The organism is Pseudomonas sp. NBRC 100443, from assembly GCF_030268185.1.
Classification (GTDB): Bacteria; Pseudomonadota; Gammaproteobacteria; order Pseudomonadales; family Pseudomonadaceae; genus Pseudomonas; species Pseudomonas citronellolis.
Genome location: NZ_BSQE01000002.1, coordinates 114,357 through 225,357, shown reverse-complemented (window position 1 = coordinate 225,357; position 111,001 = coordinate 114,357). Strand labels below are relative to the sequence as shown.

Annotated in this window: 103 protein-coding genes and 1 pseudogene (2 of these 104 only partly in view); 47 read left to right on the top strand and 57 right to left on the bottom strand. The window is 67.8% G+C overall.

Annotation, left to right across the window (positions count from 1 at the left end):
- The 4 genes from QSJ95_RS03250 to QSJ95_RS03235 all read right to left on the bottom strand — a co-directional run.
- Nucleotides 1–257 carry the 5' portion of a cytochrome P460 family protein gene (locus tag QSJ95_RS03250; protein WP_285640006.1) on the bottom strand. Its footprint begins 247 nt before the window's first position, so only the first 257 of its 504 coding nucleotides appear in the window; its start codon is at nt 255–257; its stop codon lies beyond the left edge, outside the window.
- 13 nt (nt 258–270) lie between these two features.
- Nucleotides 271–1,260 carry an alpha/beta fold hydrolase gene (locus QSJ95_RS03245; protein ID WP_285640004.1) on the bottom strand — a complete coding sequence of 330 codons (990 nt, stop codon included), beginning with the start codon at nt 1,258–1,260 and terminating at the stop codon, nt 271–273.
- A 46-nt stretch (nt 1,261–1,306) separates the two neighbouring features.
- Nucleotides 1,307–2,656 (bottom strand): epoxide hydrolase family protein, encoded by a 1,350-nt coding sequence (locus QSJ95_RS03240; RefSeq protein ID WP_285640002.1) that lies wholly within the window; start codon nt 2,654–2,656, stop codon nt 1,307–1,309.
- Between the two features lie 249 nt (nt 2,657–2,905).
- Nucleotides 2,906–3,322, bottom strand: coding sequence for an organic hydroperoxide resistance protein (locus tag QSJ95_RS03235; protein WP_043272815.1), 417 nt, complete (start codon nt 3,320–3,322; stop codon nt 2,906–2,908).
- 225 nt (nt 3,323–3,547) lie between these two features.
- Between QSJ95_RS03235 and QSJ95_RS03230 the strand changes: the two genes are divergently transcribed.
- The 3 genes from QSJ95_RS03230 to QSJ95_RS03220 are packed head-to-tail and all read left to right on the top strand — an operon-like array spanning nt 3,548 to nt 7,008.
- Nucleotides 3,548–5,941 (top strand): PAS domain-containing protein, encoded by a 2,394-nt coding sequence (locus tag QSJ95_RS03230; RefSeq protein WP_285639999.1) that lies wholly within the window; start codon nt 3,548–3,550, stop codon nt 5,939–5,941.
- Nucleotides 5,938–6,309: a response regulator gene (locus QSJ95_RS03225; protein WP_009621952.1), complete on the top strand. Its 372-nt coding sequence runs from the start codon at nt 5,938–5,940 to the stop codon at nt 6,307–6,309. Before QSJ95_RS03230 ends, QSJ95_RS03225 begins: the two co-directional genes overlap by 4 nt.
- 27 nt (nt 6,310–6,336) lie before the next feature.
- Entirely contained in the window at nt 6,337–7,008 is a 672-nt protein-coding gene (locus QSJ95_RS03220; protein WP_285639996.1) for a response regulator transcription factor, read from the top strand.
- A 20-nt stretch (nt 7,009–7,028) separates the two neighbouring features.
- Here the strand turns inward: QSJ95_RS03220 and QSJ95_RS03215 are convergent, their stop codons facing one another.
- A complete protein-coding gene (locus tag QSJ95_RS03215) occupies nt 7,029–8,234 on the bottom strand; it encodes an MFS transporter (RefSeq protein WP_285639994.1) in 1,206 nt (401 codons plus the stop codon).
- Between the two features lie 281 nt (nt 8,235–8,515).
- Here QSJ95_RS03215 and QSJ95_RS03210 point away from each other — a divergent pair, with 281 nt between their 5' ends.
- Entirely contained in the window at nt 8,516–9,265 is a 750-nt protein-coding gene (locus QSJ95_RS03210; protein WP_043272820.1) for a creatininase family protein, read from the top strand.
- 92 nt (nt 9,266–9,357) lie between these two features.
- On the opposite strand, the gene QSJ95_RS03205 is transcribed toward QSJ95_RS03210, so the two are convergent.
- The 9 genes from QSJ95_RS03205 to QSJ95_RS03165 form a co-directional block, all read right to left on the bottom strand.
- A complete protein-coding gene (locus tag QSJ95_RS03205; RefSeq protein ID WP_502945260.1) occupies nt 9,358–10,797 on the bottom strand; it encodes a catalase in 1,440 nt (479 codons plus the stop codon).
- 255 nt (nt 10,798–11,052) lie between these two features.
- Nucleotides 11,053–13,920 carry an ATP-binding protein gene (locus QSJ95_RS03200; RefSeq protein ID WP_285639991.1) on the bottom strand — a complete coding sequence of 956 codons (2,868 nt, stop codon included), beginning with the start codon at nt 13,918–13,920 and terminating at the stop codon, nt 11,053–11,055.
- 108 nt (nt 13,921–14,028) lie between these two features.
- Nucleotides 14,029–14,445: an organic hydroperoxide resistance protein gene (locus tag QSJ95_RS03195; RefSeq protein WP_058070377.1), complete on the bottom strand. Its 417-nt coding sequence runs from the start codon at nt 14,443–14,445 to the stop codon at nt 14,029–14,031.
- A gap of 40 nt (nt 14,446–14,485) precedes the next feature.
- On the bottom strand, nt 14,486–14,884 hold the full coding sequence (locus tag QSJ95_RS03190; protein WP_285639989.1) for a hypothetical protein: 399 nt from the start codon (nt 14,882–14,884) through the stop codon (nt 14,486–14,488).
- Between the two features lie 106 nt (nt 14,885–14,990).
- Entirely contained in the window at nt 14,991–16,259 is a 1,269-nt protein-coding gene (locus tag QSJ95_RS03185) for an MFS transporter (RefSeq protein WP_281686907.1), read from the bottom strand.
- Between the two features lie 225 nt (nt 16,260–16,484).
- On the bottom strand, nt 16,485–17,180 hold the full coding sequence (locus QSJ95_RS03180) for a ribonuclease activity regulator RraA (RefSeq protein ID WP_009621935.1): 696 nt from the start codon (nt 17,178–17,180) through the stop codon (nt 16,485–16,487).
- A 10-nt stretch (nt 17,181–17,190) separates the two neighbouring features.
- On the bottom strand, nt 17,191–17,976 hold the full coding sequence (locus tag QSJ95_RS03175) for an SDR family oxidoreductase (RefSeq protein ID WP_009621933.1): 786 nt from the start codon (nt 17,974–17,976) through the stop codon (nt 17,191–17,193).
- Between the two features lie 135 nt (nt 17,977–18,111).
- Nucleotides 18,112–19,458 (bottom strand): amidase family protein, encoded by a 1,347-nt coding sequence (locus QSJ95_RS03170; protein WP_285639984.1) that lies wholly within the window; start codon nt 19,456–19,458, stop codon nt 18,112–18,114.
- A 40-nt stretch (nt 19,459–19,498) separates the two neighbouring features.
- Nucleotides 19,499–19,966 carry a RidA family protein gene (locus QSJ95_RS03165; RefSeq protein ID WP_043272826.1) on the bottom strand — a complete coding sequence of 156 codons (468 nt, stop codon included), beginning with the start codon at nt 19,964–19,966 and terminating at the stop codon, nt 19,499–19,501.
- A 173-nt stretch (nt 19,967–20,139) separates the two neighbouring features.
- Between QSJ95_RS03165 and QSJ95_RS03160 the strand changes: the two genes are divergently transcribed.
- A complete protein-coding gene (locus QSJ95_RS03160) occupies nt 20,140–21,042 on the top strand; it encodes a LysR substrate-binding domain-containing protein (RefSeq protein ID WP_009621927.1) in 903 nt (300 codons plus the stop codon).
- Between the two features lie 23 nt (nt 21,043–21,065).
- Here the strand turns inward: QSJ95_RS03160 and QSJ95_RS03155 are convergent, their stop codons facing one another.
- From QSJ95_RS03155 to QSJ95_RS03120, 8 genes are all read right to left on the bottom strand, one after another.
- The gene (locus QSJ95_RS03155) at nt 21,066–21,827 is read right to left on the bottom strand and encodes a maleate cis-trans isomerase family protein (RefSeq protein ID WP_009621924.1); all 762 of its coding nucleotides are present in this window, start codon (nt 21,825–21,827) and stop codon (nt 21,066–21,068) included.
- A 12-nt stretch (nt 21,828–21,839) separates the two neighbouring features.
- The gene (locus QSJ95_RS03150; protein ID WP_285639983.1) at nt 21,840–23,174 is read right to left on the bottom strand and encodes a type III PLP-dependent enzyme domain-containing protein; all 1,335 of its coding nucleotides are present in this window, start codon (nt 23,172–23,174) and stop codon (nt 21,840–21,842) included.
- Nucleotides 23,175–23,185: 11 nt separating this feature from the next.
- Nucleotides 23,186–24,328 carry a M20 family metallopeptidase gene (locus tag QSJ95_RS03145; protein WP_009621920.1) on the bottom strand — a complete coding sequence of 381 codons (1,143 nt, stop codon included), beginning with the start codon at nt 24,326–24,328 and terminating at the stop codon, nt 23,186–23,188.
- Between the two features lie 289 nt (nt 24,329–24,617).
- Nucleotides 24,618–26,093 (bottom strand): aldehyde dehydrogenase family protein, encoded by a 1,476-nt coding sequence (locus QSJ95_RS03140; RefSeq protein WP_285639982.1) that lies wholly within the window; start codon nt 26,091–26,093, stop codon nt 24,618–24,620.
- Between the two features lie 44 nt (nt 26,094–26,137).
- On the bottom strand, nt 26,138–27,769 hold the full coding sequence (locus QSJ95_RS03135; RefSeq protein ID WP_285639981.1) for a GMC family oxidoreductase: 1,632 nt from the start codon (nt 27,767–27,769) through the stop codon (nt 26,138–26,140).
- On the bottom strand, nt 27,766–29,793 hold the full coding sequence (locus QSJ95_RS03130; RefSeq protein ID WP_051879238.1) for an ABC transporter permease: 2,028 nt from the start codon (nt 29,791–29,793) through the stop codon (nt 27,766–27,768). The genes QSJ95_RS03135 and QSJ95_RS03130 overlap by 4 nt, the downstream gene beginning before the upstream one ends.
- An 11-nt stretch (nt 29,794–29,804) precedes the next feature.
- A complete protein-coding gene (locus tag QSJ95_RS03125; protein ID WP_024128910.1) occupies nt 29,805–30,845 on the bottom strand; it encodes a quaternary amine ABC transporter ATP-binding protein in 1,041 nt (346 codons plus the stop codon).
- A 71-nt stretch (nt 30,846–30,916) separates the two neighbouring features.
- Complete coding sequence (locus tag QSJ95_RS03120; protein WP_285639978.1) at nt 30,917–31,816, bottom strand: glycine betaine ABC transporter substrate-binding protein; 900 nt, start codon at nt 31,814–31,816, stop codon at nt 30,917–30,919.
- A gap of 380 nt (nt 31,817–32,196) precedes the next feature.
- Between QSJ95_RS03120 and QSJ95_RS03115 the strand changes: the two genes are divergently transcribed.
- Nucleotides 32,197–33,135 (top strand): dihydrodipicolinate synthase family protein, encoded by a 939-nt coding sequence (locus QSJ95_RS03115; protein ID WP_285639976.1) that lies wholly within the window; start codon nt 32,197–32,199, stop codon nt 33,133–33,135.
- A 3-nt stretch (nt 33,136–33,138) separates the two neighbouring features.
- On the opposite strand, the gene QSJ95_RS03110 is transcribed toward QSJ95_RS03115, so the two are convergent.
- The gene (locus QSJ95_RS03110) at nt 33,139–34,023 is read right to left on the bottom strand and encodes a LysR substrate-binding domain-containing protein (RefSeq protein ID WP_502945259.1); all 885 of its coding nucleotides are present in this window, start codon (nt 34,021–34,023) and stop codon (nt 33,139–33,141) included.
- Nucleotides 34,024–34,303: 280 nt separating this feature from the next.
- On the opposite strand from QSJ95_RS03110, the gene QSJ95_RS03105 reads away from it, so the two are divergent.
- Both QSJ95_RS03105 and QSJ95_RS03100 read left to right on the top strand, forming a co-directional pair.
- On the top strand, nt 34,304–35,368 hold the full coding sequence (locus tag QSJ95_RS03105) for a Dyp-type peroxidase (RefSeq protein ID WP_285639974.1): 1,065 nt from the start codon (nt 34,304–34,306) through the stop codon (nt 35,366–35,368).
- Nucleotides 35,361–36,170: a family 1 encapsulin nanocompartment shell protein gene (locus QSJ95_RS03100; protein ID WP_285639972.1), complete on the top strand. Its 810-nt coding sequence runs from the start codon at nt 35,361–35,363 to the stop codon at nt 36,168–36,170. Before QSJ95_RS03105 ends, QSJ95_RS03100 begins: the two co-directional genes overlap by 8 nt.
- 217 nt (nt 36,171–36,387) lie before the next feature.
- On the opposite strand, the gene QSJ95_RS03095 is transcribed toward QSJ95_RS03100, so the two are convergent.
- The 4 genes from QSJ95_RS03095 to QSJ95_RS03080 all read right to left on the bottom strand — a co-directional run bounded on the left by QSJ95_RS03095 (nt 36,388) and on the right by QSJ95_RS03080 (nt 41,679).
- A complete protein-coding gene (locus QSJ95_RS03095) occupies nt 36,388–36,723 on the bottom strand; it encodes a histone-like nucleoid-structuring protein, MvaT/MvaU family (protein WP_074983873.1) in 336 nt (111 codons plus the stop codon).
- Between the two features lie 134 nt (nt 36,724–36,857).
- Nucleotides 36,858–37,874, bottom strand: a complete 1,017-nt coding sequence (gene cydB, locus QSJ95_RS03090) for a cytochrome d ubiquinol oxidase subunit II (protein WP_253411776.1) — start codon at nt 37,872–37,874, stop codon at nt 36,858–36,860.
- Nucleotides 37,875–37,886: 12 nt separating this feature from the next.
- On the bottom strand, nt 37,887–39,281 hold the full coding sequence (locus QSJ95_RS03085) for a cytochrome ubiquinol oxidase subunit I (RefSeq protein ID WP_061561784.1): 1,395 nt from the start codon (nt 39,279–39,281) through the stop codon (nt 37,887–37,889).
- 73 nt (nt 39,282–39,354) lie between these two features.
- A complete protein-coding gene (locus QSJ95_RS03080) occupies nt 39,355–41,679 on the bottom strand; it encodes an FdhF/YdeP family oxidoreductase (protein ID WP_043272835.1) in 2,325 nt (774 codons plus the stop codon).
- Nucleotides 41,680–42,169: 490 nt separating this feature from the next.
- On the opposite strand from QSJ95_RS03080, the gene moaA reads away from it, so the two are divergent.
- Both moaA and QSJ95_RS03070 read left to right on the top strand, forming a co-directional pair.
- Nucleotides 42,170–43,174 (top strand): GTP 3',8-cyclase MoaA, encoded by a 1,005-nt coding sequence (gene moaA, locus QSJ95_RS03075; protein WP_043272837.1) that lies wholly within the window; start codon nt 42,170–42,172, stop codon nt 43,172–43,174.
- A gap of 19 nt (nt 43,175–43,193) precedes the next feature.
- Complete coding sequence (locus tag QSJ95_RS03070; RefSeq protein WP_285639967.1) at nt 43,194–44,093, top strand: bestrophin family protein; 900 nt, start codon at nt 43,194–43,196, stop codon at nt 44,091–44,093.
- On the opposite strand, the gene QSJ95_RS32860 is transcribed toward QSJ95_RS03070, so the two are convergent.
- Complete coding sequence (locus QSJ95_RS32860; protein ID WP_052267791.1) at nt 44,078–44,257, bottom strand: helix-turn-helix domain-containing protein; 180 nt, start codon at nt 44,255–44,257, stop codon at nt 44,078–44,080. The genes QSJ95_RS03070 and QSJ95_RS32860 overlap by 16 nt on opposite strands.
- A 14-nt stretch (nt 44,258–44,271) precedes the next feature.
- Nucleotides 44,272–44,811, bottom strand: coding sequence for a molybdenum cofactor biosynthesis protein B (gene moaB / locus QSJ95_RS03060; protein ID WP_058070373.1), 540 nt, complete (start codon nt 44,809–44,811; stop codon nt 44,272–44,274).
- A 27-nt stretch (nt 44,812–44,838) separates the two neighbouring features.
- Between moaB and QSJ95_RS03055 the strand changes: the two genes are divergently transcribed.
- The gene (locus QSJ95_RS03055; protein ID WP_285639963.1) at nt 44,839–45,231 is read left to right on the top strand and encodes a hypothetical protein; all 393 of its coding nucleotides are present in this window, start codon (nt 44,839–44,841) and stop codon (nt 45,229–45,231) included.
- A gap of 92 nt (nt 45,232–45,323) precedes the next feature.
- The gene (gene fdhD, locus QSJ95_RS03050; protein ID WP_285639961.1) at nt 45,324–46,154 is read left to right on the top strand and encodes a formate dehydrogenase accessory sulfurtransferase FdhD; all 831 of its coding nucleotides are present in this window, start codon (nt 45,324–45,326) and stop codon (nt 46,152–46,154) included.
- A 167-nt stretch (nt 46,155–46,321) separates the two neighbouring features.
- Here fdhD and QSJ95_RS03045 read toward each other — a convergent pair whose 3' ends face one another.
- Both QSJ95_RS03045 and QSJ95_RS03040 read right to left on the bottom strand, forming a co-directional pair.
- Nucleotides 46,322–49,045, bottom strand: a complete 2,724-nt coding sequence (locus QSJ95_RS03045; protein WP_420920033.1) for an ATP-dependent Clp protease ATP-binding subunit — start codon at nt 49,043–49,045, stop codon at nt 46,322–46,324.
- Nucleotides 49,046–49,427: 382 nt separating this feature from the next.
- Nucleotides 49,428–50,366, bottom strand: a complete 939-nt coding sequence (locus QSJ95_RS03040) for a Dyp-type peroxidase (protein ID WP_043316765.1) — start codon at nt 50,364–50,366, stop codon at nt 49,428–49,430.
- A 1,025-nt stretch (nt 50,367–51,391) separates the two neighbouring features.
- Here QSJ95_RS03040 and QSJ95_RS03035 point away from each other — a divergent pair.
- The 4 genes from QSJ95_RS03035 (at nt 51,392) to QSJ95_RS03020 (ending at nt 53,276) form a co-directional block, all read left to right on the top strand.
- Nucleotides 51,392–51,664 carry a DUF1652 domain-containing protein gene (locus QSJ95_RS03035; RefSeq protein WP_009621889.1) on the top strand — a complete coding sequence of 91 codons (273 nt, stop codon included), beginning with the start codon at nt 51,392–51,394 and terminating at the stop codon, nt 51,662–51,664.
- 29 nt (nt 51,665–51,693) lie between these two features.
- Nucleotides 51,694–51,954 carry a hypothetical protein gene (locus QSJ95_RS03030; RefSeq protein ID WP_285639957.1) on the top strand — a complete coding sequence of 87 codons (261 nt, stop codon included), beginning with the start codon at nt 51,694–51,696 and terminating at the stop codon, nt 51,952–51,954.
- A 61-nt stretch (nt 51,955–52,015) separates the two neighbouring features.
- The gene (locus tag QSJ95_RS03025; protein ID WP_285639955.1) at nt 52,016–52,657 is read left to right on the top strand and encodes a hypothetical protein; all 642 of its coding nucleotides are present in this window, start codon (nt 52,016–52,018) and stop codon (nt 52,655–52,657) included.
- 4 nt (nt 52,658–52,661) lie between these two features.
- Nucleotides 52,662–53,276, top strand: coding sequence for a helix-turn-helix transcriptional regulator (locus tag QSJ95_RS03020; RefSeq protein ID WP_285639953.1), 615 nt, complete (start codon nt 52,662–52,664; stop codon nt 53,274–53,276).
- Here the strand turns inward: QSJ95_RS03020 and QSJ95_RS03015 are convergent.
- On the bottom strand, nt 53,273–54,352 hold the full coding sequence (locus QSJ95_RS03015; protein WP_074980840.1) for a sigma-54 interaction domain-containing protein: 1,080 nt from the start codon (nt 54,350–54,352) through the stop codon (nt 53,273–53,275). The genes QSJ95_RS03020 and QSJ95_RS03015 overlap by 4 nt on opposite strands.
- A 379-nt stretch (nt 54,353–54,731) precedes the next feature.
- On the opposite strand from QSJ95_RS03015, the gene QSJ95_RS03010 reads away from it, so the two are divergent.
- From QSJ95_RS03010 to QSJ95_RS02995, 4 genes are all read left to right on the top strand, one after another.
- Nucleotides 54,732–56,966: a TonB-dependent receptor gene (locus QSJ95_RS03010; protein ID WP_285639949.1), complete on the top strand. Its 2,235-nt coding sequence runs from the start codon at nt 54,732–54,734 to the stop codon at nt 56,964–56,966.
- 47 nt (nt 56,967–57,013) lie between these two features.
- Nucleotides 57,014–58,093, top strand: a complete 1,080-nt coding sequence (locus QSJ95_RS03005) for an ABC transporter substrate-binding protein (RefSeq protein WP_285639947.1) — start codon at nt 57,014–57,016, stop codon at nt 58,091–58,093.
- A 403-nt stretch (nt 58,094–58,496) separates the two neighbouring features.
- Entirely contained in the window at nt 58,497–58,751 is a 255-nt protein-coding gene (locus QSJ95_RS03000; protein ID WP_249920067.1) for a type II toxin-antitoxin system HicA family toxin, read from the top strand.
- Entirely contained in the window at nt 58,748–59,089 is a 342-nt protein-coding gene (locus QSJ95_RS02995; RefSeq protein WP_069864930.1) for a type II toxin-antitoxin system HicB family antitoxin, read from the top strand. The genes QSJ95_RS03000 and QSJ95_RS02995 overlap by 4 nt, the downstream gene beginning before the upstream one ends.
- 85 nt (nt 59,090–59,174) lie before the next feature.
- Here the strand turns inward: QSJ95_RS02995 and QSJ95_RS02990 are convergent, their stop codons facing one another.
- A complete protein-coding gene (locus QSJ95_RS02990) occupies nt 59,175–59,909 on the bottom strand; it encodes a class II aldolase/adducin family protein (RefSeq protein ID WP_285639942.1) in 735 nt (244 codons plus the stop codon).
- A 339-nt stretch (nt 59,910–60,248) separates the two neighbouring features.
- On the opposite strand from QSJ95_RS02990, the gene QSJ95_RS02985 reads away from it, so the two are divergent.
- The 11 genes from QSJ95_RS02985 (at nt 60,249) to QSJ95_RS02935 (ending at nt 70,520) form a co-directional block, all read left to right on the top strand.
- On the top strand, nt 60,249–61,415 hold the full coding sequence (locus QSJ95_RS02985; protein WP_285639939.1) for an LLM class flavin-dependent oxidoreductase: 1,167 nt from the start codon (nt 60,249–60,251) through the stop codon (nt 61,413–61,415).
- Between the two features lie 19 nt (nt 61,416–61,434).
- On the top strand, nt 61,435–62,490 hold the full coding sequence (locus QSJ95_RS02980) for an ABC transporter substrate-binding protein (protein ID WP_285639937.1): 1,056 nt from the start codon (nt 61,435–61,437) through the stop codon (nt 62,488–62,490).
- Between the two features lie 57 nt (nt 62,491–62,547).
- A complete protein-coding gene (locus QSJ95_RS02975) occupies nt 62,548–63,603 on the top strand; it encodes an ABC transporter substrate-binding protein (RefSeq protein ID WP_285639936.1) in 1,056 nt (351 codons plus the stop codon).
- Nucleotides 63,590–64,777: an MFS transporter gene (locus tag QSJ95_RS02970; protein WP_285639934.1), complete on the top strand. Its 1,188-nt coding sequence runs from the start codon at nt 63,590–63,592 to the stop codon at nt 64,775–64,777. Before QSJ95_RS02975 ends, QSJ95_RS02970 begins: the two co-directional genes overlap by 14 nt.
- Nucleotides 64,778–64,781: 4 nt before the next feature.
- The gene (locus tag QSJ95_RS02965; RefSeq protein ID WP_285639933.1) at nt 64,782–65,540 is read left to right on the top strand and encodes an ABC transporter permease; all 759 of its coding nucleotides are present in this window, start codon (nt 64,782–64,784) and stop codon (nt 65,538–65,540) included.
- On the top strand, nt 65,537–66,310 hold the full coding sequence (locus QSJ95_RS02960; RefSeq protein ID WP_285639931.1) for an ABC transporter permease: 774 nt from the start codon (nt 65,537–65,539) through the stop codon (nt 66,308–66,310). The genes QSJ95_RS02965 and QSJ95_RS02960 overlap by 4 nt, the downstream gene beginning before the upstream one ends.
- Nucleotides 66,311–66,318: 8 nt before the next feature.
- Nucleotides 66,319–67,110, top strand: a complete 792-nt coding sequence (locus QSJ95_RS02955) for an ABC transporter ATP-binding protein (protein WP_285639929.1) — start codon at nt 66,319–66,321, stop codon at nt 67,108–67,110.
- A gap of 147 nt (nt 67,111–67,257) precedes the next feature.
- On the top strand, nt 67,258–69,072 hold the full coding sequence (gene ftsH / locus QSJ95_RS02950) for an ATP-dependent zinc metalloprotease FtsH (RefSeq protein ID WP_285639927.1): 1,815 nt from the start codon (nt 67,258–67,260) through the stop codon (nt 69,070–69,072).
- Nucleotides 69,073–69,250: 178 nt separating this feature from the next.
- The gene (locus QSJ95_RS02945; protein ID WP_009621885.1) at nt 69,251–69,673 is read left to right on the top strand and encodes a hypothetical protein; all 423 of its coding nucleotides are present in this window, start codon (nt 69,251–69,253) and stop codon (nt 69,671–69,673) included.
- Between the two features lie 154 nt (nt 69,674–69,827).
- Complete coding sequence (locus QSJ95_RS02940) at nt 69,828–69,983, top strand: hypothetical protein (RefSeq protein ID WP_009621884.1); 156 nt, start codon at nt 69,828–69,830, stop codon at nt 69,981–69,983.
- Nucleotides 69,984–70,151: 168 nt separating this feature from the next.
- Nucleotides 70,152–70,520, top strand: a complete 369-nt coding sequence (locus QSJ95_RS02935) for a DUF3509 domain-containing protein (protein WP_285639921.1) — start codon at nt 70,152–70,154, stop codon at nt 70,518–70,520.
- A gap of 1 nt (nt 70,521) precedes the next feature.
- On the opposite strand, the gene QSJ95_RS02930 is transcribed toward QSJ95_RS02935, so the two are convergent.
- Complete coding sequence (locus QSJ95_RS02930) at nt 70,522–71,487, bottom strand: AraC family transcriptional regulator (RefSeq protein WP_285639919.1); 966 nt, start codon at nt 71,485–71,487, stop codon at nt 70,522–70,524.
- Nucleotides 71,488–71,631: 144 nt separating this feature from the next.
- On the opposite strand from QSJ95_RS02930, the gene QSJ95_RS02925 reads away from it, so the two are divergent.
- The 3 genes from QSJ95_RS02925 to QSJ95_RS02915 are packed head-to-tail and all read left to right on the top strand — an operon-like array spanning nt 71,632 to nt 75,043.
- Nucleotides 71,632–72,555: a bile acid:sodium symporter family protein gene (locus QSJ95_RS02925; protein ID WP_285639918.1), complete on the top strand. Its 924-nt coding sequence runs from the start codon at nt 71,632–71,634 to the stop codon at nt 72,553–72,555.
- Complete coding sequence (locus QSJ95_RS02920) at nt 72,552–73,292, top strand: sulfite exporter TauE/SafE family protein (protein ID WP_058489824.1); 741 nt, start codon at nt 72,552–72,554, stop codon at nt 73,290–73,292. Before QSJ95_RS02925 ends, QSJ95_RS02920 begins: the two co-directional genes overlap by 4 nt.
- Nucleotides 73,289–75,043 carry an N-acyl-D-amino-acid deacylase family protein gene (locus QSJ95_RS02915; RefSeq protein WP_285639917.1) on the top strand — a complete coding sequence of 585 codons (1,755 nt, stop codon included), beginning with the start codon at nt 73,289–73,291 and terminating at the stop codon, nt 75,041–75,043. The genes QSJ95_RS02920 and QSJ95_RS02915 overlap by 4 nt, the downstream gene beginning before the upstream one ends.
- Nucleotides 75,044–75,266: 223 nt before the next feature.
- Here QSJ95_RS02915 and QSJ95_RS02910 read toward each other — a convergent pair whose 3' ends face one another.
- Nucleotides 75,267–76,661 (bottom strand): spinster family MFS transporter, encoded by a 1,395-nt coding sequence (locus QSJ95_RS02910; protein WP_058070366.1) that lies wholly within the window; start codon nt 76,659–76,661, stop codon nt 75,267–75,269.
- A gap of 265 nt (nt 76,662–76,926) precedes the next feature.
- Between QSJ95_RS02910 and QSJ95_RS02905 the strand changes: the two genes are divergently transcribed.
- On the top strand, nt 76,927–77,310 hold the full coding sequence (locus QSJ95_RS02905; RefSeq protein WP_285639914.1) for a cupin domain-containing protein: 384 nt from the start codon (nt 76,927–76,929) through the stop codon (nt 77,308–77,310).
- Between the two features lie 7 nt (nt 77,311–77,317).
- Here QSJ95_RS02905 and QSJ95_RS02900 read toward each other — a convergent pair whose 3' ends face one another.
- Complete coding sequence (locus QSJ95_RS02900; RefSeq protein ID WP_285639912.1) at nt 77,318–78,364, bottom strand: MBL fold metallo-hydrolase; 1,047 nt, start codon at nt 78,362–78,364, stop codon at nt 77,318–77,320.
- Between the two features lie 496 nt (nt 78,365–78,860).
- On the opposite strand from QSJ95_RS02900, the gene QSJ95_RS02895 reads away from it, so the two are divergent.
- Nucleotides 78,861–79,730: a 3-hydroxybutyryl-CoA dehydrogenase gene (locus QSJ95_RS02895; protein ID WP_285639910.1), complete on the top strand. Its 870-nt coding sequence runs from the start codon at nt 78,861–78,863 to the stop codon at nt 79,728–79,730.
- 196 nt (nt 79,731–79,926) lie between these two features.
- The gene (locus QSJ95_RS02890; RefSeq protein ID WP_285639908.1) at nt 79,927–81,183 is read left to right on the top strand and encodes an OprD family porin; all 1,257 of its coding nucleotides are present in this window, start codon (nt 79,927–79,929) and stop codon (nt 81,181–81,183) included.
- Nucleotides 81,184–81,592: 409 nt separating this feature from the next.
- On the opposite strand, the gene QSJ95_RS02885 is transcribed toward QSJ95_RS02890, so the two are convergent.
- The 5 genes from QSJ95_RS02885 to yfiR all read right to left on the bottom strand — a co-directional run bounded on the left by QSJ95_RS02885 (nt 81,593) and on the right by yfiR (nt 85,672).
- Nucleotides 81,593–82,093 carry a VOC family protein gene (locus QSJ95_RS02885; protein ID WP_285639906.1) on the bottom strand — a complete coding sequence of 167 codons (501 nt, stop codon included), beginning with the start codon at nt 82,091–82,093 and terminating at the stop codon, nt 81,593–81,595.
- A 117-nt stretch (nt 82,094–82,210) separates the two neighbouring features.
- Nucleotides 82,211–83,317, bottom strand: coding sequence for a cell division protein ZapE (gene zapE / locus QSJ95_RS02880; protein WP_285639905.1), 1,107 nt, complete (start codon nt 83,315–83,317; stop codon nt 82,211–82,213).
- Between the two features lie 9 nt (nt 83,318–83,326).
- A complete protein-coding gene (yfiB, locus tag QSJ95_RS02875; protein WP_009621860.1) occupies nt 83,327–83,830 on the bottom strand; it encodes an outer membrane lipoprotein YfiB in 504 nt (167 codons plus the stop codon).
- Nucleotides 83,805–85,112: a diguanylate cyclase DgcN/YfiN gene (gene dgcN, locus QSJ95_RS02870; protein ID WP_285639902.1), complete on the bottom strand. Its 1,308-nt coding sequence runs from the start codon at nt 85,110–85,112 to the stop codon at nt 83,805–83,807. Before dgcN ends, yfiB begins: the two co-directional genes overlap by 26 nt.
- Complete coding sequence (gene yfiR / locus QSJ95_RS02865; RefSeq protein WP_285639900.1) at nt 85,109–85,672, bottom strand: regulatory sequestration protein YfiR; 564 nt, start codon at nt 85,670–85,672, stop codon at nt 85,109–85,111. Before yfiR ends, dgcN begins: the two co-directional genes overlap by 4 nt.
- Nucleotides 85,673–85,947: 275 nt before the next feature.
- Between yfiR and QSJ95_RS02860 the strand changes: the two genes are divergently transcribed.
- The gene (locus QSJ95_RS02860; protein ID WP_009621854.1) at nt 85,948–86,589 is read left to right on the top strand and encodes an HD domain-containing protein; all 642 of its coding nucleotides are present in this window, start codon (nt 85,948–85,950) and stop codon (nt 86,587–86,589) included.
- A gap of 17 nt (nt 86,590–86,606) precedes the next feature.
- Here the strand turns inward: QSJ95_RS02860 and QSJ95_RS02855 are convergent, their stop codons facing one another.
- Nucleotides 86,607–87,506, bottom strand: a complete 900-nt coding sequence (locus QSJ95_RS02855) for a LysR family transcriptional regulator (protein ID WP_009621852.1) — start codon at nt 87,504–87,506, stop codon at nt 86,607–86,609.
- A gap of 122 nt (nt 87,507–87,628) precedes the next feature.
- Between QSJ95_RS02855 and QSJ95_RS02850 the strand changes: the two genes are divergently transcribed.
- Nucleotides 87,629–88,387, top strand: a complete 759-nt coding sequence (locus QSJ95_RS02850; protein WP_285639897.1) for an SDR family NAD(P)-dependent oxidoreductase — start codon at nt 87,629–87,631, stop codon at nt 88,385–88,387.
- A 393-nt stretch (nt 88,388–88,780) separates the two neighbouring features.
- On the opposite strand, the gene QSJ95_RS02845 is transcribed toward QSJ95_RS02850, so the two are convergent.
- From QSJ95_RS02845 to QSJ95_RS02820, 6 genes are all read right to left on the bottom strand, one after another.
- A complete protein-coding gene (locus QSJ95_RS02845) occupies nt 88,781–89,101 on the bottom strand; it encodes a DUF2025 family protein (RefSeq protein WP_009621849.1) in 321 nt (106 codons plus the stop codon).
- Between the two features lie 63 nt (nt 89,102–89,164).
- Complete coding sequence (gene ubiM, locus QSJ95_RS02840; protein ID WP_285639892.1) at nt 89,165–90,337, bottom strand: 5-demethoxyubiquinol-8 5-hydroxylase UbiM; 1,173 nt, start codon at nt 90,335–90,337, stop codon at nt 89,165–89,167.
- Nucleotides 90,338–90,465: 128 nt separating this feature from the next.
- The gene (locus QSJ95_RS02835; protein WP_009621845.1) at nt 90,466–91,602 is read right to left on the bottom strand and encodes a saccharopine dehydrogenase family protein; all 1,137 of its coding nucleotides are present in this window, start codon (nt 91,600–91,602) and stop codon (nt 90,466–90,468) included.
- Between the two features lie 86 nt (nt 91,603–91,688).
- Complete coding sequence (locus QSJ95_RS02830) at nt 91,689–92,090, bottom strand: GFA family protein (protein WP_058489840.1); 402 nt, start codon at nt 92,088–92,090, stop codon at nt 91,689–91,691.
- Between the two features lie 81 nt (nt 92,091–92,171).
- The gene (locus QSJ95_RS02825; RefSeq protein WP_009621843.1) at nt 92,172–92,435 is read right to left on the bottom strand and encodes a DUF6021 family protein; all 264 of its coding nucleotides are present in this window, start codon (nt 92,433–92,435) and stop codon (nt 92,172–92,174) included.
- A gap of 79 nt (nt 92,436–92,514) precedes the next feature.
- On the bottom strand, nt 92,515–93,399 hold the full coding sequence (locus QSJ95_RS02820) for a LysR family transcriptional regulator (RefSeq protein ID WP_285639884.1): 885 nt from the start codon (nt 93,397–93,399) through the stop codon (nt 92,515–92,517).
- Between the two features lie 105 nt (nt 93,400–93,504).
- Between QSJ95_RS02820 and QSJ95_RS02815 the strand changes: the two genes are divergently transcribed.
- Both QSJ95_RS02815 and QSJ95_RS02810 read left to right on the top strand, forming a co-directional pair.
- Nucleotides 93,505–94,227 carry a CTP synthase C-terminal region-related (seleno)protein gene (locus QSJ95_RS02815; protein WP_285639883.1) on the top strand — a complete coding sequence of 241 codons (723 nt, stop codon included), beginning with the start codon at nt 93,505–93,507 and terminating at the stop codon, nt 94,225–94,227.
- Nucleotides 94,224–94,553: an antibiotic biosynthesis monooxygenase family protein gene (locus QSJ95_RS02810; protein WP_285639882.1), complete on the top strand. Its 330-nt coding sequence runs from the start codon at nt 94,224–94,226 to the stop codon at nt 94,551–94,553. Before QSJ95_RS02815 ends, QSJ95_RS02810 begins: the two co-directional genes overlap by 4 nt.
- 645 nt (nt 94,554–95,198) lie before the next feature.
- Here the strand turns inward: QSJ95_RS02810 and QSJ95_RS02805 are convergent.
- From QSJ95_RS02805 to QSJ95_RS02795, 3 genes are all read right to left on the bottom strand, one after another.
- Nucleotides 95,199–96,530, bottom strand: coding sequence for a lipase family protein (locus QSJ95_RS02805; RefSeq protein WP_285639881.1), 1,332 nt, complete (start codon nt 96,528–96,530; stop codon nt 95,199–95,201).
- Nucleotides 96,454–97,617, bottom strand: a complete 1,164-nt coding sequence (locus tag QSJ95_RS02800) for a hypothetical protein (RefSeq protein ID WP_285639880.1) — start codon at nt 97,615–97,617, stop codon at nt 96,454–96,456. The genes QSJ95_RS02805 and QSJ95_RS02800 overlap by 77 nt, the downstream gene beginning before the upstream one ends.
- 514 nt (nt 97,618–98,131) lie before the next feature.
- The gene (locus QSJ95_RS02795; RefSeq protein ID WP_285639879.1) at nt 98,132–99,004 is read right to left on the bottom strand and encodes a tetratricopeptide repeat protein; all 873 of its coding nucleotides are present in this window, start codon (nt 99,002–99,004) and stop codon (nt 98,132–98,134) included.
- Nucleotides 99,005–99,570: 566 nt separating this feature from the next.
- Between QSJ95_RS02795 and QSJ95_RS02790 the strand changes: the two are divergent.
- A pseudogene (locus QSJ95_RS02790) lies at nt 99,571–100,014 on the top strand (recombinase family protein).
- A gap of 110 nt (nt 100,015–100,124) precedes the next feature.
- Here the strand turns inward: QSJ95_RS02790 and QSJ95_RS02785 are convergent.
- Nucleotides 100,125–100,565 carry a carboxymuconolactone decarboxylase family protein gene (locus QSJ95_RS02785; RefSeq protein ID WP_009622167.1) on the bottom strand — a complete coding sequence of 147 codons (441 nt, stop codon included), beginning with the start codon at nt 100,563–100,565 and terminating at the stop codon, nt 100,125–100,127.
- A gap of 154 nt (nt 100,566–100,719) precedes the next feature.
- Between QSJ95_RS02785 and pdxR the strand changes: the two genes are divergently transcribed.
- Nucleotides 100,720–102,153, top strand: coding sequence for a MocR-like pyridoxine biosynthesis transcription factor PdxR (pdxR, locus tag QSJ95_RS02780; protein WP_285639878.1), 1,434 nt, complete (start codon nt 100,720–100,722; stop codon nt 102,151–102,153).
- A 19-nt stretch (nt 102,154–102,172) separates the two neighbouring features.
- On the opposite strand, the gene QSJ95_RS02775 is transcribed toward pdxR, so the two are convergent.
- Complete coding sequence (locus QSJ95_RS02775) at nt 102,173–102,961, bottom strand: SDR family NAD(P)-dependent oxidoreductase (protein WP_285639877.1); 789 nt, start codon at nt 102,959–102,961, stop codon at nt 102,173–102,175.
- Nucleotides 102,962–103,221: 260 nt separating this feature from the next.
- Between QSJ95_RS02775 and QSJ95_RS02770 the strand changes: the two genes are divergently transcribed.
- From QSJ95_RS02770 to QSJ95_RS02760, 3 genes are all read left to right on the top strand, one after another.
- Entirely contained in the window at nt 103,222–104,427 is a 1,206-nt protein-coding gene (locus QSJ95_RS02770; protein ID WP_285639876.1) for an NAD(P)/FAD-dependent oxidoreductase, read from the top strand.
- A 599-nt stretch (nt 104,428–105,026) separates the two neighbouring features.
- Nucleotides 105,027–105,527 carry a type VI secretion system amidase effector protein Tae4 gene (locus QSJ95_RS02765; RefSeq protein WP_285639875.1) on the top strand — a complete coding sequence of 167 codons (501 nt, stop codon included), beginning with the start codon at nt 105,027–105,029 and terminating at the stop codon, nt 105,525–105,527.
- Nucleotides 105,524–105,961 (top strand): type VI secretion system amidase immunity protein Tai4, encoded by a 438-nt coding sequence (locus tag QSJ95_RS02760; protein ID WP_285639874.1) that lies wholly within the window; start codon nt 105,524–105,526, stop codon nt 105,959–105,961. Before QSJ95_RS02765 ends, QSJ95_RS02760 begins: the two co-directional genes overlap by 4 nt.
- A 66-nt stretch (nt 105,962–106,027) precedes the next feature.
- Here the strand turns inward: QSJ95_RS02760 and QSJ95_RS02755 are convergent, their stop codons facing one another.
- The 4 genes from QSJ95_RS02755 to QSJ95_RS02740 form a co-directional block, all read right to left on the bottom strand.
- Nucleotides 106,028–107,452 carry a short-chain fatty acid transporter gene (locus QSJ95_RS02755; RefSeq protein ID WP_043314890.1) on the bottom strand — a complete coding sequence of 475 codons (1,425 nt, stop codon included), beginning with the start codon at nt 107,450–107,452 and terminating at the stop codon, nt 106,028–106,030.
- 98 nt (nt 107,453–107,550) lie between these two features.
- Entirely contained in the window at nt 107,551–108,732 is a 1,182-nt protein-coding gene (locus tag QSJ95_RS02750; RefSeq protein WP_285639873.1) for an acetyl-CoA C-acetyltransferase, read from the bottom strand.
- A gap of 264 nt (nt 108,733–108,996) precedes the next feature.
- Nucleotides 108,997–109,653, bottom strand: coding sequence for a CoA transferase subunit B (locus tag QSJ95_RS02745; RefSeq protein WP_285639872.1), 657 nt, complete (start codon nt 109,651–109,653; stop codon nt 108,997–108,999).
- Nucleotides 109,654–109,679: 26 nt separating this feature from the next.
- Nucleotides 109,680–110,378, bottom strand: coding sequence for a CoA transferase subunit A (locus tag QSJ95_RS02740; RefSeq protein ID WP_009622180.1), 699 nt, complete (start codon nt 110,376–110,378; stop codon nt 109,680–109,682).
- 124 nt (nt 110,379–110,502) lie between these two features.
- Here QSJ95_RS02740 and QSJ95_RS02735 point away from each other — a divergent pair, with 124 nt between their 5' ends.
- On the top strand, nt 110,503–111,001 hold the 5' portion of the coding sequence (locus QSJ95_RS02735) for a LysR family transcriptional regulator (RefSeq protein ID WP_253390296.1). It continues 428 nt past the right edge of the window; the window shows 499 of its 927 coding nt (coding positions 1–499); the start codon lies at nt 110,503–110,505; its stop codon lies beyond the right edge, outside the window.

Sequence of the window (111,001 nt, the reverse complement as noted above, 5' to 3'; positions counted from 1 at the left end):
ACGCTGCCGTCGGGGAACGGCAGCTTGCCCGCGCGGTAGGCCCGCATGGCGATGTCGTTGCCGAGTACGGCGCGCAACTCGTTCAGCGGCGCCGCTTCCTGCGCCGGGGCGACCAGCTGCCAGTTGCGGTAGCCCTCGGGCATGCGCACGCCGTAGATCGGCGAGGCTTCCGCGGCGGGCGCCGGGTCGGCGCTGGCGCCGCTGGCCAGGGCAAGCGCCAGGAGCGTCGCGGCGAGTGCGGTGAGTCTGGGTGTCATGGCTGCGCTCCGCTCACAGGTGGTCGGCGTCGACCACCGCCTGGACGAAGGCCTGCGGCGCCTCCTGCGGCAGGTTGTGGCCGATGCCGCCCTTGATCAGGCGGTACTCGTATTTGCCGCTGAAGCGCTTGGCGTAGGCCTCGGCCGGCGGGTGCGGCGCGCCGTTGGCGTCGCCTTCGAGGGTGATGGTCGGCACGCCGATCGTGGGGAAGGCCGCCAGGCGCTTCTCCAGTTCCGCGTAGCGCGCCTCGCCCTCGGCCAGGCCCAGGCGCCAGCGGTAGTTGTGGATGGCGATGGGGCCCTGGTCGGGGTTGTCCAGCGCCGCCGCGCTGCGCGCGAAGGTGGCGTCGTCGAAGTTCCACTTGGGCGAGGCCAACTGCCAGATCAGCCTGGCGAACTCGTGGCGGTACTTGTCGTAGCCTTCGCGGCCGCGCTCGGTGGCGAAGTAGAACTGGTACCACCACTGCAGTTCGGCGCTGGGCGGCAGCGGCGCCTTGCCCGCCGCCTGACTGCCGATCAGGTAGCCGCTGACCGAGACCAGGGCCTTCACCCGCTCCGGCCACAGCGCCGCGACTATGTCGGCCGAGCGCGCGCCCCAGTCGTAGCCGGCGAGCACCGCGCGCTTGATCTTCAGCGCGTCCATGAAGTCGACGACGTCCACCGCCAGGGCCGCCGGCTCGCCGTTGCGCAGCGTCTTGGCGGAAAGGAAGCGGGTGTCGCCATAGCCGCGGGCATAGGGGATGAGCACGTGGTAGCCCTTGGCCGCCAGCTGCGGCGCCACTTCGCTGTAGCTGTGGATGTCGTAGGGCCAGCCGTGCAGCAGGATGACCGCCGGGCCGTCGGCGGGGCCGGCTTCGGCGTAGGCAACCTTCAGCAGCCCGGCGTCCACGTGGCGCAGCGCGCCGAAGGCGTCGTCCGCGGCCTGCACCAGCGGGGCGGCGAGGTTCGCCAGGGCGAATGCGAGCACCGGGGCGCCCAGGGCTTTGTACTTGAACGGGTTCATCAGGGGTTCTCCCTTGCTGTGTGCCGGGAATCGGCGGGACTTCGGTCTAGCGCTCGGCCAGCGAGGCGCGCTGCGGGCGGAAGGCCTCGCGCAGCTCCTCGCTGAACAGCTGCGGTTGCTCCCAGGCGGCGAAGTGGCCGCCCTTGCCCACCGCGTGGAAGTAGTCCAGCGAGGGATAGGCGCGCTGCGCCCAGCTCTTCGGCGCGCGGTAGATTTCGCCGGGGAACACGCTGATGGCTACCGGCACCTTGATCTGCGCGGTCTTCTGCGCGGCGGCGCTGAAATTGTTGTTGTTGTTTTCCCAGTAGAAGCGCGAGGACGAGGCGCCGGTGTTGGTCAGCCAGTAGAGGGAGATGTCGTCGAGCATCTCGTCGCGGCTGAGCACGCGCTCCGGCTCGCCGCCGCTGTCGGTCCAGGCGGCGAACTTCTCGTACATCCAGGCGGCCATGCCGGCCGGCGAGTCGGCCAGGGAATAGCCGATGGTCTGCGGCCGCGTCACCATCATCGCGCCGTAGGCGGCGTTACGGCCGAAGAAGGTGCTCAGCGCCTGGTAGGCGGCGCGCTCGTCGGCGGACAGGCCGCTGGGCGCCGGGTCGCCGCTGTTGATCGGCTTGACCAGCTCCGCCGGGATGGTCGCCGGCATGTTCAGGTGGATGGCCAGCAACCCGGGCGGCGCCAGGCGGCCCAGGGCGTCGGAGATCACCGAGCCATGGTCGCCGCCCTGGGATACGTACTGCCGGTAGCCCAGGCGCTTCATCAGCACGTCCCAGGCCCGGGCCACCCGGTCGGGGTTCCAGCCCAGCTCGGTCGGCTTGCCGGAGAAGCCGTGCCCGGGGATCGCCGGGATCACCACGTCGAAGGCGTCCTCGGCCTTGCCGCCGTAGGCGGTGGGGTCGGTCAGCGGGCCGATGGTCTTGAGGAACTCCAGCGGCGAGCCGGGCCAGCCGTGGGTGAGGATCAGCGGCATGGCGTGGGGCTGGCGGGAGCGCACGTGGATGAACTGGATGTCCACGCCGTCGATGCGGGTGACGAACTGCGGCAGGGCGTTGAGCTTCGCCTCGGCCTTGCGCCAGTCGTAGCCGTTGCCCCAGTAGTCGACCAGCGCCTTCAGCCTGGCCAGTTGCACGCCCTGGGAGGCATCGGCGACGGTTTCCTTGTCCGGCCAGCGGGTGGCGGCGATGCGTCGGCGCAGGTCGTCCAGTTGCGCCTGGGGCACCTCGATGCGGTACGGCCGCACGCTGTCGTCCTCGCTCGCCGTGGCGTTGGCGGACGCGACCAGGGCCAGCGGCGCCAGGTGCGCGTGGCTGCCGCCGAGCAGGAACAGGCCGACGGCGCCGGCCAGGAGCGAACGGGTGAACAGGTGCTGAGTCTTCCGTGGGTGCGATGCTGCGAGCATGGTCGATCTCCTTGAGTGGGGGCCGGGGCGTGGACGCAATCGTTCGCCCTCGGCGAAGCGCGAACCTGGCCACTGTCGGTCGCGCCCGCCCCGCTTCGGAGGCGCTGCGCAACCTGTGGCATCGATCAGAACAAAGGACGCCGGGCCTGGGGATTGCACGAAGGTGTCGGTCGATACCTTCGTATCGTTGGCCCGCCGGCGCCGGGGCGCTGCGGCCACGCCGGCCTGGCGTGGCCGCAGCGGGCTCGCTCAGGCGAGCGAGAGCGCGACGTCGATGTTGCCGCGAGTGGCTTTCGAATAGGGGCAGGTCTGGTGGGCTGTCTCGATCAGGTCCAGGGCCGCATCCCGCTCCAGCCCCGGCAGGCTGACCTGCAGGCGCGCCCGCAGGAAGTAGCCTTCGCCGCCCTGGCACAGCTCCACCTCGGCGTCGATGGCCAGGTTCGCCGGCAGGGCGATCTTCTTCCGCCGCGCGGCGAGGCCCAGCGCGCCTTCGAAGCAGGCCGACCAGCCGGCGGCGAACAACTGCTCCGGATTGGTGCCGGTGCCCGGCGTGCCGGGCAGCGAATGGCGGATGTCCAGGCGCCCGTCGTCGCTGCGCGAGGTGCCGCCGTCGCGGGCCCCGGTGGTGTGGACCCTGGCGGTGTAGAGAACGGTTTCGGTGGTCATGGCTGCCTCCTGGCATGTGCTCGTGCATACCGGGTTCGGTATGTGCCGCCGATCAGAGCAGAGGCTGGCCGCCGGGGACGATTGCACGAAGGTATCGAGCGCCCCCGCGCAGCCCCCTGCCCCGTCAACGGCGGCGCTTTCGCCCAGCCGACACCAAGGTATGATGGGCAGCTCCGCCAAGGTGGCGCATGCTCGCGAAACGGCTACCGCCGAGAGAGGATCGGTATGCACAACGAACCCGGCCCTGTCGTCGACAGGCTGCCCGGCCTGGCCTGGACCGCCGCTGCCGACGGCCGGGTCGACTCCGTCAACCGCCCCTGGTGCGCGTACACCGGCCACTGCGCCGACGCGGCGCTGGGCGATGGCTGGCAGTCGGTGGTGCACCCCGACGACCTGCCGGCGCTGATCCAACGCTGGACCGCCATCCTTCACACAGGCCAGGCGCAGGACATGCAGGCGCGCCTGCGGCGTTTCGACGGCGCCTACCGGCGCTTCCTGCTGCGCGTCGAGCGCCTCGACGCCGCCGCCGGCACCTGGTGCGGCCTGGCCATCGACATCGAGGACCTCGGCCCGGGCCCGGCGACCACCAGCACCCCGGCCCTGGACGCGCTCATCGACAGCATCCCCGGCTTCGTCTGGCGCACCGCGCCCGACGGCAGCGTCGAATTCCTCAACCAGCGCTGGTTCGACTACACCGGCATGACCCCCGACGAGGCTCGCGGCGTCGGCTGGATGAACGCCGTGCACCCGAGCGACGCGCCGGCGCTGGGCGCCTACTGGCAGGGCCTGCTGGCTGCGGGGCTTGCGGGCGAGTTCGAGGCCCGCCTGCGGCGCTTCGACGGCAGCTACCGCTGGTTCCTGATCCACGCCGTGCCGCAGCGCGACGAAGCCGGCCGCGTGCTCAAGTGGTACGGCGGCAACACCGACATCGACGCACGCAAGCGCGCCGAGCTGCTGCTGGCCGGCGAGAAACGCCTGCACAGCCTGATGGCCGGCGCCGCCGCCCTGCCCCTGGTGCTCGAAGCGCTGTGCCAACTGGTAGAAGCCAGCCTCGACGACTGCCTGTGCGGCATTACCCTGGTCGCGCCCCGCCGCAGCCGCCGCGCCGTGCAGGCACCGGGCGAACTGCGCCTGCAACCCGGCGCCGGCCCCGGGCTGCCGCCGGACCTCATGGCCAGCGACGGCCAGGCGGTGGACGCCGGCAGCAGCCCTGAATCCCTGGTCGTGCTCGGCGGCGAAACCCTGGTGGTGGCCGACCTCTCCGCCGAAACGCGCTGGCCCGCCTGGTGCGCCGCCGCCCTGGCCCACGGCCTGCGGGCGAGCTGGGCGACGCCGGTGATCGCCACCGGCGGCGAAGTGAGCGGCGTCCTCTCGCTGTTCTTCCGCCACGCCTGGCAGCCCGACGAGGCGCAGCGCAACCGCATCGCGCAGTTCAGCCAACTGGCCAGCATCGCCATCGAGCGTGCCCGCGGCGAGGCCGCGCTCAAGCAGAGCGAGGCCTTCCTCGCCAAGGCCCAGCGCATCAGCCTGACCGGCACCTTCTCCTGGCACGTGGACAACGACGAGATCGCCTGGTCCGACGAGATCTACCGCCTGCTCGACCTGGACCCGGGCCTGACGCCGAGCTTCGAGCTGGTCTATTCGCGGGTCCACCCCGACGACCTCTCCCGCCTCGACGAGGTGTTCCAGCGCCAGCGCCACGCCGCCCGCGACTTCGAACACGAGCACCGGCTGCTGCTGCCCGGCGGCGTGGTCCGCCACGTGCACATCGTGGCCCAGGCGATGCGCGACGCCGACGGCGCCCTGGAATACATCGCCGCCGTGCAGGACGTCACCCAGCGCCGCCTTGCCGACGAAGCCCTGGGCCGGGTCCGCGCCGAGCTGGCGCACGTGGCCCGGGTCGCCAGCCTGGGGGCGCTCACCGCGTCCATCGCCCATGAAGTCAACCAGCCGCTGGCCGGCATCATCACCAACGCCAACACCTGCCTGCGCATGCTCGGCGCCACCCCGCCCAACGTCGATGGCGCCCGCGAGACTGCGCGGCGCACCATCCGCGACGGCAACCGCGCGGCCGACGTGATCAAGCGCCTGCGCGCGCTGTTCGCCAAGGACGGGGTGGCCAGCGAGCCGGTAGACCTCAACGCGGCGGCCCGGGAAGTGCTCGCCATGCTGCAGAACGAACTGCAGCGCAACGGCGTGGCCGTGCTGCCGCAGTTCAACGAGCAGCTGCCGCCCGTGCCCGGCGACCGCGTGCAGCTGCAGCAGGTGATCCTCAACCTGATCATCAACGCCATGGACGCCCTGGCCGAGGTGCACGGCCGCCCGCGGCAGTTGCGCATCAGCAGCGGCTACGACCTGGACTCCAGCGTGTTCCTGGCGGTGCGCGACAACGGCAACGGCTTCCCCCCGCAGGACGCCCACCGGCTGTTCGACGCCTTCTACACCACCAAGCGCGCCGGCATGGGCATCGGCCTGCTGGTCAGCCGCTCCATCATCGAACACCATGCCGGGCGGATCTGGGCCACGGCCCACGACGGCCCCGGCGCGACCTTCATCTTTTCCATCCCGCTGCCGGCCGCCGACGCCGACGACGACCACGCCAGGGGGAACGCCCGATGACCACGCCTTTGCTCGTGTCGCTGGTGGATGACGACGAGTCCGTGCGCGAATCGCTGCCGGACCTGCTGCGCGAGTTCGGCTTCGCCGTGCAGGCCTTCGCCTCGGCGCCGGCCTTCCTCGACTCGGACTGCCTCGCGCAGACGCGCTGCCTGATCCTCGACGTGGCCATGCCGGAAATGTCCGGGCCGGAGCTGCAGAAGGAACTGGCCCGGCGCGGCTGGCGCATCCCCATCATCTTCATCACCGCCCATGGCGACGCGGCCACCCGTCCGCGCCTGATCGCCCAGGGCGCCGTGGATTGCCTGCTGAAGCCCTTCAGCGAGGCGGAACTGCTCAAGGCGCTCAGCGCCGCGCTACCGGTCGGCTGACGCCGCAGGCCACCAGGAGAACCAGGCATGTTGAACGCTGTCCCTGCCCCCCAGGGGGGAACCCGGCCACAGGCCGACGCCACGCCGCTGGTCTACGTGGTCGACGACGACGTCTCGGTGCGCGAGTCGCTGGAACTGCTGATCCGCTTCGCCGGCTGGCAACCGGTGTTGTTCGATTCCGCCCGGGCCTTCCTCGACCAGCCCGCGGCCCTGGTGCCCAGTTGCCTGGTCCTGGACGTCAACCTGCCCGACCTCAATGGGCTGGACCTGCAGCGCAGCGTGGCCGGCGAGCGCCCGGCCATGCCGATCATCTTCATCACCGGCTACGGCGACGTGCCGCTCACGGTGCGCGCGATGAAGGCCGGCGCGGTGGAATTCCTCACCAAGCCCTTCGACGACGACACCCTGCTGCGCGCCATCGCCGAGGCCCTGGCGCACAGCCGCGTGGCCCTGCAGCAGCAGGAAAGGCTGCGCACCCTGCGCGCCGCCTACGCCAGCCTCACGCCGCGCGAACGGGACGTGCTGCGCATGGTGGTCGCCGGGCGCCTGAACAAGCAGGTGGCCGCCGACCTGGGCATCAGCGAGATCACCGTGAAGGCCCACCGCGGCCGGGCCATGCGCAAGATGAAGGCGCGCTCGCTGCCGGACCTGGTGAAGATGGCGGCGCTGCTGGAGATCGCCTCCGACGGCGAGCGCTGAGGCGCCCTCGCCGCCCGGGCTCAGGCCGGGACCGACAGCGGCCGCCGGCAGCCCAGCCAGACGAGCACGGCCGCCAGCAACTGGCTGCCGGCGAAGAAGCCGAACAGTTCCTGCGTGCTCCAACTGGCATCGAGCAGCACCCCCGCGATGGCCGGTGACAGGATCGCCCCCAGGCGCCCGGTCGCCAGCACCAGGCCCACGCCGCTGGTGCGAGCCGCGGTGAGGAAGGCCTGGGGCGCGAGGATGAAGAGCGCCGCGATGGCGCCATTGAGCGACAGCCCCGCGCCGAAGCCCACGGCGATGGCCAGCGACGAGACGCGGCTGGCCGGCACCAGCAGCGTCATCAGCACGGCATTGAGCAGCAGCAGGCCCAGCAACAGCTGGCGGCCCCCTGCGCGATTCGCCGCCAGGCCCACCAGCAAGGCGCCGAGCATGCCGCCGAGGCCCAGCAACAGCCCGCCGGTGGAGCCCTGCTTTTCGGAAAAGCCGTTGTGCAGCATCAGCGTCGGCGTCCAGCTCATCACGAAGTAATAGCCGAACATGAGCAGCAACAGCCCCAGGGCCAGCGAAAGGGTCAGCTGCCACTGGCCGGGGGCGAACAGCTGCCGGTATTCCGCGCCTCGCGATGGCCGTGCCCCTTCATTCGGTTGCCGGTCGAGGGCCAGGAATTCCGGCGACTCGCGCAGCCAGAGCGCACCCGCCGCCACGGCCGCGAGCGTGACCACGCCGCCGGCTAGAAACACGTAGCGCCAGCCGAGCCACTCGTTGAACAGGTGGGCCAGCAGGCCGCCCAGGCTCACGCCCAGCGCGAAGGCGAGGGATTGCAGGGCGATGGCCAGGCTACGCCGATGCGCCCCGGTGTACTCATGGGCCAGCACATTGGCGCCCACCAGCACCGCGCCGGTGCCGACGCCGGTCAGCATGCGCAGAAGCATCAGCACCTGGTGGTTCGGGCTGCAGAACGACAGCAGCATGCTGACGCCGCTGAGGGAAAGGCCCGCCAGCAGCAAGGGCCGGCGCCCGTAGCGGTCCGCCCGGGGGCTGATGAACGAGCCGCAGGCCATGCCCACCAGGCTGGCGCTGAGCAGCGCGCCGAGCTGGGTCGCACTCAGCCCCCACTCCGTCGACACGCTGCCGCCGGTGAAGGCCATGGCCATTGCATCCAGGCCGTCGATCACGTTGAAGAGCATGCACAGGCCGACGACGCCCCACGGGGGCGGGGCCATTGCAGCATTGTTGTTCATAGCCTTGGGCACGCAGCCTGTTTCCTTTTTGACGCGCGGTTCGAAGCGCTGCTCGGCCATACCCTTGCGTGCATACCTAAGTATCGACCGACACCATCGTGCAATCGCCGAAGCGACACCCGGGTGCTTTGATCGATCTGCGCAAGCGGCGCCGAATGCAGGGCCGGAAGCATATTACGTCCCGGCCGCTACAGACAGGGCCCCGCGCCTCGAACCCCACCCCACCGGGTTCCGCCAGGAACCTTTCCAAGGAGAGCCCCCAGATGTTCCTGCATCTATCGACCTGGGCCGAGATCGGCCAGTTTCTCGAACGCAGCCGCACCATCGTCATCCCCATCGGCTCCAACGAACAGCACGGCCCCACCGGCCTGCTGGGCACCGACTGGATGTGCCCGGAGATCATCGCCGGCGAAGCGCAGAAGCTGGCGGACATCCTCATCGCCCCGACCTTCAACATCGGCATGGCCCAGCACCACCTGGGCTTCCCCGGCACCATCTCGCTGCGGCCCTCGACCTTCATGGCCGCCATTGGCGACTGGGTGCGCTCGCTGGCCGGCCACGGCTTCGAGAAAATCTTCTTTCTCAATGGCCACGGCGGCAACATCGCCTCGATCGAAGCGGCCTTCTCGGAACTCTATGCCGAAGCGAGTTTCGCCCGGCGCCGCGCCGGCTTCGCCCTGAAGCTGTGCAACTGGTGGGACCTGGAAGGCGTCGATGCCCTGGCGCGGGAGCAGTTCCCCACGGGCCACGGCATCCATGCCACGCCCACCGAGGTCGCCGTGACCCAGTGGGCCTATCCGGACTTCATCAAGTCCGCCGAGTATTCGCCACGGATCGCCAACTGGGGCCCCATCCGCGAAGCGCTCGACTTCCGCGCGCGCCACCCGGACGGCCGCATGGGCTCGGACCCGGCGCAAGCCTCCATCGAAAAGGGCCGGCAACTGGTGGCCCTGGCCGCCCAGGGCCTGGTGCAAGAGGTCCAGGCCTTCGGCGACGAGTCGATACCGGGCTAGATCCGCTGCGAACCGGCCGCGCGCCCATGGATGGGCGCGCGGCTTTTTTCTATAGGCTGCAGAAGCGGCAACGGCCGCTTCTGCCCCGGGCGCTAGCCCTGGCCCAGCCGTTCGATGGCGCTTGCCACGCCCGCGCCGTACGCCGGGTCCGCCTTGCTGCAGTTATCGATATGCCGCTGCTTGGTCTGCGCCGAGGCGCCCTGGATCGAACGCGCGGTATTGTCGAACAGTGCCTGTTGCTGCTCGAAGGTCATCAGGCGGAACAGCGCGCCGGGCTGGGAGAAATAGTCCTGGTCCTCGCGATGGTCCCAGTGGCCCGCGCTGCCTTGCAGCGCCAGCGGTGGTTCGCTGAAGTCCGGCTGCTCCTGCCATTGCCCGTAGCTGTTGGGCTCGTAGCCCAGGGTGCTGCCGGCGTTGCCGTCGGTGCGCATCTGCCCATCCCGGTGATAACTGTGGAACGGGCATTTCGGCGCGTTCACCGGAATCTGGTGATGGTTGACGCCCAGGCGGTAGCGCTGCGCATCGCCATAGGAGAACAGCCGCGCCTGCAGCATCTTGTCCGGCGAGAAGCCGATGCCGGGTACCACGTTGGCCGGGCTGAAGGCCGCCTGCTCCACCTCGGCGAAGTAGTTCGCGGGATTGCGGTTGAGTTCGAGAACGCCGACTTCGATCAGCGGGTAATCGCCGTGCGGCCAGACCTTGGTCAGGTCGAAGGGGTTGATCGGGCAGGTCGCCGCGCCTGCCTCCGGCATGATCTGCACATACAGCGTCCAGCGCGGGAAGCGGCCTTCCTCGATGCTGCCATACAGGTCGCGCTGGGCGCTTTCGCGGTCCCGGCCGACCAGGGCTTCGGCCTGCTGGTCGGTGAGGTTCTCGATGCCCTGCTGGGTCTTCCAGGTGAACTTCACCCAGGAGCGCTCGTTCTGCGGGCTTATGAAGCTGAAGGTGTGGCTGCCGAAGCCGTGCATGTGCCGGTACGAGCGGGGCAGCCCGCGGTCGCTCATGACGATGGTGACCTGGTGCAGGGCTTCGGGCAGCAGGGTCCAGAAGTCCCAGTTGTTTTCGGCGCTGCGCAGATGGGTGCGCGGGTCGCGCTTGACCGCATGATTGAGGTCGGGGAACTTCAACGGATCGCGCAGGAAGAATACCGGCGTGTTATTGCCCACCAGGTCCCAGTTGCCCTGTTCGGTATAGAACTTTATGGCGAACCCGCGAATGTCACGCTCGGCATCGGCGGCGCCGCGTTCCCCGGCCACGGTGGAAAAGCGCACGAAAACTTCGGTGCTCTTGCCGATCTCGGAAAACAGCCGGGCCTTGGTATAACGGCTTATATCGTGGGTGACGGTGAAGGTTCCATAGGCGCCCGAGCCCTTGGCGTGCATGCGCCGCTCGGGAATCACCTCGCGGTCGAAGTGCGCGAGCTTTTCCAGCAGCCAGACGTCCTGCAGCAGCACCGGGCCCCTGGGGCCGGCGGTCTGCGAATTGTTGTTGTCGACCACCGGCGCACCAGCGGCTGTCGTGAGCTTTTTCATGGTTTTGTCCTGGATGATTGGCGCAATGAACAAACAAGGGGAAACGCCAACCCATCAAACCAAGTTATGCAACCGCCAACCATGATACGAAGGTGTCGCCCGGTAATAGGAAAGTTGTTCGAAGCCTTCCGGTGCCGGATAAAAAAGAATAAACAGGCGGGATATGAATACAGTGGCCAGTTAAGGTAAACAGTTCTGTTTCGTTATATAGGGCGCACTCTTCTGCAATGTGCAGAAGCGTGCGCCCTACCCGCCTCAGCCCAGCCGCTGGCGCAACTGCGCCAATTGGCGCATGTCCAGGCTGTCGAAGCCTTCGCTGAGCGCGCAGGCATCGAGCAACTGCGCCGCTTCCGCGTTGCGCCCCTGCTCCAGGTGCAGCTTCGCGCGATCCATGCCCGCGCGCAGCTCCCAGGCCCGCGCGCCCTGCTGGCGAGCGAGGGCCAGCGACTCGTCGAGCACGGCATCGACCGCCGCGGCGCCCTCGCCCAGCGCCTTGAGCACCTGGGCCTGCAAGCGCAGCAGTTCCGGCAGGGCGAAGGCGTCGCCGCTGCGCCGGCAGTGCTGGACGCTGCGCTGGATCACCGCCAGGGCCCGCGCGTATTGCCCATCGAGGATCAGGCCTTCGGCCAGGGAAATCTCGAACGAGGTGGTCAGCAGCTCGTAGCGCATGCCCTGCAGCCGCGACAGGCTCTCCTCCAGCAGCGGCACCGCGTCGCCGGGCTGCTCGCGGCGGATGGCGATGGCCCCGCGCAGGCCCAGCGAGGCCGCCACGTACGGGGCGAAGGCATTGGCGTGGGCGATCTGGCTGAAGGCCTGCAGGCTCGCCTCGGCCTGCGCCAGGTCGCCGTTCCAGATGTGGATGCACAGCGTCCACACCAGGGCGATGCAGTAGGTGGCCGGGTGCTTCAGCTCCGCGGCCTCCGCCTCCACTTGCGTGGCGAGGCGCCGCGCCTGGTCCGGGAAGCCCAGCAGCCACAGCGTGCGCGCCAGCGCCAGGCCGGTGCGGTTGTGGTGGTCGAAGCCGTAGTGCAGGGTCCGGCTGCGCTCGGAGGGCAGGCTGTTGCGCAGCGAGCGCTCCAGTTCCTGGCGCGCCAGGCGCTGGTCGCCCAGCAGGTGGTGGGAAATCCCCGCCAGCGAGGCGGCGACGGCGATGGCCTCCGGCTCGCCCAGGCTGTCGCCGATCGCCAGCGCGCGCTCGGCCCAGGCCAGCGACGAGGCGAAGTCGCCGATGCGCTCGTAGAAGATCTGCAGGCGGCCCAGCAGGCGCAGCTGCGCCCAGCGGTCGTCCAGCGCCACGGCGATGTCCAGGGCCCGCAGCAAGGCGGTTTCCGCCGCGCCGCTGTTGCCGCGGGTGAACATCAGCACCAGGCCCAGCGCGGCCTGCAGCTCCATCTCCGTGGGCGTGCCGTGGTAGCCCAGCTCCAGCAGTTCGGTGGCGCGCGCGCACCAGGTGCGGCATTCCACCTGCAGCGAGAAGTGCAGGAACAGCGGCGCGCTGGCCGCCGCCAGGGGCAGCGCCAGGCCGGGATCGCCCTGGGGGCCGAAGCTCCATTCCAGGGCGCTGCGAATGTTGCCGAGCTGGCTGGCCAGGCGCGCGCAACCGTCGAAGATGTCTTCCGGCGAGCTGCCCAGGCCCTCCAGCAGCTTCAGGTAGAAAAGCGCATGGCGGAAGCCGAGGCTGTGCATCTCGGCCGCGCCGTGGGCCGGCAGCTTGTCGCGCACGTAGGCGCGGGTCATCTCCAGCAGGCGGTAGGTGACCGTCGTTTCGCTGCGGTCGACCGTCACCAGCCCCTTGGCGGCGAGTTCGTCCAGGGTGGCGGCGGCTTCCAGCTCGTCGATCCGGGCATCGGCGACGATCTGCGAGGCCGCCTGCAGCGAGAACGGCCCGACGAACACCGCCAGGCGGTCGAACACCAGGCGCTGCGGGGCGCTGAGCAGGTCGTAGCTCCAGTCGAGCATCGCCCGCAGCGTCTGGTGGCGCGGCTGCGCGGTGCGCCAGCCGGCCCAGCCGAGCGAGAAACGTTCGCCCAGCAGGGCGTGGGTGGCCTTGACGCCGTGGCTGGCAGCGCGCATCGCCGCCAGCTCGATCGGCAGCGCCATGCCGTCCAGGCGCCGGCACATGTCGGCGACCAGCTGGGCGTCGCCCTCCTCCAGCGCCAGCGAGGCGTTGCCGGCCTTCGCCCGTTCGACGAACAGCCGCAGCGCCGGGAATGCCAGCAGTTGCTCCAGGCTCAATCCCTCACTGTCGGCTGGAAAGCCCAGCGGCCCCAGCCAGTGCACCTGCTCGCCGCGCACCCGCAGCGGCTCGCGGCTGGTGGCCAGCAGCGCGACGCCGGGCGCGGCCTCGCCGATGCGCTCGGCAACGGCGGACACCGCGTCCACCAAGTGCTCGCAGTTGTCGATGATCAGCAGCAGCCGCTGCCCGCGCAGGTGGGCGAGCAGCACGAACAGCGGGTCCTCGACCTGCACGGGAATGCCCAGCGAGGCGGCCAGGGCGGAAGGCACCAGCGCCGCGTCCTCGACCTGCGCCAGGTCGACGAAGCGCACCGGCTCCAGGCGCTCGCCGGCGGCGCGGTGGCCCACCTCGACGGCCAGGCTGGTCTTGCCGACGCCGCCGGTGCCGACGATGGTGAACAGCCGCGGCTGCGCCAGACGCTCCAGCACCAGGGCGACGTCCGCTTCGCGGCCGAACAGCCTGGCCCGCGGCGGCAGGCCGCCCACGCTTTCGCCGAGCGGCGCCACGGGGGCGGCCGAAGGCGCTGCGTCCAGGGCCGGGCGCCGGCTAACCGGGGCGACGAAGGCGTAGCCGACGCCGACCTGGGTGGCGATGTAGCGCGCCCCCTGCTCGCCGTCGCCGAGGGCGCGGCGCAGGCTGTTCATGTGAAAGCGCAGGCTGCCCTCTTCCACCACTACATCGGGCCAGACGCGCTTGATCAGCTCACGCTTGGACAGCACCTGGCCCGGCTTCTCCAGCAGGGCGATAAGCAGGTCGAGGGCGCGGCCGCCGATCTCCACCGGCTCGCCGTCACGGGCGAGCAGGCGCTTGCCCGGCATGACGCGGAAGGGACCGAACTCGAGGGACGGGTCAAAGGAATCGTGCAATGCGTCCGTTACGGACTCCACGGGAAATTCTCTCGGGCTCGGAAATCCTACGAGGATAGGCGTTTTGCTCGGGCAATCAAGCACATCCTGTAGCGGCCATGTGGACGCCGCCACAGGATGCGCACCTGTCTACTGCAGGCTCAGCAGCAGCGGAATGTTGCCGCGGGTGGCCTTGGTGAACGGGCAGCTCTGCCGGGCGGCGTCCAGCAGGCAGCGGGCCAGCTCCGCCTCGACGCCGGGCAGCGAGATGGCCAGGTGCGCGCGCAGGAAGAAGCCGTGCTCGCCGTGCACCAGTTCCACGTCCGCCTCCACCGTGGCATCGGGGGGAAACGGGACTTTCCGGGCGTTGGCGGCATGCCGCAGCGCACCGATGAAACTGGCCGACCAGCCGACGGCCAGGAGCTGCTCCGGGTTGGTGCCCTGCCCCGGCGCGCCCGGCGGCGAAAAGCGCAGGTCCAGGCGGCCATCGTCGCTGCGCGCGATGCCGTCGCGGCCGCCGAGGGTGCGGGTGTGCGCGGTGTAGAGAACCTTCTCGATCGACTGCATCGGTACTTCCTGACGAACGATGACCGGCGGGCCCGGCAATTCAGAACACCCGCGCGCACTTGCGGCTGGTGCGGGACAGGCGCTGCCTGGCGTCGGCCTGCGGCAACACCACCTGCGCCGCCGCGCGCCGCTGGTATTCGCCCAGCTCCTGCCGGGCGATATCCAGCAGCCAGGCACGGAAAGGGCCCGCGGGATCATAGCTGGCACGCTGTGAATCCACGGCCTTCAACGTAGCCCGCAGGACCTCGCCGAGGTCTTCCCCGCGCATCCGCCCGGCCTGTACCTGCCCTTCGAAGAACGCCACGAGCAGCGGAACCAACGCCTTGAGCAGGCGCGGCGACGCCTCGCCACCGCCCTGTTGCGCCTGGACCAGCAATGCACCGAATTCCGCATTGCTGCAGCGCCCTGCCAGGCTCATGCAGCCGATACCTTCAGTCATCCGCCCAACCTCCCTTTCCCAAGCAGCCCTGCATTGACTGTCCTGCGCCTTGGCGCGAGGACAGGGACTGCTCATGAGAATGGGGCAGGAGTGCCAAAGTCGCCCGTTATATGCTGTTAGCGCCTGTTAGGCGGGTGCGGCCCCGGGGCACCGGCTCCGCTGCCGGGGGCGTGCGGCTCCCGACCAGTCTGGGGCCGACGAGCGTCATCAGCAGCATGAGCGCCATGGGGAAGAACAGCAGCACGTCCAGGCCATAGTGATCGACCGCCAGCGAGATGCCGGCCGGCCCGACCAGCATGCCGGAGAAGCCCACGCAGTTGACGATGCCGATATTCCGGCCGGCGTTCCGCGGGTCCTTGCGGCCGGCGCTGGACAGCAACAGAGGGGCCAGGCAGGACATGCCCAGCCCGAACAGCGCGAACCCTATCAGGGCGAGCCGGGCGTCGCCGAGTTGCGCGAGAACCAGGCCGGCCAGCGACACCGCGCCGCTGGCCATGACCACCCGTGCGGCGCCGAAACGCTGGGTGAGGCGGTCGCCGATCAGCCGCCCGATGAATTCGGCGCCGGTGAAGCAACTGATGGCCAGTCCGGCGAAGGCCGTGGTCGCACCCAGTTCGCGGTGGATGAACTCCTGGCCCCAGTCGCCCACCGCGCCCTCTCCCACCATGACCGCAAGCAGCAGCAGGCCGAAGCCGAGCATCAGCAGGAACGGGCGCCCTTCGCCAGGCTCGGCGGGCAGCGCTGTAGCGTGCCCGCTTTGGGTTTGCGCCAGCACCTCGTCCTTCTCCAGCATGAAACCGCTGAACGCGAGGCTGAGCAGCAACAGCAGCGTCCCCGTGATCGCGAACGGGTACAGGGCGCTCTGTGGCTGCAGGCCAGCGAAATAGCTGCCCAGCATGCCGAACAGGAAGCCTCCGAGGGAGAAACAGGCGTGGAAGTTGGACATGATGGGCCGGCCGTAGAAGCGCTCGACCTGCACGCCATGGGCGTTCAGCGCCGTCTCGGTGGCACCGCGGAATACGCCTAGCAGCACGCCGACGGACAGTGCGAAGCAGAATTCGCTGGCGAAGCCCAGGGGAATGATCGAAAGCGGATAGAGGATCACCGCGACGCGCACGACCTTGCGCGCGCCGAAGCGGTCCAGCAGGCGGCCGGTGAACAGCGCGCCCGCCGCCGCCCCGGCCCCGATGCCGAAGGCAATCATGCCGTAGCCCAGGTCGCCGGCGCTGCCCGCGAGGCCGAGCTGGTGGCGCAAGGCGCTGACGCCTGTGGACCAGATGTACATCATGCCGCCGATCATCATGAAGCCCAGGATGGTGGCCAGGCGCGCATGGCGGATCCTGCGCGCGATTCCGGTGTCGTTGCGTATTGTCATTGTTCTGAGCAACCCGTTGGAAAGGAGGTTCGAAGCGGAAAAGGGGCCGCGATGACGGCCCCCTGGATCACCGGGAGGAATCTACCCTGCCCGGCGGGCCGGACGCCAAGCCGGCGGATAGCCGGGCAGCGAATGGCCGCGGATGGGATGAAGGCAAACGCCGGGCCGCCTTGTGGGCGCCCCGGGTGGAACCCCGCCGGGCGAGCCGGCGAGACAGGCGGCGGATTATCTCTCGGCTTCGTAGCGCGCGCGGTTTTCCGCGTTCGGTGGGTACAGGCCCGGCAGCGAGGCGCCGGCATCCACCTGTTGCATGATCCAGCCCTCCAGGCGCTCCTGTTCGGCGGCGATTTCCACCACCTCTTCCAGCAGCCCCTTGGGAATGAGCACCGCGCCGTCGTCGTCGACGACTATCACGTCGTCCGGGAACACCGCGACACCACCGCAGGCGATCGCCTCCTGCCAGTTGACGAAGGTCAGCCCGGCCACCGACGGCGGCGCCGCCACGCCCTGGCACCAGACCGGCAGGCCGGTGCCGAGCACGCCGGCGACGTCGCGCACCACGCCATCGGTGATCAAGGCGGCCACACCGCGCTTGTGCATGCGCGCGCAGAGGATGTCGCCGAAGATGCCGGCATCGGTGACGCCCATGGCGTCGACCACGGCGATGCAGCCCTCCGGCATGGCTTCGATCGCCGCGCGGGTGGAGATCGGCGAGGACCAGGATTCGGGCGTCGCCAGGTCTTCGCGGGCCGGCACGAAGCGCAGGGTGAAGGCCCGCCCGACCAGGCGCGGCTGGCCCGGGCGGATTGGCCGGGTGCCGCGCAGCCAGACGTTACGCAGCCCCTTCTTCAGCAGTACGGTGGTCAGCGTCGCGGTGGAGATGCCGCTGAGAATCTCGCGGATGGAAGGATCGAGTGTCATCGCCATGTCCTCAGATGCTGGAGATCAGCCCGCCATCCACACGGATGACGGAACCGGTGATGTAGGAAGCGCGAGCGCTGGCGAGGAAGGCCACCGTGTCGGCGTATTCCTGGGGTTCGCCGTAGCGGCCCACGGGGATGGAGTCGGTGCTCTCGCGGGATACTTCTTCCACGCTGCGCCCTTCCCGCTCGGCCTTCTTCTGGTCGAGGAAGCGGATGCGGTCGGTGGCGATCCGTCCCGGCAGGATGATGTTGCTGGTGATGCCGTCGCGGGCGACTTCCCGGGCGAGGGTCTTCGACCAGCCCAGCAGCGATAGGCGCAGGGCATTGGAAATGCCCAGGTTGGGAATCGGCGACACCACGCCCGACGAGGCGCTGGTGATGATCCGCCCCCACTGGCGCTCGCGCATGCCCGGCAGCAGCCGGTCGGTGATGGCGATCACCGACAGCACCATGGCCTGGAACTGCTTCTGCCACAGCACCGGATCCTGGCCGGCGACCGGCGTCGGCGGCGGGCCGCCGGTGTTATTGACAAGGATGTCGACACCACCGAAGCGCGCCTCGATCGCTGCGGCATGGCCTTCCACCTGGGCGAGGTCGCCGAGGTCCCAGGTGAGCGCCATGCCCTGGGCGCCAGCGGACAGCAGCGCATCCAGGGTGGCCCGGGCCGCCTGCGGGTCGATGTCGGCGACCACCAGGTTCGCCCCTTCCGCAGCCAGGGTGCGTGCGATGGCGCCGCCCAGCCCTCCTCCGGCGCCCAGTACCAACGCGGTCCTGCCTTTCAATTGAAGATCCATGCCTTGCCCTCTTTCTGGTTCGCGCGCCCTGCGGGCGCCTTGGGTAATGGGTGGACGCCGGCCGCCCCGAACCGCGGGCAGCCGCACGCCTGCGCCAGGGCCGCAGGCCCGGGCGTGAATCGGAAAAACCGTGTTTCAGCGGTGCTCGGCGAAGGCCGCTTCCACCGCCAGGCCCAGGGCCAGAACCTCGTCGTCGCGGCCCTGGACCGCGGAGATCAGCGCCGAGGTCGGCAGCCCCTGGGGATCGACGCCGGAGGGGATGGCCACGCCCGGCATGTTCAGGAAGCTGCCGATCATGGTCAGGGACAGCGTGGCCACGTTCGTCGTGGCGAACAGCGCGTCGTCCCGTTCCAGCGGTGCCAGTGGCGGCGCGACGTGCCTGACCGTCGGCATCGCCAGGAAGGCGCCGTCCAGCTCGGCGGCGATGGCTTGCAGCAGGCGCTGGCGGGCCGCGCGGATCGCCGCCACCCGCTGCGCGGGAATGTCCGCCGCGCTGCGCAGGCGGCTGCTGACCCGCGGGTCGATGGCGCTGCCCTGCGGGCCGTTGACCAGGTCCTTGAGGAAATCCCAGCCCTCGATGGCGCCCAGCCAGCCATCGCGTGGAATCAGCTGGCGCACCTGCGCCACCGCCGCGAGCCGGCGCCATTCAAGCCTGGCGCCCTGCGCCTGCAGGTGCCGCATCAGCGCCAGGAAGTTGCTGCGCACCGCCGGGGCGATGCCGCCGTCGTCGAGAATGCCCGCCTCGATGACCAGCCGGCTGCCCGCGAGGGGCGCCGCTTCGATCACCGGCGCACGCAGCCCGCGCATGGCGGCGTCGAGCAGTACGCAATCGCCCACTGTGCGCGCGATGGGGCCTAGGCTGTCGAGGCTGCGGGCCAGCGGATGCACGCCCGCCATGGGGTAACGCTCCGCTGAGCTCTTGAACCCCGCCAGCCCGTTGAAGGCCGCGGGCACCCGTATCGAGCCGCCGGTGTCGCTGCCCAGCGCGGCGCTGACGATGCCGCGCTGCACCGCCACCGCCGAGCCCGCCGACGAACCGCCGGGCGCCCTGGGCTCGACGCCCGGGAAGTCCGGGGTGGGCGTGCCGAAGTGCGGGTTGAGGCCCAGCCCGGAGAACGCCAGCTCGCTCAGGTTTGTCTTGCCCAGGGCAATCATGCCGTTGGCCCTGAGGGCCGCCACCACCGCGGCGTCGGCCTGCGCCGGCGGCACCTCGCGGCGGGTCAGGGAACCGGCGAGCGTCCGGCTGCCGCGCACGTCGAAGATGTCCTTGATCGCCAGCGGTATGCCGTCCAGCGCGCTCAGCGCCTGGCCCCGGGCGCGCCGGGCATCGGCGGCGCTGGCCTGCGCCAGGGCCTCCGCGGCGAAGAGCTCGGTGAACACGTGAGCGCTGCTGCGGGCCCTTTCCAGCGCCGCAGTCACCAGCGCCAGCGCCGTCGTTTCGCCCCGTTCGAGGGCGCGGGATGTTTCTGCCAACGTAGCCATGGGTTCCTCGACTTCCTTCAGACCGGGTACCGGAATGCGCCTAGCGCAGTTCTGCGACCAACTCCACCTCGACGCAGGCGCCGCTGGGGATCTGCGCCACGCCGAAGGCGCTGCGGGCATGCTTGCCCGGCGCGCCGAGGATGTGTTCGAGGGTTTCCGAGAAGCCGTTGGCGACGATGTGGTGTTCCCGATACTGCGAACCGCTATTGACCAGGCAGAGTACCTTGACGATGCGCGCGATGCGGTTGAGGTCCCCGGTCGCCGCCTGCAGGGTGCCCAGCACGTCGATGGCGATGTTACGCGCCGCGCGGATGCCGGTTTCGGTGTCCATGTCCGTGCCCAACTGGCCCACCCAGGGCTGGCCCTTCTGCTTGGCGATATGCCCGGACAGGAACAGCAACTTTCCCGATTCCACGAAAGGCACATAAGCGGCCACCGGAATACCCGGCGGGCTCAATACGATACCGGCTTCTTCGATGCGTCCGTAAATGGAATTCGAATCACTCATTTCGACTCTCTCGGAATATTATAAGCAGCAATAAAACTCAAACTTTAGAGCGACACTAACAGCTGAACTTTCGACGCTAGATTCTTTCAATCCGAGGCTTGATACAAGTTACTCTTTTCATCTAACCTGTAAATCAAACTAACATCTCAGCCTCGTGCAAGAGGGACTCCGAAATGCCCAGCATTCCTCCGCTCGCCAGCCTCCGCGCCTTCGAGGCCGCGGCGCGCCTGCGCAGCGTCACCAAGGCCGCGGCCGAGCTGAACGTCACGCATCCGGCCATCAGCCACCAGATCAAGCAGCTCGAGGACCACTTCGGCGTGCAGATGGTGCAGCGCGTCGGACGCGGGATAGTGCCCACGCCGATTGGCGAACAACTCTCAAATCTACTAACGGATTCATTCCAGCAGATCGAGAACTTCTGCGATGAAATAATCCGCTCCAAGAAAGGCAAGACACTGTCCGTCGCCTCGGTTGCCTCATTCGCTTCACGCTGGCTCATTCCGCGACTGCCGAAGTTCATGGCGGCCCATCCGGATATCGATATCCGGGTCATTTACGCGCCCCATGAAATATTCGAGATGCGCAGTGACTGCGATGTCGTGATCCGTTACCAGGCACACCCCGTCGCGGCCAATGAAGTGGGCGTCGAACTCTTTTCCGGTGAATCCCGCCCCCTGTGCAGCCCCGCCTTCGTGGCCCGCTACGGCGACCTCTCGACGCCGGAGAAGATCGCCCGCGTACCGCTGCTGCACGACAACGACCGCGAGGTCTGGGCCTCCTGGTTCAAGTCCGCCGGCGTCGAGCTCAACGCCCCGCTGGCCGGCATCGTCTACGAAGATTTCAACCTGATGAGCACCGCCGCCATCGCCGGCCACGGCGTGGCCCTGTGCCCGGTGGAGCTGGTGCGCGAAGACATCGCCCAGAACAACCTGGTGGTGCTGTCCGACATCGGCGTCAAATGCGATGGCAACTACCTGCTGTTGCACCGCAAGGTACCGAGCAACACCGTGCTGACCTTCCGCGACTGGATGCTCAAGGAAGTGAAGCGCGACGCAGGCAAGCCGGCTCGCGACTGACTTGCGCCGCCCAGGGCTCCGGCTCAGTGCTCGAACAGCCGGCCGAAGCCCTTCACCGGCGCAGCAGCCTTGCCCAGGCGCAGGGCATGCCAGAAGGTGGCCTGGTTGCTTGAGATGACGAACTTGCCGGTTTCCCGTTCGAGCCTTTCGATCACGTTCAACGAACGGATGGCGGTGCACGACAGGAAGATCGCGTCCGCGCTTTGCCAATCCAGCGCAAGCGCCTGTTGCAGCAACAGCTCCTCGCTGATTCGCGCATGGTTGTCGTCCAGGTCGACGCCCAGGCACGCCACGCTGCTTAGCTCCAAGCCATTGGATTCGAAGAACGCCACGGCCGCCTCGGTCACCGACAGCGTATAGGGCGTCAGCATGGCCACGCGCTTCGCACCGACCGCGCGCAGGGCCTCCACTACCGCGATCGCCGGATTGGTCACCGCGATGCCCTCGCGGCCAAGCTGCACGGCGGCCTCCACTTCCGGCGTGCCGATCAGCATCGAGGCGGCGGTGCAACCGAACACCGCCACGTCCAGCCGTGAACGCGGCAGGATGAGCTGCGCGATGTTGGGCAGCTCGCGCTCCAGTTCGCGGAAGGTCTCCTCGGTGTTCGGCTCGCGAAGCCGTATCCGGGTGGTGAACACGGCCACCTCGTCGGTATTCGCCATGCGGTGGAAGTCACGCTCGATGGCGACATCGGCGGACAACGCGATCAGGCCGACGCGCAGCTGTTCGCCATAGGCGGGGCCGGCGGGGGTGGGAATGCGGATTTCGTTGATTTCAGCGCTCATCGTTGCTCCAGCTCAGAAGAAGGTACGTATGGCCGAGCGGACGTCGTAGACGTCGTCCACCACGGGGATCAGTTGCCACTTGTCGAAGGTGGTGCAGGGATGGGAAATGCCGAAGCCGATCAGGTCGCCGACCTGCACGTCGGCCTGCGCGTCGCACTGCACGAATGCGTGCTGGTCGTTGAGGCGGGTCACCCGGTACTGCGCATCCAGCGCCCTGGGCCGGGCGCCGAAGGCCGGCCGGTAATGCAGGCGCGCCACCGGCATCTCGAAGTCGAAGCTGATGTCGCGCTTGCCCACGGTGACGATGAAAGTCCCCGGCTCCGGGCGGGACTGGACGATGCCCCACACCTCCAGCGCCCCCGCCAGGTGCGGGGCGATGCCATCCAGTTCCGGCTGGCGCGCGAGCAGGCGGTCGAAGGCCCGCGCATAGGCCAGGTGGTCGTGGGCGAGGTAGCAGCCGCTGCGGATCACCACCACCTGCCCTTGCGGCGCGCGCCACTCGCTCAGCCGCTTCACGACGATGTCGAAGTATTCCGACCCGCCGCTGGACAACACGATCTCCCCTGCCGCGAACCACCCCGCCGCCAGGCAGTCGCTGGCGAGCCCGAGCATGGCCTGGAGCATGCGCTCGATGCGCGGCAGCTTGTCTTCCTCCGGCAGCCCGGGGAACACGCTTTCGTAGGACTCCAGGCCACGCAGCTCGACGATATCGCTACCAGCTATGCGCTGCGCCAATGCGCACGCTTCGGCTGCATCGCGCAGGCCCGTGCGGCCACCCGGCGCGCCGACTTCCAGCAGCACGCCGAGGCGGCGTTTCAGCGCCCTGCCCCGCCCGCCTTCGAGCAGCGCCTCCAGGGACGACGCGGAGTCGACTATCACCAGCAGCTCGGCACCCTCCTCGCGCGCCAGCTCATCGAACAGCAGGGCGACGTTCTGCCGGCCGAGCACCTGATTGGCGATGAGGATGCGCGGCACACCGAAGCGGCGCAGGACCGCCACCTGGTTCGCGGTGGCAGCCGTCAGCGCCCAGGCGCCGTCTTCCAGCTGGGCCTGGAACAGCTGCGGCGACATGCTGGTCTTGACGTGGGGCGCGATCCGCGCGCCGGTATGGCGCAGGAACGCTTTCATCCATTCGCGGTTGTTCTGCACGGCGCTGCGCTTGAGCACCGCGACGGGGAACGCCAGATCCTGGTTCAGCAGGTTCCAGCCCTGCTGGCCGATCTCGCGGAACGCGATGGGCGCCAGTGTCGGCGGCAGGCCCTTGCAGGTGCCGTCGACCGGCTGCGCATCCAGTGCCTGCATGGCCCGCTCGAAGGCGGCGGGCAGTTTCGGCTCGATGTCGTTCATCGCGCGGCCCGTCATGCCAGGTAGCGCAGGGCGATGTCGGCGAAGATGCGCGCGGAGGCTTCGAGCTTGTCGAGCTCGACGTACTCGTCCACCGAGCCGCTTTTGCCCACTTCGCCGGGACCGATGATGACCATGGGGACGTTGAGCGCGGGCGCTATCACCGCGGCGTCGGAGTAGTAGGAAACCCCGGTCACCACCGGCTCGGCGCCGCGCTCGGCGGTCACCGAGGAAACGCACAGCGAGACGAAGGGGTGCTCCAGCGGGGTGTCGATCGGCGGCTTCTCGTCGACGACTTCCAGGCTGACGTGGGGGCCGGCGATGGCCTGGAACTGCTGGACCACGTCGTCCGCGGTTAGGCCCGGCACGGTGCGGATGTCGATGCAGGCGTGGCACTCGGGGGCGATCAGCGGCCAGGAAATGCCGCCCTCGATCATGCCGACATTGACGGTCGGCGAGCCTAGCATCGGATGCACCGGGGCCTGCAGCTTCAGGTCGCGCACCCGGCAGAGGAACTCGGCCATGCGCAGGATCGCGCTGCCGCGATCGCCAGTGCGGTCCGCGGAGAAGGCGTTGTGGCCGTACTCGCCCTTGGCGGTGGCGCGAATCCACAGGGCGCCCTTCTCGGCGGTGAAGACGTCGAGGGAAGTCGGCTCGCTCACCAGCAGCGCACCGGCGCCGGCCAGCGCGCCACTCTCCACCAGGTGCTTGGCGCCCAGGCAGCTGGAGTTCTCCGCCGCGCTGAAGGCGAGGATCAGGTCGCCCTGGAGTTCGTCCTTGCGCTGCTGCATGGCGATGCCGGCCACCACCATGGCGGCCAGCGCGGCCTTCATGTCGGTGGCGCCGCGGCCGTAGAGGCGGCCATCCTTCACCAGCGCGCCGAACGGCGGCACGCTCCACTCGGCCTCGTTGACACTGATGGTGTCCAGGTGGGCGGAGAAGATCAGTGCCGGGCGCTGGCCCTTGCCCTTGATCCGGGCGACCACGTTGGCGCGGTTCTCGCCGATGGATTGCAGTTCGCTTTCGATGCCGAAGTCGGCGAGTACCGAGGCGACCAACTGGGCGGCCGGCAGCTCGTTGCCCGGCGGATCGAAGGTGACCAGTTGGATCAGCCGGCGGGACAGATCGAGAAGCAGGGTGTTGTCGATGTCGCTCATGAAACCTTCTCCAGGGCAGTGAGTGTCGCTCCCGCGTCGGCGCGGGCGGCGAGCATGATCGGTACGGCGGGAGCATCCACGGGGGCTCGTCCCGGCCGCTGGAGCCAGTTAACGGTCTCCCGCACGGGGGCTCAATTGATTAAATTTGCGTACCTGTAAGCTGGGCTTACACGAGCCCGGGCCCAGCAAGGACGCGCCTCGCCGGCCGGCGGTCGGGCATAAAAAAACTGCCGCCACACCGGGTGGGCGCGGCGGCAGAAAGCGTGGCAAGCGGGTGTTTCGAGGCGCCTCAGCGGGCGTTGAAGTGGCCCCAGGCATCCGCGCTGGTGTAGGTGGTGACCTGCTTGAGTTCGAGGAACTCGTGCATGCCCCACTCGCCCAGCCCGCGGCGGAACCCGCTCTGTTTCACCCCGCCCCAGGGCGCCTGGATGAAAGCCGGCCCCGAGCAGTTGGCCCAGACGATGCCGGCGACCAGTTGCGCGGCGACCCGCTCGCGGCGTTCGCCGTCGTCGGAGAGCACCGCCGCCGCCAGGCCGTAGCGGCTGTCGTTGGCCAGTTCGATGGCCTGCGCCTCGTTGCCGAAGCGGGCGACGCAGAGCACCGGGCCGAAGACTTCCTCGCGCCACAGCACGTTGTCGCGGGAGACATCCAGCGCCACCGTCGGCAGGTAGAAATAGCCCTTGTCCAGTTGCCCGGGAGCCTCGCCGCCGCATAGCAGCCGGGCGCCCTGCTCCACGCCCTGGCGGACCAGGGCGGCGACGCGCTCGCGCTGGGCCGCGCTGATCAGCGGGCCGACCTGGGTCGAGTCGTCCAGCCCCGCTCCGACGCGCAGGCCCTGCACCGCGTGCCGCAGCTTCTCCAGCAGCGCGTCGAAGATCGAGTCCTGCACCAGCACGCGGCTGGTGGCGGCGCAGACCTGCCCCTGGTTGTACATCGAGCCCATCAGAATCCACTCGACCGCATGGTCCAGGTCGACGTCGTCGAAGACAATCATCGCCGACTTGCCGCCCAGCTCCAGCGCCAGGTCGCCGATGAGGTTGGCGCGCGCCTGCATGACCTTGCGGCCCGACTCCGTGCCGCCGGTGAAGGACACCTTGGCGATGCCCGGGTGCGCGGCCACGGCGGCACCGCATTCGCTGCCCAGCCCGCACACCACGTTCAGCACGCCGGCCGGCAGCCCCGCTTCTTCGGCGATGCGCGCCAGGCGCAGGGTGGTCAGGGAGGCTAGCTCGGAGGGCTTGAGCACCACCGTACAGCCCGCTGCCAGAGCCGGCGCCACCTTCCAGGCGGCGTTCACCAGGGGGAAGTTCCACGGCACGATCAGCCCGACGACGCCCGCCGGCTCATGGCGCAGCTTCACTTCGAAACGCGGGTCGGACACTTCTACCGGCGTGCCCTGCTGGCCGTCCAGCGCTTCGGCAAGCCCCGCGTAGTATTCGAAGCAGGCCACGGCGTCGCTCATGTCGTAGCGCGCCTCGGTGATGGGCTTGCCGCAGTCGCGCACTTCCAGCTCGGCCAGGGCGCCGGCCTGTTGCTGGATGCCGGCGGCGATCGCCCGCAGCAGACGGGCCCGCTGCGCGCCGGTGGTGCGGCGCCAGCCGGCGGCCAGGGCGGCTTCGGCGGCCTGCACCGCGGCGTCGACCTCCGCCGCGCCGCTGCGCGGGATTTCCGCGTAGTTTTCTTCGCTGGCCGGGTCGGTCACCGGCAGCGTTTCGCCGGACAGGCTCTGGCACCAGCGCCCATTGATAAAGTTGAGATTCTGCATCGTTGCCTTCTTCGGTGTTGTTGCTGGACAGCTGTCGTCGAGCCTCAGGCCGGGATCTTCAGGCCGTTGCGACGCTCTTCGACGATGAGTTCCGCGGCGCGCTCGCCGATCATGATCGAGGGCGCGTTGGTATTGCCGCCGACGATGGTCGGCATGATCGACGCATCCACCACCCGTAGCCCGCGGATGCCATGGACGCGCAACCGGGCATCGACCACGGCCATATCGTCGCTACCCATCTTGCAGGTCCCCACCGGGTGGTAATGGCTGCCGGAGAGGTAGCTCATGTACTGGTCGATCTGGGCGTCGGTGGTGCAGTTCCGGCTTTGCGCGAACTCTTCGCCCACCAGGGCCCGCAGCGGCTCCTGGCGGAACAGTTCGCGAGCCAGGCGGAACGCGCGGCGGTTGGTGGCCTTGTCGGCCTCGTCGCTGAGGAAGCGGTGGATGATCCGCGGCGGGTCCAGCGGATCGGCGGAATTGAGCGTGACCTCGCCGCGGCTCCGGGGGCGGCAGACCGCCCACTGGATCGCCAGGGCATGGCGGCGCGGCCAGGGGTCGTTGGCGCTGTTGGGGTTGACCGCGCTGGGGAACATCAGGAACTGCACGTCGGGCCGGGCAAGCTCCGGCAGCGTCTTGACGAAGGCCAGGGCGTTCATCGGGAATACCGAGAACGGCCCCTCGCGGCGCACCACGTACTGCAGCAGCGCGGACACGGCGTTCACCGGGTTCATCAGGCGGTAGTAGGTGTCCGAGGTGCGGCTTTCGTACTGGATGGTGGAACCGAAGTGGTCCTGCAGGTTCCGCCCCACGCCGGGCAGCACGTGGCGGGTGGCGATGCCGTGCTCGGCGAGCAGCTCGGGATCGCCGACGCCGGAAAGCATCAGCAGTTGCGGGGACTGGTAGGCGCCGGCGGACAGCACCGTGTCCATTCGCGCGCGGAAGGTCGCCTCCCTGCCCTTGTGGCGCACCACCACGCCCTCGCAGACGTCGCCGTCGAGCAGCAGGCGACAGGCGACGGCGCCGGTCAGGATCGTGAGGTTGCCGCGGTCCTTCGCCGGCCGCAGGTAGGCGCGCGCCGACGAGCAGCGGGCCACCGATTCATGGGTGTGTGTGTACTGCGACCAGGCGAAGCCTTCCTGGCTGGGGCCGTTGTAGTCCGGGTTGGCGGCGAAGCCCATGCGCGTGCCGGCATCGATGAAGGCCTGGTAGACGCTGTGCTGGTAATGCCCGAACGAGGTTTCCAGCGGCCCGCTGTCGCCGCGCAGCGGGCTCGGCCCCGCCTCCCAGCGCTCGGAGCGCATGAAGCACGGCAGGACCGAGTCGAAGCCCCAGCCCGGGTTGCCCAGCGCTTCCCACTCGTCGTAGTCCAGGGCGTTGCCGCGCACGTAGAGCTTGCCGTTGATCGACGAACTGCCGCCCAGCACCCGCCCGCGCGGCAGGTCGAAGCGCTGGCCCTGCAGCTCGGGCTCCGGCTCGGACTTGAACGACCAGTCGTAGCGGGTGCCCACGGTGACGGCCTCCCCCAGGGGGAAGGAGAAGCGTGGGTCCCAGTCCTTCGGCCCGGCCTCCAGCAGCAGCACCGAGACCGCCGGGTCCTCCGAAAGTCGGCCCGCCAGGGCGCAGCCCGCCGATCCGGCGCCGACGATGATGTAGTCGTATTGCTTGGAGCCACTCATGCTTTCTTCCCCGAAACCCGCTTCTCGCCGGGTGTTAGCTTGTTGACGGCCGCCCGCACGATGCGGTCGACCGAGATTGCCAGCGCCGCGATGCCCAGGCCCGCGATCAGGCCCTGGCCCGGCTGTACGCGGCCGATGGCCGAGAGTGTTTCCGCCTCCAGCCCCTGCGCGCCCACCAGGGCGACCACGATCAGCATGCCGAAGGACAGCATGATGGTCTGGTTGACCCCCAGCAGCATCTGCGGGAACGCCAGCGGCAGTTGCACGTGGAAGAACTCCTGCAGCGGCGTGCAGCCGTTCATGCGGGCGACTTCCTTGTACTCGCCGCCCACCTGCTGGAGGCTCGCGGCGACGTAGCGGCTTACCGGCGCGAGGCCGAACAGGACGATGGCGACGAAGGCGGCGAAGTCGCCCACCTCGAAGAGCACCACCACCGGAATCAGGTAGACGAAGGCCGGCAAGGTCTGCAGGGTGTCGGCGAATACCTCCAGCACCGCGTAGGCCCGGCGGTTGAGGCCGGCCAGGATGCCCAGCGGCAGGCCCAGGGCGATGGCGGTGAGGGTCGAGACCATCACCAGGTACAGCGACAGCATCGCCTTGGGCCACAGGCCGAACAGCGCCACGGCGCCGAGCAGCAGCACCACCATCGCCGCCAGCCTGCGCCCGCCGACCGCCAGCGCCAGGGCGCCCATGCCCAGCAGGGTGGTGAGCCAGCCGAAGGCGCCGAACAGCTCGCGGGCCGGGCGCAGCAGCCAGGAAATCATGCCGTCACGCAAGGCCGACAGCTCGGCCTGGTAGGCGAGGTTGAACACCCGCAACTGCTGGTTGAGGAACTTGCCCGGCTGGAACTCCAGCGCGCTGGGGAAGTGCGCGGCCGCCGGGAAGAACCACACGGCAACCACGCCCAGCAGCACGATGGCCAGGCACAGCGGCAGCAGCGGCAGCCTGCTGCGCGCCTGACCCTGCTCGGGGCGTCGCATGACCCAGGTACGGCAGGCGCGATCGAGCATGATGGCCATCAGGGTGATCGCCACGCCAGCCACCAGGGCCCCACCCAGGCGCATGGACTTCAGGCCCTTGAGTACCTCGGCGCCCAGGCCTTCGCCGCCGATGATCGCGCAGATGATTACGGTGGAGAACGTCAGCATGATGACCTGGTTCAGGCCCGTGAGCAGCGTCGCCCTGGCCGCCGGGACCTGCACGCTCCAGCAGCGCTGGCGCGGGGTGCAGCCGGTGATCTCGGCCAACTCGATGATCGAGCGCGGGGTGCGACGCAGGGCGAAGGTGGTGATGCGCGCCATCGGCGGCATCGCGTACACCACCAGCGCCACCAGGCCGGCGACCGGACCGAAGCCGAAGAACACCACGATCAGCACCAGGTAGGAGAAGATCGGCAGCGTCTGCATGGTGTCGTAGAACGGCTCCAGGATCGCCTCGGCCAGCGGGTGCCGGTACGCCAGGATGCCCAGCAGCAGCCCCAGCCCGCAGCCGATGGGAATGGCGACCATCACCGTCACCAGTGTCTGCAGCGCGGAGTCCCACAGGCCGGTGAACAGGAAGTACGCCAGGCACGCGCCCACCAGCAGGGCCAGGCGCTTGCCACCGAAACGCAGGCTGGTCAGCAGGCACACCAGGGCCACGGAGAACCACGGGATGGCGGGAATCCACAGCGGGCCGCCGCCGAACAGGCTGAACCTGAAGCCTTGGGTCAGCACGCCGGTGAGTAGGCGCTCCGGCCACGATAGCAGCGACGCTATTGCCCGGGTGAGATCGACGAGGGTCCAGGGCCCGACGCTGAGCGCGGTGACCGCGCCGAGAAAGCGGGTGACGTAGCTGCCGGCATCGACCGCCCAGGCCTGCGGGAAAGTGCGCGCCCACTCCAGTTGGTTGAGCAAGGCCAGCAGGCCGAGGGCAAGCGCCGTCAGGGCGACACTCAGCAGCGGGCGCAGGGCCTTGCCCGTGCGCGGCTTGCCGGCGGAAGCGTTGTTGTCCGGGGTGGCCGGCTCTGCGAGCAGGTTCGTCATGGCAGGACTCGTCATTTCTTCAACCACTTCGAGTAGGAGGCCCGGGAAACCTGGCCGACGACGGCGCCGTCGGCGTCCACCACGGCGATAGGGCGGTCCGCTTCGATCAGGCGCTGGGCCGCCTGGCCGACCTTCATCTCCAGGCTGAACGGCGCTTCGCCGTCCATGTCGGCGCTGGCGGGTTCCAGCAGCGCCCGCAGCGAAACCACCTTCTCCCGCGGGATGTCCTGCACGAACGCCTTCACGTAGTCGTTGGCCGGCCGCAGCACCAGGTCCTCCGCGGTGCCGATCTGGAGGATCTCGCCGTGCTGCATGATCGCGATCCGGTCGCCCAGGCGCACGGCCTCGTCGAAGTCGTGGGTGACGAAGACGATGGTCTTGCGCAGGCTCGACTGCAGGCGGATGAACTCGTTCTGCATCTCCTTGCGGATCAGCGGGTCGAGCGCGGAGAACGGTTCGTCGAGGAACCAGATCGCCGGGTCGGTGACCAGGCTCCGGGCGATGCCCACGCGCTGCTGCTGGCCGCCGGACAGCTCGTGAGGGTAGAAGGATTCGCGGCCGGCCAGGCCGACGAGCTCGAGAACCCGCCGGGCCTCCTGCAGGCGCTGTTCGCGCGGCATTCCGTTCATGCGCAGCGGGAAGGCGATGTTCTCCAGCACCGTGAGGTGCGGCAGCAGGCCGAAGTTCTGGAAGACCATGCTGATCTTGCGCCGGCGGATGTCCCTGAGCTGCTGGCTGGTGGCGCTGGCCAGCGACTGGTTGGCGATCATCACCTCGCCACAGCTGAGCGGGTAGAGCCCGGTCAGGCAGCGCAGCAGCGTGGACTTGCCCGAGCCGGAGAGCCCCATGAGGATGAAGATCTCACCCTCGCGCACTTCGAAGCTGGCTTCGCGCACGCCGGTGATGTAGCCGAGCCTGCCGAGTGTTTGCGCGTCGCGCGGCTGGCTTGCATTGCTGAGATAGCGCTCGCAGTCGGTCCCGAATACCTTCCAGACGTCGACGGCCTTGAGGGCAAGAGACTCGTTGTTCTGTACAGAGGTCGACACAATCATTACTCCCACGAAACCCGATGTTCGGCTGTTCGGCGTTTGCCCCAGGGCAACGCCCGTTGAACGGCCGATCGCTATTTCGCCCAGCCTTGCACCCGGTCCGCGTGCGCGGATATCCAGGTGTCGGCCTCCTCCTCGGGGGAACTTCCTTCGTTGTCGATCTGGTCCATCGCCTTGGCGACGGCGCCCTTGTCCAGGGTGAACTTCTGCAGGATCTTCTCCGCCACCGGTATCCGCGCGAACGCGGCCTTGTTGCCCAGCTTCAGGACGTCCACCTCCGGGCGCGAGTCGGGGAATTGCACGAAGGCGCCGGGGTTCTTCTCGGTGAACCAGTTGGGCGTGTACATCCAGCCCAGGATGGGTTGCTTGCGGTCGATCGCGCCCTGGAAGGTCGCCAGCAGCGCGGCCGGGGAACCCGAGTTCACCAGGGCGAAGGGCAGTTCGAAGTGGCTGATGCGCTCATCCGAGCGCGAGCCCCAGTCCGCCGGCGCATCGACGAAGCGCCCCTTGGGCGCGGTGCCGGCGGTGGCGAGGGCCGCCGCGCACTTCGGCTGCTTGAGCGCCTCCCACGAGGGCAGGCCCGGGCAGACCTCCACCAGGTACTGCGGATACCACCAGCCCTCGGTGACCTTCACGCCGGTGGGCCCGTAGTTGGTGACCTTGCCGGAAGCCAGGGCGGCCTTGGTCATCTCGACGCCGGTGGTCTGCCAGGCGCCCAGCGTCACGTCGATATCGCCCGTCTGCACCGCGGTGTACTGCGCGGCGGAATCCACGGTGACGTACTTGACCTCGTAGCCCGCCTGCTTGAGCGCCTGGCCGTACACGGCGGCGATGAAGTCCGAATCCGATGAGTTGATGAAGGAGATCTTCACCGGCTCGGCCACCTCGGGAACGGCCGCCTGCACCGTGGCGACGGAGGCTCCCAGCAACGCCAGCATGCTGATGATCAACTGGCCTGACTTACGATTCTTCATACTCGAACGCCCTCGATGAATTGTTCTTGGAGGTTTGGGCAGCGGTCATGGGTACGGCAGGAATGCGTTCTTGTTCTTCACCTCGTTCGGCGATGGCCCGTCCGGTAAAAGCGAATGACAGGAAACGGCCGCCGTGGAGCCACAATGCCCCCGTGGACGGGGCCCAACAAGTCACTTTTTTTGGCCACCTGTAAACGCCATGAACGCTTCCGGCAGAGCCTGCGCGGGCCCATGGCCGCGCGGCTTCCAGCGCGCCCCGAAGGAGCCGCCCGTGCCTTCGCCAAACGCATGGGACCCATGAGTTTTGCCCGTTTTGGAAACGCCCCGGGCACGGCCTAGTCTGGGTTCGCCCTGCAACCCGAGCCTCCCAGGAGAAGCCCATGCGACTGACCGCCCATGCCCAAGGCGTCTACCCCATAGCCCCGACGCCGTTTCTCGACGACGGCCGTGTCGACTTCGCCGCCATCGACCGGCTGATCGACTTCTACCTGTGCTCCGGCGCCAGCGGCATCACCGTGCTCGGGCAACTGGGGGAAGCGGCGAAGCTGGAACACGGCGAATCACTGGAAGTGGCCACGCGGATGATCCGCCGCGCCGGCGACCTGCCGGTGGTGGTGGGCGTGACGGCGCCGGGCTTCGCGGCGATGCGCGCGCTCACCCGCGAGGTCATGGAGCGCGGCGCCGCCGGGGTGATGATCGCCCCGCCCCATACCCTGCGGAGCGACGAGCAGATCGTCGGCTACTACCAGCAGGCCGTGGAGGCCATCGGCAGCGACGTACCGTTCGTGTTGCAGGACTACCCGCTGACCTTCTCGGTGCAGATGTCGCCGGACGTCATCCGGCGCATTGTCAACCAGCTCGACAGTTGCGTGATGCTCAAGCACGAGGACTGGCCGGGCCTGGAGAAGATCAGCGCGCTGCGCCGCTTCGAAGCCGAAGGCAGCATGCGGCGCATCTCCATCCTCTGCGGCAACAATGCCCTGTTCCTGGACCAGGAGCTTCGACGCGGGGCGGACGGGGCCAACACCGGCTACTGCTTCCCGGACATGCTCTGCGAGATGCTCGCCGCGGTCCGCGCCGGCAACATCGAGCAGGCCCTGGACCTCTTCGATGCGCACCTGCCGCTGCTGCGCTACGAACAGCAGCCCGGCGTGGGGCTCGCCGTGCGCAAGTACGTGCTGATGCGCCGTGGCCTGTTGCGCAGCGATCGCCAGCGGCGCCCATTCACGCCACTGTCGGAGCAGGCGACAGGGGAAGTCGAGACGCTGCTCGCCCGGCTGGCCCGGCGCGACCCACGCGCCGCCCTGGAGCCGCGCTGAGGGCTACAGCTCGCCGAGCAGCCAGTCCCTGAAGGCCAGGAAAGCCTCGTCGTGGACCCTGTGGCCGGGTGCGACGAGGTAATAGCCGGTGCCGCGCAGCCGCGCCGAGTCGAGCGGAATCCTCAGCGCTCCGCTGGCCAGTTCGTCCTCCACCAGGAAGCGCGGCACCAGCCCGGCGCCGAGGCCGGCGCAGACCGCCTGGAGCAGGTGGGCGGTGAGTTCGAACTGCGGCCCGAGCCTCAGCGCTTCCGCACCGATGCCCTGCGCCCGGAACCAGTCGCGCCACAGGTCGGGCCTGGCCACCACCCGCAGCAGCGGCAGCGCGGCGAGGTCGGCGGGCTGGCGCAGGGCTTCCGGCAGGCGGGCCCGTGCGCTGACCACCGGCACCAGTTCCTCCTCGAACAGCGGGTAGGCGGCGACACCCTGCCAGCGCCCCTCGCCCACCACTATCGCCGCATCCAGCTCGCCGTCGAACTCGACGGGGCCGACCCGCGAATGGATGTGCACCTGGATGCCGGGATTGGCCGAATAAAAGCGCGGCAGCCGCGGCAGCAGCCACTTGGAGCCGAACGCCGGCAGCACCGCCAGGTTCAGCGCCGCCGCGTTGCGCCCCAGGCGGACCACCCGCTCCGTCGCCTGGCGTATGGCCGTCAGCGCGGCGGCGACCTCCTCGGCATAGCGCTTGCCGGCCTCGGTCAGCAGGAGTTGCCTCCCCGTCCGCTCGAACAGCGTCACCCCGAGCGACTCTTCCAGCACCTGTATCTGCCGGCTCACCGCGCTTTGGCTCAGGCACAACTCTTTTGCAGAACGCGTGAAACTGCGGTTCCTGGCGGAAGCCTCGAACGCCAGCAGCGACGACATGGACGGACAGAGCACACGAGGGTTCATCGGGTTGGCTCCCCTGGGAAACGGGTCGACAGGTTGAGGGGCTTCCGGGAAGGGAACAAGTGAGCTTTATGGACGTTTCGTCAGGCTGATTTACAACTGGCGAACGGCCGAGGCTGGCCAATGTGCTCGGAGTCTGCCGGAGATGCTGCATTGGCCTGCAAAAGCAACATGAACTTTACTGAAGCATCTTCCTCGGTGTCGCAAGCCGATAGTCATCGACCGGCTTCACGCCCGGCGAGCAGGTGGGCGGCGTTTCCGGCGTCCGGTCCTACCCGTTGAAATGAGCCTGCAAGAGGAGCAACGCGTGTCCACAGCCGTTCCCCAGTCGGTCACCGCCCCGCTGAGCCGGGCCGCCATCTTCCTGGTGCTGACGATCAACCCCGGCCAGGCCGGCGAAACCGCCGTGCGCGCGTTGTGCGCCGACCTGCCCGGCCTGTTGCGGGCCATCGGGTTCCGCGCCCCGCAGGGGCTGCTGTCCTGCGTCATGGGCTTCAGCTCGGCGGCCTGGGACCGCCTCTTCGGCCAGCCCAGGCCGCGGGAGCTGCACCCCTTCCGCGAAATCCAGGGCGCGCACCACGCCGTGTCCACCCCGGGCGACCTGCTGTTCCACATCCGCGCCGAGCGCATGGACCTGTGTTTCGAGCTGGAAACGCAGATCATGGCCCGCCTCGGCGACGCCGTGGCCACCGCCGACGAGGTGCAGGGCTTCAGCTACTTCGATGCCCGCGACCTGCTGGGCTTCGTCGACGGCACGGAGAACCCGGCGGGCCAGGCCGCGCTGGACGCCACCCTGATCGCCGGCGAGGACGAGAACTTCGTCGCCGGCAGCTACGTCGTCGTGCAGAAGTACCTGCACGACCTGGCCCGGTGGAACGCGCTGCCGGTGGCCGAGCAGGAACGGATCATCGGCCGGCACAAGCTCTCCGACATAGAGCTGGACGACGCCGTCAAGCCGAGCAACGCGCACAACGCCCTGACCACGATCGTCGAAGACGGCGAACAACTGGAGATCCTGCGCGACAACATGCCCTTCGGCGATATCGCCAAGGGCGAGTTCGGCACCTATTTCATCGGCTACGCCCGTTCGCCGCGGCGCATCGAACGGATGCTCGAGAACATGTTCATCGGCCTGCCCCCAGGCAACTACGACCGCCTGCTGGACTTCAGCCGCGCGGTGACCGGCAGCCTGTTCTTCGTGCCTTCGGCCAGTTTTCTCGAACAGGTAACCCCGGACGCCAGCGTAGCTGCCGCCCCTGCCCTCCCCGCGCAGGACGGCTTGCCTCCGCTGGCGCCCCGCGACGGCTCCCTCGGCATTGGCTCACTAAAGGAATCAGGCAATGAATAACCTGCACCGTGAACTCGCCCCCATCTCCGACAAGGCCTGGGCCCAGATCGACGAAGAGGCCACGCGCACCCTCAAGCGCCACCTCGCGGCCCGCCGCGTGGTCGACGTGCCGCCGCCGGGCGGCCTCGGCCTGTCCGCGGTGGGCACCGGCCACCTGCATGCGCTGCCGGCCCCGGCGGAGGGCATCCAGGCCGCCCAGCGCGATGCCCGGGCGATCGTCGAGCTGCGCGTGCCCTTCGAGCTGAGCCGCCAGGCGATCGACGACGTGGAGCGCGGTTCGGACGATTCGGACTGGGACCCGCTGAAGGACGCCGCCCGCAAGCTGGCCTTCGCCGAGGACCGCGCGGTGTTCGACGGCTACGCCGCGGCCGGCATCCAGGGCATCCGCCAGGCCAGCAGCAATGCCGGCGTGGTGCTGCCGGCCAACGTGCGCGGCTACTCCGGCGCCGTGGCGCAGGCGCTGAGCCAGCTGCGCCTGGCCGGCGTCAACGGCCCCTATGCCCTGGTGTTGGGGGCGGACGCCTACACCGCGGCCAGCGGCGGCAGCGACGAGGGCTACCCGGTCTTCCACCACATGGAGCAGCAGGTGGACGGCGGCATCATCTGGGCCCCCGCCCTGGAAGGCGGCTTCGTGCTCAGCACGCGCGGCGGTGATTTCGAGCTGGACATCGGCCAGGACATTTCCATCGGCTATGCCAGCCACAGCGCGACGAGCGTGGAGCTGTACTTCCTGGAGACCTTCACCTTCCGGGTGCTCACCAGCGAGGCCAGCGTGGTGTTGACGCCGGGGAAAAAAGGATAATCGCCCACGCCGGACACCTCGGTGGCACGGACGGCGGCGCATAACCGCGAACGGTTATGCGCCCTACACATGTTCCCACCGAACCCACCTGTAGGAGCGGGCCCTGCCCGCGATTTCGCGCGCAGGGCGCGCTCCTGCATGGAGTAGCGTAGGTATGGGGCTGCGTGGCCCGCTCTTCGTAGGATGGGTTGAGCGAAGCGATACCCATCAATGCGAGCTAGCTGAGAATCCAGGACTCCACGACCTCCTCGCCATAGACGTCCTTCCAGCCCAGCAGCGTCTTGTGGTCGCGGTTGTTGGTCCGCACCGTCTCGCCGGTGTGCGGGTTGCGGTAGACCTTGCGGGCGCGGATCTTCTGGTATTTCGCGCCCTTGGCCTGGTCGCCGTTGGCGATCCAGTCGGCATCGGTCTCGAGGATTTCGATGACGTCCTCCAGGGTCTTGTCGTACTCGCCCATCAGCTCGCGGAGCGATTCCACGAATGCCTGGTTGTCGAGTTCGGCGTCGTTTTCCTGGGCGGCGTCGTCACGGACTGAATCTTTATCGTCTTTCATCGCAAGGCTCCGTTATCGGTATCTGTACGGGCCGGCACGGGCGGCCCGCTGGAATTCGGAAAAAAGCGTCCCCGCGCCGGGGGCGGCCGCGCTCGGGCGCGGCCACCGCCAGCTGTCGTGTGGCTCGTGGGGAGTTAGTGGTAGGCGTCTGCGGCGGTGACCTTGCCGCGGAACACGTGGTAGCTCCAGAAGGTGTACATGAGGATGATCGGGATGATGAACAGCGCGCCGATCAGGGCGAACAGCTGGCTGGACGGCGGCGAGGCGGCCTGCCAGAGGTCGATGGCCGGCGGGATGATCTTCGGCCAGATGCTCACCGCCAGGGCGAGGTAGCCGAGGAACATCAGGGCCAGCACGCTGATGAACGGCAGGTGCGAATGGCGCTTGCGCAGGTTCGACTGGACCAGGCACATCGACGCCACCGCCAGCGCGGCGATCACCGCGAAGAGCACCCAGTGGCGCCCGGAGAACCACAGCTGGGCGATGTTCGGGTGCAGCCAGGCGGTCCAGGCGCAGATCACCACGATCACCGCCGCCAGCAGGTAGGTCAGCGGCCGGCTGTAGTGGCGCATGCGCGACTCCAGCATGCCCTCGGTCTTCACCAGCAGCCAGGTGCTGCCCAGCAGCGCGTAGGCCACCACCAGGCCCAGGCCGCAGAACAGCGGGAACGGCGACAGCCAGTCCAGCGGGCCGCCGGCGAACTGCCGGTCCACCACCGGGATGCCGTTGATGTAGGTGCCGATGGCCACGCCCTGGAAGAAGGTCGCCAGGAAGGAGCCGGCGATGAACGCCTTGTCCCAGATGTGGCGCTTCTGCGGCTTGGCCTTGAAGCGGAACTCGAAGGCCACGCCACGGAAGATCAGCCCGGCCAGCACCAGCACCAGCGGCAGGTACAGCGCCTCCAGGATCACCGAATAGGCCAGCGGGAAGGCGCCGTAGAGCGCGGCGGCGCCCAGCACGGCCCAGGTTTCGTTGCCGTCCCACACCGGGGCGACGGTGTTCATCATCACGTCGCGTTCACTGGAGTCGGACACCAGCGGGAAGAGAATCCCCAGCCCCAGGTCGAAGCCGTCCATGATCACGTACATCATCAGCCCGAAGGCAATGATCACGCCCCAGATGACCGACAGGTCGATACCTTGAATACCCATGTTGCAACCTCCTCAGCCGGCAACCGACATAGGTCTGCGGATGCTGGAAGGCCCGGCGGGCTCGCTGTCCAGCGGATCGATCAGGTGCTGCTGGCCAGGCCCCTTGCGCACCAGGCGCATCATGTAGCCCAGGCCGACGGTGAACACCGAGAAGTAGATGACCACGAACAGCGCCAGGGTCAGGCTCATCTGCGCGACGTTGTGGTTGGAGACCGCCTGGCTGGTGCGTAGCATGCCGTAGACCACCCAGGGCTGGCGGCCCATCTCGGTGGTGAACCAGCCGGCCAGCAGCGCGATCAGCCCGGAGGGCCCCATCGCCAGCACCAGGCCCAGGAAGGCGCGGTTGCGGTACAGCGCGCCACCGCGGCGCAGCACCAGGGCGGCCAGGGCGCAGAGGATCATCAGCATCCCCAGCCCGGCCATCAGGCGGAAGCTCCAGAACACCACGGTGGAGTTGGGCCGGTCCTGCGGGGCGAAGCTCTTCAGCGCCGGGATCTGCTTGTCCAGGCTGTGGGTCAGGATCAGGCTGCCCAGGTACGGCACTTCCAGGCTGTAGCGGGTCCGCTCGGCCTGCATGTCCGGGATTCCGAAGAGGATCAGCGGCGTCGGCTCGCCCGGCACGTTCTCCCAGTGCCCCTCGATGGCGGCGATCTTCGCCGGCTGGTGCTCCAGGGTGTTCAGGCCATGGGCGTCGCCCACCAGCACCTGCAGCGGCGCCACGCCCAGGACCATCCACATGGCCATCGACAGCATGGTCCGCGTGGCCGGGTTGTCGCGCCCGCGCAGCAGGTGCCAGGCGGCCGAGGCGCCGACGAAGAAGGCGGTGGACAGGTAGGCGGCCAGCGCCATGTGCACCAGGCGGTAGGGGAAGGACGGGTTGAACACGATCTTCAGCCAGTCCAGCGGCACCACGCGCCCATCGACGATGTCGATGCCCTGGGGCGTCTGCATCCAGCTGTTGGACGAGAGGATCCAGAACATCGAGATCATGGTGCCGATGGCCACCATCACCGTGGCGAAGAAGTGCAGGCGGCGCCCCACCCGGTCCCAGCCGAAGAGCATCACGCCGAGGAAGCCGGCCTCCAGGAAGAACGCCGTCAGCACCTCGTAGGTCAGCAGCGGCCCGGTGATGCTGCCGGCGTAGTCGGAGAAGCGCGCCCAGTTGGTGCCGAACTCGTAGGCCATGACCAGGCCGGAGACCACGCCCATGCCGAAGTTCACCGCGAATATCTTCGACCAGAACTTGTAGAGGTCCTTGTAGACCGCGTTGCCGGACTTCAGCCAGAGCCCTTCGAGCACGGCCAGGAAGCTGGCCAGGCCGATGGTGATGGCCGGGAAGATGATGTGGAAGGAGACCGTGAACGCGAATTGAATCCGCGCCAGGTCCAACGCCTGTAGGTTCAACATGGCGAAACCCTTATTGATCGCTCATTCATGAAATGCCGGCAGCCGTCCTCCGGCTGCCGCACGGGAGTCCGCCTCAGGCGACAGTCGAATGGATCCGATTGTCTTCCCGGGCCTTCTCCAGCCTGATCGCGATGAACTTGGAAGTTGGCGTGAAGGTGCGCTCGCCATAGCTTTCCAGCGGCACCAGCGGGTTGGTCTCCGGGTAGTAGGCCGCGGCCTGCCCGGCCGGCAGGTCGTAGGCCACCAGCTGGAAGCCGTGGACGCGGCGCTCGATGCCGTCTTCCCAGAGCGACACCAGGTCGACCTTCTCGCCCGGCTCGAAGCCCAGGCGGCGGATGTCCCGCTCGTTGGCGAAGACCACCTCGCGCAGGCCGAACACCCCGCGGTAGCGGTCGTCCAGGCCGTACAGGGTGGTGTTGTACTGGTCGTGGGAACGCAGCGTCTGGAGGATCAGGTCGGGCCGCTCGCCGCGGGCCAGCACCGCCTGGTTGACCAGTTCCAGCGGCAGTTCGCTGGGGGTGAAGCCGGCCTTGCCGCTGGCGGTCTTCCAGACCCGCTCGGCCGCGTCGTTGCCCAGGTGGAAGCCGCCGGGGTGCTGCAGCCGCGCGTTGAAGTCGGCGAAGCCGGGGATGACGTCGGCGATCAGGTCGCGGATGTGCCCGTAGTCGGCGATGGCCCAGTCCCAGTCGATCGGGCGGTTGCCCAGGGTGGCCTTGGCGATGCCGGCGATGATCGCCGGTTCCGAGCGCAGGTGCGGCGAGCGCGGCTTCAGCTGGCCGTGGGAGATGTGCACCATGCTGAAGGTGTCTTCCACGGTGACGCCCTGGGGCCCTTCGGCCTGCATGTCGACCTCGGTGCGGCCCAGGCACGGCAGGATCAGCGCGTCGCGGCCGGTGACCAGGTGCGAGCGGTTGAGCTTGGTGGCGATGTGCACGGTCAGCTCGCAGTTGCGCAGCGCGGCGTGGGTGCGCGGGGTGTCCGGGGTGGCCTGGGCGAAGTTGCCGCCCAGGGCCAGGAACACCTTGGCGCGCCTGGCTTCCATGGCCTGGATGGCCAGCACGGCGTTGTCGCCGTGGCCACGCGGCGCCTGGAACCTGAAGCGTTTCTCCAGGGCGTCCAGCAGCCAGGTCGGCGGCTTCTCGTCGATGCCCATGGTGCGGTCGCCCTGCACGTTGCTGTGGCCGCGCACCGGCGACAGGCCGGCGCCGGGCTTGCCGACGTTGCCGCGCAGCAGTTGCAGGTTGACCACCTCCTGGATGGTCGGCACCGAGTGGCGGTGCTGCGTCAGGCCCATGGCCCAGCACATGATCACGCGCTCGGCGCGGCGGTACATGCGCGCCGCCAGCTCGATCTCGGCCAGGCTCAGGCCGGACTGGCCGACGATGTGCGCCCAGCTGGTGGCGTCCACCGCCGCCAGGTAGTCGTCCAGGCCGCTGGTGTGCTCGCGGATGAAGGCGTGGTCGAACACCGGCGGCTCGCCGTTGGCCTGGGCCTCGCGCTCCCACTGCAGGAGGAACTTGGCCATGCCGCGGAACATCGCCATATCGCCGCCCAGGGCCGGGCGGAAGTAGGCGGTGTTGGTCGGCTCCGAGCCGTTGCTGAGCATCTCGAAGGGGTGCTGCGGGTGCTGGAAACGCTCCAGGCCACGTTCCTTCAGCGGGTTGATGCAGATCACCTGGGCGCCGCGGTGCACGGCCTCGCGCAGCGGTTCGAGCATGCGCGGGTGGTTGGTGCCGGGGTTCTGGCCGATGACGAAGATGGCGTCGGCCTTCTCCAGGTCGTCGAAGACCACGGTGCCCTTGCCCACCCCGAGGGTTTCCGCCATGCCCAGGCCGCTGGCCTCGTGGCACATGTTCGAGCAGTCGGGGAAGTTGTTGGTGCCGAAGGCGCGGACGAACAGCTGGTAGAGGAAGGCCGCCTCGTTGCTGGCCCGGCCGGAGGTGTAGAACTCCGCCTCGTCCGGCGACTTCAGCGCCTTCAGGTGCCGGGCGATCAGGGCGAAGGCCTCGTCCCAGGTGGTTTCCACGTAGTGGTCGGTCGCCGCGTCATAGCGCATGGGATGGGTCAGGCGGCCCTGGTATTCGAGCCAGTAGTCGCTCTGCCCGGCCAGCGCGCTGACGCTGTACTTGGCGAAGAAGTCGGGGTCGACGGAGCGCCCGGTGGATTCCCAGTTGACCGCCTTGGCGCCGTTCTCGCAGAACTTCACCAGGCCGTTCTCGGGCGACTCGCCCCAGGCGCAGCCGGGGCAGTCGAAGCCGCTGTTCTGGTTGGTCTTGAGCATCGCCCGCAGGTTCTTGACCGCGTTCTCGCTGCCCAGCCAGCTCTTGGTCACGCTCTTGAGCGCGCCCCAGCCGGCGGCCGGTCCGGTGTAGCGCCTTATATGTTCGTCTTGGCTCATTCAGGCATTCCTCGATTACACGCAGAGAATGAAAGTTCTCAGGCAGAAAAAGGCGACGCTAAGAGCACGCCAATATCGGAACGCTGAGCGAGCAACTTCCTTGCGCGAAACTTGCTGTTCGCAACACCGGGTGAGTTGTGCTCAGGTCCAAGTTCCAGGGCCTTTTTTCGAACAATCGGCCTGAAAGCTGGAAAGACATTGGTTCGCCTTGTGACATCAGGCTATTGAGAAGCGGAGATTGCGTCCAATCGAAATAAATTAAACCCTGATCAGAACCGTCTATCAGGCCTGGAATGCCCGCAGTAGAAGGGTGGAATGGACAATTAAGGCGCTTGATAGACCACTCTTATCAACCGGTAATCAAAAGCAATTTGACGCCCCTGGGCGAACTGACTAGCCTCACCTCGAAGATCGCCAGAGCATTAATAAAAAGATGCCAACGCCTGCGTGCAAAGAGCAATGAACGATCACTTCGAGAGGCAACTCGGAATTGAATGACAATACTGGCGAACTCATCGACGGTTTCAATCGGAAGATCGATTACCTGCGCATGTCGGTGACCGACCGCTGCGACTTCCGCTGCGTGTACTGCATGGCCGAGAACATGCAGTTCCTGCCGCGCCAGCGCATCCTCACCCTCGACGAGCTGTACCGCGTGGCGGAGCGCTTCGTCGCCCTGGGCACGCGCAAGATCCGCCTCACCGGCGGCGAGCCCCTGGTGCGCCAGGGCATCGTCGAGCTGTGCGCGCGCATCGCCGCCCTGCCCGGCCTGCGCGAGCTGTGCATGACCAGCAACGGCTCGCAGCTGCAGCGCCTGGCGCAGCCGTTGCACGATGCCGGCCTGGCGCGCCTGAACATCAGCCTCGACAGCCTGGATGCGCAGCGCTTCAAGGCGCTCACCCGCACCGGCGACCTGCAGCAGGTGATCGCCGGCATCGACGCCGCGCGCCGCGCCGGCTTCCGCCACACCAAGCTCAACTGCGTGGTGCTCAAGGGCCGCAACGACCACGAGGTGGTCGACCTGGTGCGCTTCGCCATCGACCGCCAGCTGGACATCTCCTTCATCGAGGAAATGCCCCTGGGCGTGATCGACGAGCACCAGCGCGACGAGTCCTACTGCTCCAGCGACGAGGTGCGCCAGCGCATCGGCGAGCGGTTCACCCTCATCGAATCCGCCGAATCCACCCAGGGCCCGTCGCGCTACTGCCGCCTGGCCGAGGCGCCGGAAATCCGCATCGGTTTCATCTCGCCGCACAGCCACAACTTCTGCGGCAGCTGCAACCGCGTGCGCCTGACCGTCGAGGGCCGCCTGCTGCTGTGCCTGGGCAACGAGCATTCGGCCGACCTCAAGCAGGTGCTGCGCGCCCACCCCGGCGACGCCGAACGGCTGGACAAGGCGATCCGCCAGGCCATGCGGCTCAAGCCCCAGCGCCACCACTTCGAGGTCGGCGGCGAAGTGCAGATCCTGCGCTTCATGAACATGACCGGCGGCTAGCCGCCCCTTCGGAATCGCCATGATCGTCCAACCGCAACCCGACATGCTGCGCGTGCTGTTCACGCTCAAGGGCTCCATCGCCAAGCGCATCGCCTTCCGCAGCCTGCTGGTCACCCTGCTGGCTTCGCTGATCGTGCTCGTCGAAAGCCGCCATCCGGCGTTCTTCGCGCGGGTCAACGCCACGCCCTTCACCCTGCTGGGGCTGTCGCTGTCGATCTTCATGAGCTTCCGCAACAACGCCTGCTACGATCGCTGGTGGGAAGGCCGCAAGACCTGGGGCAAGGTGATCATCGACATGCGCTCGTTCATCCGCGAGAGCGTCGCCATCAGCGACGCCGCCCTGCGCGAACGCCTGCTGCGCGCGCTCTGCGGCTACGCCCACGCGCTCAACGCGCGGCTGCGCAACGAGGACGAGCTGAAGGCCGCCCGCCCCTGGCTCGCCAGCGACACGCCGATCGCCGCGCACAACGTCACCGACGGCATCCTCCAGCACGTCGGCAGCGTCTGCTCGCAGCTGGCCGAAGAAAAACGCATCAGCGAATGGCGCTACGTGACGCTGGAGCAGCGCCTGGCCGCCTTCACCGATGCCCAGGGCGTGTGCGAGCGGATCAAGGCGACGCCCATCCCCTTCCCCTACACCCTGCTGCTGCACCGCACCATCTACATCTTCTGCATCCTGCTGCCCTTCGCCATGGCCGAGCCGCTGGGCTGGATGGCGCCCATCTTCACCACCATCGTCAGCTACACCTTCTTCGGCCTGGACGCCATCAGCAACGAGCTGGAAGACCCCTTCGGCCGCGAAGAGAACGACTTGCCCACCGACGCCATGGTCCGCGTCATCGAGCGCGACATCCTCGGCGCCCTGGGCTACAGGGACCTGCCGCCGCCCCTGCAACCGGTGGACTACGTCCTCAGCTGAGCGGCACGGTACGCCGAGGGCGGCATGCCCTCCCAGCGCTTGAAGGCGCGGCGGAAGTTGGCCAGGTCGGTGTAGCCCAGGGTGTAGGCGATTTCCTCGATATCGGCGATGGGCGAGCCTTGCGCCAGGTCGAGCAGGCGGCCCAGGGCCTCGTCGACCGGCATCGGCGCCGCGCCCTTCATTGGCGCGGCCCGCAGGCGTTGCCGGGCTTGAGGTGCGCGACGAAGTTGCAGGGGCGGTGCCGCGAATCGAGCTGCTCGACCAGGATGCCCTCCCAGGCCGTCCGGCAGGCCCCGGTGGAGCCCGGCAGACAGCACACCAGGGTGCCGTTGGCCAGGCCGGCCAGGGCACGGGATTGCACGGTGGAGCTGCCGATGTCGAGGATCGACAGCGCGCGGAACAGCTCGCCGAAGCCTTCGACCTGCTTGTCCAGCAGGCAGGCGACGGCCTCCGGGGTGCTGTCGCGGCCGGTGAAGCCGGTGCCGCCGGTGATCAGCACCACCTGCACCTCCTCCTCGGCGATCCAGGCGGCGACCTGCGCGCGTATCCGGTAGAGGTCGTCCTTGAGCAGCACGCGCGCCACCAGGCGATGGCCGATCTCGACGCAGCGGCTCGCCAGCAACTCGCCCGACGTATCGTTTTCGAAAGTTCGCGTATCGCTGACGGTCAATACCGCGATGTTCAGCGGAATGAATTCCGTATTCGGTTTGACACTCACGGGGCATCGCTCCAGTTGGAAGTTTCCGTGGAAACTAGAGACAAAGACCGGCGTCGTCCAATCGATATGGCAAACTCTCCGATCGGAGTCTTCTATCGACAAGAAGAGTGTTTCCATAAGGCGCATCTATCTTCCGGTAAGCATTTACAATTGGACGCATCCGCTGCAAGTTCTGCAGTTTTCCGCCTTCGATTCCGAGCCTTCGGATACAACGAGCATGAGCACTATCGAAATACCCTGCTCCAGACTTCTGCTCGCCGGTGGAAAAGGCCGGAGAATGGGAGGAAAGGCCAAGGGCCTGCCCTGCGCCTGCAGAACCTGAACAGCCCCGAAGCGCTGCTGGCGGCGCAGAGCGGCGCCATCGAAGCCGGCCGTGAAAGCGACTTCCGGCCTGCATTGAATGCGTCGTTTCCGTCATAGAGGAGTCTTATTGACGGATCGGAACAAGCGATTGGACGTTATTTGATCGCCTGCGTAACCTGAAAACAGGCAACAAGACACAAGGTGCCGTGATGGAGCTGATCGACGAAGCTCGAACCGATATATCCGATATCAATGCGCCGCCCGCGCCCGCGCAAACCTATAGTTATGTCGAGTTGGGCGAGAGCTGGATAAGCGGCGAGACCGTACTTGCCCGGGAAACGGCATTGGCCATCAGTTATAACGGCATCAACCAAGCGGTGATGATGATATCGCCAGGTAATATGGAAGACTTCGTCAGGGGGTTCAGCCTGACCAATGAAATCGTCACTTCCCCGGATGAAATCCGCGATATAAAAATCACCGGTTCCGGCGAGTCGTACCTGGCCCAGGTCGAAATAACCAACCGCGCCTTCTGGGCACTGAAGGACCACCGCCGGCAACTGGCCGGCGCCAGCGGCTGCGGCATCTGCGGGGTCGAAGCGCTGGACCAGGCGCTGCCGGCGCTGACCCCGCTGCGCCTGGCGCCGCTGCCGGAAGCGCGCCTGCTGGAGGGCCTGCGCGAGCGCATCAACGCCGCCCAGACGGTCGCCCGCGACAGCGGCGCCCTGCACGCCGCCCTGTACCTCGACGCCCAGGGCGAGGTGCGCCTGTGCCGCGAGGACATCGGCCGGCACAACGCCCTGGACAAGCTGATCGGCGCCATGGCCCAGGCGCGCTTCGAGCCCGCCGAGGGCTTCGTCGTCGTCACCAGCCGCTGCGGCCTGGAACTCATTCACAAGGCGGTGCGGGCGCGCATCGGCACCCTGGTCAGCCTCTCGGCGCCCACCGCCCTGACCGTGGAATGGGCGCGCCGCAACCAGCTCAACCTCATCCACCTTCCCCACCACAGCCTGCCCAGGCTCTACAGCCCGGCGCCCTGACCCGCGCGCCCCGGAGTCCCGATGAAGCAAGCCCATGAGTCCGCGGCGACGAGGTGGCGTTCTTCCCCACGGTGACCGGAGGCTGAATGAGCCAGGGCTTCGATGCCGGCGAGCGCTGGTGAGGGCACGGGTAGCGCCCGCCGGGAGCGCTACCCGTCCTCCCGCCTTCAGGTTCCGGTCTGCTCCGCGTCGGCCGCCGGGGGCTGGGCGCCGCCCTTCTCCAGGGTCACCTTGCCGGCCTCCTTGTCGTAGCCCAGGGCGATGCTGTCTCCGGAAACCACCTTGTCCCCGAGGATTTCCCGCGCCAGGCGCGTCTCCACTTCCTGGCGTATCTGCCGTTTCAGCTCGCGGGCGCCGAACTCGGGCTGGTAGCCCACGTCGACCAGGTGATCGACCAGGGACTCATCGACCGTCAGGGTGATGTCCTGCGCGGCCGCCGTGCGCACCACCCGCTGCAGCTGGATGCGGACGATGGCGCGGATGTCGTCGCGGGACAGCGCATGGAACACGATGATGTCGTCGACGCGGTTGAGGAACTCCGGACGGAAGTGCCCCTTGAGTACGCCCATCAGCTCGTCGCGCAGCGCCTTGTCGTCCATGCGCTCGGCCTCGGGGCGTTCGAGGTTGTCCATGATGATCGAGGCGCCGAGGTTGCTGGTGGCGATGATGATGGTGTTGCTGAAGTCCACCACCCGGCCCTTGCCGTCGGTGAGCCGGCCGTCGTCGAAGACCTGCAGCAGCACGTTGTTGACGTCGGGGTGGGCCTTCTCGATCTCGTCCAGCAGGATCACGCTGTACGGCCGCCGGCGCACGCGCTCGGTCAGCTGGCCGCCCTCGTCGTAGCCGACGTAGCCGGGCGGCGCGCCGATCAGCCGGGCCACGGCATGGCGCTCCATGTACTCGGACATGTCGATGCGGATGATCGCCTGCTCGTCGCCGAACACGCTCTCCGCCAGCGCCTTGGCCAGCTCGGTCTTGCCCACCCCGGTCGGGCCGAGGAACAGGAAGGTGGCGATGGGCCGGTGGGCCTGGCCGAGGCCCGCGCGGGACAGGCGCACCGCATCGCTGACCGCCACCACCGCGTGCTCCTGGCCGATCAGCCGCTCGCGCAGCGTCTCTTCCATCTTCAGCAGCTTCTGGCGTTCTTCCTGGGTCAGCTCCGCCACCGGGATGCCGGTCAGCCGCGAGACCACCTCGGCGATGGACGAGGTGGTGACCTCCAGGGTCTCGGAACCGGTCTTGCGTTCCCAGGCCTCGGAGCGTTCCTCCAGCTGCGTCTGTTTCTCGCCGATCAGCTCCTCGAAGCTCTTCGCCTCGTCGAAGCGCTTGCGCGAGGTGGCGTAGTCCTGCTCGCGCTTGAGCTGGGCGATCTCCGCCTCCAGTTCCTGGATGTCCGCCGGCCGCGAGGTGGCGCCGATGCGCACGCGGGCGGCGGCCTGGTCGATCAGGTCGATGGCCTTGTCCGGCAGGAAGCGGTTGGTGATGTAGCGGTCGGCGAGTTCCGCGGCGGCAACGAAGGCGTCGTCGGCGAAGGTCACCTGGTGGTGGGCTTCGAGCTTGTCGCGCAGGCCCCGGAGGATGACGATGGTCTGCTCCACCGTCGGCTCGGGGACGAACACCGGCTGGAAGCGGCGTTCCAGCGCGGCGTCCTTCTCGATGTACTTCTGGTACTCGTTGAGCGTGGTGGCGCCGATCAGGCTCAGCTCGCCGCGGGCCAGGGCCGGCTTGAGCACGTTGGCGATGTCCAGCCCGCCCTCCTCGCCGCCCTGCCCGGCGCCGACGATGGTGTGCAGCTCGTCGATGAACAGCACCAGCTCGTCGTGCTTGGCGGTGACTTCGTCGATCAGCTGCTTGGCCCGCTCCTCGAACTCGCCGCGGTACTTGGCGCCGGCGACCATCGAGTTCAGGTTCACCTCCACCAGGCGCTTGCCGCGCAGCACTTCCGGCACGTCGCCGTTGACGATGCGCTGGGCCAGCCCTTCGACGATCGCCGTCTTGCCGACGCCGGGCTCGCCGATCAGCACCGGGTTGTTCTTCTTGCGCCGGGCCAGCACCTCGATGGCGTTCTCGATCTCCTGGGCCCGCCCCAGCACCGGGTCCAGCTTGCCCTGGCGCGCCAGCTGGGTGAGGTCACGGCCGAACTTGTCCAGCGTCGGCGTGCCGCTGGGGGTATCCACGCGGCCGTCCTCGGCGCCCTTGCCGACGATCTTGACCACCTTCTGGCGCAGCGTCTCGGGGGTCACGCCGTACTTCTTCAGCAGCGTGCCGGCCAGGCTCTCGGGCACCGAGGCGAGGCCGATCAGCAGGTGCTCCGGGCCGACGTAGGAATGCCCCAGGTCCCGCGAGGCCTGGAAGGCCAGCTGGAAGGCCTTCTTCAGGCGCGGCGAGATGGTCATGCGGTCCACCGGCGCGTCGGCGGAGGCGTTGCCGGTCTGCGCGTGCTGGTCGATGTAGCCCTTGATGTCCTGCGGGGACAGCTTCATCTCCTTGAGCAGGGCGACCACCACGTCGGTGTCGGCCAGCACGTACAGCAGGTGCTCGGTGTCCAGCTCGTTGCGCCTGAGCTCGTGGGCCTTTTCCGCGGCTCGCTGGAGTATCTCCAGGGTCTGGGCGCTGAAGGCGTCGGTGGCATCGACCGACTCGCGGGGCACTTCGGCGGCCATGCCGAAGCCATCGCCCTCCTCGCCCGCGCCGCCGAACCTGTCGAAGAAGCGCGAAAGCCCGCCGCCCCCCAGCAGCGAGTCGAACGGATTGAGCATGCTCTGGTGCCGCATCAACTGACGGTAGTCGTGGTCGCAGATCGACATCGACTTGCGCTCGCCATTCTGTACGACGGTCACGCGGGCAACGGCGGGTCGCGCATTACAGATTTCACAGAGAGTCGCCATGATGAACTTTCTCCACGCAACAAGTGGGTGCTTGTAATCGAGCGGCCGCATCTCCAGCAGCGCATACCCGAATAACGAACCCGAAGCCTGGACATGCACTGTTTTTTTCGAAACGAAAGAGACAGGAAAACTCGAAAAGCAGGAACGGCTATTACACCGTCCGTTCACCATAGTCCGGGAAGTGGAAGAGCGCCAGACGAAATCGACGACAGCCAAGCAACGAAAGATGATAAACAGCAACGCTATAGTTACAAAACAATGAAGCGGCGGAAACTCAGCGGAACATGCCGGAGCAACTTCAGAGTTGCTGCGAAACTATTGCGGCGAAGTGAGTCGCCGCAATAGTCCGGGGAAGTTGCCGGGAAAATCGTCCGGATAGGGAAAGTTATTCGCCGAGCTGTTCCAGCAGGTCGGCGGAAGGCACGAAGAACAGGCTGCCGGTCACCGCGCGGCTATAATCCAGCAAGCGGTCGTAGTTGCCCGCCGGGCGCCCGACGAACATGTTCTGCAGCATTTCCTCGATGGGCTCGGGCGAGCGGGCATAACCGATGAAATAGGTGCCGAACTCCCCCGCCCCCGGCCGGCCGAAAGGCATGTTGTCGCGCAGGATCTTCACTTCCTTGCCGTCCTTGACCAGGGTGGTGAGGGAGCTGTGCGAGCAGCTCGGCTTGACCGATTCGTCCAGCTCGATGTCGGACAGCTTGGTGCGCCCGATGATGCGCTCCTGGGCCTCGATGGACAGCTGGTTCCAGCCGGCCATGTCGTGCAGGTACTTCTGCACGATGACGTAGCTGCCGCCGGTGAAGCCGGGGTCTTCGTCGCCGATCAGGGTGAAGTGGGCCGCCTCGCGGCCCGCAGGGTTCTCGGTGCCGTCGACGAAGCCGACCATGCTGCGCATGTCGAAGTAGCGGAAGCCCTGGACTTCGTCGACCACTTCCACCGCCTTGCCCAGCCGGGTGACCACCTGGGTCGCCAGTTCGAAGCACAGGTCCATCTGGTCCGCGCGGATGTGCAGCAGGATGTCGCCCGGCGTCGAAACGGCCACGCGCTCGCCGGAACCCACTTCGCGGAAGGTGTGCAACGCCGCCGGGCGAGGCGCGCCGAACAGCCTGTCCCAGGCGTCGGAGCCGAAGCCTACGACGCAGGAAAGATTGCCCGCCGGCGCCCGCTTGCCGACCGAACGCACCAGGGCGGCGATATCCCCGCACAATGCGCGCACGGCATCGCGGTTTTCCTCGCCGGAAACCAGCGTCATCACGAGAAAGATCGCGCTACTGGTGATCGGACTGTCGACTGCCTGGGGATTGGGGAGTTCTTCTGTCATTTTGCTTGGCAACTACCATCACGGTTGGGCGTTCGAGACTACCAGATAATAGCGGGCGCATGACAATCGTCATCGCGCGTGCCGAATGGTTTTATTCCGAACTGCAAGTAAGGCTGAAAAAAAGGGGTGTCATTGGCACCCCGGTTATATGTTGGACAACTTGGTTCAGTTGACTTCCGAGCGCATCACACGAACCGGCACGAATTTATAGGAGGGCGTTCCGCTGTCGACGTCGATGTAGTCCAAACGATCATTCCAGGCCCGATAATTCTATACGGCGATATCGTATATCCGCCCGTGGATAGCCGCTCTTTATCTGGAATCCTGGAACATACCTGCCGCTGCGATATCCGGATGCGCTTATAAGCAACTGTCTATTGGGTTATTCCCCTTCGGGCCAGCGCAAGCGCTGTTCGCGATGGAGCCGCGTCCCGCGTTCGCGGGAATAACCCGGAAAACAATGTAGGAGCAACTGTCTTGCCGACTGCACCGAGGCGCTTTTCGTAGGATGGGTTGAGCTTGCGAAACCCATGCGGTTGCGCTGATGGGTATCGCTTCGCTCAACGCCATCCTACGAAAAGCCGTGCTTCCTGGAACCGGAGCGAACTCCGTCCGCGATTATCCATCGTTGAAACCTCCACAGAAACAACCGGGTGAATCGCACACAGGCACCTAGCGCGCCTCCCCCAACTGCCGCCACATCCGCTGTGTCAGGCGCTGGAGGGTGTCGCGCCAGGTGGCCCAGGGCTCGTCCCCGCCGCGCAAGGTCAGGCGCTCACCGCGTTCCCCCGGGTCCGTCGCCAGGCCCGCCCTGCCCCTGCCGCCACGGCGCTGCCGGGCGGCGAGACGGTTGCCGAAAGGAGCGTTCGCTGGTTGCAGATGAGAAATCGTTATAACGGCAACTCGCTAGCAAGCTACTGTTCATTTCCTGACGTCGGCTTTTCGGCGTGATCGGACGACCGATCCCAGCTTCGCCGTACCCTGCGGACCCGCTTCAATCAAGTCGATAACTCGGGAGCCACCCGATGCAAACCTATTTGCAGGCCAAACGCATTCTCGAAGACAGCTTCACGCCCTACCGCTGCCAGTGCACCCTCGAAGCGGACGGCTCGATGACCGTGCAACTGCTCGCGCCCAACAGCTGCGACGTGGAACTGACCATCCCGCAGATCCCCCGCCACGACTGGGACAGCCTGCGCGCCGTGGCGAAACTGGCGCTGGAGCTGCGCCAGGCGCTGGACATGGCGCTGTCGGAACAGCAGCGGCCGGCCAAGCCCCTGAGCCTGGCGCCCGGCTAGCCACGCTTCGGGCCACCCTGGAGCCCCCGATGCAGGCAACCCCGCCCGGACTCTCCCGCGCCACCGCCTTCACCCTGGCCCTCTGCTGCGCCTTTTCGGCCGCCACCATCTACTACAACCAGGCCATGCTCTCGCTCATCGGCGACAGCTTCGCCCTCGGCACCGCCCAGGTCGGCCAGGTGGCCATGCTCACCCAGGTCGGCTATGCCGCCGGGCTGCTGTTCGTGCCCCTGGGCGACCGCCTGGTGCGCGGAACGCGCCGGATGACCTCCGGTCGGCAAAAACAATAACGGCATTTAAATATGCTGAAATTGCCCTTGTAGTGTTATCGACCTGCAAGAGGCTACCGCCATGAACGTCAGGACACTGCTTTTCCTCGGACTCGCCGCACTCTGCGCCAGCGCCGCCCTGCCCACCCAGGCCAACGCCGCCGACGCGCCCAGCGCGGCCTCGGCGCTGGACACGCGCCTGGCCTTGCGCGACCTGTGGCTGGAACACATCTTCTGGATCCGCGACTACGCGCAGGCCAACCAGGCCGGCGACAGCCGCCAGGCCAAGGTGGCTGGCGAACAGGTGGTGGCCAACGCCACGGCCATCGCCAACAGCATCGCCCCGCTGTACGGCCAGCCGGCCGCCGACCAGTTGCTGAAACTGCTGGCCGGGCACTGGGGCGCGGTGAAGCACTACAGCGACGCCAGCGTGGCCAAGGATGCCAACGGCCGCAAGGCCGCGGTCAAGGACCTGCAGAGCAATGCCGGGGCCATCGCCCACTTCCTCGCCGGGGCCAACCCCAACCTGCCGGAGAACAGCCTGCTGGCCATGCTCGGCACCCACGGCGCCCAGCACATCGCCCAGATCGACCAGTTGGCCGCCCACGACTACGCTGCCGAAGCCAGGACCTGGGCAGCCATGCGCGGGCATATCCTGATGCTCTCCGACGCCCTGGCCAGCGCCCTGGTCAAGCAGTTCCCCGACAAGTTCGCAGCGAGGTAGGCGCATGCTTCAGGGATTGGGCCGCACCCAGCAGGACCTGCTCAGCGCCCTGCTCTATCGCGCGCAGGGCATGAGCATCGACGAGCTGGCCGAGCAACTGGCGGTGACGCGCACCGCCGTGCGCCAGCACCTGGCGGCGCTGGAGCGCGACGCCCTGATCCTGCGCGGCCCGCTGCGCCCCACCGGGCGCCGCCCGGAGCAGCTGTACCAGCTGAGCCCGCGCGGCCGCGAGCTGTTCCCCCGGCAGTACCAGCTGCTGGCCGACCTGCTGATCGGCGAAGTGGCGCAACTCATCGGCCACGACGCCCTGGTAGCGCTGATGCGCAAGCTGGGCGAACGCATGGCCGCGGAACTGGAACAGGCCCCGGTGGACGAGGCCCGCATCGTCGAACACATGAACGCCGCCGGCTACGAGGCGCAGTTGATCGCCCGCAGCGGCGGCGAACCGGAGATAGTTGCGCACAACTGCGTGTTCCACCACCTGGCCAACCGCCACCCGGAAGTCTGCGAACTCGACCTGGCCCTGCTCGGCCACCTCGGCGGCGCCGCCGTCGAGCACCGCGAGTGCATGCTGCGCGGCGGCCAGGTCTGCCGCTTCCAGCTGCGGCGTGGCGACTAGCCCCGCTGCGCCGCCAGCGTCCGGCTGGAGGGCTCGATCTCGCCGATCTTCTCCAGCCGCGCCCGCACGATGTTGCGGCTGATGCCCAGCAGGCGGGCGGTCTGCAACTGGTTGCCGTGGCAGTAGTGGTAGGCGGTGCGGAACACGGTTTCCTCGATGTGCTCGTACAGCTCCGGCAGGTTGCGTTCGTAGAGCGCCAGCAACGCCGCATCCAGGCTCGCCTCCCCAGGCGTGGCGGCTGGTGCGGGCAGCTCGGCGCGGGCCGGTGTAGTGCGGAGGTCGGCCAGGTAGAGGTCGCCCGGCTGCACCTGCTGGTTGCGGCATACCAGCAAGGCATGGTGGATGGCGTTTTCCAGTTCGCGGATGTTGCCCGGCCAGTTGTGGCCCAGCAGCTTGCGTTCGGCCTCCGGGCTCAGGCTGGCGCGCTGGTAGCCCAGGCGCTGGCAGTGCTCCTCGAGGAAGAATTCGGCCAGCGGCAGGATGTCCCCGGGGCGCTCGCGCAATGGCGGCAGGCGGATGGTGGCGACGTGCAGGCGGTAGAACAGGTCTTCGCGGAAATGCCCGGCCACCACGGCATCGGCCAGGTTGACGTTGGTCGCCGCCACCAGGCGCACGTCGATGGGAATGGGGTTGCGCGAGCCCAGGCGCACCACTTCGCGCTCCTGCAGTACGCGTAGCAGCTTGACCTGCATGTTCAGCGGCAGGTCGCCGATCTCGTCGAGGAACAGGGTGCCGCCGTTGGCCGCCTCGAACCAGCCGGCCTTGCTGCTGGTCGCGCCGGTGAAGGCGCCCTTCTCATGACCGAACAGTTCGCTTTCCACCAGGGTTTCCGGGAAGGCGCCGCAGTTCACCGCGACGAAGGGCGCCTTGCCGCGCCGGCTGAGCTGGTGGATGTGCCTGGCCACCAGCTCCTTGCCGGTACCGGTCTCGCCGATGATCAGGGCATTGGCCTCGCTGGGGGCCAGGCGTTCGATGCGGCTGAGCAACTCGCGCGAACGCGGGTCCTCGAAGACCAGCACGGTGGCCCGCACCGATTTGCTCAGTTCGCGGGCGTGGGGATGGGTGAGCAGCGACATGGCGGCAGGTCCTTTGGCGGGCAGTGGCCGGATAGTGCCTGAAAATTCTTATTACCAAAAAATCATAAATAGTCATTTCAATATTCCACTTTGCGATTTGCTGCTCCAGCAGCACAGCAGCAGCAACGCCTGCTGCCAGCGCAGACTCGCCAGGGCGCCTCGGCGGCGCCGTCTTATTCAAATAAAGCCTTTTAAATCAATTATTTATATGGATTTTCAGTAAACCGGTACGGTTGTTGCCCTACCCCAGATCGCGCCCCGTCGTTCGGGACGCAGCGGATGCCATGCGCGCCAGCCAACGGACGCACGCACCGTCACTACGACAACGCAGCGCGACGCCGCTGCACGACGTCCGCACTGAATGCCATTGGGGAGCAACATGTTCAAACGCACCGCACTTTCCACCGCCGTCGCCCTGGTCCTGGGGGGCCTGCCAGCACTGACGGCGCTGGCCGATGAAACCGCCGCCTCCGGCAATGCCGAACAGGCTTCCGACGAAGGCGGCTCCACCCTGGCCAAGGTGGTGGTCACCGCGCAGAAGCGCGAGGAAACCGCCCAGGAAGTCCCGTCCTCGATCTCCGTGCTCAGCGGCGACAAGGTCCGCGACGACTCGCTGCAATCGGCCAACGAGGTCACCCGCTACATCCCCAACGCCTCCGCCGGCACCACCGAGGGCCATGGCCGGCCGCGCTGGTGGATCCGCGGCCTGGGCACCGGCGACCAGGGCGCCAATACCGTGAGCCCGGTGGGCATCTACGTCGACGACGTGTACATCGCCAACATCAGCGCCACCGGCTTCCCGCTGTTCGACCAGGAGCGCGTCGAGGTGCTGCGCGGCCCGCAGGGCACCCTGTGGGGCAAGAACACCACCGCCGGGGCGATCAACTTCATCTCGCGCAAGCCCACCTTCGACAAGTCCGGCTACTTCAAGGTGGCCGCCGGCAACTACGACGACCGCGTGGTGGAAGGCGCGATCAGCGACGCCCTGGTGGACGACCGCCTGGCCGCGCGCCTGTCCTTCCGTCACCAGGCCCGCGAGGGCTACAACGAGAACATCGCCGACAACGACGACCGCGGCGGCCTGGAAGACGACGCCGCGCGCCTGCAGTTCCTGGCGCGGATCAACGACGAACTGGAGGCCAACCTCAACCTGCACGCCCGCAGCTACCACGACACCGCCGGCTACAGCACGGTGAACTACGGCCTGCGCCCGGACGGCAGCAACCAGTTCGGCTACCGCATCGACCCCGAGCAGGGCAAGGTCAACTACAGCGCCAAGTACCTGGTGCAGATCGACCAGGTGGGCAGCAATCTCAACCTGAACTGGCAGCTTGGCGACCTGACGCTGACCTCCATCAGCGCCTTCGAGCACTTCAGCCGCGACGGCTTCAGCGACTCCGACAACACCCCGCAGGAGCTGCAGCGCAGCTACGCCTACGCCGACAGCCAGCAATGGTCGCAGGAATTCCGCCTGGCCTCGCCGCGCGAGGACCGCCTGAACTGGGTGCTGGGCTTCCACTACTTCAACGAGGACCTGGACTCGCGCAACGCCAGCGCGGCGCTGGATAACCCGTACGTCCAGCGCTACTACAACAACCTCATCTACAGCCAGGGCACCGAGAGCTACGCGCTGTTCGGCAGCAGCACCTTCCGCTTCACCGACGACTTCAGCGTCACCGCCGGCCTGCGCTGGACCCGCGAGACCAAGGACATCGACCTGCACCGCCTGCAGAACCAGGGCCAGGCCAGCTTCGCCGGCGGCGACTGGTGGAAGCCGGGCAGCGTGACCACGCCGCTGGTGGTCAACGCCGTGCAGGACGAGCGCAACACCTGGAGCGACTGGACCTACGACCTGACGCCCGAATACCGCCTCTCCGACAACGCCCGGGTGTACTTCCGCTATGCCTACGGCTTCCGCTCCGGCGGCTACAACACCGGCGCCACCAGCCAGGCCACGGTGGCCACGGTGGACCCGGAATACCTGACCGCCTACGAGCTGGGCCTGAAGTCGGAATGGCTGGACGGCCGCCTCAACGCCAACGCCGCGCTCTTCTACTACGACTACGAGGACATCCAGCTGAACATCGTCAGCGCGGTGAACAACCAGACCGTCTCGCGCCTGGCCAACGGCGCCCAGGGCGAGGCCTACGGCGCCGAGTTCGAGCTGGAGGCCATCCCGCTGCAGAACCTGCACCTGAACTTCGCCCTCGGCCTGCTGCACACCGAGTTCACCGACTACACCTCCGGCAGCAGCGACTACTCGGGCAACAAGTTCGTCCGCGCGCCCAACGTCTCGGCGGTGATCGGCGCCGACTACCGCATCCCGCTGAACGTCGGCGGCGCGCTGATCCTCGGCACCGACTGGAACACCCGCAGCCGCCAGTACTTCTTCTCTAACGACCAGAGCCAGAACATGCGCAGCGGCGGCTACACCCTCGGCAATGCGCGGGTCACCTACGAGCTGCCCGGCGAGACCACGCGGGTCACCGCCTACGTCAACAACCTGACCGACAAGGAATACCGCAACCACACCCTGCCGGGCGGCTTCCAGAGCGCCGGGGTGATGTTCGGCGACCCGCGCACCTTCGGCGTCTCCGTCACCACCGACTTCTGACCTGCCTGCCCGCGGCGCCGGCCGCGGGCCCCTTCGAGGAGAGCACCATGCACGTCCCTTCCCTATCCCGGCTGCTGCGGCGTCTGCTGCTGGTCCCCGCCGCCCTCCTGGCCAGCCAGGTCCAGGCCGCCGAGGCGCCGCAGAGCATCCGTATCGCCACCGTCGCCTATGCCAACGCCGGCAAGGTCACCTTCAACGGCCCGGCCTACGTCATGGACCGCGACAAGTGGCTCGAGCAGGAGTTGGCCAGGCGCGGCGTCAAACTGGAATGGGTACCGGCGGCCACCGCCTCGGTGGGCACCTTCGTCAACGAGGAATTCGCCAACCAGCGCATCGACTTCGCCTTCTACGGCGACCTGCCCTCGATCATCGCCAACGCCTCCGGCGTCGCCACCCGGCTGATCGTCCCCGGCGGCAGCGGCAACAACGTCTACCTGGTGGTGCCGCCGGGCTCGCCGGCGAAATCCATCGCCGACCTCAAGGGCAAGCGCATCGCGCTGCACCGCGGCCGCCCCTGGGAACTGTCCTTCGCCAAGCTGCTGGAAGCCAACCACCTGGGCTTCGACGACTTCCGCATCTTCAACCTCAACCCCCAGGCCGGCGCCGCCGCCCTCAGCGCCGGCCGCGTCGATGCCTTCTTCACCCTCAGCGATGCCTACCTGCTGGAAGACAAACAGGTGGGCCGCATAATCTGGTCCAGTAAGCAGGCGCCGGCCGACTGGAAGATGCGCGCCGAACTCTGGGGCGCCCGCGACTTCGTCGCCCAGCAACCGGAGCTGACGCAGCTGGTGGTGAACGCCTACCTGAAGGCCGCCCACTGGACCGCCCAGGAAGCCAACAAGGACACCTACCAGGGCTACCAGGCGCAATCCGGCCAGCCGCTGAGCGTGCTGCAGCGCGAGGCCGAGGGCGAGCCCTGGGCGCAGCACTTCAGCCCGCTGTACGACCAGTCCTTGCGCCAGCACTACGCCGACGCCATCGCCTACAGCCTCAAGGCGCGCCTGATCCGCAACGAGGTGAAGGTGGAGGAACTGCTGGAGCCGAAGTTCGTGGAGCGCGGGTTGGAAGAGCTGAAGTTGCAGGGTTACTGGAAGGATACTTCGGCGAGTGTGGCCGGGCGGCCGTGACTGGTTTGTGAAGGGTGTTTCCCGGACGCACATGGTGCATGAGGTTACCTCCGCCCCTCTCCCCAGCCCTCTCCCTGAAGGGAGAGGGAGCTTGTCCGTGCCGACGTGAAGCGTGGCATTCGCCGGATAGCCCATGATTGCCGACTAACTCAGAAGTACCAGAACACTCCGAACGGTCCCCTCTCCCTTCAGGGCGAGGCGCGCAGCCGAGGGTTAGGGAGAGGGGCGGTATCGAACCCACGCACCTCCATCCCAGTGAGCACCTCCACCTCCGCGCCAATCTGTGCCATCGACGCCAGGGCAAACCGCGAGTACTTATTCGCCTACGCGCCCGGCCGCCTCCTACGGTGCTCCACGACTTCTCCGGCATGAATTGCTATCATTCGACGATAGCATTCGCCGAATGAAGAGCCGTCACGCCAAGACACTGGAAGCCCTCTTTCGCACGCCCACGAGTGCGTCACTGGCCTTCGCCGACATCGAAGCGCTTGTCCTCCACCTCGGAGGTGAAGTTCAGGAGCGCGAAGGTTCGAGGGTGAGGCTGGCCCTGGGTGGCTGCATCTGGCGATGCCATCGCCCCCACCCGGGCAAGGAGGCGAAGAAGTACCAAGTCGAAGAGGCCCGCGAATTTCTTCGTCGGGCCGGAGTTGAGCCATGAACTGCATGACCTACAAAGGCTACACGGCACGTGTCGAATTCGACGACCGCGACGACATCTTCGTCGGCCGCCTGCTCGGTGTCCGTGACATCATCAGCTTCCATGCCGACAGCGTGGCCGAGTTGCACACGGCCTTTCACGCAGCCGTCGAGGATTACCTGGCCGACTGTGCCGAACGGGGCGTGACGCCGGAGAAGCCGGCCTCGGGAAAGGTCATGCTGCGTATCCGCCCCGAGGTTCACGCCGCCGCCAGCCTCGCCGCACAGGCCGAAGGCAAGAGCCTCAACCAATGGGCGGAGAGCGTCTTCGAACGGGCGGCGAGCAAACGCGCCGGTTGATCCGGTCGCAAGCCGCGTATCGCGTCCAGACGTACAAGTACAAGAAAGCCCTCGTTCGAGGGCTTCTTGCCGAACGGGCCTAAGCTCAGGCCACTGCTTCCAGCAACTTCTGCCCCTCCGCCCACAGCCCGGTCATCTTCCATTGCTGTTCCAGCACCCCGGGGCCGAACTCCTTGGAGCCGCCGAACTGCTCGGCCAGGCCCTGGAAGTAGGCGCCCTCCTCGATCAGCAGGATCAGCTTCGACACCTGCAGCAGGTCCGCGCCCCAGAAGGTCGCGCCGCCGTTGGCCTCGAGGATCGCCGGGGTGTGCGGATTCTGTTCGATGCGCTCGACGATGAAGGCGTGCTCGGGCTGGCGGCGGTCGATGTAGATCGGCAGCTCGCGGGCCAGGGTCACGCGCTGGGACGCCGCGTAGCGGATCGGCAGCACCCGGTGGGCACTGGCCCAGCCGCCCAGGTAGGGGGTGTGTACGTGGATCACCACGTTCACCTCCGCGCGCTTCTGGAAGATGCCGGCGTAGCGCTGGCCGTTGCCGCCGGCCTTGCGCCCGCTCAGCGGCGAGGCGCCCTCGGCGGTTTCGTCCAGCACCACCTCGCCGGCGTAGCTGGCGACCACGGCGCGGATGCCCTGGTCGTCGGCCCAGGGGCTGGGGGCGTGCAGAGCGATCACCAGGTCGCTGTCGGGCACGCGGATATAGGTCTGGTAGGTGTTGGTCGCGGTCAGGGTGCGGGTGTCGCGGAGCACCCGGAAGGCCTTGGCGAAATCGCGCCGGGCCTGGTCCAGCTGGGCGAGCAGCGCCGGGGTGAGTCGGTTGGTCATGGTGCAATTCCTCTGTGGTGAGCATCGAGCCTCGGAAAGTCGGGCTGCAAGCGCTCCAGCAGGACTTGTGCCAGCCAGGATACCCATTACGAATCAATAGGTTGCGCAAGCCATACGAAACGAAGGCGGCCGGCGCGGGGCAACCTGCTGCGGCCTCAGCAACGATTGCTGGCGGAGTGTTGCTGGATCAGCAATCGCAGCCGCCAGGACACCCAGGATATCGCTGTAGCCCTTGCGCCACAGGGCCTCCAGGCTTTCGGCACAGGCCTTGCTCCAGTACCGGCAACCCCGAGCGCATGGCGCTGAGGCCACCTTCCACGCAGCCACTGGAGCACAAGCATGAGCACCGAATTCTTCTGGCGCCTCCCCCTGGGGAGCGACGGCCCCTACCTCGCCACCGACAAGAACAACCGTGGCGCCCCCGTCCACCGTCCGGGCAACATCGCCCCCGGGCGCCTGCCCAACGGCGAGCCGGACGGCTTCACCTACATCGACTACATCGCCCAGGTGGCCAAGGCCGCCGAGATCGCCGGCTTCGAGGGGGCGCTGCTGCCCACCGGGCCGGAGCCCTGGATCGCCGCCGCGGCCCTGGCCCGGGAAACCCGCCGGATCAAGTTCCTGGTCGCCTTCCAGGCCACCTGGACGTTGCCGGCCTATGCCGCGCAGCAGGCCGCCATCCTGCAGAACCTCAGCCGCGGCCGCCTGGAGTGGAACATCATCACCGGCGGCAACCCGGCCAGCCAGCGCGCCAATGGCGACTTCCTGGAGCACGACAAGCGCTACCAGCGCACCGGCGAGTTCCTCGACATCATCGACGGCCTGTGGAGCCACGAACAGTTCAGCTACCAGGGCGAAATCTACCAACTGGAGAACGGCTCGCTGCCCCCGGGCCTGAAGCACGAACGCAAGCCGGGCATCTACTTCTCCGGCTTCTCCGACGCCGCCCTGGACGTGGCCGCCCGACACGCCGACGTGTACCTGAACTGGGCCGAGCCGGTCGACAAGCTCAAGCCGCACATCGAGCGCGTCCGCGAGCTGGCCGACAAGCAGGACCGGCAGGTGCGCTTTGGCCTGCGCATCGACCTGTTCGCCCGCGAGACCGAAGAGGCCGCCTGGAGCGAACTGCGCAAGCAATACGAACGCATCGACGCCCGCACCAGCGCCGCCATCAGGCACTTCGCCAGCGGCTCCGACTCGGTGGGCGCGGCGCGCCAGAGCGCCTACCACCAGAACGTCGAGCGCTTCGACGAGCTGATCCTCGGCCCGAACCTCTGGGCCGGCTTCGGCAAGGCCAAGCCTGGGCCGACCATCGGCCTGGTGGGCAGCCACCAGAACGTCGCCGAGCGCCTGGCCGAGTACCGCGACGCCGGCTTCTCCACCTTCATCCTGGCCGGCAACCCACACCTGGAAGAGGCCCTGCGCATCGGCCAGGAAGTGCTTCCGCTGGTCCACCAACGAGCCGACGCCCGCGCCGACCAACCCACCGCGCTGAAGGCCAGCGCCTGACCCCGCAAGGAACCGCATCATGAGTCAACCGCTCGACACCCTCTGGTACACCCGCTGCCCGGTACCCACCGGCCTCGGCATCGCGGTACAGAAAGGCTGGCTGGAACAGGCCCTGGGCGACCAGGGGACGCGCATCCAGTCGCTGCGAGAGTCGGACAACCAGGCCGTGCGCGAATCGCACTTCGACCACAGCCTGCAGAACTCGGTACGCCACGGCGGCAGCATCCCGGCCATCTGGGCCCGCGCCAGCGGCCGCGAGACGCGGGTGATCGGCCTGTCGTGGGCCGACGAGGTGCAACTGATCCTCAGCCTGCCCGACAGCGGCATCCGCAACGTCAAGGACCTCAAGGGCCGGCGCTTCGGCCTGCCCGACTGGGCCGGTGCGCAGATCGACTTCACCCGCGCCCAGGCCATCCGCGGCCTGGAGAACGCGCTCAGGCTGGAAGGCCTGGAAGTGCAGGACGTGGAACTGGTGGACTTCCGCCAGGGCGGCACCTTCAGCGACGAGACGCCGCACAGCATCGCGGGCCTCGGCGCCTTCGGCGGGCGCCGCCGCGGCGGGCAGAACCCGGAGCTCACCGGCCTGCTGCGCGGCGAGGTGGACGCCATCTTCCTCAAGGGCGCCCACGCCGTGCAACTGGCCCAGCAGTTCGGCCTGCACACGGTGATCGACACCGGCTCCCACCCGGAGCCGCTGATCCGCTCGAACAACGGCACACCACGCACCCTGAGCGTGGACCAGCACCTGCTCGACACGCACTTCGACACCGCCGTGGGCATCCTCGGCTCGGTGCTGCGCGCCGAGGATTGGGCCCAGGCCCACCCCGAGGATACCCGCCGCTACCTCGCCCGCGAGGCCAACAGCAGCGAGTACTGGGTGGCCCAGGCCTACGGCGAGGACGCCCACCAGCGCCTGCGCACCAACCTCGACGAGCGCTCCATCGCCGCCCTGCAGGACTTCACCGACTTCCTCCGGCGCTGGAACTTCATCCCCCAGGGCTTCGCCGTGCGCGACTGGATCGACCCGCGCCCGCTGGAAGCCCTGCGCAGCGCCGTCGCCAAGCGCGCCGGCTGAGCGCCGCCCGGCCCCGGTCGCAGCCGGGGCCGACCGCCCACCAGGAAAGGCTCCCTGATGAACACTCCTCTCGATACCCTCTGGTACACCCACAGTCCGGTACCCACGGGGCTCGGCATCGCCGTCGAATCCGGCCGCCTGGCCCAGGCCTTCCGCCCCTGGGGCACGCGCATCCAGGCCCTGCGCGAGTCCTCCGACCGCGAGGTGCGCGAGGCGCACTTCGACCATCACCTGCGCAACTCGGTGCGCCATGGCGGCAACATCCCGGCCATCTGGGCCTGCGCCAGCGGCCGCGACACCCGCGTGCTGGGCCTGTCCTGGAGCGACGAGGTGCAATTGATCGTCACCACCGCCGACAGCCCGGTACGCGATATCCGCGACCTGCGCAACCGCCGCTTCGGCGTGCCCAAGTGGGCCAACGTGCAGATCGACTTCACCCGCGCCCAGGCCATCCGCGGCCTGGAGAACGCCCTCAGGCTGGAAGGCCTGCAGGTCGCCGACATCGAACTGGTGGACTACCCCTACGGCGGCACCTACAGCGACGACCCAGTGCGCCATGTGCACGGTGCCCAGGTCAGCCTCGGCGGCAACCGCGTGCGGCGGCGCAACAACGAGCTGATCGGCCTGCTGCGCGGCGACATCGACGCCATCTTCCTCAAGGGCGCCCATGGCCTGCATCTGGCCGATGAGTTCGGCCTGCGCGTGGTGGTGGACGTCGGCTCGCACCCCGATCCGCTGATCCGCGCCAACATCGGCACGCCACGCACCCTGACCGTCGACCAGCACCTGCTGGACGAACACTTCGACGCCGCCGTGCTGATCCTCGAAACCGTGCTGCGCGCCGAGCAATGGGCCTGGGCCCACCCCGAGGAGACCCGCCGCTTCCTCGCCCGCGAGCTGAACACCAGTGAGTACTGGGTGGCCGCCGCCTACGGCGAGGACGCCCACCTGCGCCTGCAGACCAACCTGGCCGAGCGCTCCGTCGGGGCCCTGCAGGACCTCACCGACTTCCTCGAGCGCTGGGACTTCATCCCGCGCCGCTTCGACGTGCGCCAATGGATCGAGCCGGGGCCGCTTGAGCAATTGCTGGAGAAGGTCAATGTCGCCATCTAGGCCGCCGGCCTTCCTCGCCGGCTTCATGCTGCTGGCCGCCTTCAGCGGCGCCACCATCGGCATGGCGAAGATCGTCACCACCCTTTACGCCCTGCACATAGGCGCAAGCCCCATGCAACTAGGGGTGATCTCGGCCATGGAGTCGCTGGGCATGGTCCTGCTGACACTGCCGGCGGGCTTCGTCATCGCCCGCTACGGCGCGCGCCGGGTGTACTTCCTGGCCAGCCTCGGGCCACTGCTGCTGAACCTGGCCATCCCGCTGTTCGGCACCTGGCTGTGGCTGGCCGCGGCGCGCCTGCTGATCGGCCTGTGCATCCCCTTCCGCATCGTCGCCATGAACAGCGCCTTCCTCCGCCAGCTGCGGAACATCGGCAACGACAAGGCCGGCTGGTACCGCGGCGCCCTGACCCTCGGCATGGGCCTGCTCGGCCCGCTGCTGGGCAACTGGCTCAGCGGCGGCAGCTTCACCCTAGGCTTCGTGGTGATCGGCCTGTGCTTCGGCCTGATGGCGCTGTACAGCCTCGGCTTCTGGGAAGGCGAAGGTCCGGCCGAGGCGGCCGCCGAACTGGACGGCGGCATCCTGGCCCAGGCGCGGACCCTGCTCGGCCACCCGGAGGTCGCCGAGAGCTGCCTGGTGGAGCTGCTGTCCGGCGCCACCGGGGCGCTGTTCGGCACCTTCATCATCGTCCTGGCCATGGAGGTGGCCCAGCTCAGCCAGGAGCGCGCGGTGAGCCTGGTGATGATCCAGGGCCTGGCCGCGGTGCTCGGCCTGTTCGGCCTGGGCCGCCTGGTGGAGCGCGGCGGGCGGCGCCCGGCCCGCCTCGCCGGCCTGGCCCTGGGAGTGGCCGGCCTGCTGCTGCTCGGCCGTGGCCAGGGCTATGCCTGGCTGGCCCTGGGCGCCGTGCTGCTGAGCCTGGCCACGGCGCTGGTGCACCTGGTGAACATGGCGCAGCTGGGCGAGTCGGCCCTGGACAAGAGCAAGCTCTCCGGCCTGTTCAATCTCGCCGGCATGCTCGGTAGCTGCTCCGGCGCCTTGCTCGGTGGCGCCATCAGCCACTGGATCGGCCTGGCCAACCTGTTCCTGGCCTGGATCCCGCTGGTGCTGCTGGCCGCCCTGTGCTGCTGGCTGCGCCACCTGCGGCGCGGCGCCACAGCGATAGCCGTGGAGGGCTGAAGCGATGCGTAGAATCCCCCTGCACCACCTGACCGTGCTGGTCTCGCCCCTGGCGCTGCTGGCCGCGTGGGTACTGCTGGCCGACAGCGGGCGCTTCCCCAGCCAGTTGCTGGTGCCGCCGCGCGAGGTCTGGCAGGCCTTCGTCGAGCTGGCCAGCAGCGGCGAGCTGCGCGAACACCTGGACAGCAGCCTGTCGCGCCTGGCCCTGGGCTTCCTGATCGGCGCCGGCGGCGGCCTGGCGTTCGGCACCGCCATGGCCCTGTCGCCCAGCGTCGAGGCCTACTGCGGGCCGCTGTTCCACACCCTGCGCCAGGTGCCCTCCATCGCCCTGATCCCGATGTTCATCCTGTTCTTCGGCGTCGAGGAGACCTTCAAGATCCTCATCGTCACCAAGGCCACCTTCTTCCCCGTGGCCCTGGCCACCTGCGAGGGCGTGCGCGGCATCCCGCGCAGCTACTTCGAGGTCGCCCAGGTCTACCGCCTGCCGCTGCCGACGCTGCTCGCCGAGGTGGCCTTCCCGGCCGCCGCGCCGCCGATCCTCACCGGCCTGCGCATCGGCCTGAGCCGCGCCTGGATGGTGCTGGTGGCGGCCGAGCTGCTGGCCGCCGACAGCGGCCTGGGGCAGATGATCGAGATGAGCCGGCAGATGCTGCGCATCGACGTGGTGATGGTCGGCGTGCTGGTGACCGGCGTCATCGGCTTCGTCCTGGACTATGGCTTCCGCCTGCTGGAGCGGCGCGTGCTGCGCTGGAAACCGCTATGAAGAGCCTCGTTTCACTGTTGCGCCGCGGCCGTGGGCTGGTCCTGCCGCTGCTGCTGATCGCCGCCTGGGAAGCCGCCTCGCGCCAGGACGCCAGCCACGCCTACGCCTTCGTGCCGCTGCGGCGCATCGGCGAAGGCCTGGCGGAACTGCTGGCCAGCGGCGAACTGTGGCTGAGCGTGGCGGCCAGCCTGCAGCGCACCTGCCTGGGCCTGCTGTTCGGAGTGGCGGCAGGCTTCGTCCTGGGCGCCGCCATGGCCCTTTCGCGCAGCGCTGGGCGCCTGCTCGCGCCGCTGTTCCACGGCCTGCGCCAGGTGCCCATCCTCGGCCTGATCCCGTTGCTGGCGCTGTGGTTCGGTAGCGGCGAGGCGACCAAGGTGCTGATCGTCTCCCTGGCCGCCTTCTACCCCATGGCGCTCAATGCCCATGAAGGCTTCAGCCACGTCGAGAAGCGCTACCGCGAAGTCGGCCGGCTATACGCGCTGTCGCCCCTGCAGCAGTTCACCCAGGTGCTGCTACCCGGCGCCCTGCCCAGCCTGTGCAACGGCGTGCTGCACGCCCTGGCCTTCGCCTGGGTCAGCTCGGTGGGCAGCGAACTGTTCCTTTCCACCGGCATGGGCCTGGGCAACCTGATGATGAACGCCGAGACCGGCTCGCGTATGGAGATCATCGTGATCGGCGTGCTCTGCATCGGCCTGCTCGGCTACGCCATGAACCAGCTGTTTTCCCGCCTCGCCCGCCACCTGCTGCGCTGGCGCGCCCTCCATCGATAGGTGACCGCATGACCGCACTGCTCAATCCCTCCCCCGCCTACGCCCTCGGCCAGCCCGGCGCCCTGGAGATCCGTGGGCTGAACAAGCACTACCGGATCGATGGCAAGCTGCTGCAGGTGCTCAGTGGCATCGACCTGCAGGTGCTGCCCGGCGAGTTCGTCTGCATCGTCGGCGCCAGCGGCTGCGGCAAGTCCTCGCTGCTGCGCCTGATCGTCGGCCTGGAGCAGGACTACGAAGGGCTGATACGCCTGGACGGCGAGACCGTGCGCGGCACCAGCCTGGACCGTGGCCTGGTGTTCCAGGACCACCGCCTGTTCCCCTGGAAGACCGTCGAGCAGAATGTCGCCCTGGCCCTGAAGAACCAGCGCCTGGGCAAGCGGGAGAAGGCCGAGCGCGTCGCCGAGCACCTGGCCCTGGTCGGCCTGCAGGGCTTCGAGCAGGCCTATCCGCACCAGCTTTCCGGCGGCATGGCGCAGCGCGCGGCCATCGCCCGGGCGCTGATCACCCGGCCCAAGCTGCTGTTGCTCGACGAACCCTTCGGCGCCCTCGACGCCCTCACCCGGGTGAACCTGCAACGCGAGCTGCAACGCATCTGGCTGCAACAGCGCAGCAGCGTGATCATGGTCACCCACGACGTCGAGGAAGCGCTCTACCTGGGCGACCGGGTGATCGTCATGGACGCCCGCCCCGGGCGCATCCGCCATGAGGTTCGCGTCGAGCTGCCGCACCCGCGCGAACGCAACGCGCCACGCCTGCACCGGTTGCGCGACGAGCTGCTCGCCGAGCTCACCGGCCAATGACCCCGGAGGCGGCTATCCTTCGGGTGCGCCGCTCCGCCTTTGTTTGATCCCGGCCAAGTTCCCGCGCCGCGGTTCGTGCCTCAATGGCGCCAACGCCGGAGCCCGGCGTGCATCCATCCCCCTGCCGGCACGGGAGCGAGCATGGCCATGGAAAAGCACCATCAATGGAACCTCGGCTATTTCGTCGTGGCCTTCGTGGCCATGCTGCTGGTGCAGAACTGGCTGGGCGAGTACTCGGCCGAGGCGCCGATTTCCTACAGCGAGTTCCAGCGCCTGCTGGACGCCGGCAAGGTCAGCGACCTGCGCGTCGACCAGGAGCGCATCAGCGGCACCCTCAAGGAGCCGATCCAGGGCCGCACGCGCTTCACCACCAACCGCGTCGAGCCGCAGCTGGCGGCGGAGCTGGAGAAAGCCCAGGTCGACTTCTCCGGCGTCACCCAGAGCGGCCTGGCCAAGCTGCTGGGCTGGCTGCTGCCGGTGCTGCTGTTCTTCGGCCTGTGGGTGTTCTTCTTCCGCGGTCTGGCCGAGAAACAGGGCTTCGGCGGCATGGTCAGCGTCGGCAAGTCGAAGGCGCGGGTGTTCGTCGAGCGCGACACCGGGGTGACCTTCGACGACGTGGCCGGCATCGACGAGGCCAAGGCCGAGCTGCAGGAAGTGGTGTCCTTCCTCAAGGACCGCCCCACCTACAGCCGCCTGGGCGCGCGGATTCCCAAAGGCATCCTGCTGGTGGGCCCGCCCGGCACCGGCAAGACGCTGGTGGCCAAGGCCGTGGCCGGCCAGGCCGGGGTGCCGTTCTTCTCCATCTCCGGCTCGGAGTTCGTCGAGCTGTTCGTCGGCGTCGGCGCCGCGCGGGTGCGCGACCTCTTCGAGCAGGCGCGCAAGGCCGCGCCCTGCATCATTTTCATCGACGAGCTGGACGCCCTGGGCAAGATGCGCGGGCTGGGCGCCTTCGGCGGCAACGACGAGAAGGAGCAGACGCTCAACCAATTGCTCGCCGAGCTGGACGGCTTCGACCCGCGCGAAGGCGTGGTGCTGCTGGCCGCCACCAACCGCCCGGAAGTGCTCGACCCGGCCCTGCTGCGCGCCGGCCGCTTCGACCGCCAGATTCTTATCGACCGCCCGGACCGCCGGGGCCGCGAGGCCATCCTGCGGGTGCACCTGAAACGCGTCAGCGCCGCCGCCGACCTCGATTGCGGGCAGATCGCCGCCATCACCACCGGCTTCACCGGCGCGGACCTGGCCAACCTGGTCAACGAAGCCGCCATCGGCGCCACCCGGCGCGGCGCCGAGGCGGTGGGCATGGCCGACTTCACCGCCGCGGTGGAGCGCATCGTCGCCGGCGCCGAGCGGCGCAGCCGGCTGCTGCTGCCGCAGGAGCGCAAGGTGGTGGCCTACCACGAGATGGGCCACGCCCTGGCCGCGGCCTCGCTGCCGCGCATGGACCCGGTACACAAGGTCTCCATCGTCCCCCACGCCATCGGCGCCCTCGGCTTCACCCTGCAGCGGCCCACCGAGGACCGCTTCCTGATCGGCCGCCAGGAACTCAAGGACCGCATGGTGGTGCTGCTGGCCGGGCGCGCCGCCGAGGCCCTGGTGTTCGACGAGATTTCCACCGGCGCCGCCGACGACCTGGCCAAGGCCACCGACATCGCCCGCCAGTTGGTGACGCGCTTCGGCATGAGCGAGCAGCTCGGCCAGGCCGTGCTGGAGCGGCAGAACGCGCCCTATCTGGCAGGCGACAACGGCCACCTGGCGGGGCTGCGCGAGAAGGACTACTCGGAGCAGACCGCCCGCGAGGTGGACCTGTGCGTGCGCGAGCTGATCGACGAAGCCTTCCGCCGCGCCCGGGCCCTGCTGGAGCAACGCCGCAGCGACCTGGAGGCCGGCGCGCAACTGCTGCTGGAGCGCGAAACCCTCACCCCGGAGGATTTCCCCGCCCTGGCCGGCGCGCCGGCGCCTTGAGCGGGCCTGCTTCGAACTCCTGGCTATTTGCAGCGCCGCGCATATGCCGGGGAACTCATTGACAGATTGGCGCCAGGCAAGTGTCATGGGCGTTGTCGTCCGGCGCGGTCGAGGTGTGGCGCCGGGATTACGTGGTCCGTTTGCGTGTTTCCTTATCCCCCGCACAGGAGCCGCCGGCATGTACGACTCTGCACCCAGGGCCTCGGGGCCCGCGGAGGAAGATTTCCTCTTCACCTTCGAGACCCACGTCCTGCAGAAGGCCCTGCCCGCCTTCGAGGAAGCCAGCCGCTTCGCCCGCGACCGCGGCCTGGATTGCCAGGTCGAACTGCTCGTGGACGAGGACGACCACCTGCAACTGTGCCTGTTCGCCCGCCTGGGCGGCAGCCAGCAGCCGAGCTTCTACCGCATCGTCGCCGATACCGAACTCCAGGGCCTGGTCCACGAGCAGTACGCCACCCATGGCCAGCGCATGCGCCGCCTGGGCGCGCAACTGGACTCGCTGGACGGCGAGGTGCTCGACGAACAGCTCGCCGAGTTCTTCCAGCTGGCCTTCGGCATGCACCTGGACGAGCCGGGGCACCGACGAGTCAGCGGCTTCTAGCAGCCGCCCCTTTGCCTTGCCTGCCGTTCCTCGCCTCGCCTTGCGCGGGCGGGTTTTCGCGCGACACTGTGCGCATGAAATGGATCGCACGCGCCCGCCTGCGTTCGGTCCGAGCAAAGGTAAGGGCCGCGATGCCCCTTGCAGGAGTGCCCCTATGAAAAGCCCCGTGGATACCCCGCACCCCGACCCGGTGGTGACCAGGGAAGCCGACGAACTGGAGGAGCTGGTGGAGCTGGACCCGGTCGACAGCGGCCAGGAGCCGCACCTGTCCGCTGCCCACCAGGAAGGCGTGATCGACGAGCAGCACTGAGCTTGCATTCTGCCGTGCAGGCTTCGTGCAATCGTGCGAAATGCACGGGCGCGTCTCTATCGCTATCGAATAACCAGCTGATTTAAAAAGAGAAAATTTTCAAGCGAAGCTGGAACGTATGCTGCAACGGCTCTCCCATCGGCTTCACGGATACCAAGGGAGAGCGTCATGCACAACGACCGTAGCCAAGCCCCGCAACTCCTCGGCGAACAGTTCAGCGACTACCGCGTCGACCTCCAGCAGCGCCCGGACGGCGGCCTGCTGCTGAGGCTGCGTGACCACGAAAACCGGCGCCTGCTGACCACCTGGGCGATCCCGGCCAGCGAATGGCGCGACCCGACGCGTCTGAACAACTTCATCGAACGCATCCGCCGCGACCTGCTGACCGCCGAGGGCCGCCCCCTGCAGGAAGACGAGGTGGACTGCTTCCGCAAGCGCATCGAACTGCAGACCTTCAACCCCGGCCAGGGCCGCCACCGCCAGCGCAAGATCGTGGTGGCTGGCGAGCGCCTGCGCGCAATGGCGGCCCACGCCTGAGTCAGTCCGCGCCCTGGCGGAACTGCCCGGGGGTCATGCCGCTCCAGCGGCGGAAGGCCTTGGCGAAGGCGCTTTCGTCGGAGAAGCCCAGACGCTCGGCCACTTCCGCCAGCCGCGCGGGGCCTTGCAGCAGTTGCTCGGCCATGGCGTGCAGCACCCGCTCGCGCAACAGCTTGAAGCTGCTGCCCTCCTCGGCCAGGCGCCGGTTCAGGTGCCGGCCGCTGAGGCCCAGGCGTTCGGCGATGCGCTCCTTGCCCCACTGCGGGTGCTCGCGCAGCAGGCCCTGCACCTGCGCCGCCAGGCTCTGCGCGCCCAGGCGCTGCAACTGGGCGCCGGCGAGCTGGCGCAGGTGTTCGCGCATCAGGGCGTTGGCCTGGATCAGCGGCACCTGCAGGTCGTCCTCGGCGAACAGCAGGCCATCCTCGCCGGCGCTGAAGTCGGGCAACAGGCCCAGCAGTTCGCGGTAACTGCCCGCTTCGCCACGGGCGGCGTGGCCGATGCGCACGGCCCGCGGGCGCACGCGCTCGCCGGTGATCCAGGCGCTCAGCCGCACCAGGCTGGCCAGCACCGCTTCCACCCGCGCCTCGCGGCGCACGCGGTAGCTGGGGCGATAGACCAGGGCCACGCCACCGGCCTCGCGGCGTAGGGCGAACTCGCTGCCCTCGGCGATGATCGGGTAGTACTCCAGCAGCGCTTCCAGGGCTTCGCCGAAGGTCTCGCAGCTCATCAGCAGGGCGCCGACCATGTCCAGGTGGCCGACCTGCAGGGCGCTGCCCAGGCGCAGGCCCAGCAGCGGCTCGGCGCTGGCGGCGCACAGGCCGTCCCACAGCTCGTCCTGGCGCGCCAGCGGGATGCGCGCCTGGCGGCCCAGCTCGCGCAGGTCGGCGGGCAGTTGCAGGCCCAGGCGCGTAGCGGCCTGGAGGATGCCCTGGGCGTAATGCACGGTGATCGAGGGGCTGTTGGGCATGGTCCCGAAATAACCGGAAAAAGTCCTGATTGAGCCAGCAAAGCGCGGCGCGGGGCGGGTATCCTTGCCCATTACAACGAGAAATACAAACGAGCCGCGCATGCCTTGCAAACCGTGCCCCGCGCCCCTTAGGGAGGCGCGCTGATGCCCACCGTCCACCTGGAATTCGCCGGCGCCTCGATGCTGGCCCTGAACGCGATCATCGCGCTGATGATGTTCGGCGTCTCCCTGGAACTGCGCCGCGAGGACTTCACCCGCATCGTCCGCGCGCCCAAGGCGCCGCTGATCGGCATGTTCATCCAGTTCCTGCTGCTGCCGGCCAGCGCCTGCCTGCTGGCCAACCTGCTGCCGATCGACCCGCAGCTGGCCCTGGGCATGCTGCTGGTGGCCACCTGCCCCAGCGGCAGCTTCTCCAACGTCATGACCTGGCTCGCCCGCGGCAACGTCGCGGTGTCGGCCAGCGTCACCGCGGTGTCCGGGCTGTCCGCCGGGTTCTTCACGCCGTTCAACTTCGCCCTCTACGCCAGCCTTGCGCCGGAGACCCGCGCGCTGCTCACGCAGATCCGCATCGATCCGCTGGAGCTGCTGGCCACGGTGCTGCTGGTGCTGGTGGCGCCGATGCTCGCCGGCATGGCCCTGGGCCGGCGCCGCCCGCAACTGGCGCGGCGCCTGGAAAAGCCCATGCGGGTGTTCTCGCTGCTAGTGCTGGCGGCCTTCGTGGTGATGGCCTTCATCAAGAACTACGCGCAGTTCGTCGCCTACTTCCACCTGTTCTTCTGGCTGGTGGCGCTGCTCAACGGCGCCGCCCTGGGCCTGGGCTACCTGTGCGCGCGGGCCTGCCGGCTGGGCGAGGCCGACGTGCGCGCGGTGACGCTGGAAAGCGGCATCCACAATTCGGCGCTGGGCATGGCGCTGATCCTCACCTTCTTCCCCGAGGCCGGCGGCATGCTGCTGATCGCCGCCTTCTGGGGCTGCTGGCAACTGCTCACCGGGCTGGGCCTGGCGCTGTTCTGGTCGCGCCGCGCGCCGCTGCCCAAGCTCGCCGCCGCCGGGGGGAGAACGCCATGAGCTACGTGGCCCCTGCCCTGGGCAGCTTCATTCTGCTGGCCTACACCCTGGAAGCGGTCACCGGCTTCGGCAGCGTGGTGCTGGCGCTGTCCCTCGGCGCCCTGCTGCTGCCCATCGAACAGCTGCTGCCGGTGCTGGTGCCGCTGAACGTCGGCCTGACCAGCTACCTGGCCTGGCGCCACCGGCGCCTGGTGCAGTGGCGGCTGCTGCTGGCCACCCTGCTGCCGGGCATGCTGCTGGGCATGGTGGCCGGCTACCTGCTGCTGCCCTGGCTGGACCCGCAACTGCTCAAGCGCGGTCTCGGCCTGCTCATCCTGTGGTTCGCCGCCCGCGAATTGCACCGCAGCGCCAAGGGCACGCCCAGGGGCCAGGTGCCGGCCTGGGCGATGCGCCTGGCCACCGGCGCAGCCGGCGTCTGCCAGGGCCTGTTCGCTTCCGGCGGGCCGCTGCTGGTCTACGCCCTGGCCGGCCAGCAGCTGGACAAGTCGCGCCTGCGCGCCACCCTGGTGTGCGTCTGGTTCAGCCTCAACGGCCTGCTCACCCTGGCCTTCCTGGTCGACGGCCGGCTGCGCCCGGCCCTGCCCCAGGTGCTGGCCTACGCGCCGCTGCTGCCGCTGGGCCTGTGGCTGGGCGAATACCTGCACCGGCGCTGCCCGGAACGCCACTTCCGCCTGGCCATCCACCTCCTGCTGCTGGTCAGCGGGGTCCTGCTGCTGTCTCCCTGGAGCCTCCTGTGAGCTACGACATCATCGTCAAGAACGGCCTCTACTTCGACGGCAGCGGCGCCCCCGGCGCGCTGCGCCACCTGGGCATCCGCGCCGGGCGCCTCGACACCCTCAGCGCCTCGCCGCTGGACGAGGCCGGCTGCCCGCAGGTGCTGGACGCCGCCGGCAAGTGGGTGACCCCGGGCTTCCTGGAGATCCACTCGCACTACGACGCCGAGGTGATAGCCGCACCGGCGCTGAAGGAATCGGTGCGCCACGGCGTGACCACGGTGGCCCTGGGCTCCTGCTCCATCAGCATGGTGCTGGGCGAGGCGGAGGACTGCTCCGACCTGTTCACCCGCGTCGAGGCGGTGCCGCGCGAGGTGGTGCTGCCGATCCTGCGGGAGAAACGCACCTGGCGCGACGCCGCCGGCTACCGGGCCTTCTACGAGCAGCTGCCGCTGGGGCCGAACCTGTGCTCCTTCCTCGGCCATTCCGAGCTGCGCGTGGCGGTGATGGGCCTGCAGCGCGCCACCAGCGGCGCCAAGCCCACCGAGGCCGAGCTGCAGCGCATGGAGCAGCTGCTCAACGAGGCGCTGGACGCCGGCTGCTTCGGCCTCTCGGTGATGACCACGCGGCTGGACAAGATGGACGGCGAGCGCGCCTGGTCCAGCCCGTTGCCCTCCACTTTCGCCAGCTGGAAGGAATTCTCCCGCCTGTTCGCCGTGCTGCGCCGGCGCGGCGCGCTGATGCAGGGCGCGCCCAACGCGGTGACCAAGATCAACGTGTTCGCCTTCCTCTGGCAGGCCCACGGCTGGTTCCGCCGGCCGCTCAAGTGCAGCATGCTCACCGCCCTGGACCTCAAGTCGCAGCCCTTCATGCACCGCATCACCCGCGCCTCCGGCTGGCTGGCCAACCGCGTGCTGCGCGGGCGCTTCCGCTGGCAGACGCTGCCGGCGCCGTTCAACGTGCGCATCGAAGGGCTGAACATGAACGGCTTCGAGGAATTCGGCGCCGGCGAAATCCTCCGCGACATCAAGGACCCGGAAGAACTCTACGCGCGCATCCAGGACCCGGCCTTCCGCGAACGCTTCCGCAAGGACATCAAGGCCACCCTCAGCCTGGGCCTGTGGCACCGCCGCCTCTCCGACTGCTGGGTGCGCGAATGCCCGGACGCGAGCCTCGTCGGCCGCAACTTCGAGGACATCGGCCAGCAGCAGGGCAAGGATGCGGTGGACGCCTTCTTCGACCTGGCCAGCCAGTACCGCAACGCGCTGAAGTGGACCACCTGCTACGGCAACCACCGCCCGCAGGTCATGGCCAGGCTGCTGGCCAGCCCCTGGACGCAGCCGGGCTTCGCCGACTCCGGCGCGCACCTGGCGTCCCACGCGCAGTACAACTTCCCGCTGCGTTTCCTCAAGTACGTGCGCGACGCCGAGCTGGCCGGCCAGCCGTTCATGGACACGGGCCGCGCGGTGCAGCGCCTGACCGGCGAACTGGCCGACTTCGCCGGGCTGGACGCCGGCTACCTGCGCGTGGGCGACCGCGCCGACCTGGTGATCGTCAACCCCGAGGGGCTGACCGACGAGCTGGACGAAGTGAGCGAAGCGCCCATGGAAAACCTCGGGCTGGTGCGCCTGGTGAAACGCAACGACACGGCGGTGGACGCCACGGTGATCAATGGGCGCGTGGCGTACCGGCGGGAAAGCGGCTTCGCCGAGGAACTGGGCAAGGAACGCGGCTTCGGACGCTTCCTGCCGGGCCGGGAAGTGGTGCCGGCGTAGCGCGGATGAATCCCACCCACGCCATTCCCCTGTAGGAGCGCGCCCTGCGCGCGATTTCGCGGGCAGGGCCCGCTCCTACAGGTTTCCGGGAGGCACGGCATGTCCCCGTAGGAGCGGACCTTGTCCGCGATAGCCGGAACCACCGGCGCGGTTCGCGGATAAGATCCGCTACGCTGCCCCACTCACGCCATTCCCTGTGGCACGAAGCGCGGACGGAGTCCGCTCAGGCACGCTCCGCCTGTTCACGCACCAGGCTCGCGCGATAACTGCCGCAGCCCTTCCACAACAGCCCGATGGTCAGCAACGCAGCCACTGCGGAAACGATGGCGATCGACGCCCCCACCGCCGCCGGGTCGCCGAACACCCGGTCGGTGATCAGCGCCACCAGGGTGGTGCCCAGGCCCACCGCCAGCAGGTTGCTGACCAGCAGGAAGATCGCCGAGACCTGCGCGCGCACCTGGTTCGGCGCCAGGTTCTGCATGGCCGTGGTGGAGGTCGGCAGGGGGAAGGAGGCGAAGAACATCGCCGGCACCAGCAGTGCCAGGGACAGCCACAGCGGTTCGACCACGGCGAACAGGGCCACCGGCACGAGCATGCCGATGGCGCCGATCACGCCCGTGCGCATGGCCGCGTCGCCGTGGCCGCGGCGGGCCAGCAGGTCGGTCAGCCAGCCGCCGCAGTACACGCCGGCGGTGTTGGCCAGCAGCAGCACCACGCCCAGGGTGTAGCCGGTGCTCACCGGGTCCAGGCCGTGCTTGCGCATGTACAGCGCCGGGGTCCAGCTGAGCATGGCGTACAGGGCCATGGCGTAGCAGGAGAAGCCCAGGTACAGGCAGCTGAAGGTCAGCCGGTGGCGGCCGAGGAAGCGCACGCCGTCGCCCGGCGCCACGGCCTTGGCCTGGCCGCTGGCGTCGCGGCTCAGGCCCTGGCGCTGCGGGTCGCGCACGGTCAGCCAGATCAGCAGGCCCACCAGCACCCCGGGCAGGCCGACGATGAAGAAGGTCAGCTGCCAGGCCTTGACCTCGCCCAGCACTGGCAGCACCAGCGCGTGGGTGTCCTTGAGCAGGTCGATGACGTAGCCGCCGACCAGGAAGGCCAGGCCGCCGCCGAGGAAGGAGCCGATGGAGTAGATGCCCACCGCGCGGCCCAGCTTCTCCCGCGGGAACAGGTCGCTGAACATCGAGTAGGCCGCCGGCGACAGCGCCGCCTCGCCCACGCCGACGCCGATGCGCGCCAGGAACATCTGCAGGAAGTTCTTCGACAGCCCGCAGGCGGCGGTGGCCAGGCTCCAGAAGACCACGCCGACGGCGATGATCCGTGGCCGCGAGAAACGGTCGGCCAGGTAGGCGATGGGCCAGCCCATCACCGCGTAGAACAGCGAGAAGGCCAGCCCGTGCAGCAGGCTGAACTGGGTGTCGCTGAGCTGCAGGTCGGCCTTGATGGGCTCGATCATCAGCGCCAGGATCTGCCGGTCCACGAAGGAGAAGATGTACGCCACCATGCACAGGCTGACGACGTACCACTCGTAGGCGTAGCGCTTGCGCGCCGGGCGCGCCGCGCAGGCGTCGATGGCGGCTGGAGCCGTGCGCGGGGCGCGGCACGAGGAGGAAGGGTTCATGGCGAGGTCTCTTGTCGTTATGGGCAGGCGTGTCGCTGCAAGGCGCCCTCGCCCTCGAAGGGCGGGGCCAGGGGCACCTTAGGGGATGGGCCCCGGGGCGGACCATACGGGGAAACGGCCTCGGCATGGGGGTAGGCTGCCGTAGGCATTGGGGATTTCCTTAGGCGGAAAATCCGCCCCGGCGCCTCACTCATGCGCAGGAATATGCAAGACGCCCGCGCCCAGGCGCCCTACCCTGGCCGCTCGATGATCCAGGAGCTGAAACATGCCGCAAACATCCCCATGCCCCTACCAGCCGGTCAACTTCGCCGCCAAGCTGGCGGCCATCCACGAGCAGTGGCAGCCGCGGGTGGTGGCCGAGATGAACGACTACCAGTTCAAGCTGGTGAAGCTGGAGGGCGAGTTCGTCTGGCACAGCCACGCCGACACCGACGAGACCTTCATCGTGCTCGACGGCGAGCTGCGCATCGACTTCCACGACGGCGCCGTGCAACTGCGCGCCGGGGAGATGTACGTGGTGCCCCGCGGCGTGGAGCACAAGCCCTTCGCCGCGCGGGAGACGCAGGTGCTGCTGATCGAGCCGCGCGGCGTGCTCAACACCGGCGATCAGGGCGGCGAGCGCACCGCGCCCAACGACGTGTGGATCTGAGCCCGCCTCAGGCCAGGCGGTACCAGGCCACGCCCTGCCCGTCCTCGCTGGCCGTCACCCGGCCGCGCTGCGCCAGGTAGTTGAGGTTGGCCAGGCACTCGCCGGTGGCCAGGGCCAGCAGGTCCTGGTCGATGTGCCGGGCGAAGAGCGCGCCGAACAGGTCGATGGCGCGCTTCGGGCCTTCGCCCAGTAGTTCCTGCAGGCGTTCCAGGCCCCGCTGGTGGCCGCGCTCCAGGTGCTCCAGGCGCGCGTGCAGGGGCTGGAAGGGTTCGTTGTGGGCCGGCAGCACCAGCACGTCGTCGGGCACCTCGCGGCGCACCTTGGCCAGGGATTCCAGCCACTGGCCCAGCGGGTCGGCCGCAGGCTCCGTGGGGAACACCGAGACGTTCGGCGAGATGCGCGGCAGCACCTGGTCGCCGGCGACCAGCAGGCGCAGATCGGGGCAATGGAAGCTGGCATGCTCGGGGGAATGCCCGGAACCCACCACCACCCGCCAGTCGTGCGCGCCGATGCGGATGCGCTCGCCGTCGCGCAGGCGCCGATAGCTTTCCGGCAGCGGCCAGATGAACTTGCCGAAGCCGCCGAAGCGCGCCCGGTAATGGGCGATGGCCGCCTCGTCCCAACCAGCGCGGCGGTAGAAGCGCACGCCTTCCGGCGGCGCCTCGCGGCCGCTGTCGGCGGCCAGCACGCGGCAGTTCATGTACTCGCCGAAGGTCATCCAGAGTTCGCAGCCGTACTCGCGGGTGAGCCAGCCGGCCAGGCCGACATGGTCCGGATGCATGTGGGTGACGAACAGCCGCGTCGGCCGCCGCCCGCCCAGCGCGCCGCCGGGGGCCAGCAGCGCGCGCCAGGCGTCGAGGGTGGCCTGGGTGTGCATGCCGGTGTCGAACAGCACCCAGCCGTCGCCGTCTTCCACGGCCCACAGGTTGATGTGGTCGAGGCTCAGCGGCAGGGGCATGCGCAGCCAGTGCACGCCCGGAGCGATCTCGCGGCTGGCGCCGGGGTCCGGAGCGGGGCCGCAGGGGTAGTCCAGGGGGATGCGTTCGGATTTCATGGGGTCGCCTGGGTTGTTCATGCCGAAGGGGCGTTCCGGTGCGCGCGGAGATTTCTCTGGAAGTCCAATCGCGGACGGAGTCCGCTCCTACGGCATGAGCGAGCATGGCTTTTCGTAGGATGGTGTTGAGCGAAGCGATACCCATCACCGCGGCCGCATGGGTTTCGCAAGCTCAACCCGACCCTACGAAAAGCAGCTCGGCGCAGTCGGCGAGACAGTTGCTCTTACAGCACCAGGGAAGCACAGGCGTAGGAGCGGACTTCGTCCGCGATTGGACTCACCGGCCACGCCGGACGCCCACGACAATACTGTGCCAAAGACTCGTCCCCAACCCCACCCACATAGACTAACCCGCCATGAAATGGCGCATATGCCCTCGGCAAAGTCACAGCTGCCAGCCCCCCGTCCCGCAGGAGGCTCGCCCTGGGCCGGCGCCTGCGCTATCGTCGCCGCCGGCGCCGCGGGGCGCTTCATTCATCGCAGAGGAACGACAGGCATGAGTACAGCAGACACCACTCCCGGCATCCGCAAGATCGGCGTGATCGGCGCCGGCACCATGGGCAACGGCATCGCCCAGGTGTGCGCCGCCGCCGGGCTCCAGGTGGCGATGATCGACGTGTCCGACGCCGCCGTCGAACGCGGCCTGATGACCATCGACGGCAACCTCGAACGGCTGATCAAGAAGGACAGGCTGGCCGCCGCCGACAAGCCGGGCATCCTCGCGCGCATCCAGGGCGGCACCGACTACGCCGCGCTGAAGGACGCCGACCTGGTGATCGAGGCCGCCACCGAGAATCTCGAACTCAAGCTGCGCATCCTGCGCCAGGTCGACGAGCTGATCGGCCCCGACTGCGTGATCGCCAGCAACACCTCGTCCATCTCCATCACCCAGCTGGCGGTGGTGGTGCGCAACCCGCAGCGCTTCATCGGCCTGCACTTCTTCAACCCGGTGCCGGTGATGGGCCTGCTGGAAGTGATCCGCGGCCTGCAGACCGCCGACGAGACCCACGCCCGCGCCCTGGCCTTCGCCGGCCTGGTCGGCAAGACCGCGGTGAGCGTGAAGAACGCCCCGGGCTTCGCGGTCAACCGCATCCTGGTGCCGATGATCAACGAGGCCATCTTCGTGCTCCAGGAAGGCCTGGCCAGCGCCGCCGACATCGACGCCGGCATGCAACTGGGCTGCAACCACCCGATCGGCCCGCTGGCCCTGGCCGACCTGATCGGCCTGGACACCCTGCTAGCGATCATGCAGGTGCTCTACGACGGCTTCGACGACTCCAAGTACCGCCCTGCCCCGCTGCTCAAGGAAATGGTCGCGGCCGGCCGCCTGGGCCGCAAGAGTGGCCAGGGTTTCTTCAGCTACTGACCGCCCTCGAAGAAGGGGCCTTGCGCCCCTTCCGCCAGCCAAGCGCCATTAGATAGCTATCACACGATTCTCAGCGGCAGGCTCTAGCACGCGGTTTCCAGCCGTAGGAAATTTCCGACGAATGACAACCCGGTCACTGGTGATAGCACGAAAAACTGCTAAAACCTGAAAGTTGGAAACCAAAGGAGCTATATCCATGAGGATCATGAAACGCCACGCGCTGGCCTTCGCCGTGATGGCCGCGGGCGCCCAGCTGGCCCAGGCCAGCGCCCAGGACGAGTCGAAGGGATTCATCGAGGACGCCAGGCTCGACCTGCTGCTGCGCAACGTCTACTGGAACCGCGACTACAAGGACCACACCAACGACGCCAAGGTCTGGGGCCAGGGCTTCATCGGCACCTTCGAGTCCGGCTTCACCCAGGGCACCGTAGGCTTCGGCGTCGACGCCTACGGCCTGCTCGGCGTCAAGCTCGACAGCGGCCGCGGGCGCAACTACACCGGCATCTTCAACGAACACGACGACGGCAAGCCGGTGGACAGCCTGTCCGAGGCCGGCGGCGCGGTGAAGCTGCGCTTCTCCAATACCGTGATCAAGTACGGCAACCAGTTCCCCGACCTGCCGGTGCTCTCCCGCGACGACTCGCGCATGCTGCCGCAATCCTTCACCGGTACCCTGCTGACCAGCGAGGAGATCAAGGGCCTGCAGCTGAACGTCGGCAAGTTCACCGCCGACAGCCCCATGGGCAGCCCGGCGCGCGACCCCAACCACCTGGACGAGATCTACCTATACGGCGGCAGCTACGCGGTCACCGACGACCTCAGCGTGGCGCTCTACCACAGCGACGTGCGCGATGTCTTCGCCAAGACCTACGCCAACGTCAACTACAGCCTGCCGCTGGCCGCCGAGCAGGCGCTGAACTTCGACTTCAACATCTACCGCACCAAGTACGACGACGGCTCCCAGGCCGCGCTGGACTTCGGCGGCGACGGCGACAACGACCGCAACACCATCTGGAGCCTGGCGGCCAAGTACAGCGTCGGCCCGCACGCCTTCATCCTCGCCCACCAGCGCAGCAGCGGCGATGCCGGCTACGCCTACGACTACGGCGACGGCGGCGGCACCATCTACCTGGCCAACTCCTACTACGCCGACTTCAACCTCAAGGACGAACGCTCCTGGCAGGCCAGCTACGAGCTGGACTTCGGCGGCTACGGCGTGCCCGGGCTGACCTACAAGATCGCCTACGTGCGCGGCGACAACATCGACACCGGCGGCGACTCCGACGGCACCGAGCGCGAGCTGTTCAACCAGGTCAAGTACGTGATCCAGAGCGGCCCGGCCAAGGACCTGTCGTTCAAGCTGCGCAACTCCATCTACCGCGCGGACAACGACGTCGGCCCGGACCTCAACGAGGTGCGCGCCTTCATCGAGTACCCGCTGAGCATCCTCTGATGCCCCGGGCCCGCGGCGAACCATCGTCCCGGCCCATATGCACTATCAAGCGCATTCATCATTAGCCTGCGAACAATTTGCTAGCTTATTACCCATCAGGTGTTGCTCGCCTGGTTTTGAAGCATCAAGGCCGTTACCACCCCCGCTTCCCCCGCGACTCGGTAACGGCCTTTTTTTCGTCTGCGATTCAGGGTTGGGATTGCGCGGCGGGCTCCAGAGCACCCTTACCCCAGCCCTCTCCCGGAGGGAGAGGGGGTCTGCGGCGGAGGCGTTGAGTCCGCTCCTACGCCTGCCGGCAAACCACCCCGTAGGATGGTGTTGAGCGAAGCGATACCCATCACCGCAGCCGCATGGGTTCCGCAGGCTCAACCCATCCTACGAAAAGCACCTCGGCGCACAGGTACGTAGCTCACGCCCCGTCGTAGGCCCTGCGCAACGCCGCGATATCCAGCTTCTTCATCCCCAGCAGCGCCTGCATCAGGCGTTGCGACGCCGCCGTCGCCGGGCCGGCTATCAAGTCCGTGAGCATGGCCGGCACTATCTGCCACGACAGGCCGTACCTGTCCTTCAGCCAGCCACACTGCTGCGCTTCCACCGGGCCGCCGGCGGACAGGCGTTCCCAGTAGTGGTCGATTTCCGCCTGGTTGTCGCAGTTCACCTGCAGCGACAGCGCCTCGCTGAACTTGAACAGCGGCCCGCCGTTGAGCGCGGTGAAGGCGATGCCGTCCAGCTCGAAGGCCACTGTCATCACCGAGCCCGGCGAGCGGCCGTGGATTTCCTGGCCGGCCTCGCCGTAATGGCTGACGGTGCCGATGCGCGAGTTGGGGAAGATGGCCGTGTAGAAGGCCGCGGCCTGCTCCGCCTGGTCGTCGAACCACAGGCAGGGGGTGATGCGCTGGATGCGGGACATGGGCTGTCTCCTCGTCTGGACGCGCGGCCACCATGGCCGCGCCCTGTTCCTGGTCGTCCGGCGGGACGCGGAATCGACAAGTCTGGAACAGCTCCGACGAACGCGCCCGCGCGCCGCTCAGCGGCCGAAGCGGCTGGTCTGCATCTCGCGCAGGCGGCTCAGGGTGCGGCGGAAGGGGAATTCCAGGCCGCCCTGGGTGTAGAGCGCCTCCAGCGCCACCTCGGCCTCCAGGTACAGCGGCACGCCACGGTCGTAGCATTCGTCGACCAGGGCGATGAAGCGGCGCACGCCGTCGTCCCGGGCCGACAGCGCTGGCAACTGGCGGTCGCCGGCGGCCCCCCGCCGCGCGCCATCCTCGGTGCCGCGGGCGATGCGCGCCTCGCGCCGCTCGCCGCCCAGCTCGGGGATGTCGCCAAGCAGGATGGCGTGGAAGCGATCGCACAGGCCGATGAAATCCTGGGCCGACCAGGGCCGCTCGCAGAGGTCGGCATAGCGGCACCAGAGCACCCCGCGGCCGTGGCGCACCACGGCCAGCTCGCGGTGGCCCAGCGCCAGCGGCGCCTCGCTGCCGCTGCCGGCCAGCGCAGCGAACACGTAGCCCAGGGCGCTGGGCACTCCGGCGCGGCACAGCCAGTAGCGCTGCACCGGCGCGCCCGGGTGCAGGCGGTGGTCCTGGCCGCCGTCGGTGGCCAGCACCTGCATGTGGTGCTCCAGGGCGGCGATGGCCGGGAGGAAGCGCTCGCGGTTGAAGCCGTCGGCGTACAGCCCCTGGGGCGGCTGGTTGGAGGTGGCGACCACCACCACGCCCTGCTCGAACATGGCCTGCAGCAGGCCGCCCAGCAGCATGGCGTCGCCGATATCGCTGACGAAGAGTTCGTCGAAGCACAGCACCCGCACCTCGCCGGCCAGTTCGGCGGCAAGCGCCTGCAAGGGCGAGGCGGTGCCGGACAGCTGGAACAGGCGCCGATGCACCCACTGCATGAAATGATGGAAATGCTGGCGCCGCGCGGGCACCCGCAGGCTGGCGTGGAAGCGGTCCAGCAGCCAGGTCTTACCGCGCCCCACCGGGCCCCACAGGTACACGCCCAACGGCCGCTCGCCACGGTGCAGGGCCGCCTGGCATTCCTCCAGGCGCTGTGCCGCGTGCCATTGCGCGGCATCCTCGACGAACCCCCGCTCGCTCACAGCGAGGCGGTAGGCAGCCAATGGCGAAGACCGCTCCACGGCGACTCCTTACTCGGCCGGGACGATGATGGAGACCCGGCGGTTCTCCATGCGCCCGGCGGCGCTACTGTTGTCCGCCACCGGGCGCTGCATGCCGCGGCCGATGACTTCGAGGTTGTCCCGGGGCATGCCGATGCCGGCCAGCACCTGGGCCACAGACTGTGCCCGGCGCACCGAGAGCTGCTGATTGTAACCCGCATCGCCGTAGGAATCGGTATGGCCTTCCAGGCGCAGCTTGTCGATGCCCACCGCCAGCAACGCGTGGCCGATGCGCTCGACCTCGCCGCGGCTGGACGGGTCGATGCTGTCGACGTTGTTGCCGAACAGCACCTTGCTCGACAACCCCAGTTCCCAGCCCTCGTCGCCCAGCTGGAAGCCCTGCTGCTGGAGGGCTGCGACCTGTTCGGCGCTCAGCCCCTTCTGCGGCGCCGGCGGCGTCTGGCAGCCGGCCAGCAGCAGCGTAAGCAGCAGGCCGATGAACAGACGGCTAGGTTTCAGGGGCTTGGCTATCACGGGCTATCTCCTTGTAGTCCTCGGTGTTGGAATCCGTGCCCTCGCCGGCCAGGCTGCGCATGCCCCGGCCGCGGCGCTTGGCCTGGTACATGGCGCCGTCGGCGCGGTGCAGCAGCTCGGCCAGGGTGCGTCCGTGGCGCGGATAGAGCGCCACGCCGACGCTCAGCGAGGTGCTGATGCTGCTGCCGTCCGGCAGGGCGATGGGCGCCGCCATGCTGGCCAGGATGTCGTCGGCGACGCGCAGCGCCGCGCGGCTGTCCGGCAGCGGCGCCAGCAGCACGGCGAATTCGTCGCCGCCCAGGCGCGCCACCAGGTCGCTGTCGCGCAGTTGGCCGCGGATGCGCTCGGCGATGGCCACCAGCACCCGGTCGCCGGCCGCGTGGCCGAGTTCGTCGTTGATCGCCTTAAAGCGGTCGGAGTCGATGTACAGCACCGCCGCCTGCTCGCCGCGCTGGGCCAGTTCGCGCAGGGTGCGACTCAGGCGGCCCTCGAAGAAGGCGCGGTTGGGCAGGTGGGTGAGGCTGTCGTGGTTGGCCTGGTGCGCCAGGGAGGCGTTCTCGCGCTCCAGGTGCTGCTGCCAGGCTTCCAACTCGTCGAGCAGCGCGTTGAAGTCGCCGCCCAGCTCGTCCAGCTCGGCGATGCGCGCCGAGGGCACGCGCCGCGAGAACTGGCGGTCGCGGCGCACCGCGTGGGCCACCCGGGCCAGGCGGTCGAGCGGCGTGACGATGCGGCTGACCATGCGCCGCGACAGGTAGAAGGCGCCCAGGGCGGTCAGCGCCAGGCAGCCGAGCATGCCGCCCAGGCCGGTGATCAGGAAGGTCAGCAGGCGCCCGCCGGTGCCGGTCAGGCGGATTTCGCCGATCTGCCGGCCGTCGTGGACGATGGGCTGCACTTCCTCGTGGTTGAGCCACCAGCGCCCGACGAAATGCCGCAGCGCGCTCACTCCGTGGCCGCGCTCCCAGGTCGCCAGCAGGCGGCCCTGGGCGTCGTACACGGCGCAGCGGCGCACTTCCTCGGTGCTGGCCACCAGGCGCAGGGCTTCCTCGGCGGCGGCGCTGTCGTTGAACACCACCGCGGCCTCGACGGTATAGGCCATCGAACGGCCGATCAGGTGCAGGTTGTGCTCGGCATAGGCGCGCAGGGTGAGCAGGCCGACCACCGCCACCGCCAGCCCGGCCATGCACACCGAGGCCAGGGCCACCCCCAGGTGCGCGCGGTACAGCAGGCGGCCCAGCGACTTGCGCCGGGTGCTGCGGCGCTCGGTCAGGCGCGGCAGGTTCATGGCTGGCCCCTCCGCCGGCCGAGGTTGAGCACGTTGGGGTGCACCCGCACGCCGCTGTGCGCCACTGAATCCAGGTTCACCGCGAAGGACGGCGGCGTGGCGCTGAAGTCCAGGCAGAACACGCTGCCGACGCTGCAGTCGGGGTCGTGCTCGCTGAGCGACAGCACCGGGTGCCCGGCGACCCCGGCGAACGCGCGCCGGCGCTGCACCTCATCCAGCAGGCCGAGGTAGAGCACGTTGCAGCGCTCGCCCAGGGCAGGGTCGTCCACCTGCGCGCGGCGCACCTCGACGCGGCGGCCGTTGGCCTGCAGCAGGCTGCCCCGGCGCAGCAGGTCCTCGGCGTATTCGCTTTCGCCCAGCACGCACAGCTCCAGGGTCTGCGGCTCCCGCGGCCAGCGCACGTAGCTGAGGATGCCCAGCAGCATGCCGCGCAGGGCTGCGCCATCGCCGTCCGCGGCGCCGGAAGCCGCCAGGCACAGGGGCGCCGCCAGCACCCACAGGGTGAGTACCAGGGCACGCTGCAGCAGTGCGGGACGAAGGGAGGGAAAAACGAAGGACACGATGACGGCTCGGCGAGTACCAATACGGCGACAGCACGCGCGGCATCTTAATGGATTGCGGCAGGAATGTGACGTAGAACTGACTTTTAGCTTGACCTGGAACAAGTTTCGTCAGTTTTATGACGTCATTTTCAGCGGAGTCTTATCAGCAGTTGGCAGCGCATCGGCTTCACTTGGCAGGATTTGGCTCTCTGAATCGATTGCTGCCAACGCGGCGCGGGCTTCCAATGAGGGCACGGCAGCACAGCGCCGCAACCACTCACCAGGAGGCCGCCATGACCCTCGACATCCAAGGGGTGAAAGTCCCCGACAGCCAGCTCGCCCGCGAGATCACCGAACTGGTGCGCGACACCGCCACCCCGCTGCTGTTCCACCACTCCTCGCGGGTGTACTACTGGGGCGCGCTGGCCGGCGCGCGCCGGGGCCTGCAGTACGACGCCGAGCTGCTGTACGCCGGCGCCATGTTCCACGACATGGGCCTGCTGCCGCGCTACTGCAGCAAGTGCGAGCGCTTCGAGGTGGACGGCGCCGACTGCGCCGCCGAGTTCCTGCGCAGCCACGGCATCGCCGAGCGCGACGTGGAGACCGTATGGACCGCCATCGCCCTGCACACCACCCCGGGCATCCCGCAGCACATGCGCGCGGAGATCGCCCTGGTCACCGCCGGGGTGGAGATGGACGTGCTGGGCATCGACTACGCCGAGTTCCCCGAAGCCGTGCGCGACGCCGTGGTGGCCGCCCACCCGCGCGGCGGCGACTTCAAGAACGACATCATCGAAGCCTTCTACCAGGGCATCAAGGACAAGCCGCAGACCACCTTCGGCAACGTCAAGGCCGACGTCCTGGCCCTGAAGGACGCGCAGTTCGAACGCGCCGACTTCTGCCGGATCATCCTCGACTCGGACTGGCCGAGCTGAGGTTGTCCGCGGCCGGTTCAGAGGCCGGCCACCTCCTCCACCAGGCCCTGCAGCCACTGCATGAACAGCCGCACCCGCGGCGGCTGGCGGCGGTGCGCGTAGAGCAGCGTCACCTCCAGCGGCGCCGGGCGCAGGTCCGGCAGCACCTCCAGCAGGCGACCGTCGGCCAGGTAGTCGCGCAGGCCGTGGCGCGGCGCCTGGATGATGCCCAGCCCGCCGAGGCAGGCGCCCTCGTAGGCCTCGGCGTTGTTCACCGTCACGCTGCCGGCCATCGGCAGGAAATGCGTCCTGCCCTCGCGGCGGTATTCGAAGCCCGCCGGGCGCGTGCCCAGCACCGGAACGTAGTGGACCAGGCGGTGCCCGGCCAGGTCGTCCAGGCTGCGTGGGGTGCCGAAGGCCTGCAGGTAGGCGGGGCTGGCGCAATTCACCTGCTCGAAGCCGCCCAGCGGGCGCGCCACCAGCGAGGCGTCCGCGGCGCCGCCCACGCGCAGCACGCAATCGAAGCCTTCGCGCACCAGGTCGACGCGGCGGTCGGTGCTGCTCACTTCCAGTTCCAGCTGCGGATGGCGGGCGGTGAATTCGCCCAGGCGCGGCATCACCACCTTGCGCGCCACTATGGTCGGCATGTCCACCCGCAGGCGCCCGGCGAGCACCTCGCCGTCGCGGCGGAACAGCCCCTGCAGCTCGTCCATCTGCGCCAGCAGCTCCTTGCTACGCTCGTAGAACACCAGGCCGTCCTGGGTCGCCCGGACCTTGCGCGTGGTGCGCTGCAACAGGCGGGTGCCGAGCAGTTCCTCCAGCGCCTGGACCTGCTCGGAAACGCTGGAGCGCGGCAGCCCCAGCTGCTCGCCGGCCTGGGTGAAGCTGGAGAGTTCGGTGACGCGCACGAAGGTGCGCAACAGTTCGGGCTTAATCATGGGCGGCGGGGCCTGCGGATTGTTCGGTTATGGCGATCAGTATTTCCGATTCCGCCAGGTTTATCAGCAACCAGCAGGACAATAACCTTGTTCCCGAAGCCAACCCCCACAGGAGCCACGCCATGTCCCGCAAGATCGCCCTCATCACCGGCGCCAGCCGCGGCCTGGGCCGCAACGCCGCGCTGCACCTGGCCGAAGCCGGCATCGACATCATCGGTACCTACCGCAGCCAGGCCGACGAGGCCCGCATCGTCGCCGACGAGATCGAACAGCACGGCGCCCGGGTGCGGATGCTGCCCCTGGACGTCGCCGACAGCGCCGGCTTCTCCGACTTCGCCCAGCGCGTGGAGAGCGTGCTGAAGGAGCACTTCGGCCGCCCGCAGTTCGACTACCTGGTGAACAACGCTGGCATCGGCATCCACGCGGCCTTCGCCGAGACCACCGAGGCGCAGTTCGACCAGTTACTGAACATCCACCTCAAGGGCCCCTTCTTCCTCACCCAGAAGCTGCTGCCGCTGCTCGCCGATGGCGGGCGCATCCTCAACGTCTCCACCGGCCTCACCCGCTTCACCCTGCCCGGCCATGCCGCCTACGCGGCCATGAAGGGTGCCATGGAGGTGCTGACCCGCTACCAGGCCAAGGAACTGGGCGGGCGCGGCATCGCGGTGAATATCCTCGCCCCTGGCGCCATCGAGACCGACTTCAGCGGTGGCCTGGTGCGCGACAATGCCGAGGTCAACCGGCAGATCGCCGGCAACACCGCGCTGGGCCGCGCCGGTCTGCCGGACGACATCGGCGGCGCCGTGGTGGCGCTACTGACCGATAACAGCCGCTGGATCAATGGCCAGCGGGTGGAGGCCTCCGGCGGCATGTTCCTCTGAGCCTGCCGGCCATCCTGGCGCCCTTGGCAATGACGTTATCCGCCGAATCGCGGACGGAGCCCGCGCCTACCCCACCGGCGAACACGCCGCCGCGTAGGATGGCGTTGAGCGAAGCGATACCCATCACCCCGACCGCATGGGTTTCGCCAAGGCTCAACCCATCCTACGAAAAGCACCTCGGCGCAAGACAGTTGCTCCTACCCCACCGGCAAATATGACGCCGCGTAGGATGGTGTTGAGCGAAGCGATACCCATCACCCCGACCGTATGGGTTTCGCCAAGGCTCAACCCATCCTACGAAGAGCGCCTCGGCGCAGCCGGCAGGGAAGCTCGGGCGTAGGAGCGGACTCACCGGCCACAAATGCATTGGCCGACGCTTCCAGGCGACACCGGCTACTTCAGCTGGCGCTGGGCGCAGATCTCCGGCAGGTCGGTGCGCCGCAGGTAGGTCTGCAGCGCCTCGCCGAATTCCAGGCGCTCGGCGATGTTCTGCGCCTGGAGGATCTGCAGGCATTCGCGGCTGAGGGTCATCAACTCGCCGGTCTTCTGCGCCCAGACGAACTCGCAGGCCGGGACGATGCTGTCCTCGTCCACGTCGAGGCCGAAGGAGTCCTCGCTGAAACGCACCAGGTACTTGCCGGTCTTGCGGTTGAAGCCGACGAAGCCCTTCAGGCGATCGGCGGCGGCGCAGATGTCGGCGGATGTCAGGGCCATGGTCTTTCCTCCCGTTCTTTCTCGGATCGCGGCCCGCGCCCTCCCCCGGGCCAGGCCGGTGTGTCAGGCGTTCTGCGTCAGGTGCCGGGCGATGGCCTGGCGCAGCGGCGGCAGGCCCTGGGCCAGGCGCAGGCCGGCGTTGCGCAGCAGGCGCGCCGGCGGGCGCGGGTCGTTGTACAGCCCGGCGATCAGGCTGGTGGCCTGGTACAGCGGCCAGGTCGCCAGGCGGTGCGCCAGGGCGTAGCGGCGCAGCGGACCGGCGGCGCCCGGGTCGCCGCCCTTGCGCTTGGCCGCCAGCACTTCAGCGGCCAGGCGCCGGGCGCTCTGCAGGCCGAAGTTGAAGCCGTGGGCGGTGACCGGGTGCATGCCCACCGCCGCGTCACCCATCAGCGCGCAGCGCGGGCCGGCGAAGCGGTCGGCGTAGACGCCCACCAGCGGGTAGCAATGGCGCTGCCCGAGCAGGGCCATGCTGCCCAGGCGGTGTTCGAAGCGGCGCTCGATGTCGCGGGCGAAGGCTGCTTCGTCCAGCGCCATTACCTGGGCCATCTCGTGCTGCGGCAGGGTCAGCACCACCGACGAGACGTCGCCGTTGAGCGGCAGCAGGGCCAGGGTCTGGCCGTAGCCGAACCATTCCCAGGCCACCTGCTGGTGGGGCTTGGCGTGGGCCATGCGGCAGACCAGCATGGTCTTGCCGAAGTCTTCCATGCGCGCGCCTATGCCGAGCATGCGGCGGGTTTCCGAGAAGCGGCTGTCGGCGGCCACCAGCAGGTCGGCGGTCAGCTGCTCGCCGTTGTCGAGGGTGAGCCGGGCGCGGTCGCCGGCGACCCTGGCCGATTGCAGTGCGCAGCCGTCGAGCAGGGTCACGTCGGCGCAGTCCTGCACCTCCTCGAAGGCGGCGCGGCGGATCGCCCGGTTCGGCACCAGGTGGCCGAGCTGGCCGGCGCCGGCCAGGCCGGCATCGATGCGCAGGGCGAATAGAGAGGGGCCGTTGAGCACCTGGGCATCGCGCAGCGGCGCGATGTCCTGGGCGGCCAGCCGCGGCCAGATACCGAGCTGTTGCAGCTGGTTACGCGAGGCGTGCGTCAGGGCGATCTCGCGGCCGTCTTCCGCCGGCTCGGCCAGGGCGGCGCGGGCCTGGCGCTCGATCAGCAGGATCGACAGGCCATGGCCGGACAGGGCGCGGGCCAGGCAGAGCCCGGCGGGGCCGGCGCCGACGATGGCGATATCCACGTGCATGGGTGACTCCTCTCGCGGGATGGGCGGTCACGGAGTCTAGGGCGGGCGCCCGGCGCGTTTCTTGTCGTGGATCAGTAGCCGGCGGCGGACGGACCTGCGGCGCCGGCGCGCATACCGCTTGCGGGGTATCAGCCGCGGGCGCTCTCCGGCCCCAGCTCGCGCAGGCCATGGCGCACGCTCAGGCCTTCCAGCTCGGCGAGGTAGTCGTCCAGGCCCAGCAGGCCGACGCAGGGCGTGGCGCCGCGTTTGTCCAGGCGCCCGGCCGCCAGCTTGCGGGCCAGGGCCACCGCCGCCATGCAGGGGATGTTCGGCCCGTGGTCGTCGGCCGCCTGCAGCTCCCAGCACAGGCGCAGGGGCCGGCCGTCGGCGCCCTCGCCTTCCAGGCGCACGAACATGCCGCTGCGCCCGTCGCCCAGCGGCTCCAGGCCCTGGGCCAGGCGTTGCAGCCAGGGGCTCAGGCGGCTGGCGTCGCGCAGCACGCCCAGGCGCACCAGCCAGGACAGCGCCCAGGTGCCGAAATGCGTGCTGCGCAGGCCCAGGCCGGCGCCGAAGCGCACTTCGCGCACCGTCGGGTAGCGCTGCGGGAAGAGTTCCAGGTCGGGCACGTCGCAGTTGGCCAGCCAGCGCCGCCCCAGGGGCGCCGGGAAGCGGTGGGCGACCAGGTCCTGCCAGCCGTACACCGCCTGCCAGCGGCCGTCGCGCAACTGGCGCAACGGCTTGCCGCAGTAGCCGAGCACGGCCGCCAGAGTAGCCTGGCCGGGAATCTTCGCCGACGAGCTGATGCCGTGGTGGATGGCGTCCAGGCGGGCGAAGCGCGGCAACAGTTCATCGACCACCGCGGCGCTGAGCGCCGGCACCGAACTGGCGCCGGCGCACACCAGCACCCCGGCGCTGCGCGCCGCGCGGTCCAGCTCGCCGATGGCGCAGACGAATTCGCGGGCGTCGGCCAGGTCGACGTAGTGCGCCCCCGCCGCTACCGCGGCGCGCGCCGCCCGGTAGTCCTGGGCCTGGAACGGGCCGGCGGTGGAAATCAGCAGGTCCACCCCCAGCTCGCGCAGGCGCCCGGCGAGGGTCGGCTGGTTCATGTCCAGGCACACCGCCTCGCCGCCCACCTCCGCGGCCAGCAGGCCGGCGCGCTTGCGGTCGCGCCCGGCGACCAGCACGCGCATGCCGTCGATGCCGGCCAGGCGGCGGACGATCAGGCTGCCGAAATTGCCATAGCCGCCGAGCACCATGACGCGAAAATGGCCAGGTGATGCCGACATCGCTCCTCCTTGACGATCAGCCACTCAAACGGCCCACAGGGTAACGCGCGGTGAACGCAACGAACATGACAACCTCGCCGCCGCGCTCAACCGGGCTTGCCGGCGGGATGGCGCGGCAGGTCGTCGTCCAGCGGCCACCAGTTGGCCGCCGAGGCCACGTGGTAGTGAGCCTCCGGACGGCTCGGCAACTCCCCGTCAAGGGCGCCGGCGCGCAGCCGCAGGATGCCGGGCAAGGCGTCGCGCTCGCTGTAGATCGGCGAGCCGCAGCGCGCGCAGAACCAGCGGCGCTTGCCCGGCGAGGACTCGAAGGCGCGCAGCTGTTCCTGGCCCGCCAGCAGGCGCAGGGCCTCGCGGCGCACCGGGAGGTTGGTGGCGAAAGGCCCGCCCTGGGCCTTGCGGCACTGCCCGCAGTGGCAGACCTGGATGGGCGCCAGCTCGCCTTCGAGCACGAAGGCGATAGCGCCGCACAGACAGCTTCCCCGGTACATGCCTTGCTCCCCTATCCATGAAAGACGCCAGTCTAGGGGATGTGCACGGGCGATGCAGCCCTGCCGTTGGCTGGTCCGGCCTCAGTCGCCATAAGGCGGGTACTGCTCGCCCGGCGCGCGTTTGTGGCGCTGCGGGCTGGGGCCTTCGCGGGGTGGGTGGGGTGGCTGCGGCGGGTCGATCTGCGGGTCGGCCAGGTCCGGCGAGTCGGGGTCGAAGCCCAGGCTCCTGACGATTTCCGCGTCCTGCTCGGCGTCCCGCGGGTAGCCCGGCAGGCCGCGGGCGGCGTTTTCGCCGTCGCGTTGCGGCCAGGGGTTGCCCAGCCATTTGTGCAGAGTCGGGTTCATGGCGACCTCCGGTCGATGCGGCGATGGCCATTGGAGGACGATGGCGGGCGCAGGTTCGCTCTTTTCGTCGGACAGCCGTTCAATGTCCGGCCGGCGGCGGCAGGCGGATATGCCGCGCCAGTTCCTCGAACAGCGTGACCACGGTGCGCAGAGCCCGGCAGTCCGGCCGCGTCAGCAGCCACAGCGCGGTGGCGCAACCCGGCAGGTCGTATTGCAGCACGCGCAGGCCGTCGCCTTCGCGCAGCAGGTAGTCCGGCAGCGCCGCCAGGCCCAGGCCGGCGCGGCACAGTTCGAGCACCGAGAGGATGCTGCCGCAGCGGTAGGCCGGGGTGAGCGCAGGGTACAGCTGGCGGCGCCAGGCGACGCTGGGGTGGTCGGGCATGAATTCGTCCGGGGCGATCCAGCTCAGTTCGCTCCAGTCGCGCCCGGCCTGGGCGGCCAGGTAGCTTTCGTGGGCGCACAGGGCGTAGCGCACCTCGCCCAGGCAGCGGCCCACCAGGTAGTCCGGCGGCGCGGTGGTCAGGCGCAGGGCGACGTCGGCGTCGCGCCGGCTGAGGTTGGCGAAGGCGTTGGAGGTGGAGAGTTCCAGGTGCAGGCCGGGGTAGCCGCCCATGAAACGGCCCAGCGCCGGCAGCAGCAGGCCGTGCAGCACGGCGTCGGTGCAGGTCAGGCGCACCGTGCCGCTGAGCACTTCGCGGCCCTGCTCCAGGCCCACCCGCGCCGCCTCCAGGGCCTGCTCGGCCATTTCCGCCTGGCGCGCCAGCTGTTGCGCGGTGGCGCTGGGCAGGTAGCCGGCGCGGCCCTTCTCGAACAGCGCCATGCCCAGAGCCTTCTCCAGCCGGCGCACCGCGCGGAACACCGTGGACACGTCCACCGCCAGCAGCTCCGCGGCCCGCGCCAGGCTGCCGCCGCGCACCAGGGCCAGTACCAGGGAAAGGTCGGCGTATTCCAGTCGATATTGCATTGGCGCACTCTTGAATTGCGCAACCGCCCATTTCGATTGCATCGGCGCAACTATAAATTGCCCGGAGAAGCCCGCCAACGGGCGCCAGCGCAGGGGGAACGAGCGATGCGGAAGGTGCGGAAACTACTGCGGATCGGCCTGATCGGCGACCGCGACAGCCGGGTCACCGCGCACTGGGCCATTCCCCTGGCGCTGCAGCAGTCGCTGCTGCCCCATGCCGGCGCCCTGCGCCTGGAGTGGCTGGATACCGAACGGCTGGCCAACGGCCTGGCGCTGGATGCCTATTCCGGCTTCTGGTGCACCCCCGGCAGCCCCTACCGCAGCACCGAGGGCGCGCTGCGCGCCATCACCTACGCGCGCACCCGCGGCGTGCCCTACCTGGGCACCTGCGCCGGCTTCCAGCACGCGCTGCTGGAGCGCGCCCGCAACGTCCTGGGCTGGGACGACGCCGCCCACGGCGAGGTCGAACCCCGCGCGGCGCGGCCGGTGATCCACGCCCTGCCCTGTTCGCTGATCGAGGTGCGCGAGGACATCCGCCTGCAGCCCGGTTCGCGCCTGGCCAGCGTCTACGGCAAGCCGAGCATCCGCGAAGGCTATCGCTGCAGCTATGGCGTCAACCCGGATTACCAGCAGGCGCTGTTCGACAGCGGCCTGCACGCCAGCGCCCACGGCGAGGACGGCAGCATCCGCGCCCTGGAGGCCAGCGACCATCCGTTCTTCGTCGCCACCCTGTTCCAACCCGAGCGCAAGGCCCTGGCCGGGGTCAGCGTGCCCCTGGCCGAAGCCTTCCTGCGCGCCGCCAACCAGTACGCCAGGAGCGCAGCATGACCGCCACGACGCCCGAGCCACCCTACTACGCGGTGATCTTCACCTCGCTGCGCACGCCGCTGGAAGCCGGTTATGGCGAGGCGGCCGAGCGCATGCTCGAACTGGCCGCGGGGCAGCCGGGGTTTCTTGGGGTGGAGTCGGCGCGTGGAGAGAATGGGCTGGGGATCACGGTGTCGTACTGGCAGGACGAAGACAGCATTCGCCGGTGGCGGGAGAATGCCGAGCACAAGCTAGCGCGTGAAGGTGGACGGCGGGATTGGTACGAGCGCTTTCGCGTGCGGGTGGCGAGGGTCGAGCGGGCCTATGGGTTCGAACGCCAGAGCTGAAAGGCTTCCGTAGGATGGGTTGAGCGAAGCGATACCCATCACCACGGCAGAGCCCCGCAGCGGAGCCTGTTCGCAAGCGACCTCGCTCTTGCGTTAAGCCCATCGCCAAACGGGGACCTGGGGAGCAATAGAACAGAAAGTACACCCAAGCTCTGCCAACAGCGCTCGGCGCCCTCCTCCTGACCTCCATCTCGACGAAACAGCTGCGCATTTCTGCTTTCTGTCCGACGCCAGATCGCTCCGAACTTCCAGATGTGTCTGATAGACATCCAGTGAGTAGGTTGCTCCCATCACTCCTTTAGTCGGTGCTCGACCGTAATCGGTCCGTGGCACTGCTGCTATGCCCGCGAGCAAAAGGAGGTGACGATGGAAAAATCCGATAGAACGCACCGCACGGATACGCTATGCCCAGGCAAGAAGGTCTTGTGTGGTCCGCAGATACAACACTGGGTCGAAGTTCAGTTGGTGGACGAGCACGGCGAAGCACTGCCGTACCTTCCCTATCGAGCACAGAACGATGCCACACGAGAAGGTGTCGTGCCGGAGTACCGCGGGCAGGCCGACGCCGATGGAGTGATCCGCATCGAAGGGCTGCACCCGATTCCCCTCACCTTGCTGATCGACGCCGACCCCCTCGCTGAAGTGCTACAAACCCGCCGATTGCGGGCAAAGCGTGCCGAACCCAAGCGGCCCACCATCGGTGATCCCACACCACTGCACAGCCCCCAGCGCACGGGGTATTCCCCCGTCGAGGAGCAGGCAATCGCGGCGGGGCACGATTATCACCACGTACGCATCGGCCAACTGTGCGACAGGCTTCCCCGACTCGATCCGCCTCTGCCAGAGGGGGAACCACTGCCGCCCTACCACTTCCCCGACAGCCGCTTCAGTGGATACACCCTCGGAAGCGAGGTGGGTTATCGCCAGCCCTATAAGCGCCTGGATCGTCGCCACGTGCTGGAGGTGTGCCCGTTTCGGACCTGGTCGCTGGTACTGCACCACCAACGTGACTACAGCCTGGTCACGGCCTACAACCTGGGCCTGATGAGTGTGCTGGCGTATAGCACGCACGAGCCAGGGCAGTACGGTTCTGTGGAAGACTTTCAAACTCTGTAATTCAAGGAACAGGCGATCACGGACCAATTCATCCTCAGGTATGAGTTCTGCGTATTTGACCATCTGATCGTTGAGCTTGCGCCGATCATTCTGGCGCTCTTGCATCCGAGATGGATTTATTGATTCAACCAATTGGCCATAGATGTAAGGCTGGTACTTTCCCATGAAGTGATTACGTATTCCCAGCAAGTTGCCGCGCTTGACATTTCGCCCTTTCGGGAAATATTTATCTTTGTGATCCGGCGAGAGCGAGGCGGTGTAGCGCTCCTGCGCGGCACGGGCTTTCTCGTCATCCTCTTTGCTGAGCGCAGGCACCAGAAATAGCTTGGCCTGGGCGGGTAGCGGTCGACTAATAACGGTATGGTAGGGAGCCCCCGGCCCCTCCCGCATTTTGTAGAACTGATTTTCGGAGCCGCGAATACGCATATGCTGCTCCGTGCGATAGAAGGCGACGATTTCACCATGATGGTAGAAAGGATCCTTTCCCCTAATAACCAGGTCAGCCATAAGCTGTGCAACGGACCAAGTAGTACCTAGGGTGGTGCCTAGCGGGCCATAGAGCTTATACAGCGAGTTTTCCAGGTCGGCTTCTGGCGGTACTTCGGGAATCAGATCGGTATCGTTGACATGGCGGAAGTGCCACATGTCATCCAGGCAGGCCACCGCTTGCAGGGTGAAGGTGCGCGGCATGCCGTAGGTGTACAGCAGCGGGTTAAGGTCTTTCAGGGAGGCCGCATGGATAAGCCCTAACGCGCCGCCGAGGCTATGCCCGCATATGAATAGATCACGGCGACGAGCTGCAGCTCCAACTCTGCCCCCCCAAATCCTCAACAAATTTCCTTTGAGCGACCTCGTAGGCATCGCGGAACCCTAGATGCACACTTCCCCTTGGCGTCAGGTCAGCACAGGGTACCTTTGGTTCACAGTTGGCCTGCACCTCGGGTTTGACCGGGCGGAAGGCGACATCCGTGGCCAAATCTGGGAAGGGGAAATTCATTTCAGTGCCGCGCCACCCCACCAACACTTGCGAAGTATTGATCGCATAGAACAGCTGGGTGTCCCCCTCTGGCGGCTTGGCTTCTTTGGTATCTAGCCTTTCCGCTTCGGTATAGCGCTCGCTGAAAGGCACATCGACCACAACGCAAGGCGGGTTCGTGTACCCATCCCTCACTCGAGGCGTACGTGACAGGTCCAGGCACTGCCTGAAGAAGAATTCCTGCACAGAACCGTACTGCCCTGGCTCGTGCGTACTATACGCCAGCACACTCATCAGACCCAGGTTGTAGGCCGTGACCAGGCTGTAGTCACGTTGGTGGTGCAGTACCAGCGACCAGGCACGGAAGGGGCAGACCTCCAGCACGTGGCGACGATCCAGGCGCTTATAGGCCTGGCGATAACCCACCTCGCTTCCGAGGGTGTATCCACTGAAGCGGCTGTCGGGGAAGTGGTAGGGCGGCAGTGGTTCCCCTTCTGGCAGAGACGGATCGAGTCGGGGAAGCCTGTCGCACAGTTGGCCGATGCGTACGTGGTGATAATCGTGCCCCGCCGCAATTGCCTGCTCCTCGACGGGGGAATACCCCGTGCGCTGGGGGCTGTGCAGTGGTGTGGGATCACCGATGGTGGGCCGCTTGGGTTCGGCACGCTTTGCCCGCAATCGGCGGGTTTGTAGCACTTCAGCGAGGGGATCGGCGTCGATCAGCAAGGTGAGGGGAATCGGGTGCAGCCCTTCGATGCGGATCACTCCATCGGCGTCGGCCTGCCCGCGGTACTCCGGCACGACACCTTCTCGTGTGGCATCGTTCTGTGCTCGATAGGGAAGGTACGGCAGTGCTTCGCCGTGCTCGTCCAGCAACTGAACTTCGACCCAGTGTTGTATCTGCGGACCACACAAGACCTTCTTGCCTGGGCATAGCGTATCCGTGCGGTGCATTCTATCGGATTTGTCCATCGTCACTTCCTTTGGCTCGCGGGCATAGCAACGGTGCTACGGACCGATTACGCCGAGCACCAACTAAAAGGACGAATAGGATCAAGCTGCTCAGCGAATGTCTATCAGACACGGCTGGAAATTCAGGGCGACCCGGCGTCGGAGCTGATTGGGCCGTCTAGGTGCTGACTGAGCGCGGGTATAGCGGCTCAATAAAACCGTGGTTTTCCCGAACTCACCAGACGCCACAAGGGTTTGCGGGCAGCACCTGGCTAAAATGCACTTTTTGTTCCGTTGCGCCCCAAACCCCAAATTTCAGTCAGCCTCGGCGGTTGTTGCTAGAAGCCCGCGAGGCTCATGCCCACTAGTTTTACTATCGGCTAGCACCTTCCGGATTTTGCGGATCGACCGCCTACGTTTAGCCAAGTCCTTCACCTTCTTGTATTAGTTTCTTATCGTGGTTTCCAATTTTTCGGTGCTGATGGGGCTCAGCACTTAGATTGGCGGGATTCGCCTATATAAGCCACGCAAAATATCAAGGCCAATCTTCCTTTCCGCCCTTATATAAATCACGCTTGTAACACTCATAAACATCATATTTACACGCTTCATTCAGATAGCTCAGCGACATAGCGCGACTTACTTCAACGCCTTGACCGCGATGATACATAAGCGCAATCAGGCTGAAAGCTGCTGATTTGGCAGAGCTCAAATTATCCAGCGAAGCTTTATTTAATAGCGACATCGAAACGGTGTATTTTTGAGCATGACTTTCATAGATCGCCATCGTGATCATTGCGAATGAATTGCCTTCTTCCGACAATTTCCTAATTCTATCTTTGTAGACATCATTAAATGTTTCGGCATATTTAATTTCATTGACCCTAACGAGCCCGGCCTCAGACTCTCTATCACCGAGATTGACAGCTTTTTCGAAATAACCATATGCCTCATCCGGATCATCAGCCATCGTTATGTTCCCCAGCAACCTCCAGGCTCGTGAGTATCCGCTATCGGCCGCTTGTTTTATCAACGACAAGCCTCTCACCCTGTCTATTTCGACCCCAATGCCATAATAAAACATGTTTCCTAGATAGGCCTTAGCCGAAGCATCACCACTAGCCTCTGCAATCTGGAGAGCGGAAAAGGCTTTACTCATATACTTCTCAGCCAAAGCCTCATTGGATGGTAAAACATACTTTGCCACTTCCTTATCAGTATTGGAGTACATTCCTCCAAGCATGTAATAGGCGATACCATTGTTGGATCTTTCAAAATATTCAGCAGCTTTGAAGACATCAGTCTCCACGCCGTTACCATCCAAATACTTCATGCCTTCATTTAAGTTAAATTCATCACTAAGCATTTCCGCCAAGCTAACGCCAGGGGTTGTGATCAGAAGAACCATAATCAATCTGATAAGATGCCTCATGCTACCCTCAGTATTTGAGCGCTTCCACTAAAGTTTTTGGAAAATTGCTTGATTCAAAAGGACCGCTCATGGGGTTTGTAAGCCGTGACCGGGCTGTAGTCAGGTCGGTGGTGCAGTACCAAGGGCCAGGCGCGGAAGGGGCAGACTTCCAATACGTGACGACTTGAATTTCGACCCAGCGTTTAATTTGCGGGCTGCACATGACGTCCTTAACTGGGTATAGCGTATCCGTAAGGTGCGTCCAATCACTCTTGTCCATCGTCACTTCCTTTTGCTCGCAGTCATAGCAACGGTGCTACGGACTGATTACGCCGAGCACCAACTAAAAGGACGAATAAGATCAAGCTGCTCAGTGAATGTCTATCAGACACGGCTGGAAATTCAGAGCGACCAGGCGTAGGCAGCAGAACTGCGGATAGTTCGGTAATGCCCGAAACCGAGCGATTTTGGACAGATAGAGCGCGACCCGCTCAAAATATAGCCTGATATAATTTTGGACACGGGCGATATTTCGGACACTCTATTAGGACGACTTCGCCCCTATGCCACGTACCTTTGCCTATGTTCGCGTATCCACCACCGGCCAGACCGTCTCGAATCAAATTCGAGAGATCGAGGCTGCTGGCTTCCACGTCGAGTTTCGCCGGATTGTGACGGAGACGATTTCAGGCAGCGCAGCGCCGGGAGTTTTCGAAGCTTATGGATCGTCTGGAGGCCGGTGACGTGCTCATCGTCACGAAGCTGGATCGGCTTGGCCTCAATGCAGTGGCCCAGTTCAACGGGATTTGCTGATCGAGCGCACGCAATCGGGCATCGAGCGGGCGAAAGCCGAGGACAAAGTACTGGGCCGACCATCCTCTCTCAGCAAACAGCAGCAACAGGACTTGCGGGGCGAACTGGCTGCCGGGGCGAGCGTTTCAGCCATCGCCCGTAAGTTCGGCACCAGCCGACAAACCGTGATGCGCGCTCGCGCATCCGACGCCTGACATTCCGCACAGGCGCCTCCTGAAAGCGGTCGTCAGGGCTTACGTTGGTTTTTCTCCCCAACCCCCTATTACGCCCTGCCCGGCAGCCTGCCGCGGCAACCCCGGCGGCGCTAGAGCGCCGGCAGCTGGCGGAAGCTCACCGCCAGGCGGTTCCAGCAGTTGATGGCGGAAATGGCCACGGTCAGGTCCACTGCCTCGCGCTCGTCGAATTGGCTGCGCAACTGCTGGTAGACCTCGTCGGGCACGTTGGACTGCGATAGCAGCGTGACCGCCTCGCACCAGGCCAGCGCGGCCCGCTCGCGCTCAGTGAAGAAGGGCGAGTCGCGCCATACCGCCACGGCGTACAGGCGCCGCTCCGACTCGCCGCTGCGCCGCGCCTCCAGCGCATGCATGTCGGCGCAGAACGCGCAGTTGTTGACCTGCGAGACGCGCACCTTGACCAGCTCCAGCAGCGGCTTCTCGATGGACAGGTCGAAGGTCGCCGCCTCCAGCGCCAGGATCGCCTTGAGCGCTTCCGGCGAGGCCGTGTAGTAGTCCAGGCGTGGTTCCATGGCGAAATTCCTCGAAGGTAGATGAAGACCATTCTGCCGGGCGCGCCGCCACGCCGGGGTGGCCAATCCGACGAAAAACCGCTACGCAACTTCGCGCCCGGCCCGGCCGCTGGCTACTCTTGCGCCAATACACAGCGAGCGCGGAGGGGCCTTCATGGAGTTGCACATCGTCATCCAGGGCCAGAAGGACCTTGGCGGGCAACTCTACGCGCAGCTGCGCGAGGCCATCGACAGCGGGCGCCTGGCCGCCGGCGCGCGGCTGCCGCCCAGCCGCCTGCTGGCCGAGCAACTGGGCCTGTCGCGCAAGACGGTGTCGGACATCTACGCCCAGCTCACCTACGAGGGCGTGCTGGTCGGCCGCGTCGGCAGCGGCACCTTCGTCAACGCCCGGGTGCCACGCCACGAGCAGCGCCCGCAGGCCATCCGCTACGCCGCCCAGGAGGCCATCGACACCTGGGAGGCGCTGCAGACGCGCATCGTCCACCCCCACGCCGGCGTCACCCTGCGCGCCGACTTCCTCGGCGGCGCCAGCAGCCTCAATACCTTCCCCCACGAGGACTGGCGCCGCTGCGTGCACTTCGCCCTGCGCCAGATGCAGGGCCCGCGGGCGGTCTACGCGCAGCCCGAGGGCCTGCCCAGCCTGCGCGACGCCATCGCCCGGCACATCGCCTACAGCCGCGGCGTGCAGTGCCGCGACGAGGACGTCATCGTCTGCAACGGCGCGCAACAGGCCCTCGACCTGCTGGCCCGGGTGCTGGTGCGCCCCGGCACCCGGGTGGCCATGGAAGACCCCGGCTACCCGCCGGCGCGCCTGCAGTTCGCCATGCAGGGCGCGGAAATCGTCAGCGTGCCGGTGGACACCGAGGGCCTGTGCGTGGAGCGCATCCCCGACGGCACCCAGCTGATCTACTGCACCCCGGCGCACCAGTTCCCCCTCGGCATGCCGATGAGCGAGGCGCGGCGCCAGGCCCTGCTGACGCGGGCCGCGGAGCTGGGCGCGGTGATAATCGAGGACGACTACGACAGCGAGTTCCGCTACGAAGGCCGCCCCCACGAGACGCTGCACAGCCTCGACCGCCTGGGCCTGGTGGCCTACGTCGGGACCTTCTCCAAGACGCTGCTGCCGGAACTGCGCCTGGGCTACCTGGTGGTGCCGCCGGGCCTGCGCCCGGCGTTGCTGCGCGCGCGACAGCTGAACGACTGGCACAGCTCGACCCTGGCGCAGTGGGCGCTGGCGAAATTCATCGCCGACGGCTGCCTGCTCAAGCACATCCGCCGCTGCCATGGCATCTACGCCACGCGCCGCGAACGCATCCTGGCGCGCGTCGAGGGCGACCTCTCGCCCTGGCTGCAGGCGGTGCCATCCAACGCCGGCTTCCACCTGGCGCTGCTGTTCAAGGTGCCGGTGAAGCTGCCGCTGCTGGTGGAGCTGGCGCGCAAGCTGGAGGTCGGCATCTACCCGCTGGACGGCTTCTACGACCGCGAGCCGGTGCGCCAGGGCCTGCTGATGGGCTTCGGCGCCATCGAGAAGCTGGACATCGATCCGGCCCTGGACAAGCTGCGCGACCTGCTCCGGCAGATCGCCTGAAGCCGCGCAGCCACGCGCCTCAGAAGGCCGAACGCACCACCCCGCCGTCGGCGCGCAGGGCCGCGCCATTGGTGGCCGAGGACGCCTCGGAGCAGACGTACACCACCAGGTTGGCCACCTCCTCCGGCGTGGTGAAGCGCTTGAGCAGCGAGCTGGGCCGCGCGCTGCGGAAGAACTCGGCCTCGAATTCGGCGAACGGCTGGCCGCCGGAGAGCTTGCCGACGAACTCGTCGACGCCCTCGGAATGCGTCGGCCCCGGCAGCACCGCGTTGACCGTTACCCCGGTGCCCGCGCAGTCCTCCGCCAGCCCGCGGGACAGGCCGAGCTGGGCGGTCTTGGTGACGCCGTAGTGGATCATCTCCACCGGAATCTGCACGCCGCTCTCGCTGCTGATGAACACCACCCGGCCCCAGTTGCGCTGCTTCATGCCCGGCAGGTAGGCGCGGCTGAGGCGCACGCCGGACAGCAGATTGACCTGCAGGAAGCGCTCCCAGTCCTCGTCGGGAATCTCCGCGAAGGGTTTGGGATCGAAGATGCCCAGGTTGTTCACCAGCACGTCCACCTGCGGGTAGCGACCCACCAGCTCGGCGATGACCGAAGGCTGCGACAGATCGCCGGCGAAGCCCTCGACACGGGCATTGGGCTGGGCCGCGCGCAGCTTGGCCAGGGCGGCGTCCACCGAAGCCTGGCTGCGGCCGTTGAGGATCACCCGCGCGCCTTCGCGCGCCAGGCCCTGGACGATGGCGAAACCGATGCCCTTGGTGGAACCGCTGACCAGGGCGAGCTTGTCTTGCAGATTGAAGTTCATGGCGCTGCTCTCGGTTGTTTTCAATTCTCGATTTTCGTAGGAGCGAGCTTGCTCGCGAACGGATTCCGCTGCGGGGTTACGCGAACAAGGGCTGGGCGACGATGTGCTGAGCGAACCCAAAGCAGCCTAGGCGCTGCCGGCAACCACGTCCAAGCACCGCAGGATTGGACTGCCGCTTTTCGCCCGGATTGTCCGTTATTCCCCGCCCGCCGAACGCCTAGTATCCCCTTCACGAAATTTCCCTTCCCAGGAGTCCCGCCATGCAACAACGCATCCTCGTCATCGGTTCCGGCTTCGCCGGCATGTGGGCCGCGCTGGGCGCCGCCCGCGTCCTCGACCAGCACGGCCGCAGCGACGTCGAAGTCGCGCTGGTCGCCCCCGAGCCGCTGCTGCACCTGCGCCCGCGCCTGCACGAGGCCGCCCCGCACGCCATGACCACGCCGCTGCTGCCGCTGTTCGAGGCAGCCGGGGTGCGCTATGTGCAGGGCAGCGTCGAGCGCATCCACACCGGCGAGCGCAACGTCGAAGCCGTGAACGAGCGCGGCGAACGCTTCACCCTCGCCTACGACCGCCTGGTGCTGACCGCCGGCAGCCGCCTGTTCCGCCCGGCCATCCCCGGCCTGGCCGAGCACGCCTTCAGCATCGACCAGACCGACGAAGCCAGCGCCCTGGACGTGCACCTGGCGCGCCTGGCCGACCTGCCGCCGAGCGACGCGCGCAACACGGTGGTGGTCGCCGGCGGCGGCTTCACCGGCATCGAGATCGCCTGCGAGCTGCCCGAGCGGGTACGCCGCGTGCTGGGCGAGGATGCCGAGATACGGGTGGTGATAGTCGAGCGCAGCCACGTCATCGGCCCCGACCTGGGCCCCGGCCCGCGCCCGCAGATCGAGCAGGCCCTGGACGAGCTGGGCGTGGTGCGCTTCCTCGGCGCCGCGGTCAACGCCATCGACGCCGACGGCCTGAGCACCACCACCGGCGAACGCATCGAGGCGAAGACGGTGATCTGGACCGCCGGCATGCACGCCAGCCCGCTGACCGCCCAGGTGCCCGGCGAACGCGATGCCCTCGGCCGCCTGCACGTGACGCGCGACCTGCGGGTGAAAGGCGTGGACGCCGTATTCGCCGCCGGCGACGTGGCCCTGGCGCAGGTGGACGACGCGGGCAACCACGCGCTGATGTCCTGCCAGCACGCGATGAACATGGGCCGCAGCGCCGGCTACAACGTCGCCGCCGACCTCCTCGGCCTGCCCACCCAGGCCTACGCCCAGCCGGTCTACGTCACCTGCCTCGACCTGGGCCCCTGGGGCGCGGTCTACACCGAGGGCTGGGAGCGCCAGGTCAAGCTGCAGGGCGCCGAGGCCAAGGCCCTCAAGCGGCAGATCAACACCCAGTGGATCTACCCGCCCCTGCCCAGCCGCAAGGCCGCCCGCGAAGCCGCCGACCCGCAGCGGGTGGTGGTGGCGTAACCGTTCGCGGTCCTTCGCCGCTACACCTGTGTCATTCCCCAACGCCATGGTCGAACCGGGCTTTGCCTCCGGCCATGGCGATGGGTATCGCTTCGCTCCACCCATCCTACGGGAACCCGGAAAACAGCGTAGGAGCGGACCTTGTCCGCGATAGCCGGAGGTTCCGGCGCAATTCGCGGATGAGATCCGCTCCTACGCCGCCCCACCCACAGCATTCCCTGTAGGAGCGCGCCCTGCGCGCGAATCGCGGGCAGGGCCCGCTCCTACAGGTTGGTCGTCGCAACGGTGTCCGGGCCAACGGCGTATAACTGTTCGCGGTTATACGCCGCTACACCCATGCCGCAGGGGTTTCTGATGTTCTCGTAGGAGCGGACCCTGTCCGCGATAACCGGAAATTCCGGCACGATTCGCGGATAAGATCCGCTACGGGTTGCTCTCACCTGTGCCTCATGTAGTAGCGAATCGCGGGCAGGGCCCGCTTACAGGTTCGTGGGGCGCCTGCTCCCGTCGTTATCCGCCGCATCGGGGAACTTTCCGATCCGTCGTGGGCACAAAACCAACGATCCAGCCAAGGACCGACACCACTCAAGGATGAATCTATGCCTCGCCCTTCCTTCCTGTCCGCCTGGGCAGCCGCCATTCGTATCTATGATCCGGTCGATCCCGGATCGAAAGTCGCCAATGTCATCGGCGGCAATGTCGCCAAGAACGTCAATAACCCGGAGCCTGCTCAACGCTGGAGCAATACCTGCGCAGTACGTATGAGCTACATCCTGAATCAGTCGGGCCTGATCATCCCGCAGGTGCGCGGGCGTACGGTATCCGGTGCCGACCGGCGCTGGTATTTTTTCCGGGTGCGGGATCTCATCGCCTTCCTGGAGCAGCGCTGGGGGGCTCCGGACGTCATCAAGTACCCACCGCCTGGAGGCGGAACCATGGCTGGCAAGAAGGGCCTCGTGCTCTTCGAAGTATCGGGATGGTGGGACGCTGCGGGCCATGCAACGTTGTTCGATGGCACGCATTGCTACGACCACTGCTATTTCAACGAGCCTGGTGTGAACTATCAGACCGACAGGGCGAACTTCTGGAGCCTGCCATGAGCAAGAACTTGACCACTCGCTGTCTCGCCCTGCTCGCAGCAGCCCTTCTTCCCCTGGCGGCCCAGGCGGAAGGCCCGCAGGCGGCCGCCCGGACCTATGCGCAGAACTACAAGGACATGGTCCTGGCCACCTGCATCGCCAATGCCTACAAGGCAGACGGCTCCGCCGCCGTCGATGCCGGCAGCAGCGTCAGCGCATTGCGCGACTGGACGTACTACGACATGGAGAACAGCCCGGACGCCATCAAGGCCCTGGTCGAGGGCTACCTGGCCCGCGACTATCGCAACCCGCTCACCGAATCCGAGGTCAAGGGCGTGCGCTTCGACTTGCTGAAGTGCCTGGACCTGTACCACAGCAAGGAACTCCAGGCGCAGGTCGACAAATTCGTGCTCGACCCCGGGCACAGCTACCGCCAGGACAACCCGCGTCCATAAAGCCCATGAAAAAGCCCGGGCACCTCGCGGTGCCCGGGCTTCTGCCGTTGGCGGCCGTCTGCGTGGTTACGGCATGACCGGCGGCAGGTACTGCAGAGTGGTGCCCAGGGCCCAGAGCAGGAACAGCACCAGGGGCACGTGGACCAGCAGCTGGACGAAGGAGAAGCCGATCAGGTCGCGGGCCTTCAGGCCCAGCACGCCGAGCAGCGGCAGCATGTAGAAGGGGTTGATCAGGTTCGGCAGCGCCTCGGCGGCGTTGTAGATCTGCACCGCCCAGCCCAGGTGGTAGTTCAGTTCGTTGGCCACCTGCATCACGTAGGGCGCCTCGATGATCCACTTGCCGCCGCCGGAGGGGATGAAGAAGCCCAGCACCGCGGAGTACACGCCCATCAGCAGCGCGTAGGTGTCGTGGGAGGCGATCTGCACGAAGAAGGTGGAGATGTGGTGCGCCACGGTGGCGCCGTCGGTGCCTTTCACGGTGGTCATGATGGCGGCGATGGAGCCGTACAGCGGGAACTGGATCAGCACCCCGGTGGTGGTGGGCACCGCGCGGGCCACGGCGTCGAGGAAGTTGCGCGGGCGCCAGTGCAGCAGCGCGCCGACCATCAGGAACAGCAGGTTGTAGGTGTTCAGCCCGGAGATGGCGAGGATCGCCGGCTTGGTGGCGAACTCGTGGAACAGCCAGCCGGCGGCCAGGGCCACCAGCAGCAGGATCAGCAGCGGGCTGTGCTCCAGCCACTCGCCGGGACGGCTGGGCTTGCTCATCTTCGGCGGGGTGAAGCTGACGTCCACGCCGCAGGCATCGGCGTCGCGGGCGCTGGATTCGCCCGGCGCGGTCATGTAGGCGATCACCACCGACACCACCACCAGGGCCAGCAGCATCAGGCCGGACTGCCAGAGGAAGATGGTCTCGGTGAAGGGGATCACCCCGGTGATGGCGAGGATCGACGGCGGCAGGCTGCCGGGGTTGGCCTGCAGCTGTGCGGCGGAGGAGGACAGGCCCAGCGCCCAGACGGCGCCCAGGCCCAGGTAGGCCGCGGCGCCGGCGGCGCGGTAGTCCATCTTCAGGTCCGTGCGGCGGGCCAGGGCGCGCACCAGCAGGCCGCCGAAGACCAGGCTCAGGCCCCAGTTGAGCAGCGAGGCGAGCATCGACACCACGGCCACCCAGGCCACTGCCGAGCGGCCGTTCTTCGGCACCCGCGCCAGCAGCGCGATCAGCCGCGAGGCCGGGCCGGAACTGGCGACCACGTAGCCGCCGATGACCACGAAGGCCATCTGCATGGTGAAGGGGATCAGGCTCCAGAAGCCGTCGCCGAAGGCCTTGGCGGTGTCGCCGGGGGACGCGCCCATGGCCAGGGTGGCCACGGCTACGATCAGCACCGCCAGGGTGGCGAACACCCAGGAGTCCGGGAACCAGCGCTCGGCCCAGGCCGAGCAGGCCATGGCGAAGCGTGCGGAACGGCTTTCCTGCAGTTGCAGTTTCGCGTTCATTTTTCCTACCTCGATTTTCTTGGAGTTATTTTTCTTTGTAACGCCGAACGCCCCGGAGTTCGTCCGGGGCGTCCGTCACACGGGCACGCGGGGCTCGATCAGTCGCGGACCAGGGCCAGGGCCACGCCCTGGCCACCGCCGATGCACAGGGTGGCAAGACCCTTCTTCGCATCGCGGCGGAGCATTTCGTGCAGCAGGCTGACCAGCACGCGGCAGCCGGAGGCGCCGATGGGGTGGCCGAGGGCGATGGCGCCGCCGTTGACGTTGACCTTGGCGGCGTCCCAGCCCAGTTCCTTGCCCACCGCCAGGGATTGCGCGGCGAAGGCTTCGTTGGCCTCGATCAGGTCCAGCTCGGCCAGCTGCCAGCCGGCCTTGTCCAGGCAGCGGCGGGTGGCGGAGACCGGGCCGATGCCCATGATCGCCGGGTCGACGCCGGCGCTGGCGTAGGCGGCGATGCATGCCAGCACCGGCAGGCCCAGTTCCTTGGCCTTGGCGGCGCTCATCAGCAGCACGGCGGCGGCGCCGTCGTTGAGGCTGGAGGCGTTGCCGGCGGTGACGCTGCCATCTTTCTTGAAGGCCGGCTTGAGCTTGGCCAGGGCCTCGGCGGTGGTGTCGGCGCGCGGCTGCTCGTCGGTGTCGAAGCTCAGCGCCTCGCCCTTGCGCTGCGGGATGCTCACCGGGACGATCTCGTCACGGAAGCGCCCGGCCTCGATGGCGGCCACGGCCTTCTGCTGCGAGGCGGCGGCGAAGGCGTCCTGTTCCTCGCGGCTGATGCCGTACTTGTCCACCAGGTTCTCGGCGGTGATGCCCATGTGGTAGTCGTTGAAGGCGTCCCACAGGCCGTCGACGATCATGCTGTCGAGCAGTTGCGCATGGCCCATGCGCAGGCCGGTGCGGGCCTTGGGCAGCACGTAGGGCGACAGGCTCATGTTCTCCTGGCCGCCGGCGATCACCACCTCGGCGTCGCCGCAGCGGATGGCCTGGGCGGCCAGGTGCAGGGCCTTGAGGCCCGAGCCGCAGACCTTGTTCAGCGTCAGCGCCGGCACCGCATGGGGCAGCCCGGCGGCGATGGCGGCCTGGCGCGCGGGGTTCTGCCCGGAACCGGCGGTGAGCACCTGGCCGAGGATCACCTCGTCCACCTGCTCGGGCTTCACGCCGCTGCGCTGCAGCAGCTCGCGGATGACGATGGCGCCCAGTTCGTGGGCGGGGATGTTCGCCAGGCTGCCCTGGAAGGCGCCGATGGCGGTGCGGGTGGCGGCGACTATCACTACGTCTTGCATGATTGGCTCACTCCGGTGGCTTGGCTGCCCTCTCCCCCGCCCTCTCCCTGAAGGGAGAGGGAGCTGTCCGTGCCAGGATGACTCATGTGCTCATCCCGGCGCCGGACCAGTCCCCTCTCCCGCTTGCGGGAGAGGGTTAGGGAGAGGGTGCTCTTACAGCGCGACTAACTCAGTGGTGGTGATGGGTATCGCTTCGCTCAACGCCATCCTACGGGTGCTACTCCTGCGCGCGATCGCGGGCAGGGCCCGCTCCTACAGGGGGTGTCAGAAGGTCATTTCCTTCACGTCATCCGGCACGATCAGCCGCCCGGCGGTCTTCTCGGCGATCTCGGCGACGCTCACCCCCGGCGCGGTCTCGCGCAGGACGAAGGCGCCGTCGATGATTTCCAGGTAGGCCAGGTCGGTGAGCACCTTGCGGATGCAGCCGGCGCCGGTCAGCGGCAGGCTGCAGCGGTCGAGCAGCTTGGACTCGCCGTCCTTGGAGGCGTGGGTCATGGTGACGATGATGTTGTCGGCGCCGGCCACCAGGTCCATGGCGCCGCCCATGCCTTTCACCAGCTTGCCGGGGATCATCCAGGAGGCGATGTTGCCCTGCACGTCCACCTCGAAGGCGCCGAGCACGGTGAGGTCGACGTGGCCGCCGCGGATCATCGCGAAGGATTCGGCGGAGGAGAAGATCGACGCGCCCTTCACGGCGGTCACGGTCTGCTTGCCAGCGTTGATCATGTCGGCGTCTAGGGTTTGCTCGGTGGGGAAGGCGCCCATGCCGAGCAGGCCGTTCTCCGATTGCAGCATCACTTCCATGCCCTCGGGCACGTAGTTGGCCACCAGGGTCGGGATGCCGATGCCGAGGTTCACGTAGTAGCCGTCCTGCAGTTCGCGCGCCACGCGCTGGGCCATCTGTTCGCGGGTCAATGCCATCTTCTTGTCTCTCTTGTCCGGTGGGCTCAGGAACGCACGGTGCGCTTTTCGATGCGCTTCTCGAAGGTCCCCTGGATGATGCGGTCGACGTAGATGCCGGGGGTGTGGATCTGGGTGGGGTCCAGTTCGCCCGGCTCGACGATCTCCTCCACCTCGACCACGGTGATGCGCCCCGCGGTGGCCACCACCGGGTTGAAGTTCTGCGCGGTGTGGCGGTAGATGACGTTGCCGTAGTGGTCGGCCTTCCAGCCCTTGACGATGGCGAAGTCGCCGGTGATGGCCTGTTCCATGATGTGCGGGCGGCCGTTGAACTCGCGCACTTCCTTGCCTTCGGCAACCGGGGTGCCGTAGCCGGTGGCGGTGAAGAAGGCCGGGATGCCGGCGCCGCCGGCGCGCAGTTTCTCGGCCAGGGTGCCTTGCGGGGTGAGTTCCACTTCCAGTTCGCCGGACAGCAGCTGGCGTTCGAACAGTTCGTTCTCGCCGACGTAGGAGGCGATCATCTTGCGGATCTGCCGGTCTTCCAGCAGCACGCCCAGGCCGAAGCCGTCGACGCCGCAGTTGTTCGACACCACCGTCAGGCCCTTCACGCCCAGGCGGCGGATCTCGGCGATGAGGTTCTCGGGGATGCCGCACAGGCCGAAGCCGCCCGCCAGTACCGTCATGCCGTCGGTGAGCCCGGCCAGGGCCTCCGCGTAACTGCCAACCCGCTTGTCGAGTCCTGCCATCTGCTGCTGCCTCTCTTGTAGTTTGGGTTTCCGACCGGCCGGTCGGAGAGCGTCTGCAGCTTCACCGCTGGGGACTGATTTGTTAAGTTTGTTTTTCCAATCGATTATTCGGCTTTGCTTATCAATGACCGTCAAGCAACTGCGCGCCTTCCTCGCCGTGGCGCAGAGCCTGAGCTTCGCCCAGGCCGGCGAGCGCCTGCACCTGTCGCAGCCGGCCCTGAGCCTGGCGATCAAGAACCTGGAGGAATCCCTCGGCGGGCAGCTGCTGGTGCGCACTACCCGCAGCGTCGCCCTCACCCCCGAGGGCGAGACCCTGCTGCCCATCGCCCGGCGCCTGTTGGCCGACTGGGACAACGCCGAGGAGCTGCTGCGCCAGCACTTCACCCTGCAGCTGGGCAAGGTCTCCATCGCTGCCATGCCCTCCTTCGCCGGCAACCTGCTGCCGGGCGCGCTCATGGCCTTCCGCCAGCGCTACCCGAAGGTGAACGTGGCGGTGCACGACGTGATCAACGAACAGGTGCTGGAGATGGTGCGCAACCGCCGCGTCGAGCTGGGCATCGCCTTCGAGCCGGACAGCCTCGACGGCCTGAGCTTCCAGGCCTTCTACAGCGACCGCTTCGTCG

What these genes read in the sequence shown, in the direction of transcription:
- QSJ95_RS02830 (WP_058489840.1), bottom strand. Translation starts at nt 92,090, where the DNA reads ATGTACCGGGGAAGCTGTCTGTGCGGCGCTATCGCCTTCGTGCTCGAA.
- QSJ95_RS03245 (WP_285640004.1), bottom strand. Translation starts at nt 1,260, where the DNA reads ATGAACCCGTTCAAGTACAAAGCCCTGGGCGCCCCGGTGCTCGCATTC.
- QSJ95_RS03005 (WP_285639947.1), top strand. Translation starts at nt 57,014, where the DNA reads ATGCACGTCCCTTCCCTATCCCGGCTGCTGCGGCGTCTGCTGCTGGTC.
- ubiM (WP_285639892.1), bottom strand. Translation starts at nt 90,337, where the DNA reads ATGCACGTGGATATCGCCATCGTCGGCGCCGGCCCCGCCGGGCTCTGC.
- QSJ95_RS03100 (WP_285639972.1), top strand. Translation starts at nt 35,361, where the DNA reads ATGAATAACCTGCACCGTGAACTCGCCCCCATCTCCGACAAGGCCTGG.
- QSJ95_RS02820 (WP_285639884.1), bottom strand. Translation starts at nt 93,399, where the DNA reads ATGCAATATCGACTGGAATACGCCGACCTTTCCCTGGTACTGGCCCTG.
- QSJ95_RS02795 (WP_285639879.1), bottom strand. Translation starts at nt 99,004, where the DNA reads ATGGTTCTTCTGATCACAACCCCTGGCGTTAGCTTGGCGGAAATGCTT.
- QSJ95_RS02835 (WP_009621845.1), bottom strand. Translation starts at nt 91,602, where the DNA reads ATGTCGGCATCACCTGGCCATTTTCGCGTCATGGTGCTCGGCGGCTAT.
- QSJ95_RS02810 (WP_285639882.1), top strand. Translation starts at nt 94,224, where the DNA reads ATGACCGCCACGACGCCCGAGCCACCCTACTACGCGGTGATCTTCACC.
- QSJ95_RS03080 (WP_043272835.1), bottom strand. Translation starts at nt 41,679, where the DNA reads ATGAGCCAAGACGAACATATAAGGCGCTACACCGGACCGGCCGCCGGC.
- QSJ95_RS02845 (WP_009621849.1), bottom strand. Translation starts at nt 89,101, where the DNA reads ATGGCCCTGACATCCGCCGACATCTGCGCCGCCGCCGATCGCCTGAAG.
- QSJ95_RS03110 (WP_502945259.1), bottom strand. Translation starts at nt 34,023, where the DNA reads ATGAACCCTCGTGTGCTCTGTCCGTCCATGTCGTCGCTGCTGGCGTTC.
- QSJ95_RS02995 (WP_069864930.1), top strand. Translation starts at nt 58,748, where the DNA reads ATGAACTGCATGACCTACAAAGGCTACACGGCACGTGTCGAATTCGAC.
- QSJ95_RS03165 (WP_043272826.1), bottom strand. Translation starts at nt 19,966, where the DNA reads ATGAGTGATTCGAATTCCATTTACGGACGCATCGAAGAAGCCGGTATC.
- pdxR (WP_285639878.1), top strand. Translation starts at nt 100,720, where the DNA reads ATGGAGTTGCACATCGTCATCCAGGGCCAGAAGGACCTTGGCGGGCAA.
- QSJ95_RS02860 (WP_009621854.1), top strand. Translation starts at nt 85,948, where the DNA reads ATGACCCTCGACATCCAAGGGGTGAAAGTCCCCGACAGCCAGCTCGCC.
- QSJ95_RS02905 (WP_285639914.1), top strand. Translation starts at nt 76,927, where the DNA reads ATGCCGCAAACATCCCCATGCCCCTACCAGCCGGTCAACTTCGCCGCC.
- QSJ95_RS03040 (WP_043316765.1), bottom strand. Translation starts at nt 50,366, where the DNA reads ATGACAGAAGAACTCCCCAATCCCCAGGCAGTCGACAGTCCGATCACC.
- QSJ95_RS03025 (WP_285639955.1), top strand. Translation starts at nt 52,016, where the DNA reads ATGAACGTCAGGACACTGCTTTTCCTCGGACTCGCCGCACTCTGCGCC.
- QSJ95_RS03070 (WP_285639967.1), top strand. Translation starts at nt 43,194, where the DNA reads ATGATCGTCCAACCGCAACCCGACATGCTGCGCGTGCTGTTCACGCTC.
- QSJ95_RS02925 (WP_285639918.1), top strand. Translation starts at nt 71,632, where the DNA reads ATGCCCACCGTCCACCTGGAATTCGCCGGCGCCTCGATGCTGGCCCTG.
- QSJ95_RS03215 (WP_285639994.1), bottom strand. Translation starts at nt 8,234, where the DNA reads ATGGCCCCGCCCCCGTGGGGCGTCGTCGGCCTGTGCATGCTCTTCAAC.
- QSJ95_RS02985 (WP_285639939.1), top strand. Translation starts at nt 60,249, where the DNA reads ATGAGCACCGAATTCTTCTGGCGCCTCCCCCTGGGGAGCGACGGCCCC.
- QSJ95_RS02805 (WP_285639881.1), bottom strand. Translation starts at nt 96,530, where the DNA reads ATGCCTACGAGGTCGCTCAAAGGAAATTTGTTGAGGATTTGGGGGGGC.
- QSJ95_RS03135 (WP_285639981.1), bottom strand. Translation starts at nt 27,769, where the DNA reads ATGAGTGGCTCCAAGCAATACGACTACATCATCGTCGGCGCCGGATCG.
- QSJ95_RS02935 (WP_285639921.1), top strand. Translation starts at nt 70,152, where the DNA reads ATGCACAACGACCGTAGCCAAGCCCCGCAACTCCTCGGCGAACAGTTC.
- QSJ95_RS03175 (WP_009621933.1), bottom strand. Translation starts at nt 17,976, where the DNA reads ATGGATCTTCAATTGAAAGGCAGGACCGCGTTGGTACTGGGCGCCGGA.
- QSJ95_RS03010 (WP_285639949.1), top strand. Translation starts at nt 54,732, where the DNA reads ATGTTCAAACGCACCGCACTTTCCACCGCCGTCGCCCTGGTCCTGGGG.
- QSJ95_RS02765 (WP_285639875.1), top strand. Translation starts at nt 105,027, where the DNA reads ATGCCTCGCCCTTCCTTCCTGTCCGCCTGGGCAGCCGCCATTCGTATC.
- QSJ95_RS03235 (WP_043272815.1), bottom strand. Translation starts at nt 3,322, where the DNA reads ATGACCACCGAAACCGTTCTCTACACCGCCAGGGTCCACACCACCGGG.
- QSJ95_RS03225 (WP_009621952.1), top strand. Translation starts at nt 5,938, where the DNA reads ATGACCACGCCTTTGCTCGTGTCGCTGGTGGATGACGACGAGTCCGTG.
- QSJ95_RS03105 (WP_285639974.1), top strand. Translation starts at nt 34,304, where the DNA reads ATGAGCCTGCAAGAGGAGCAACGCGTGTCCACAGCCGTTCCCCAGTCG.
- QSJ95_RS03125 (WP_024128910.1), bottom strand. Translation starts at nt 30,845, where the DNA reads ATGATTGTGTCGACCTCTGTACAGAACAACGAGTCTCTTGCCCTCAAG.
- QSJ95_RS03220 (WP_285639996.1), top strand. Translation starts at nt 6,337, where the DNA reads ATGTTGAACGCTGTCCCTGCCCCCCAGGGGGGAACCCGGCCACAGGCC.
- QSJ95_RS02850 (WP_285639897.1), top strand. Translation starts at nt 87,629, where the DNA reads ATGTCCCGCAAGATCGCCCTCATCACCGGCGCCAGCCGCGGCCTGGGC.
- QSJ95_RS02785 (WP_009622167.1), bottom strand. Translation starts at nt 100,565, where the DNA reads ATGGAACCACGCCTGGACTACTACACGGCCTCGCCGGAAGCGCTCAAG.
- QSJ95_RS02740 (WP_009622180.1), bottom strand. Translation starts at nt 110,378, where the DNA reads ATGGCAGGACTCGACAAGCGGGTTGGCAGTTACGCGGAGGCCCTGGCC.
- QSJ95_RS02815 (WP_285639883.1), top strand. Translation starts at nt 93,505, where the DNA reads ATGCGGAAGGTGCGGAAACTACTGCGGATCGGCCTGATCGGCGACCGC.
- QSJ95_RS03145 (WP_009621920.1), bottom strand. Translation starts at nt 24,328, where the DNA reads ATGAGCGACATCGACAACACCCTGCTTCTCGATCTGTCCCGCCGGCTG.
- QSJ95_RS03150 (WP_285639983.1), bottom strand. Translation starts at nt 23,174, where the DNA reads ATGAACGACATCGAGCCGAAACTGCCCGCCGCCTTCGAGCGGGCCATG.
- QSJ95_RS02885 (WP_285639906.1), bottom strand. Translation starts at nt 82,093, where the DNA reads ATGTCCCGCATCCAGCGCATCACCCCCTGCCTGTGGTTCGACGACCAG.
- cydB (WP_253411776.1), bottom strand. Translation starts at nt 37,874, where the DNA reads ATGGGTATTCAAGGTATCGACCTGTCGGTCATCTGGGGCGTGATCATT.
- QSJ95_RS03130 (WP_051879238.1), bottom strand. Translation starts at nt 29,793, where the DNA reads ATGACGAACCTGCTCGCAGAGCCGGCCACCCCGGACAACAACGCTTCC.
- QSJ95_RS02980 (WP_285639937.1), top strand. Translation starts at nt 61,435, where the DNA reads ATGAGTCAACCGCTCGACACCCTCTGGTACACCCGCTGCCCGGTACCC.
- QSJ95_RS02775 (WP_285639877.1), bottom strand. Translation starts at nt 102,961, where the DNA reads ATGAACTTCAATCTGCAAGACAAGCTCGCCCTGGTCAGCGGTTCCACC.
- QSJ95_RS03155 (WP_009621924.1), bottom strand. Translation starts at nt 21,827, where the DNA reads ATGAGCGCTGAAATCAACGAAATCCGCATTCCCACCCCCGCCGGCCCC.
- QSJ95_RS02940 (WP_009621884.1), top strand. Translation starts at nt 69,828, where the DNA reads ATGAAAAGCCCCGTGGATACCCCGCACCCCGACCCGGTGGTGACCAGG.
- ftsH (WP_285639927.1), top strand. Translation starts at nt 67,258, where the DNA reads ATGGAAAAGCACCATCAATGGAACCTCGGCTATTTCGTCGTGGCCTTC.
- QSJ95_RS03035 (WP_009621889.1), top strand. Translation starts at nt 51,392, where the DNA reads ATGCAAACCTATTTGCAGGCCAAACGCATTCTCGAAGACAGCTTCACG.
- QSJ95_RS03015 (WP_074980840.1), bottom strand. Translation starts at nt 54,352, where the DNA reads ATGTCGCTGCTCACCCATCCCCACGCCCGCGAACTGAGCAAATCGGTG.
- QSJ95_RS03140 (WP_285639982.1), bottom strand. Translation starts at nt 26,093, where the DNA reads ATGCAGAATCTCAACTTTATCAATGGGCGCTGGTGCCAGAGCCTGTCC.
- QSJ95_RS03020 (WP_285639953.1), top strand. Translation starts at nt 52,662, where the DNA reads ATGCTTCAGGGATTGGGCCGCACCCAGCAGGACCTGCTCAGCGCCCTG.
- QSJ95_RS02890 (WP_285639908.1), top strand. Translation starts at nt 79,927, where the DNA reads ATGAGGATCATGAAACGCCACGCGCTGGCCTTCGCCGTGATGGCCGCG.
- QSJ95_RS03170 (WP_285639984.1), bottom strand. Translation starts at nt 19,458, where the DNA reads ATGGCTACGTTGGCAGAAACATCCCGCGCCCTCGAACGGGGCGAAACG.
- QSJ95_RS03000 (WP_249920067.1), top strand. Translation starts at nt 58,497, where the DNA reads ATGAAGAGCCGTCACGCCAAGACACTGGAAGCCCTCTTTCGCACGCCC.
- QSJ95_RS03190 (WP_285639989.1), bottom strand. Translation starts at nt 14,884, where the DNA reads ATGACTGAAGGTATCGGCTGCATGAGCCTGGCAGGGCGCTGCAGCAAT.
- QSJ95_RS02975 (WP_285639936.1), top strand. Translation starts at nt 62,548, where the DNA reads ATGAACACTCCTCTCGATACCCTCTGGTACACCCACAGTCCGGTACCC.
- QSJ95_RS02960 (WP_285639931.1), top strand. Translation starts at nt 65,537, where the DNA reads ATGAAGAGCCTCGTTTCACTGTTGCGCCGCGGCCGTGGGCTGGTCCTG.
- QSJ95_RS02750 (WP_285639873.1), bottom strand. Translation starts at nt 108,732, where the DNA reads ATGCAAGACGTAGTGATAGTCGCCGCCACCCGCACCGCCATCGGCGCC.
- QSJ95_RS02825 (WP_009621843.1), bottom strand. Translation starts at nt 92,435, where the DNA reads ATGAACCCGACTCTGCACAAATGGCTGGGCAACCCCTGGCCGCAACGC.
- QSJ95_RS03230 (WP_285639999.1), top strand. Translation starts at nt 3,548, where the DNA reads ATGCACAACGAACCCGGCCCTGTCGTCGACAGGCTGCCCGGCCTGGCC.
- QSJ95_RS02970 (WP_285639934.1), top strand. Translation starts at nt 63,590, where the DNA reads ATGTCGCCATCTAGGCCGCCGGCCTTCCTCGCCGGCTTCATGCTGCTG.
- QSJ95_RS02855 (WP_009621852.1), bottom strand. Translation starts at nt 87,506, where the DNA reads ATGATTAAGCCCGAACTGTTGCGCACCTTCGTGCGCGTCACCGAACTC.
- QSJ95_RS03085 (WP_061561784.1), bottom strand. Translation starts at nt 39,281, where the DNA reads ATGTTGAACCTACAGGCGTTGGACCTGGCGCGGATTCAATTCGCGTTC.
- QSJ95_RS02770 (WP_285639876.1), top strand. Translation starts at nt 103,222, where the DNA reads ATGCAACAACGCATCCTCGTCATCGGTTCCGGCTTCGCCGGCATGTGG.
- QSJ95_RS03240 (WP_285640002.1), bottom strand. Translation starts at nt 2,656, where the DNA reads ATGCTCGCAGCATCGCACCCACGGAAGACTCAGCACCTGTTCACCCGT.
- QSJ95_RS03185 (WP_281686907.1), bottom strand. Translation starts at nt 16,259, where the DNA reads ATGACAATACGCAACGACACCGGAATCGCGCGCAGGATCCGCCATGCG.
- QSJ95_RS02745 (WP_285639872.1), bottom strand. Translation starts at nt 109,653, where the DNA reads ATGGCATTGACCCGCGAACAGATGGCCCAGCGCGTGGCGCGCGAACTG.
- QSJ95_RS03210 (WP_043272820.1), top strand. Translation starts at nt 8,516, where the DNA reads ATGTTCCTGCATCTATCGACCTGGGCCGAGATCGGCCAGTTTCTCGAA.
- dgcN (WP_285639902.1), bottom strand. Translation starts at nt 85,112, where the DNA reads ATGAACCTGCCGCGCCTGACCGAGCGCCGCAGCACCCGGCGCAAGTCG.
- QSJ95_RS03180 (WP_009621935.1), bottom strand. Translation starts at nt 17,180, where the DNA reads ATGACACTCGATCCTTCCATCCGCGAGATTCTCAGCGGCATCTCCACC.
- QSJ95_RS02930 (WP_285639919.1), bottom strand. Translation starts at nt 71,487, where the DNA reads ATGCCCAACAGCCCCTCGATCACCGTGCATTACGCCCAGGGCATCCTC.
- fdhD (WP_285639961.1), top strand. Translation starts at nt 45,324, where the DNA reads ATGGAGCTGATCGACGAAGCTCGAACCGATATATCCGATATCAATGCG.
- QSJ95_RS32860 (WP_052267791.1), bottom strand. Translation starts at nt 44,257, where the DNA reads ATGCCGGTCGACGAGGCCCTGGGCCGCCTGCTCGACCTGGCGCAAGGC.
- QSJ95_RS03120 (WP_285639978.1), bottom strand. Translation starts at nt 31,816, where the DNA reads ATGAAGAATCGTAAGTCAGGCCAGTTGATCATCAGCATGCTGGCGTTG.
- QSJ95_RS02990 (WP_285639942.1), bottom strand. Translation starts at nt 59,909, where the DNA reads ATGACCAACCGACTCACCCCGGCGCTGCTCGCCCAGCTGGACCAGGCC.
- QSJ95_RS02920 (WP_058489824.1), top strand. Translation starts at nt 72,552, where the DNA reads ATGAGCTACGTGGCCCCTGCCCTGGGCAGCTTCATTCTGCTGGCCTAC.
- QSJ95_RS03195 (WP_058070377.1), bottom strand. Translation starts at nt 14,445, where the DNA reads ATGCAGTCGATCGAGAAGGTTCTCTACACCGCGCACACCCGCACCCTC.
- QSJ95_RS03160 (WP_009621927.1), top strand. Translation starts at nt 20,140, where the DNA reads ATGCCCAGCATTCCTCCGCTCGCCAGCCTCCGCGCCTTCGAGGCCGCG.
- QSJ95_RS02895 (WP_285639910.1), top strand. Translation starts at nt 78,861, where the DNA reads ATGAGTACAGCAGACACCACTCCCGGCATCCGCAAGATCGGCGTGATC.
- QSJ95_RS02755 (WP_043314890.1), bottom strand. Translation starts at nt 107,452, where the DNA reads ATGAACGCGAAACTGCAACTGCAGGAAAGCCGTTCCGCACGCTTCGCC.
- QSJ95_RS02955 (WP_285639929.1), top strand. Translation starts at nt 66,319, where the DNA reads ATGACCGCACTGCTCAATCCCTCCCCCGCCTACGCCCTCGGCCAGCCC.
- QSJ95_RS03205 (WP_502945260.1), bottom strand. Translation starts at nt 10,797, where the DNA reads ATGAAAAAGCTCACGACAGCCGCTGGTGCGCCGGTGGTCGACAACAAC.
- QSJ95_RS03115 (WP_285639976.1), top strand. Translation starts at nt 32,197, where the DNA reads ATGCGACTGACCGCCCATGCCCAAGGCGTCTACCCCATAGCCCCGACG.
- QSJ95_RS02760 (WP_285639874.1), top strand. Translation starts at nt 105,524, where the DNA reads ATGAGCAAGAACTTGACCACTCGCTGTCTCGCCCTGCTCGCAGCAGCC.
- QSJ95_RS02965 (WP_285639933.1), top strand. Translation starts at nt 64,782, where the DNA reads ATGCGTAGAATCCCCCTGCACCACCTGACCGTGCTGGTCTCGCCCCTG.
- QSJ95_RS02910 (WP_058070366.1), bottom strand. Translation starts at nt 76,661, where the DNA reads ATGAACCCTTCCTCCTCGTGCCGCGCCCCGCGCACGGCTCCAGCCGCC.
- QSJ95_RS02945 (WP_009621885.1), top strand. Translation starts at nt 69,251, where the DNA reads ATGTACGACTCTGCACCCAGGGCCTCGGGGCCCGCGGAGGAAGATTTC.
- QSJ95_RS03095 (WP_074983873.1), bottom strand. Translation starts at nt 36,723, where the DNA reads ATGAAAGACGATAAAGATTCAGTCCGTGACGACGCCGCCCAGGAAAAC.
- QSJ95_RS03030 (WP_285639957.1), top strand. Translation starts at nt 51,694, where the DNA reads ATGCAGGCAACCCCGCCCGGACTCTCCCGCGCCACCGCCTTCACCCTG.
- QSJ95_RS02800 (WP_285639880.1), bottom strand. Translation starts at nt 97,617, where the DNA reads ATGGACAAATCCGATAGAATGCACCGCACGGATACGCTATGCCCAGGC.
- QSJ95_RS02900 (WP_285639912.1), bottom strand. Translation starts at nt 78,364, where the DNA reads ATGAAATCCGAACGCATCCCCCTGGACTACCCCTGCGGCCCCGCTCCG.